Annotated in this window: 114 protein-coding genes, 1 tRNA gene, 2 pseudogenes and 1 other annotated feature (1 of these 118 only partly in view); of the genes and pseudogenes, 47 read left to right on the top strand and 70 right to left on the bottom strand. The window is 32.1% G+C overall.

The features are described from left to right. The 4 genes from ACFVRR_RS00855 to ACFVRR_RS00840 all read right to left on the bottom strand — a co-directional run. On the bottom strand, positions 1–272 hold the 5' portion of the coding sequence (locus tag ACFVRR_RS00855; protein ID WP_387323698.1) for a hypothetical protein. Its footprint begins 166 nt before the window's first position; the window shows 272 of its 438 coding nt (coding positions 1–272); its start codon is at positions 270–272; its stop codon lies beyond the left edge, outside the window. Positions 273–284: 12 nt separating this feature from the next. Further along, on the bottom strand, positions 285–569 hold the full coding sequence (locus ACFVRR_RS00850; RefSeq protein ID WP_387323696.1) for a hypothetical protein: 285 nt from the start codon (positions 567–569) through the stop codon (positions 285–287). A gap of 151 nt (positions 570–720) precedes the next feature. Continuing rightward, positions 721–951 carry a hypothetical protein gene (locus ACFVRR_RS00845; protein ID WP_387323694.1) on the bottom strand — a complete coding sequence of 77 codons (231 nt, stop codon included), beginning with the start codon at positions 949–951 and terminating at the stop codon, positions 721–723. Beyond that, on the bottom strand, positions 944–1,765 hold the full coding sequence (locus ACFVRR_RS00840) for a ParM/StbA family protein (protein ID WP_387323692.1): 822 nt from the start codon (positions 1,763–1,765) through the stop codon (positions 944–946). The genes ACFVRR_RS00845 and ACFVRR_RS00840 overlap by 8 nt, the downstream gene beginning before the upstream one ends. Positions 1,766–1,953: 188 nt before the next feature. Here ACFVRR_RS00840 and ACFVRR_RS00835 point away from each other — a divergent pair, with 188 nt between their 5' ends. The 3 genes from ACFVRR_RS00835 (at position 1,954) to ACFVRR_RS00825 (ending at position 3,119) form a co-directional block, all read left to right on the top strand. Then, complete coding sequence (locus tag ACFVRR_RS00835) at positions 1,954–2,157, top strand: helix-turn-helix transcriptional regulator (RefSeq protein WP_387323690.1); 204 nt, start codon at positions 1,954–1,956, stop codon at positions 2,155–2,157. A gap of 91 nt (positions 2,158–2,248) precedes the next feature. After that, the gene (locus ACFVRR_RS00830) at positions 2,249–2,590 is read left to right on the top strand and encodes a hypothetical protein (RefSeq protein WP_387323687.1); all 342 of its coding nucleotides are present in this window, start codon (positions 2,249–2,251) and stop codon (positions 2,588–2,590) included. A 295-nt stretch (positions 2,591–2,885) separates the two neighbouring features. Beyond that, positions 2,886–3,119 (top strand): hypothetical protein, encoded by a 234-nt coding sequence (locus tag ACFVRR_RS00825; RefSeq protein ID WP_387323685.1) that lies wholly within the window; start codon positions 2,886–2,888, stop codon positions 3,117–3,119. Positions 3,120–3,569: 450 nt separating this feature from the next. On the opposite strand, the gene ACFVRR_RS00820 is transcribed toward ACFVRR_RS00825, so the two are convergent. The 7 genes from ACFVRR_RS00820 to ACFVRR_RS00790 form a co-directional block, all read right to left on the bottom strand. Beyond that, positions 3,570–4,625, bottom strand: coding sequence for a tyrosine-type recombinase/integrase (locus ACFVRR_RS00820; RefSeq protein ID WP_387323683.1), 1,056 nt, complete (start codon positions 4,623–4,625; stop codon positions 3,570–3,572). A 109-nt stretch (positions 4,626–4,734) separates the two neighbouring features. Next, a tRNA-Val gene (locus ACFVRR_RS00815) sits at positions 4,735–4,807 on the bottom strand. A gap of 133 nt (positions 4,808–4,940) precedes the next feature. After that, positions 4,941–5,135 (bottom strand): hypothetical protein, encoded by a 195-nt coding sequence (locus ACFVRR_RS00810; RefSeq protein WP_387323682.1) that lies wholly within the window; start codon positions 5,133–5,135, stop codon positions 4,941–4,943. A gap of 280 nt (positions 5,136–5,415) precedes the next feature. Beyond that, positions 5,416–6,621: a DUF6944 family repetitive protein gene (locus ACFVRR_RS00805; RefSeq protein WP_387323679.1), complete on the bottom strand. Its 1,206-nt coding sequence runs from the start codon at positions 6,619–6,621 to the stop codon at positions 5,416–5,418. A 99-nt stretch (positions 6,622–6,720) separates the two neighbouring features. Further along, complete coding sequence (locus ACFVRR_RS00800; protein ID WP_387323677.1) at positions 6,721–7,377, bottom strand: potassium channel family protein; 657 nt, start codon at positions 7,375–7,377, stop codon at positions 6,721–6,723. Positions 7,378–7,391: 14 nt separating this feature from the next. Then, the gene (locus ACFVRR_RS00795) at positions 7,392–8,708 is read right to left on the bottom strand and encodes a potassium transporter TrkG (protein ID WP_387323675.1); all 1,317 of its coding nucleotides are present in this window, start codon (positions 8,706–8,708) and stop codon (positions 7,392–7,394) included. A 164-nt stretch (positions 8,709–8,872) separates the two neighbouring features. Then, positions 8,873–9,787, bottom strand: a complete 915-nt coding sequence (locus ACFVRR_RS00790; RefSeq protein ID WP_387323673.1) for a DMT family transporter — start codon at positions 9,785–9,787, stop codon at positions 8,873–8,875. Between the two features lie 117 nt (positions 9,788–9,904). On the opposite strand from ACFVRR_RS00790, the gene ACFVRR_RS00785 reads away from it, so the two are divergent. The 5 genes from ACFVRR_RS00785 to ACFVRR_RS00765 all read left to right on the top strand — a co-directional run bounded on the left by ACFVRR_RS00785 (position 9,905) and on the right by ACFVRR_RS00765 (position 14,480). Then, positions 9,905–10,633, top strand: coding sequence for an alpha/beta hydrolase (locus tag ACFVRR_RS00785; RefSeq protein WP_387323671.1), 729 nt, complete (start codon positions 9,905–9,907; stop codon positions 10,631–10,633). Between the two features lie 113 nt (positions 10,634–10,746). Beyond that, positions 10,747–11,262 carry a YjcG family protein gene (locus tag ACFVRR_RS00780; RefSeq protein ID WP_387323669.1) on the top strand — a complete coding sequence of 172 codons (516 nt, stop codon included), beginning with the start codon at positions 10,747–10,749 and terminating at the stop codon, positions 11,260–11,262. Beyond that, on the top strand, positions 11,259–11,690 hold the full coding sequence (locus ACFVRR_RS00775; RefSeq protein WP_387323667.1) for a GNAT family N-acetyltransferase: 432 nt from the start codon (positions 11,259–11,261) through the stop codon (positions 11,688–11,690). The genes ACFVRR_RS00780 and ACFVRR_RS00775 overlap by 4 nt, the downstream gene beginning before the upstream one ends. 211 nt (positions 11,691–11,901) lie before the next feature. Continuing rightward, the gene (locus ACFVRR_RS00770) at positions 11,902–14,196 is read left to right on the top strand and encodes an ATP-dependent helicase (RefSeq protein WP_387323665.1); all 2,295 of its coding nucleotides are present in this window, start codon (positions 11,902–11,904) and stop codon (positions 14,194–14,196) included. Between the two features lie 143 nt (positions 14,197–14,339). Continuing rightward, on the top strand, positions 14,340–14,480 hold the full coding sequence (locus tag ACFVRR_RS00765) for a hypothetical protein (protein WP_387323663.1): 141 nt from the start codon (positions 14,340–14,342) through the stop codon (positions 14,478–14,480). A 54-nt stretch (positions 14,481–14,534) separates the two neighbouring features. Here ACFVRR_RS00765 and ACFVRR_RS00760 read toward each other — a convergent pair whose 3' ends face one another. Next, entirely contained in the window at positions 14,535–14,885 is a 351-nt protein-coding gene (locus ACFVRR_RS00760) for a DUF1360 domain-containing protein (RefSeq protein WP_387323660.1), read from the bottom strand. 290 nt (positions 14,886–15,175) lie between these two features. Between ACFVRR_RS00760 and ACFVRR_RS00755 the strand changes: the two genes are divergently transcribed. Beyond that, a complete protein-coding gene (locus ACFVRR_RS00755; RefSeq protein WP_387323658.1) occupies positions 15,176–15,721 on the top strand; it encodes a CotY/CotZ family spore coat protein in 546 nt (181 codons plus the stop codon). Between the two features lie 61 nt (positions 15,722–15,782). Here ACFVRR_RS00755 and ACFVRR_RS00750 read toward each other — a convergent pair whose 3' ends face one another. After that, positions 15,783–16,298 (bottom strand): CotO family spore coat protein, encoded by a 516-nt coding sequence (locus ACFVRR_RS00750; protein ID WP_387323656.1) that lies wholly within the window; start codon positions 16,296–16,298, stop codon positions 15,783–15,785. 242 nt (positions 16,299–16,540) lie between these two features. Between ACFVRR_RS00750 and ACFVRR_RS00745 the strand changes: the two genes are divergently transcribed. Then, entirely contained in the window at positions 16,541–17,014 is a 474-nt protein-coding gene (locus tag ACFVRR_RS00745; RefSeq protein ID WP_387323654.1) for a spore coat protein, read from the top strand. A 376-nt stretch (positions 17,015–17,390) separates the two neighbouring features. Next, positions 17,391–18,056, top strand: coding sequence for a DUF2642 domain-containing protein (locus ACFVRR_RS00740; protein ID WP_387323651.1), 666 nt, complete (start codon positions 17,391–17,393; stop codon positions 18,054–18,056). A gap of 447 nt (positions 18,057–18,503) precedes the next feature. Here the strand turns inward: ACFVRR_RS00740 and fabI are convergent, their stop codons facing one another. Then, a complete protein-coding gene (gene fabI / locus ACFVRR_RS00735) occupies positions 18,504–19,274 on the bottom strand; it encodes an enoyl-ACP reductase FabI (RefSeq protein ID WP_091024015.1) in 771 nt (256 codons plus the stop codon). Positions 19,275–19,653: 379 nt separating this feature from the next. On the opposite strand from fabI, the gene ACFVRR_RS00730 reads away from it, so the two are divergent. Beyond that, a complete protein-coding gene (locus ACFVRR_RS00730) occupies positions 19,654–20,817 on the top strand; it encodes an FtsW/RodA/SpoVE family cell cycle protein (RefSeq protein ID WP_387323649.1) in 1,164 nt (387 codons plus the stop codon). Positions 20,818–20,980: 163 nt separating this feature from the next. Next, complete coding sequence (gene prpE, locus ACFVRR_RS00725) at positions 20,981–21,739, top strand: bis(5'-nucleosyl)-tetraphosphatase PrpE (RefSeq protein WP_387323647.1); 759 nt, start codon at positions 20,981–20,983, stop codon at positions 21,737–21,739. Between the two features lie 192 nt (positions 21,740–21,931). On the opposite strand, the gene ACFVRR_RS00720 is transcribed toward prpE, so the two are convergent. The 4 genes from ACFVRR_RS00720 to ACFVRR_RS00705 are packed head-to-tail and all read right to left on the bottom strand — an operon-like array spanning position 21,932 to position 24,659. Then, complete coding sequence (locus tag ACFVRR_RS00720; protein ID WP_387323645.1) at positions 21,932–22,819, bottom strand: RluA family pseudouridine synthase; 888 nt, start codon at positions 22,817–22,819, stop codon at positions 21,932–21,934. A 13-nt stretch (positions 22,820–22,832) separates the two neighbouring features. After that, entirely contained in the window at positions 22,833–23,624 is a 792-nt protein-coding gene (locus ACFVRR_RS00715; protein WP_097973651.1) for an NAD kinase, read from the bottom strand. A 15-nt stretch (positions 23,625–23,639) separates the two neighbouring features. After that, entirely contained in the window at positions 23,640–24,263 is a 624-nt protein-coding gene (gene yjbM / locus ACFVRR_RS00710; RefSeq protein WP_097973653.1) for a GTP diphosphokinase, read from the bottom strand. Positions 24,264–24,278: 15 nt separating this feature from the next. Beyond that, positions 24,279–24,659, bottom strand: coding sequence for a UPF0738 family protein (locus ACFVRR_RS00705; RefSeq protein ID WP_387323642.1), 381 nt, complete (start codon positions 24,657–24,659; stop codon positions 24,279–24,281). A 135-nt stretch (positions 24,660–24,794) separates the two neighbouring features. On the opposite strand from ACFVRR_RS00705, the gene ACFVRR_RS00700 reads away from it, so the two are divergent. Together ACFVRR_RS00700 and ACFVRR_RS00695 are read left to right on the top strand one after the other, a co-directional pair. Beyond that, positions 24,795–25,385, top strand: coding sequence for a CYTH domain-containing protein (locus ACFVRR_RS00700; protein ID WP_387323640.1), 591 nt, complete (start codon positions 24,795–24,797; stop codon positions 25,383–25,385). Between the two features lie 578 nt (positions 25,386–25,963). After that, positions 25,964–26,836 (top strand): DsbA family protein, encoded by an 873-nt coding sequence (locus ACFVRR_RS00695; RefSeq protein ID WP_335480614.1) that lies wholly within the window; start codon positions 25,964–25,966, stop codon positions 26,834–26,836. A gap of 270 nt (positions 26,837–27,106) precedes the next feature. Here ACFVRR_RS00695 and pepF read toward each other — a convergent pair whose 3' ends face one another. The 4 genes from pepF to mecA all read right to left on the bottom strand — a co-directional run bounded on the left by pepF (position 27,107) and on the right by mecA (position 32,630). Beyond that, positions 27,107–28,927 (bottom strand): oligoendopeptidase F, encoded by a 1,821-nt coding sequence (gene pepF / locus ACFVRR_RS00690; RefSeq protein WP_387323637.1) that lies wholly within the window; start codon positions 28,925–28,927, stop codon positions 27,107–27,109. A gap of 53 nt (positions 28,928–28,980) precedes the next feature. Continuing rightward, the gene (locus ACFVRR_RS00685; protein ID WP_483867338.1) at positions 28,981–30,153 is read right to left on the bottom strand and encodes a competence protein CoiA; all 1,173 of its coding nucleotides are present in this window, start codon (positions 30,151–30,153) and stop codon (positions 28,981–28,983) included. A 207-nt stretch (positions 30,154–30,360) separates the two neighbouring features. After that, positions 30,361–31,908, bottom strand: coding sequence for a cardiolipin synthase (cls, locus tag ACFVRR_RS00680; RefSeq protein WP_387323634.1), 1,548 nt, complete (start codon positions 31,906–31,908; stop codon positions 30,361–30,363). A 50-nt stretch (positions 31,909–31,958) separates the two neighbouring features. Next, a complete protein-coding gene (gene mecA, locus ACFVRR_RS00675; protein ID WP_387323632.1) occupies positions 31,959–32,630 on the bottom strand; it encodes an adaptor protein MecA in 672 nt (223 codons plus the stop codon). A 320-nt stretch (positions 32,631–32,950) separates the two neighbouring features. On the opposite strand from mecA, the gene ACFVRR_RS00670 reads away from it, so the two are divergent. Further along, entirely contained in the window at positions 32,951–33,622 is a 672-nt protein-coding gene (locus ACFVRR_RS00670) for a TerC family protein (protein WP_387324887.1), read from the top strand. 135 nt (positions 33,623–33,757) lie between these two features. Here ACFVRR_RS00670 and spxA read toward each other — a convergent pair whose 3' ends face one another. Continuing rightward, positions 33,758–34,156: a transcriptional regulator SpxA gene (gene spxA, locus ACFVRR_RS00665; protein WP_387323629.1), complete on the bottom strand. Its 399-nt coding sequence runs from the start codon at positions 34,154–34,156 to the stop codon at positions 33,758–33,760. Positions 34,157–34,683: 527 nt separating this feature from the next. On the opposite strand from spxA, the gene ACFVRR_RS00660 reads away from it, so the two are divergent. Then, the gene (locus ACFVRR_RS00660) at positions 34,684–34,887 is read left to right on the top strand and encodes a hypothetical protein (RefSeq protein WP_097973667.1); all 204 of its coding nucleotides are present in this window, start codon (positions 34,684–34,686) and stop codon (positions 34,885–34,887) included. 478 nt (positions 34,888–35,365) lie between these two features. Here ACFVRR_RS00660 and ACFVRR_RS00655 read toward each other — a convergent pair whose 3' ends face one another. Genes ACFVRR_RS00655 through opp3b form a run of 4 tightly spaced genes read right to left on the bottom strand, consistent with a single transcriptional unit; the run spans position 35,366 to position 39,311 of the window. Continuing rightward, positions 35,366–36,301, bottom strand: a complete 936-nt coding sequence (locus tag ACFVRR_RS00655) for an ABC transporter ATP-binding protein (RefSeq protein WP_387323626.1) — start codon at positions 36,299–36,301, stop codon at positions 35,366–35,368. Then, a complete protein-coding gene (locus tag ACFVRR_RS00650) occupies positions 36,291–37,340 on the bottom strand; it encodes an ABC transporter ATP-binding protein (protein ID WP_387323624.1) in 1,050 nt (349 codons plus the stop codon). The genes ACFVRR_RS00655 and ACFVRR_RS00650 overlap by 11 nt, the downstream gene beginning before the upstream one ends. Positions 37,341–37,361: 21 nt before the next feature. After that, on the bottom strand, positions 37,362–38,381 hold the full coding sequence (gene opp3C / locus ACFVRR_RS00645; protein ID WP_387323622.1) for an oligopeptide ABC transporter permease: 1,020 nt from the start codon (positions 38,379–38,381) through the stop codon (positions 37,362–37,364). A 3-nt stretch (positions 38,382–38,384) separates the two neighbouring features. Continuing rightward, positions 38,385–39,311 (bottom strand): oligopeptide ABC transporter permease, encoded by a 927-nt coding sequence (gene opp3b, locus ACFVRR_RS00640; protein ID WP_387323620.1) that lies wholly within the window; start codon positions 39,309–39,311, stop codon positions 38,385–38,387. Positions 39,312–40,139: 828 nt separating this feature from the next. Here opp3b and ACFVRR_RS00635 point away from each other — a divergent pair. Next, entirely contained in the window at positions 40,140–40,514 is a 375-nt protein-coding gene (locus tag ACFVRR_RS00635; RefSeq protein WP_387323618.1) for a DUF3899 domain-containing protein, read from the top strand. Positions 40,515–40,572: 58 nt separating this feature from the next. Continuing rightward, positions 40,573–40,801, top strand: a binding site (T-box leader). A 60-nt stretch (positions 40,802–40,861) separates the two neighbouring features. Then, positions 40,862–41,860 carry a tryptophan--tRNA ligase gene (trpS, locus tag ACFVRR_RS00630; RefSeq protein ID WP_387323615.1) on the top strand — a complete coding sequence of 333 codons (999 nt, stop codon included), beginning with the start codon at positions 40,862–40,864 and terminating at the stop codon, positions 41,858–41,860. A 157-nt stretch (positions 41,861–42,017) separates the two neighbouring features. On the opposite strand, the gene ACFVRR_RS00625 is transcribed toward trpS, so the two are convergent. The 6 genes from ACFVRR_RS00625 to ACFVRR_RS00600 all read right to left on the bottom strand — a co-directional run bounded on the left by ACFVRR_RS00625 (position 42,018) and on the right by ACFVRR_RS00600 (position 47,949). Next, entirely contained in the window at positions 42,018–42,770 is a 753-nt protein-coding gene (locus ACFVRR_RS00625) for a YjbA family protein (RefSeq protein WP_387323612.1), read from the bottom strand. A 215-nt stretch (positions 42,771–42,985) separates the two neighbouring features. Continuing rightward, positions 42,986–43,765, bottom strand: a complete 780-nt coding sequence (locus ACFVRR_RS00620) for a DUF2268 domain-containing putative Zn-dependent protease (RefSeq protein ID WP_387323610.1) — start codon at positions 43,763–43,765, stop codon at positions 42,986–42,988. 142 nt (positions 43,766–43,907) lie between these two features. Next, entirely contained in the window at positions 43,908–45,146 is a 1,239-nt protein-coding gene (fabF, locus tag ACFVRR_RS00615) for a beta-ketoacyl-ACP synthase II (protein WP_248266712.1), read from the bottom strand. A gap of 26 nt (positions 45,147–45,172) precedes the next feature. Continuing rightward, complete coding sequence (locus ACFVRR_RS00610) at positions 45,173–46,108, bottom strand: beta-ketoacyl-ACP synthase III (protein ID WP_331223381.1); 936 nt, start codon at positions 46,106–46,108, stop codon at positions 45,173–45,175. A gap of 261 nt (positions 46,109–46,369) precedes the next feature. Further along, positions 46,370–47,176 carry a hypothetical protein gene (locus ACFVRR_RS00605; protein WP_387323606.1) on the bottom strand — a complete coding sequence of 269 codons (807 nt, stop codon included), beginning with the start codon at positions 47,174–47,176 and terminating at the stop codon, positions 46,370–46,372. Between the two features lie 47 nt (positions 47,177–47,223). Continuing rightward, positions 47,224–47,949 (bottom strand): alpha/beta hydrolase, encoded by a 726-nt coding sequence (locus ACFVRR_RS00600; protein WP_335480526.1) that lies wholly within the window; start codon positions 47,947–47,949, stop codon positions 47,224–47,226. Positions 47,950–48,112: 163 nt separating this feature from the next. Between ACFVRR_RS00600 and ACFVRR_RS00595 the strand changes: the two genes are divergently transcribed. Then, on the top strand, positions 48,113–48,301 hold the full coding sequence (locus ACFVRR_RS00595; protein ID WP_069032973.1) for a YjzD family protein: 189 nt from the start codon (positions 48,113–48,115) through the stop codon (positions 48,299–48,301). Positions 48,302–48,531: 230 nt separating this feature from the next. On the opposite strand, the gene ACFVRR_RS00590 is transcribed toward ACFVRR_RS00595, so the two are convergent. Continuing rightward, positions 48,532–48,714 carry a YjzC family protein gene (locus tag ACFVRR_RS00590; RefSeq protein ID WP_056473610.1) on the bottom strand — a complete coding sequence of 61 codons (183 nt, stop codon included), beginning with the start codon at positions 48,712–48,714 and terminating at the stop codon, positions 48,532–48,534. 152 nt (positions 48,715–48,866) lie between these two features. On the opposite strand from ACFVRR_RS00590, the gene ACFVRR_RS00585 reads away from it, so the two are divergent. Both ACFVRR_RS00585 and ACFVRR_RS00580 read left to right on the top strand, forming a co-directional pair. Then, the gene (locus tag ACFVRR_RS00585; RefSeq protein ID WP_387323603.1) at positions 48,867–49,682 is read left to right on the top strand and encodes a Cof-type HAD-IIB family hydrolase; all 816 of its coding nucleotides are present in this window, start codon (positions 48,867–48,869) and stop codon (positions 49,680–49,682) included. A 181-nt stretch (positions 49,683–49,863) separates the two neighbouring features. Then, positions 49,864–50,007, top strand: coding sequence for a hypothetical protein (locus ACFVRR_RS00580; RefSeq protein ID WP_172445653.1), 144 nt, complete (start codon positions 49,864–49,866; stop codon positions 50,005–50,007). 77 nt (positions 50,008–50,084) lie between these two features. Here the strand turns inward: ACFVRR_RS00580 and ACFVRR_RS00575 are convergent, their stop codons facing one another. Next, positions 50,085–50,603, bottom strand: a complete 519-nt coding sequence (locus ACFVRR_RS00575) for a BsuPI-related putative proteinase inhibitor (RefSeq protein WP_387323600.1) — start codon at positions 50,601–50,603, stop codon at positions 50,085–50,087. A gap of 246 nt (positions 50,604–50,849) precedes the next feature. Here ACFVRR_RS00575 and ACFVRR_RS00570 point away from each other — a divergent pair. After that, a pseudogene (locus ACFVRR_RS00570) lies at positions 50,850–51,433 on the top strand (DUF421 domain-containing protein). Positions 51,434–51,479: 46 nt separating this feature from the next. Here ACFVRR_RS00570 and ACFVRR_RS00565 read toward each other — a convergent pair. Further along, on the bottom strand, positions 51,480–52,331 hold the full coding sequence (locus tag ACFVRR_RS00565; RefSeq protein ID WP_335479183.1) for a YitT family protein: 852 nt from the start codon (positions 52,329–52,331) through the stop codon (positions 51,480–51,482). A gap of 169 nt (positions 52,332–52,500) precedes the next feature. Here ACFVRR_RS00565 and ACFVRR_RS00560 point away from each other — a divergent pair, with 169 nt between their 5' ends. Continuing rightward, on the top strand, positions 52,501–52,629 hold the full coding sequence (locus ACFVRR_RS00560; protein WP_097973689.1) for a DUF3941 domain-containing protein: 129 nt from the start codon (positions 52,501–52,503) through the stop codon (positions 52,627–52,629). Between the two features lie 593 nt (positions 52,630–53,222). On the opposite strand, the gene ACFVRR_RS00555 is transcribed toward ACFVRR_RS00560, so the two are convergent. Together ACFVRR_RS00555 and ACFVRR_RS00550 are read right to left on the bottom strand one after the other, a co-directional pair. Continuing rightward, entirely contained in the window at positions 53,223–54,074 is an 852-nt protein-coding gene (locus ACFVRR_RS00555; protein WP_335489124.1) for a YitT family protein, read from the bottom strand. A 98-nt stretch (positions 54,075–54,172) separates the two neighbouring features. Then, positions 54,173–55,048, bottom strand: a complete 876-nt coding sequence (locus ACFVRR_RS00550; protein ID WP_098233222.1) for a CvfB family protein — start codon at positions 55,046–55,048, stop codon at positions 54,173–54,175. Between the two features lie 123 nt (positions 55,049–55,171). Here ACFVRR_RS00550 and ACFVRR_RS00545 point away from each other — a divergent pair, with 123 nt between their 5' ends. Further along, the gene (locus tag ACFVRR_RS00545; protein WP_387323594.1) at positions 55,172–55,663 is read left to right on the top strand and encodes a YajQ family cyclic di-GMP-binding protein; all 492 of its coding nucleotides are present in this window, start codon (positions 55,172–55,174) and stop codon (positions 55,661–55,663) included. Between the two features lie 63 nt (positions 55,664–55,726). On the opposite strand, the gene ACFVRR_RS00540 is transcribed toward ACFVRR_RS00545, so the two are convergent. Beyond that, positions 55,727–56,770, bottom strand: a complete 1,044-nt coding sequence (locus ACFVRR_RS00540) for a LacI family DNA-binding transcriptional regulator (protein WP_387323591.1) — start codon at positions 56,768–56,770, stop codon at positions 55,727–55,729. Between the two features lie 226 nt (positions 56,771–56,996). After that, a complete protein-coding gene (locus ACFVRR_RS00535) occupies positions 56,997–58,499 on the bottom strand; it encodes an alpha-amylase family glycosyl hydrolase (protein ID WP_387323588.1) in 1,503 nt (500 codons plus the stop codon). A gap of 216 nt (positions 58,500–58,715) precedes the next feature. Here ACFVRR_RS00535 and ACFVRR_RS00530 point away from each other — a divergent pair, with 216 nt between their 5' ends. From ACFVRR_RS00530 to ACFVRR_RS00520, 3 genes are all read left to right on the top strand, one after another. Beyond that, positions 58,716–60,488, top strand: a complete 1,773-nt coding sequence (locus tag ACFVRR_RS00530; protein ID WP_387323585.1) for a glycoside hydrolase family 13 protein — start codon at positions 58,716–58,718, stop codon at positions 60,486–60,488. Positions 60,489–60,745: 257 nt separating this feature from the next. Then, entirely contained in the window at positions 60,746–61,972 is a 1,227-nt protein-coding gene (locus ACFVRR_RS00525; RefSeq protein ID WP_387324884.1) for an ammonium transporter, read from the top strand. 12 nt (positions 61,973–61,984) lie between these two features. Then, on the top strand, positions 61,985–62,347 hold the full coding sequence (locus ACFVRR_RS00520; RefSeq protein WP_387323582.1) for a P-II family nitrogen regulator: 363 nt from the start codon (positions 61,985–61,987) through the stop codon (positions 62,345–62,347). Between the two features lie 360 nt (positions 62,348–62,707). On the opposite strand, the gene asnB is transcribed toward ACFVRR_RS00520, so the two are convergent. Beyond that, positions 62,708–64,555 carry an asparagine synthase (glutamine-hydrolyzing) gene (asnB, locus tag ACFVRR_RS00515; RefSeq protein WP_387323579.1) on the bottom strand — a complete coding sequence of 616 codons (1,848 nt, stop codon included), beginning with the start codon at positions 64,553–64,555 and terminating at the stop codon, positions 62,708–62,710. A 437-nt stretch (positions 64,556–64,992) separates the two neighbouring features. Between asnB and ACFVRR_RS00510 the strand changes: the two genes are divergently transcribed. Then, positions 64,993–65,556: a DUF2777 family protein gene (locus ACFVRR_RS00510; protein ID WP_387323576.1), complete on the top strand. Its 564-nt coding sequence runs from the start codon at positions 64,993–64,995 to the stop codon at positions 65,554–65,556. Between the two features lie 44 nt (positions 65,557–65,600). Here the strand turns inward: ACFVRR_RS00510 and ACFVRR_RS00505 are convergent, their stop codons facing one another. Beyond that, positions 65,601–65,975: a DUF1516 family protein gene (locus ACFVRR_RS00505; RefSeq protein WP_097973702.1), complete on the bottom strand. Its 375-nt coding sequence runs from the start codon at positions 65,973–65,975 to the stop codon at positions 65,601–65,603. 464 nt (positions 65,976–66,439) lie between these two features. On the opposite strand from ACFVRR_RS00505, the gene ACFVRR_RS00500 reads away from it, so the two are divergent. The 7 genes from ACFVRR_RS00500 to ACFVRR_RS00470 all read left to right on the top strand — a co-directional run bounded on the left by ACFVRR_RS00500 (position 66,440) and on the right by ACFVRR_RS00470 (position 68,939). After that, entirely contained in the window at positions 66,440–66,595 is a 156-nt protein-coding gene (locus ACFVRR_RS00500; protein WP_088012099.1) for an aspartyl-phosphate phosphatase Spo0E family protein, read from the top strand. Between the two features lie 207 nt (positions 66,596–66,802). Next, positions 66,803–67,024 (top strand): spore germination protein, encoded by a 222-nt coding sequence (locus ACFVRR_RS00495; RefSeq protein WP_069032959.1) that lies wholly within the window; start codon positions 66,803–66,805, stop codon positions 67,022–67,024. Between the two features lie 13 nt (positions 67,025–67,037). After that, positions 67,038–67,235 (top strand): spore germination protein GerPB, encoded by a 198-nt coding sequence (locus ACFVRR_RS00490; protein ID WP_387323570.1) that lies wholly within the window; start codon positions 67,038–67,040, stop codon positions 67,233–67,235. Between the two features lie 37 nt (positions 67,236–67,272). After that, positions 67,273–67,884: a spore germination protein GerPC gene (gene gerPC, locus ACFVRR_RS00485; protein ID WP_387323567.1), complete on the top strand. Its 612-nt coding sequence runs from the start codon at positions 67,273–67,275 to the stop codon at positions 67,882–67,884. Continuing rightward, positions 67,881–68,057 (top strand): spore gernimation protein GerPD, encoded by a 177-nt coding sequence (locus ACFVRR_RS00480; protein ID WP_387323564.1) that lies wholly within the window; start codon positions 67,881–67,883, stop codon positions 68,055–68,057. The genes gerPC and ACFVRR_RS00480 overlap by 4 nt, the downstream gene beginning before the upstream one ends. Next, entirely contained in the window at positions 68,057–68,707 is a 651-nt protein-coding gene (locus ACFVRR_RS00475) for a spore germination protein GerPE (RefSeq protein ID WP_387323562.1), read from the top strand. Before ACFVRR_RS00480 ends, ACFVRR_RS00475 begins: the two co-directional genes overlap by 1 nt. Before the next feature lie 16 nt (positions 68,708–68,723). After that, positions 68,724–68,939, top strand: a complete 216-nt coding sequence (locus tag ACFVRR_RS00470) for a spore germination protein (RefSeq protein WP_387323560.1) — start codon at positions 68,724–68,726, stop codon at positions 68,937–68,939. A 36-nt stretch (positions 68,940–68,975) separates the two neighbouring features. On the opposite strand, the gene addA is transcribed toward ACFVRR_RS00470, so the two are convergent. The 13 genes from addA to ACFVRR_RS00405 form a co-directional block, all read right to left on the bottom strand. After that, positions 68,976–72,716 carry a helicase-exonuclease AddAB subunit AddA gene (addA, locus tag ACFVRR_RS00465; protein WP_387323557.1) on the bottom strand — a complete coding sequence of 1,247 codons (3,741 nt, stop codon included), beginning with the start codon at positions 72,714–72,716 and terminating at the stop codon, positions 68,976–68,978. After that, complete coding sequence (gene addB, locus ACFVRR_RS00460; protein WP_387323554.1) at positions 72,709–76,215, bottom strand: helicase-exonuclease AddAB subunit AddB; 3,507 nt, start codon at positions 76,213–76,215, stop codon at positions 72,709–72,711. The genes addA and addB overlap by 8 nt, the downstream gene beginning before the upstream one ends. 93 nt (positions 76,216–76,308) lie before the next feature. Further along, positions 76,309–76,860 carry a signal peptidase I gene (gene lepB, locus ACFVRR_RS00455; protein WP_387323551.1) on the bottom strand — a complete coding sequence of 184 codons (552 nt, stop codon included), beginning with the start codon at positions 76,858–76,860 and terminating at the stop codon, positions 76,309–76,311. A gap of 34 nt (positions 76,861–76,894) precedes the next feature. Continuing rightward, positions 76,895–77,536, bottom strand: coding sequence for a TVP38/TMEM64 family protein (locus ACFVRR_RS00450; protein WP_387323548.1), 642 nt, complete (start codon positions 77,534–77,536; stop codon positions 76,895–76,897). Between the two features lie 574 nt (positions 77,537–78,110). Next, positions 78,111–78,383 carry a hypothetical protein gene (locus tag ACFVRR_RS00445; protein WP_387323545.1) on the bottom strand — a complete coding sequence of 91 codons (273 nt, stop codon included), beginning with the start codon at positions 78,381–78,383 and terminating at the stop codon, positions 78,111–78,113. A 44-nt stretch (positions 78,384–78,427) separates the two neighbouring features. After that, positions 78,428–78,679, bottom strand: coding sequence for a hypothetical protein (locus tag ACFVRR_RS00440; RefSeq protein WP_335479757.1), 252 nt, complete (start codon positions 78,677–78,679; stop codon positions 78,428–78,430). Positions 78,680–78,840: 161 nt separating this feature from the next. After that, a complete protein-coding gene (locus tag ACFVRR_RS00435; protein ID WP_387323542.1) occupies positions 78,841–79,173 on the bottom strand; it encodes a hypothetical protein in 333 nt (110 codons plus the stop codon). A 702-nt stretch (positions 79,174–79,875) separates the two neighbouring features. Then, the gene (locus tag ACFVRR_RS00430; protein ID WP_387323539.1) at positions 79,876–80,337 is read right to left on the bottom strand and encodes a GNAT family N-acetyltransferase; all 462 of its coding nucleotides are present in this window, start codon (positions 80,335–80,337) and stop codon (positions 79,876–79,878) included. A 345-nt stretch (positions 80,338–80,682) separates the two neighbouring features. Next, positions 80,683–81,258 carry a competence protein ComK gene (locus tag ACFVRR_RS00425; protein WP_097973724.1) on the bottom strand — a complete coding sequence of 192 codons (576 nt, stop codon included), beginning with the start codon at positions 81,256–81,258 and terminating at the stop codon, positions 80,683–80,685. A gap of 765 nt (positions 81,259–82,023) precedes the next feature. Beyond that, positions 82,024–83,313: an isocitrate lyase gene (aceA, locus tag ACFVRR_RS00420; RefSeq protein ID WP_098234710.1), complete on the bottom strand. Its 1,290-nt coding sequence runs from the start codon at positions 83,311–83,313 to the stop codon at positions 82,024–82,026. Between the two features lie 18 nt (positions 83,314–83,331). Further along, positions 83,332–84,918 carry a malate synthase A gene (aceB, locus tag ACFVRR_RS00415; protein ID WP_387323535.1) on the bottom strand — a complete coding sequence of 529 codons (1,587 nt, stop codon included), beginning with the start codon at positions 84,916–84,918 and terminating at the stop codon, positions 83,332–83,334. A 257-nt stretch (positions 84,919–85,175) separates the two neighbouring features. Continuing rightward, positions 85,176–85,454 (bottom strand): hypothetical protein, encoded by a 279-nt coding sequence (locus ACFVRR_RS00410; protein WP_387323532.1) that lies wholly within the window; start codon positions 85,452–85,454, stop codon positions 85,176–85,178. A gap of 360 nt (positions 85,455–85,814) precedes the next feature. After that, positions 85,815–87,092 (bottom strand): M48 family metallopeptidase, encoded by a 1,278-nt coding sequence (locus ACFVRR_RS00405; protein ID WP_387323529.1) that lies wholly within the window; start codon positions 87,090–87,092, stop codon positions 85,815–85,817. A 588-nt stretch (positions 87,093–87,680) separates the two neighbouring features. On the opposite strand from ACFVRR_RS00405, the gene ACFVRR_RS00400 reads away from it, so the two are divergent. Together ACFVRR_RS00400 and ACFVRR_RS00395 are read left to right on the top strand one after the other, a co-directional pair. Then, on the top strand, positions 87,681–88,244 hold the full coding sequence (locus tag ACFVRR_RS00400) for a hypothetical protein (RefSeq protein WP_387323527.1): 564 nt from the start codon (positions 87,681–87,683) through the stop codon (positions 88,242–88,244). A gap of 185 nt (positions 88,245–88,429) precedes the next feature. Then, complete coding sequence (locus tag ACFVRR_RS00395; RefSeq protein ID WP_387323524.1) at positions 88,430–89,302, top strand: S8 family peptidase; 873 nt, start codon at positions 88,430–88,432, stop codon at positions 89,300–89,302. Positions 89,303–89,755: 453 nt separating this feature from the next. On the opposite strand, the gene ACFVRR_RS00390 is transcribed toward ACFVRR_RS00395, so the two are convergent. The 3 genes from ACFVRR_RS00390 to ACFVRR_RS00380 all read right to left on the bottom strand — a co-directional run bounded on the left by ACFVRR_RS00390 (position 89,756) and on the right by ACFVRR_RS00380 (position 93,171). Beyond that, entirely contained in the window at positions 89,756–91,288 is a 1,533-nt protein-coding gene (locus ACFVRR_RS00390; RefSeq protein ID WP_387323521.1) for a fatty acid--CoA ligase family protein, read from the bottom strand. Between the two features lie 148 nt (positions 91,289–91,436). Further along, the gene (lplA, locus tag ACFVRR_RS00385; RefSeq protein WP_387323518.1) at positions 91,437–92,426 is read right to left on the bottom strand and encodes a lipoate--protein ligase; all 990 of its coding nucleotides are present in this window, start codon (positions 92,424–92,426) and stop codon (positions 91,437–91,439) included. A gap of 10 nt (positions 92,427–92,436) precedes the next feature. Continuing rightward, a complete protein-coding gene (locus tag ACFVRR_RS00380) occupies positions 92,437–93,171 on the bottom strand; it encodes an MBL fold metallo-hydrolase (protein ID WP_387323515.1) in 735 nt (244 codons plus the stop codon). A gap of 180 nt (positions 93,172–93,351) precedes the next feature. On the opposite strand from ACFVRR_RS00380, the gene yhfH reads away from it, so the two are divergent. Further along, positions 93,352–93,483 (top strand): protein YhfH, encoded by a 132-nt coding sequence (yhfH, locus tag ACFVRR_RS00375; protein ID WP_097973739.1) that lies wholly within the window; start codon positions 93,352–93,354, stop codon positions 93,481–93,483. Positions 93,484–93,624: 141 nt separating this feature from the next. Here the strand turns inward: yhfH and hemY are convergent, their stop codons facing one another. The 4 genes from hemY to ACFVRR_RS00355 form a co-directional block, all read right to left on the bottom strand. Next, entirely contained in the window at positions 93,625–95,046 is a 1,422-nt protein-coding gene (hemY, locus tag ACFVRR_RS00370; RefSeq protein WP_097973740.1) for a protoporphyrinogen oxidase, read from the bottom strand. Positions 95,047–95,073: 27 nt separating this feature from the next. Then, a complete protein-coding gene (gene hemH / locus ACFVRR_RS00365) occupies positions 95,074–96,006 on the bottom strand; it encodes a ferrochelatase (RefSeq protein ID WP_387323512.1) in 933 nt (310 codons plus the stop codon). Between the two features lie 23 nt (positions 96,007–96,029). Next, the gene (gene hemE, locus ACFVRR_RS00360; RefSeq protein WP_387323509.1) at positions 96,030–97,073 is read right to left on the bottom strand and encodes a uroporphyrinogen decarboxylase; all 1,044 of its coding nucleotides are present in this window, start codon (positions 97,071–97,073) and stop codon (positions 96,030–96,032) included. A 401-nt stretch (positions 97,074–97,474) separates the two neighbouring features. Continuing rightward, entirely contained in the window at positions 97,475–99,610 is a 2,136-nt protein-coding gene (locus tag ACFVRR_RS00355; RefSeq protein WP_387323506.1) for a transglycosylase domain-containing protein, read from the bottom strand. Between the two features lie 197 nt (positions 99,611–99,807). On the opposite strand from ACFVRR_RS00355, the gene ACFVRR_RS00350 reads away from it, so the two are divergent. Continuing rightward, the gene (locus ACFVRR_RS00350) at positions 99,808–101,007 is read left to right on the top strand and encodes a M20 family metallopeptidase (protein WP_387324882.1); all 1,200 of its coding nucleotides are present in this window, start codon (positions 99,808–99,810) and stop codon (positions 101,005–101,007) included. Between the two features lie 42 nt (positions 101,008–101,049). On the opposite strand, the gene ACFVRR_RS00345 is transcribed toward ACFVRR_RS00350, so the two are convergent. Genes ACFVRR_RS00345 through ACFVRR_RS00335 form a run of 3 tightly spaced genes read right to left on the bottom strand, consistent with a single transcriptional unit; the run spans position 101,050 to position 103,745 of the window. Beyond that, on the bottom strand, positions 101,050–101,778 hold the full coding sequence (locus ACFVRR_RS00345) for an EcsC family protein (RefSeq protein ID WP_387323503.1): 729 nt from the start codon (positions 101,776–101,778) through the stop codon (positions 101,050–101,052). A 12-nt stretch (positions 101,779–101,790) separates the two neighbouring features. Next, positions 101,791–103,011: an ABC transporter permease gene (locus ACFVRR_RS00340; protein WP_387323500.1), complete on the bottom strand. Its 1,221-nt coding sequence runs from the start codon at positions 103,009–103,011 to the stop codon at positions 101,791–101,793. Next, positions 103,008–103,745, bottom strand: coding sequence for an ABC transporter ATP-binding protein (locus ACFVRR_RS00335; RefSeq protein ID WP_387323498.1), 738 nt, complete (start codon positions 103,743–103,745; stop codon positions 103,008–103,010). Before ACFVRR_RS00335 ends, ACFVRR_RS00340 begins: the two co-directional genes overlap by 4 nt. A 2,231-nt stretch (positions 103,746–105,976) precedes the next feature. Between ACFVRR_RS00335 and ACFVRR_RS00330 the strand changes: the two genes are divergently transcribed. Beyond that, positions 105,977–106,414: an HIT family protein gene (locus tag ACFVRR_RS00330; protein ID WP_387323496.1), complete on the top strand. Its 438-nt coding sequence runs from the start codon at positions 105,977–105,979 to the stop codon at positions 106,412–106,414. 353 nt (positions 106,415–106,767) lie between these two features. After that, entirely contained in the window at positions 106,768–107,328 is a 561-nt protein-coding gene (locus ACFVRR_RS00325) for an HTH-type transcriptional regulator Hpr (RefSeq protein ID WP_387323494.1), read from the top strand. A gap of 279 nt (positions 107,329–107,607) precedes the next feature. On the opposite strand, the gene ACFVRR_RS00320 is transcribed toward ACFVRR_RS00325, so the two are convergent. Then, positions 107,608–107,697, bottom strand: a complete 90-nt coding sequence (locus ACFVRR_RS00320; protein WP_097973758.1) for a YjcZ family sporulation protein — start codon at positions 107,695–107,697, stop codon at positions 107,608–107,610. Positions 107,698–107,795: 98 nt separating this feature from the next. Then, positions 107,796–107,879 (bottom strand): YjcZ family sporulation protein, encoded by an 84-nt coding sequence (locus tag ACFVRR_RS00315; protein WP_082459494.1) that lies wholly within the window; start codon positions 107,877–107,879, stop codon positions 107,796–107,798. A gap of 431 nt (positions 107,880–108,310) precedes the next feature. On the opposite strand from ACFVRR_RS00315, the gene ACFVRR_RS00310 reads away from it, so the two are divergent. Further along, positions 108,311–109,132 carry a peptidylprolyl isomerase gene (locus ACFVRR_RS00310; protein WP_387323491.1) on the top strand — a complete coding sequence of 274 codons (822 nt, stop codon included), beginning with the start codon at positions 108,311–108,313 and terminating at the stop codon, positions 109,130–109,132. A gap of 30 nt (positions 109,133–109,162) precedes the next feature. Here ACFVRR_RS00310 and ACFVRR_RS00305 read toward each other — a convergent pair whose 3' ends face one another. Then, entirely contained in the window at positions 109,163–109,366 is a 204-nt protein-coding gene (locus tag ACFVRR_RS00305; RefSeq protein ID WP_056472082.1) for a sporulation YhaL family protein, read from the bottom strand. Positions 109,367–109,920: 554 nt separating this feature from the next. Between ACFVRR_RS00305 and ACFVRR_RS00300 the strand changes: the two genes are divergently transcribed. From ACFVRR_RS00300 to ACFVRR_RS00285, 3 genes and pseudogenes are all read left to right on the top strand, one after another. Next, positions 109,921–111,027, top strand: coding sequence for a hypothetical protein (locus ACFVRR_RS00300; RefSeq protein WP_387323488.1), 1,107 nt, complete (start codon positions 109,921–109,923; stop codon positions 111,025–111,027). Positions 111,028–111,432: 405 nt separating this feature from the next. Then, positions 111,433–112,368 (top strand): transposase, encoded by a 936-nt coding sequence (locus tag ACFVRR_RS00290; RefSeq protein WP_387323486.1) that lies wholly within the window; start codon positions 111,433–111,435, stop codon positions 112,366–112,368. Positions 112,369–112,627: 259 nt separating this feature from the next. Then, positions 112,628–112,790: pseudogene (locus ACFVRR_RS00285) on the top strand (tyrosine-type recombinase/integrase); the annotation flags it as partial. Positions 112,791–112,869: 79 nt separating this feature from the next. Here ACFVRR_RS00285 and yhaM read toward each other — a convergent pair. Further along, on the bottom strand, positions 112,870–113,808 hold the full coding sequence (gene yhaM / locus ACFVRR_RS00280; RefSeq protein ID WP_387323484.1) for a 3'-5' exoribonuclease YhaM: 939 nt from the start codon (positions 113,806–113,808) through the stop codon (positions 112,870–112,872). Between the two features lie 337 nt (positions 113,809–114,145). Here yhaM and ACFVRR_RS00275 point away from each other — a divergent pair, with 337 nt between their 5' ends. Next, complete coding sequence (locus ACFVRR_RS00275) at positions 114,146–114,331, top strand: YhzD family protein (protein WP_097973763.1); 186 nt, start codon at positions 114,146–114,148, stop codon at positions 114,329–114,331. 174 nt (positions 114,332–114,505) lie between these two features. Here ACFVRR_RS00275 and ACFVRR_RS00270 read toward each other — a convergent pair whose 3' ends face one another. Continuing rightward, on the bottom strand, positions 114,506–115,051 hold the full coding sequence (locus tag ACFVRR_RS00270; RefSeq protein WP_387323482.1) for a DUF1510 family protein: 546 nt from the start codon (positions 115,049–115,051) through the stop codon (positions 114,506–114,508). Positions 115,052–115,343 lie beyond the last annotated feature (292 nt).

The raw sequence follows: 115,343 nt of genomic DNA, 5'->3' as shown, positions 1-115,343 counted from the left end.
GGATACGCTAGCCCACCCATTAAAGCAAATAACGGATCGAAGGCATTCGCTACTTTATGCTGAATGTCTGTACTTACTGGAATCCCAGGATAAACACCTTGCGATGAAATAGTCGAAGCTAGTGCGGTTACTTTATTAACCATCATCGACGCAGCAACTCCTAAAGTTGAACCGCCTAAAATCGTCGGCAACATCATACTTCTTTTTACTTTCGGTAACTTCCAAGAACCGTCCATAAACTCGCTAAATTTGATATATTCCACTTTCGCCATACTAACGCCCCCTTAGAATAGTTGTAATCCCAAGAAACTTAACGTGCCCATTCCGATACACTTACGAGCCCAGGTCGGCTTACCTATTACGATACAAATAAAGCCGAATCCGATAATTACTAAGCTTACCTTCATTCCGATTAATAGCATCGGTGCTGCGGTAATGTTTATAACTTGATTCGATACCTCTTCTTGAACCTTCGGAAATAAGTGCTCTTTAATTGTGTCGCCTATCTTATCCTCGATCCAAAATAAACCGTCGTGAATTTCCTTTTGTAACTTGCTAATAATTTCCACGGTTTACACCGCCCTTTCTGTACAAAATAACATTAAAGGAGTGATGAAAATGTCAGCAATCTTAACTAAATTAGGTTGGGGTATGATTATCGCCGGAGGTGCTGGAGCGTTATTAAGAGGGATACATGATTTAGTCGTTTTTATAAAATAACTAAATAAAGTTTTTAGGATTAGGGCCTTTCTTCTCAGTTGATTGAGTAGGAAGGTCTATTTGTTTTACTATAATTTGCTCGAGTTGTATCGGCATTTCTTTAGTCATTTCTTTTTCAAGTAGCCTTTTAACAAACTTAGAAAAATTTCCCGATTTCATAGAGAACTCTAGCGTTTTAACGTCTATAGGATCGCTTAGATTGAATGATACTCCTTTCATAACCCTAGCCATTGTTAAGCAGCTCCTTCCCTAAGTTATAGAATCCGATACAGTTAGCAAATTTCGGCTCTACTCGCTTTCTTAAAAATAAAGGAATCGCTAAACGTGTTAATGGATACGCAGATTGGACCACAGGATAAACTGCTTTAGCTGCTCCGCCAACAAGTAAGATAAAGTCGTTCGGCTGGAAGTATTTCGATGTTTCCGATACGATACTTTGCGCCATCGCGTTTAAATTATTTGTGCGAGTCGAATTAGCTCCGAAGTTTAACGTAAAGCTTTCTTTATCTACCTGATCCCATTCGCGAATTGTTGCGATGTTAACCGTACCACTTCCGCAATCGATAATCCGGAATGTAGAAGTATCGGTAAACCATCCGAAGAAACACGACGCTCCTTCTAAGGCAATAATTACCTGATCGATTTTAAACGTTTTAGATTGGCCGTTTAATTTTACGGTATGTTCTCCGATAAGCATCTCTTTAATCTTCGCCTTTTCTGCGGGCAAATGGCGCTCGATCGGCTGCCCCACTATGACGGTATTCGAATACTCGTTACTAAAGCGAAACACCGCGATTAGTATACGGATTTTAACGTCTTCGTTCGCCTTAGATGCGCCCATTGATCGGCGAGGATAATAAGATTCCTTTTCCGCCAATTCTCCGGCAAAATAAGTTACTCCGTTATATTCGACAATCATTTCGTCCTGGAATTTCGTTTCAATGCGGCGTTCATGGTAATCTCCTAAACAACTATTAAAAGCGAAAACTCCGTATTGTGTCGCAACCTTTACTTCGTTATTACCTGCGTCAATACCAAGTAGCATATCGACCACCTCCGAAATGTTTAACAACTGATTATCGTTTGATTAGCGTGATTATCTTTTGCCTATCGGTTGATTATCAATTGTTTAATCTAATATACTAACGTCCGACAAATTTCTTGCCTGTACTTTCAAAAATATTTAAAGGGATTCAAAAAGATTTGAAAAATTTATATAGTGAGGTGAGAATTTTGAAGAATAAGCTGAAGGTAATTTTCGCAGAAAGAAAGATAAAACAAACTGAATTCGCCGATAAAGTAGGCATTAATAATAGTACGTTAAGTCTAATAGTATCGAAAGAGGATCATTCGCCAACTCTTAAGGTAGCGATGAGGATAGCGAAAACTTTGAATTTAAAAGTCGAAGATATTTGGGAATTGGACGACGAAAATTAAGTTGGACCTGCATTTTTCCACGAAACGGCGCATATTCTGTTAGTGTGAACACGGTAACAGTACCTGTCCTAATACTGCGGAGGTGTGCCGGATGCAAGACCGGATAAATTACTATATCAAACGTTTAGAAAGAATTCATCGAGAAGTTTTTGATGAAGAACGTAAAATGATAGAGCTCCAAAAAGAATTAACGCAAATGAAAGTCGCGAATGAGCTACGTATAAGTGAATTATTTATGACCGGAAAGATTGACGGCAGTAACGATCAAATGAGAAAAGCGCAAGTCATACACCATACGCAAGAAATGCACGGAGATATCGCTATATACGAAAATTTGTACGCAGAGCAACGAGCAATCTATAACGCTAAGAAACGAGAAGCTGACGATTTACAATATATCGTAAGATTAATCGAAACTACGAGCCGACAATGAGATCGGTTCTTTTTTATTTTAAAGGATATATTTGGTAATTAACGAATAGTTTAGGGATATAGGACGATATAACCAAATTAGGAGGGATAGAGTGAAATTTTATAAACCGTTTATAGTAATTTTTGTGTTGTCGTTAGCATTACTAAGCGCGTGTAGCAGCAAAGAAACGACCACAACGCAAGCACCGAAATATAAACCAATCCCGCAGTCTGCGATTCAATCAACAGTCGACGATATGAAAACACGCGAGCATATTAAAGATGCTACGTTCGAGGTTAACGGGGATAAAATCGAAATGAAATTAACGGTGGATGATGCGAATCTGTTCGATAAAGGCGTTGCTATATCTTACGCTAATTCATATCTACGAGTAATTTCGAACTACGTAGAGGGAAGTAAACCGACCAAATATTACTACGGTGAGGTCTATAAGGGATATTACGTACATATTACCGTACAAGATACGGAGGAAATGCAGGCTGTAGAAGGCGATATGTATCCATCTTTTGATAGCATTACGTGGCAATAAGGCGCTTATATAGCGCTTTTTTATGTAAATTAATGTAAACCCGAGATGGCGAACGGTGCTCGGATTGTGTTGGTAGCAGGATTTCGTGTTTAGAGGTATGCGCTTGGGGGGGTCACGGACTGATCACTTCCCAATGTATATCGTGTTATACCGTATTCATCGCTAGTTTACATATTACTTATGATGGGAAGTTGATACGTTCGTCGAGCGTTGGTATCACTACGTTTATCAAGCGCCGCTTTTTCCCGTTTATTCATCGTTTTATACATCCGCATTATATCAACGTTTATATCACGGAATGTAACGTTGTTCTATCCGTAAAATGTATAAAAATAGGCGGAAGACCCCCCGAGTTTCAAGGCAGGTCTATCCGCCAGGAGCCGCGTGCTGGTAAAATGTACAGCGAAATACAACGGCCCCGATATGCTTATATTTGGGAATAATTGCGAATTAATTACTTCGCTTACGTTTCCGACTCTTATTAACGCTCTCCTCGATACTGTTTAACGGTGAATACTTCTCATGCGCCTTCTTTAACTCGTCGTTATTAAGGTGCAAATACCGTAAACACATCCGTAAGTCAGAATGTCCGAGAATAAGCCGTAAATAAGCGATATCCCCACCGGCTGCAATAAACATCGTTGCTGCTGAATGGCGCAGAATGTGCGGCCTAACGTTCTTATTTATATTCGCAAGCTTAGCGTATCTCTTTAAGCTCTTACGGAATGCTTTAGCGTTAAGCTGCTCGCCATAGTTCGAAAGGAAGATATAGTTTTCTTCGTTATCAAAGTCGTTATTTTCGATAATTAGCTCTCTAATAAGACGGACTGTTTTCGCTTTTAACGGTAAAGTCCTCGATACTCTTGACTTCGTGGTATCTGCCCGTAAATGGACGGAATTGCTTGCGAAATCAATATCGGATTTCCTAATCTGAAGCGATTCTTCGATACGTGAAAAACAATCCAGTAGAAAGTGAATAAGTACATAATTACGGAAGTCGTTGTAGTTATTCCGATCAATAACGTTTAATAATCTCTTAATCTCGTCCGCAGTTAATACTTCAATATCGACCGGCTCTTCCTTTATCGTCTTCATGCGATCAAACGGATACTTATCGATATAATTCCGCTCATATAAGAAGTTTATAAACGGCCTAAGCTTATTTATTCGGCTTCTAACGGTTGTTGGCGATAATCCTATCTTTTTATACTTCTCCGGTACAAAATCGTTATTACCGTGCTTGACGTGATGATGTAGCAAATGATCGGCATAGTTTCGGATATGTGCTTCGTCAAATGACATCAAACTTAACTCGCCGAAATGACGCTCATACTCGTTAAAACTATATTCGTACTGTTCTAGCGTTTTGACCGCCTTACCTTCGACTCTCATTCCGGACATAAATTCCTCGAATAATTGACGGACATTAGCCGTATTGGTTACCTTTTTTGCGCTATTTACTTTCGTTTTAATACGTTTACCTTTAAGCGAATTACTAGTGTTCACAACGAAAAAACGCCTCCCTTATCGTAAGTTATCGGTGTAGAACCCTGTAATAAAAACGGGTGCTTTTCGGATAAGCTAACGGTAAGCAAAGCGCTTTAGGTCAACGGTATGATCCCAACTGGACTTGAACCAGCGACCCCTACCCTGTCAAGGTAGTGCTCTCCCAGCTGAGCTATGGAATCGTAATATATAGGAGAAATCATTCTCTCTTATTAAGTCTATTATACTGTTTTGTCTAATACTCTTCAACCAATATTTAACAAAAAATTTCGAATATAAGTCCACTAGAATGTATTTTTCAATTTTGAAAAATGCTCATTTATTCGACTTTGCTTCTATTTCGTTTATTGTATGCATTAAATCTTTCCATCTCACGTCTTTGTCTCTTGGTATATTGCTTAATAGAATACTACCAACCACAATTGTTAAGAACAATAGTAAAACACCCACACCAAATACAAATGTCTGAACTTTATAGTTTTTAACGATTTTAATTATTCTACTTTTCATAGGCGATCTCTCCAATAGTTAAATATTAATATTCCTTAACCAAAAATGGTGAAGGTATACTCTCTTTATTATTAATATTTTCCTGTTTGCCTAATATGTAATCAAAAATTCTAAAATCGTTTACAATTTAGTATTTTGTTGCCTTTGTATAAATTCAAGCACTGCAAAAAATCTTGTATTCTTTCAATTTCTACATGTTCATTTTATGAACCTTTAATGAATGGCTTTATTCTATGATCTATGTATCTAGAACTAACATCCATACTATAGCTTATTTTTGTTAGTTCTTTTTCTTTATCTCTGTATATTCCGAAGTTTTGCTTTTCACTTGATTTGATTCGACCTTATTTTCCACCGATTTTTTCTTTCTATTTCTTCTAGGGTTTTTGTTCTCTTCTAGTTCTTGTTTCTCTTTCTCTTTTTGTTGAGCATTCGTCTTAAGTAACTCTTTTTGTTCAGAGTAAACGGATACGATTGAACCTCCAGCTTGAATCCAACTTCCGCTATATTTTAATAGTAATGCTAATTCTTCGTATTCCTTCACTAATGGGTTTGTTTCAGTTTCTTCGTCATATTGTTGGAGTACATCAAAAATGACCCCATCTGACAAATCACTAGGCACGTCTTGTTCGCTAGAAATTGATTCATCTTGTTGGCTTGAAATCGGTTCATCTTGTGATTCAATCGGTTCGTAATCTGGTATTCTACCAAAAAGATATTCTATTTCATTCAATATTTCTTCATTAGAAGATTCGGTTGATAGGATGTTTTCATTATGATCTTCAATTTCATTTGTAAGTTCTACCGGACCATCTTCTGGAAATCTTCCAGTATATTCTTGTACTTCATCAAAAATAATTCCATCCGATAATTCACTAGCCTCAAGTACAGGCGCACTGCCATGATATTCTTGAAGTACGTCAAATATCACTCCATCTGATAAATCGCTAGGTTGTTCTACTTGACCGGTTTCTTCTAAATAATCTTTTAAATCCTCTATTTCTAGCTCTACCATACCAGCTAATACTTGTAATGTATTTCCAATCGCTTGTAAAAAGTTCCCCATAAAACCAGATACATCAAAATCCTCTGAACTTACTTCTTCAAGGGCTGCGATTAATCCTCCAAATGCTTGTTGGGCATTTCCTGTCATATTTAACTTTATCGCTCGATCTGGGTTTTTTTCTTCTTCTACTTTTTCTTCTTCTGCTTCTGCAGCTAATAAACTAAATAATACAGTTACATTACCTGAGGCTTGGATAATTTCACCTGCATCTTCTATTACACTAGGTTCGCCTAAAAAAGCTTCTATTATATTTCCAATCGCTTGAAAGGTATTTCCACCAAAATCTAGATGAAAACTTGTATCCTCCCATCTTTTTCGGTTTTCGCCTTTTAATCCTCTCATGGGTGTACTACTGATTGCTGAACTGATTGTTCCAATTGCATTCACCCATGCCCCAATAACTTCCATAACTTGGCTCATTATAAAACACCAATCCTTGATTAGTCATTTAGGATTAGTATATTCAACTATAACGTTTAAACGTTCCAAATAGGTTGTTGTAATTGAGCCCTATTATATTTATCCGACTTTCTTCTTAAACAGTTCTATTTTTGATTTTTCTCCTACAATAAAAATTAAATCCCCACTTTGAAAAACTACATCTCCAATTTGCGATACCATCGGCTCACCGTCACGGATGATTAGGACAACAGTTATGCCATATTTCATCGAAAAACTCATTTCTCTTAGTGTTTTACCAACCAATTTTTCAGGAATGACCGTTTCAACGCCTGCAACGTTCTTTGTAATTTCAATGTATTCGATTATGCCACTCATTGCTTCCATTCGTGCCGCTTTATGTCCTGCTTCCTCTTCTGGATAAATAACTAAATCCGCTCCAATGCTTTCTAAAATCCCACCAACTTCACGATTATTTGCTTTGCAAATAATTCTTTTAACTTTTCTCTCTTTCAATCTATTTGTAATTAAAATAGAGGCTAAAGAATCAGTTCCAATCGCTACAAATACTGCATCAAATTGACTTACATTTAAATCCTCTAGAATAGACTCTTCACGCAAATCGCCAATTACTGCATATTCGGTGTACTCTTCTAATTGCTCTAATGTCTTTTTATCTTTATCGCAAACAACAACTTCATGACCTAGCCGATCAAATTCTTTTACAATTCCTCGCCCAAAACGTCCAGCACCTATTACCAAATATTGCTTTGGCATATAAAATCTCCTCCTTACCCAACTGCTAAGTCTTTTTCAACATATTTTAATTTTTGATTATCTACGCGTAGTACGAAATAGATCAGTGTGAAAATCCCAATTCTTCCAATAAACATTAGTAAAATTAATATTATTTTTGACACACTATGGATATTTGTTGTAATCCCTAATGATAATCCGGTATTTGTAATTGCCGATATGGCCTCTAGTAAAATTAAATCTAACTGAAACGGTTCAAAAATCGAAATTATGATTGTTGCAGCTGTGATTAATATGATAAAGCTCATCGCAATAACAAATGCACGGTCAACAACCTCTTTCTTTACACTTGTTCTAAAAATAATAGTATCGTCCTGTGACTTAATGACTGAAAACATTTTTGCAGCTAAGACCGATACTGTTGTTAACCGAATCCCGCCTGCTGCACTCGATGAAGCTCCACCAATATACATCAGCACTAAAAGGATTAAGATTGCAGGCAATGTGAGTTCTGCAATATCAAGAGGTGCATATCCACCATTTCGACTCGTTACTGATAAAAAAAATGAATTTGTTAGTTGATCAAAAAAATTTAAATGTTTAAACGCATGGCCTCTTTCTAAAAGCCAAAATACAATTGTACCAAGTATCATAAACGAAAAATGCAGACGCATATTAATCCTTGTAAATAAGGATTTTTTCTTGTTGTATTTATAGATGTACTCCATAATAGTCGGATATCCTAATCCGCCTATAAAAATTAATGCTGCTGTTACGATTAAGACTAAATTATTTTTTTGAAATGAAATTAAACTATTACCAAATAAATCAAAACCTGTGTTTGTAAAACTTGCAATTGAATGGAAAGCAGTAACTAATAAAGTTTCTAATACAGTGTCATATTTCCCTCTAAATTGACTATAAAAAAAGAGTCCACCGATAAATTGAAAAAATAATGATGTATATAAAACTGATAAACTTAATCTTTTTATTGATTTAATACTACTTTGATTTTGATCCTTCGATACGACTAGTAAATTTGAAATCGTCATCCGAATACCGAGGATCATAAAACCATAACTAATAAATACAACAATTCCGATTGCACCAATTTCCATTTGGATCATTAATAGTATTTTTCCCCACACATTAAAGGTCTCAACTAAGTTTACTGTTGTTAACCCAGTCACACTGATCGCACTCGTTGAAACGAATAAACTATCTATATAACTTATATTCGAAATTCTCGTAAATGGGAGATAGTATAAGAATGAAAATAAAAATGTAATGATGATATAAGAAATAAATATGTAATGGAGAGGATTTTTGGCTTTTTTCTTCTTTTTTTTCATATGTAGCTCTTTTCTCCTTTAATCGGCCGGATAAAAATTTATGGAATATTTTTCTAATAGCTATTATCTATTCTACCTATTTTTAGTTAAAAAACAAAAAAACTTTCAAACCGTATGAAAGATTTGAAAGCCTTTTTAAATAATTATTAATTTAATTGGTTGATCTAAGCTGATGAAGAATTATCTGTTTTGACTTGTATTGATGACACTTCTTTTTGTTGTTGATATAAGTACAAGAATACACTCACAATGACAATCGTACCTCCAATTAACTGAAATGATGATAACATTTCGTGAAGAAGGAATACGGCTAAAATTGATGCACCAACTGGTTCCCCAAGTATACTCATTGATATTGTCGTAGCATTTACGTAATTTAATAAATAGTTATTTATAATATGTGCTAATGAAGGAATAATGGCAGATGCAATAAATATGATCCAATCTTTTGATTGGTAATCAAAGAAATTATCCATCGTTACGATATTATAGATTGTTAAAAATGCAGCTGAAAATGCGAAAACCCAGAAACTATACACCCAATGAGATGTATTTTTTACAGTTGTTTGTCCAACCATTAAATAGAGTACTGCAGCAATTACACTTAAAAATGAAAGAATATCACCTTTAAACGCTGACATACTTAATCCGATATCACCGAATCCTATTAGACATACACCAATGATCGCGATAATCATACATATTTTAGATTGCATAGACGTTCGCTCTTTAAATACAAAGAATCCAAGAATCATTGCAACTAATGGCTGAAGAGCTAATATAATAGTTGAGCTCGCCACTGAAGTGAAAACTAATGAACCATACCATAAAATAAAATGGACAGCTAACATTAATCCACCTAAAGCAAAAGATTTATAATGCGATTTTTTTAAAGCTTTTAACTCATTTTTTCGCTTCAATACAAATGGTAACATCCATATACATGTAAACCAGAGGCGATACATGCTTAAAACAGATGGGGAAGCTTTCGTCCATTTAGCTAATATAGCTGATGTTGAAATTGCAATAATGGACAAAATTAATAAAGACATCATTGCATTAGGTTGTTTTTTACTCATGTTTCACCTCTTTTAGACTTATTTTTGTAAGCGTTTAATACATTTTACTTTTCTAAATTTTTTGTATGAAGTAACATCTAATTATATCATCCTAGGGAAAAGAAGAGGAGACATTTTATGATTCAAACAAATGGTACTAGAGAAGAACATACACTATATAGTGAACACATTAAAAAAGAAATTACATTTACAATATACTATTCAAGCATGTACACTCCGTTAATAAAACATCACTTATTAATTGCTCAAGATGGACAAGACTATTTTAATTTAGGAAAAGTACATCGAGTAATTGAAAAATTAACAAAAGAAGGTTCAATTCAACCTACAATCATTGTAGGAATTCCATATTCTTCACCAGAGGAGCGCTTTAAGCTATACCACCCTTCTCAAGTGGGACAAAAAAATTATATTCGTTTTTTAGCTGAAGAATTACTTCCATATTTAGATGATCATTTACCTTTACTAGGATTAGCCCATAGCAGAACATTAATCGGCGATTCATTAGGTGGTACTGTTTCATTACAAGCTGCATTTACATATCCTAATACTTTTGGTCAAGTCATTATGCAATCTCCATTTGTGAACGATGATGTGATAGAATTTTTAGAGAATACAAAATTAAATTCAATTCTCTCTATTGTACAAACTGTTGGAAAACAAGAAGAAAATGTTTTTACACCAAGTAAGCAATGGGTTAATTTTGTCAAAGGCGGACTACAAATAAAAGATATTTTAGCTAACTTCCCTGTAGAATTACATTATGCAGAATATGAAGGGGACCATACTTGGACAAACTGGGAAAAGCAACTTGAAGAGTTATTAAAAATTAGTTTAGCTAAATAATTCGTGAAACTTAGCGATTTTCAAAAAATTTGGTATAATTAAAATTAGTTATTTTTATTTCGTTAATTTTTTCAAATTAAAATATACAGTATTGTAAACAGGAGGTAATTTTTATGAAATGTGGCGTTGTTATTTTCCCATCTAATTTAGTTCAAGATAAGGCTAATGAGTATAGAAAACGTTTTGATCCAGCTTATACGTTAATCTCTCCTCATGTAACAGTAAGAAGTGGATTCGAATTAAGTGAAGATCAACTTCCAAATATTATTTCACAATTAAATGAAATTGCGAGTCAAATTGAACCATTTGAATTGGAAATTAATAAGGTAAGTTCTTTTGCACCAGTTAATAATGTCATTTATTTAAAAGTTACACCTGTTGAAGCATTAAAAGAGCTTCATGAAAAAATGCACACTGGCGCTTTCCCAGAAATAAAAGATTATGCATTCGTACCGCATATTACAATTGGTCAGCAATTACAAGATGCTGAATTTGCTGATATTCTAGGCCAGTTACGCATGATTCAGTTTAGTTACAATGAAGTAGTAGATAGCTTTAAATTAGTTTACCAATTAGAAAACGGTGCTTGGGAAGTGTATGAAACATTTAAATTAGGAGCAAAAAAATGAGCATTCGCATATTAGTAGCAGCAACAGACGCAAGTATACAGGACGCTCTTAAAGTAAGAGTAGAAGTTTTTGTAGAGGAACAACAAATTTCAAGAGAATTAGAGTTTGATGGCCTTGACGAAGAATGTATACATTTTGTTTCATACGATGGAGACCAACCGATTGCTGCAGGTCGACTTAGATTAATCGAATCGACTGGAAAAGTTCAACGAATCTGTGTGTTAAGCAACTATCGAGGAAAAAAAATTGGAAATGAAATTATGTACTTAATTCATAAAACTGCAAAGGATAAAGGTTTAGATCAATTAGTCTTACACGCACAAGAATCTGCCATTCCTTTTTATGAAAAATTAGGTTATAATATCTCTTCCGAAATATTCTTTGAAGCTGGCATTCCACATGCAGAAATGAAACTAAAATTAAATTAAACACACTTAAAACTATGATTCAATTGAATCATAGTTTTTTCATGGGGATTTAAAAAACTATACACGGGGCTATGTAACAAACAATAGTCTTACTAATGTATTTAGTTCGATCCATATGAAAAGATACTATTTTCCCATTAAAATTCACTTTTCGTACACAAATCTTTTTGGTAACATAGATGAGTCTGCTTTAATTTTAAGGGGGAAAATAATGAAATTTGCAAACTATCAAAATCAATCAATCTATTTACCAGAATTCCCTCGATCAAGATATGAGGAAATATATCAAGCCAGTTTTCGCGGGGAAGTTAAATGTGTTAATTGTCTTGAAAAATTAAGTTTCACTTTAACTATTTATGATATTCCTCATTTTTATCATATAAACAAAGAGCAAAATCTAGCATGTATGAATCATAACGTAGAGTTGGAGCAAGAAATTATTGCTAGATTTGAAAATAATCATTCTACTAACGAAAATACTAACGATCGAATTATTAAACTACCTACTAAGCGTTCGATCTCAAATACAGCTACAATCGAAAAAACAGATGAAAATCAATTTATTAACAGACTACCTTTTTACAATATTCCACCATATAAAAAAAATGAACAAAAGACGGATGAATTTGTGATCAATCAAGTTTCATTAGATTCACAACAATGGAACGCTGTTACACATATCGGTTCACCATTACTTGTACTTGCTGGAGCCGGAAGTGGTAAAACACGAGTCATTACAACTCGAGCAATGCATTTAATGAATAGCGGTATACTCCCGCATGAAATGATGCTAGTTACATTCACGTCTAAAGCATCTGCAGAAATGAAAGAAAGAATGAAAGGTCTAGGTTACCCTATCCAACAGATGGAAATTGGTACCTTTCATAGTATTTTTTATAAAATGCTTTTACGATTTGACCGTGCAAAATGGGATTCAAGCCGTTTAATTAAATCGGATTTTCAAAAGGAGATCATGTTAAAGCAAATTGGTCGACGACTTGAAATTGATGAAAAGTCATTTGCATACGACCAAGCTATTCAACAAATCGGCTTATGGAAGAACTCTTGTGTTTATCCCCATGAGATCAGGTCAAAAGATGCTTGGGAAGAACAGGTCGCTTCTCTTTATGAAGGCTATGAATCATTGAAAAAGCAAAATGGGCAATTTGATTTTGACGATATGTTACTCGGTTGCTTTGAAATGTTAAATGAAAATAATGAAATACTCTTACATTATCAAAATCGATTTAAATGTTTATTAGTAGATGAGTTCCAAGATATTAATAAAATCCAATTCAATATTCTAAAAATCCTTTTTCAACATACAGAAAATATTACGGCTGTTGGTGATGATGACCAGTCAATTTATGCTTTTAGAGGAAGTGACCCTAGGTTTATCTTGGACTTTAAAGAACATTTCCAAGGATCTACAATTTATCATTTAAGTGAAAATTATCGTTCCACGCACGGGATCGTATCATTGGCAAACGAAGTCATTAAGCCTAATAAAAACCGTTTTGTAAAATCAATGCATGCTCAATATGACTACGATCAAGTACCTTCTTTCTTCTTTCCATACGATGAAGAAGAAGAAGCAACGATGATTATTAATGATATGAAAGAAAAAATAAATAACGGAGCAAATCCAGGTCAATTTGCAATTTTATATCGTACTAATACTTCATCAAGGGCTGTTTTTGAGCGTTTAATTGGAACAAACTTACCTTTTTCAATCGATCAAGATGGTGACTCATTTTATGATCGACCGATTATTCGAAAAATGATTTCTTTCTTACTATTAATAGGAGATGAGGACCACCAAGCAGCATTAAAAGAAATATTACCGGTCTTTTTCCTAAAACAACAAGCATTTCAAGATGCAAAAATGAATAGTGTTTTGCAAAATCTATCTTTCTTAGAAGCATTTACCACTATTAAAAGTGCAGCACCATTTCAAATTAAAAAAATTGAAAATCTGATCAAGATTTTACGTTATTTAAAACACGCATCTCCTTTAGAAGCAATTGAGCGAATTGAAGAAAGTCCAGCATTTATGGACTATATTAAAAAGCGCGGAAATGAATCTAATAAAATCGAACGACCTTCTGATGATTTAAGAGATTTAAAAGTCGTAAGCAAAAACTTCAAATCAATTCGAGAGTTTGTTGAACACGCATTTCATATTTCTGCTAAATTTAAAGAATATAAGCAGAAAAAAAATCAGTCATCACAAGGTAATATTTCGCTTTTAACAGCTCACCGTTCAAAGGGATTAGAGTATGATTATGTCTATATTCTAGGTGTTGTAGACGGAGGATTCCCTCATGATTATGCTTTAGAATCTTTAAAAAATGGTAACTTAGATCAACTAGAAGAAGAACGTCGCCTTCTTTATGTGGCATGTACAAGAGCTAGAAAGCTATTATACTTATCAATTCTTCAAAAAAGAAGAGGCAAAAAAGCTAATTCTTCAAGACTAATTCGACGTTTTATTAATAAGAAATGAGATTGAACTAATTAATTTTAAATATTGGACTAAAATAAAGGTGAGCAAATATGCTCACCTTTTTATAATTTATCGTCTAGTTGTTCTACTGCCACAGCCACAACCTGATTTTTTCACATAGCCGTCCGGAGCTCCTTGATAATATGGGTTATAGTTCGCTTGATTCATTTGTTGCTGCATTTGTTGTTGTTGCACTTGGTACTGCTGGTGTTGTTGTTGGAGTTGTTGCCATTGATAAGGAGTCATTTGACCCTGACCTTGATTATACATATCTTCCCTCCTAAATAAGTCTATTCACAATAGTATATGAAAGGAATTTTCAATCGTTCTACCTAAAATTACATATTCAGTCTATTAACAATCGTTTCTATTACGCCAGCTGCCCCTGCAATAGCTAATAAAATGATGATAAACTCTCCCACATGTGGGAAGAACACATATATTAATAGTAAAAACGCTGTACACCAAATTCCACTACACCAAGTACAACTTAATAACTCACCAAAAAAATATTGAATTCCACTTCCTTTAATCTTTGTATAAGTAACTGGCATCCCATTCTCTTCAAGCGTTATTTCATCAATAAAAGGTCTTCTTAGAAAAGCTGTTATTTTGTCGTGAACAACTAAACGGGTCAATCGAAAGCTTGCCAAAATTAAGATGAATAGCAACAACCAACTTATATCCATGTTAAGTACGAAGGACAAGGGATACGGATGCAAGGGGTAAATAATCTCACTTCCTTACCCTACATTTATGCTCCTCTAATCCCTTCCAACCCTTCTCCTCCCCTTTTCTTTTTTACTCTCCCTATTCCCCTATTCAGATCTACGCTCTTCTTTGTATTACCTGCTTTAACTGTACTACTTTGCTCCTAAGCCCATTTATCTAAAAAAGCAAAAATCTTCAGTAACCGTTTTTCGCCTGCTTAATATCATAGTAATGTAATATCCATCTAAAGTGATAAGGAGTGAAAATGATGAGTTGCAAAGACAACCACGACAAAAAAAGAAACCATTGTGTATGTGACGTTGTAAAATTCATAAATGATCTACAAGATTGCGCAACACACACTTGCCCAACAGGTTGTGACGTTCCATTCTTAGGTGCTAACCCTAATGTACCACTTGCAAATACTCGCCCTTTCCTATTGTATTTAGCAAACGGTGAATTATTTAGAGTACCAGCATTTAATAATAATATGATGGCAGTCATGGCACAAGCTAATCAAAATCAAAATCAAGACGGCAATCAAAACCAAAACAAAAACGCTCAAGTTAACAATTGCCAAGATACAGTTGTTTTCCGTGTTGAAAGTGTAGACGATGATTGCTGTGCAGTATTAAGAGCATTAGTTCCAGTTAAAACAAATCAAGGCGGCGGAAACAAAAACCAAAATCAGAATACTTTCTGCGAATTAGTAGAATCTGACATGTTTGTTGCTTCAAACACTTGTGTAACTGTTGACTTAGATTGCTTCTGTGCAATCCAATGCTTACGTGACGTACACGTTTCAAATCTGTAAGTTTAATGTAAACTAAAAAACTATGGGTGGTAGATCATGTATCTACCACCTTTTTAACGCCTTAAATACCTACCATTTGAATACTTACAATACTTCGAATATCCAATTGAACATCATTAATTTTTGAGGAAACCTTAATTGAAACCTTTCCTTCGTTGTAATCCATAATATAGCCAATATATAAATCTTTTTCTGTTCGAATTCGGCACTCAACTTTTGGGATATAATGAGGCTTATTTATCATAAATAAGACTTTTTCTTCGTTCGTCATAGCTTTAAATGGTTTTTTCATCCAAGCATTGTCTGCTTCGACTTGTTCTTCTTGTTGCTCTTCTTGTTGCTCTTCTTGTTCATCTAAATTCACAACATCTTCTAATTCTTCTACTTCTTCCAATTCCTCTATTTCTTCCACTTCCACGTATTTAGAAGCTACATATTCTTTATCCTTTTGTTTTTGATCCTGATTATTTACTTTGACCACATATGAGTGTTGTACGTTCAACTTGGCTTCTTGGAAATCTGGCTGCGCAATATATAATAATGGCTTTACACCCTCTTTAGACTCTTTTCTTGCCATTGTTGTTCCTCCCTCGTAAGTGTGCTCTCATAAATTATATGAACAGACAATATTTATCATGTTACTTTTTTCTCAATCAAGTAACCTACAAGTTTTATCGAAATACGAAATAATTGCCTATAAACACTTGACCAATTTTGAACATAATCATAGAAATTGGACAAATATCCTAGTACAAACAATTGACAGGGCACATATAAATACATTGTAACCGCACAGAAAAAACAAGGAGCGATGAAAAAGTGAATAAAGAGTTATTCTCAGTATTCGTAGGTAAAGGAGTTAGAATTGGTCGAGGAGGTCATGAATCTAAAGAAGGTTTATTAATTGGTGCATTTGGAACACATATTGCTCTTTTTACAGAGGCTGAAGGTGTAATTTACTTCCCTTATACTCATATTAAAAGCGTAACTTCATTTGCAAAAGGTAAATTAGCTTATGATGAAATGTACAATACGATTGAATTATTACCAAACGAGAGTTTTGTAGACTTATTAAATTCTCAAGTTAGACAATGGGTAAAAATTAATCGCGGTGGCCACGACAAAGTTGAAGGCATTCTTCTTGATGCAAACCATGATTATGTAGAAATTTCTTTTAACGATGAACTAGTGTATATTGCTACTTATCATGTAAAAAGTGTAAGTTTCGGAGAAAAATTTGAAGTTTACGAAAGAAGTAATACGACAAGCCAAACATTAAGAAGAAGAAAATAATGTTTAGAAAGGTCGTTTTATGAAATAAAACGACCCTTTTTTTATAAAACTTTGACCCTCGATGCCATTCTAATTATGTAAACCCATTATAAGTAATTTGAAACTATACTTAATTTTGAGTGGTAATCAATAAATCATTGGAAGTATGCTGTTAAACTAACTGATCCAACTATAAAATTTTCAAACTTAATAATCTTTTTTCATTCATATAAGACAGGCACTATCTACTTTGCCAACCTTTAAGTGAAATGATTGATTTTATTTAGACAAACTATCATCCTATCGATATGCCCAAATTAATAAAATTGAAAATCCTTTTTCAGAAATGAACATGTCTGAATAATAATGATTTATCTTTTTAAGAAAGGAGAAAATCATGGCAAGTTTCAAAAATTTTCTCAACAAACAAGTTACAATTGAAATATCCGGTAACAGTAATGTTGATGGAATCTTAATTGAAGTTGGAAATGATTTATTAGTTGTTTTCAATGGTGAACATTTCCTTTATATTCCACTACTTCATATTCATAACCTTAGTGAGAGTATAACTGAAGAATCCTATGGTGTTGTTCCGTCATTGCAAGAATTGGAACACGAAAAAGATGAGTTATCTTTACGTAAAGTATTAACTGCAGCCAAAGGAATCTTTGTTGAAATTAACCTCTCAAATAATCGTTCTTTTCATGGCTTTATTACTACCATCATGAATAATTACTTTGTATTCTATTCACCGATCTATAAAATCATGTATATATCCCTCCAGCATTTAAAGTGGTTAACCCCGTATCTCACAGAAAAAACCCCTTATATGTTAAGTCATAATTTATTACCTGTTAATCCTTCTAATATCCCTCTAGCGCGCACGTTAGACGTTCAATTAAATAAGTTGATTGGTGAATTAGTCGTAATGAACAGTGGAGAAAATTACGAATATATAGGTAAGTTGAGTTCAATTGACTCAAATTTCATAGAGTTGACTACATCTAGAGGAGAAAGCAAATTAGTAGGTCTTCGTCACTTGAAATCAATTTTTATTCCGTAAGAATTAATAAATTAAAATGCCACATTTACAATAAAAAAGTGCCTATTTACTATCATCATAAGAAGGCACTTTTTTTATTTGACTACTGTCAGGTAGATATCACTAACTGAATGATTATCCATATAATGAAGAACACTTATTTCCGCAATTGAAAAACAATCTTTTCAATTAATTATTAATTTTTCGTAAAAGGAGTAGAGTGATGTTGATTTCCACTACAGGATGCTCGCTTTCCATGGGGCGAGATTCTTTAGCCTTCCCGCTTATCCCATAGGATGGGTATGTTATTTTCGTCTGCTAGCTGTCTTACTTACTCATGAACCCCTTATGAGTATGTTATTTACATATTTTGGCTGTCTTTCTTACTCATACATGAACCTTTTTATGATTGTTAGATCAAAACAAAAAAATAGAAGTCATTTAGACTTCCATTTTCTTTTACACTTCTTATCCCATTATATGGTATCCTGAATCAACATGAATGTTTTCTCCAGTAATACCTCTTGCTAAGTCACTAAATAAGAATAAAGCAGAATCTCCTACTTCTTCTTGTGTTACGTTTCTACGTAAAGGTGCTTTTTCTTCGATCTCTTTTAAGATTGTATTAAAGTCGCCTACTCCTTTTGCAGAAAGCGTACGGATTGGTCCTGCAGAGATTGAGTTAACGCGAATATTGTATTTCCCTAAATCGTTTGCTAAATAGCGTACAGAAGCTTCTAGAGCTGCTTTAGATACACCCATTAGGTTGTAGTTTTGCATTACACGCTCTCCACCTAAGTAAGTTAGAGTAACAATGCTTCCGCCTTCAACCATTAATGGTTTTGCTTCACGAGCTACACCTACTAAAGAGTAAGCACTAATGTTTTGTGATAATAAGTATCCATCACGGCTTGTGTCTACAAAATCACCTTTTAAGTCCTCTTTATTAGCAAAAGCGATACAATGTGCTACACCATGAATTGTGCCTACTTGCTCTTTAATTGAAGCAAAGCATTTTGCTAAATCTTCATCACTAGTTACATCACATTGAACTAAAAGATTGTTTGGATTTTCAAGTGAGTCAGCTAATTCACGAACACCTTTTTCTAATCTTTCATTTGCGTATGTAAAAATTAAATTTGCTCCCGCGCTATGTAATGATTGTGCAATACCCCAAGCGATACTACGGAAGTTTGCAACACCCATAACAACAAAAGTTTTTCCTTGCAATGAAATCATATCATTCATCTCCTTTATTATTAGTTATTAGTACTAGATACTAAAATAGTAGCACAAATACGATGAATTGAAAATAGTAAAGTTATATAGAGCTTTGTCCACATAAAGAAAACTCGTAGACTGACGAGCCTTTTAGGCGAAGTCAGAGGCGTAGTTGAACTTATACTTTGTTCCTAGAATTGGCTACCACGTCGAGTACTATTCCTATCTGCCAACTTATATTTTAAAGTGAAAAATATAAATATAATAGTTTATTTAAAAAGAGTTTATAGTTTTGAATTCCTTTAAGGACAAAAATAAATTATAATGATGATTGTCGTACATTAAAAGTGCCTATTTAAAAGCATACTAATAAAACTTATTATAGAGAGGTGAGGACATGAAGGAAGACCGTACATCTCCCTTTCAAATTGATTTCAAATTACTTTTTATCCTTTTTTGTATTGCCGTTGTAAGTTATCTTGCAATTACTAGTGCAATGCCAAGCCTTCCTGCAAATCTAAGAAACATCAATTTCGCTGGACAACAAATTAAATGGTATATCATTGGACTTGTTGGTATTGCCTTTATTATGATTATTGATTTTGATCGATATAAAAATGTTATTTGGTATATGTATGGTTTTGGACTACTCCTACTACTTGGATTAGAACTGCATATTCCAGGTGCTAAAACCATAAAAGGTGCAACGGCATGGTACACATTACCTGGTATTGGTAACTTCCAACCATCTGAATTAATGAAGATTTTTATGATCATTATTTTAGGAACGATTATTTCAAGACATAATGAATTGTACGCTGTCCGTGGAAAGAGAGAAGATATTTTACTTTTAGGTAAAATATTCGGTATTGCATTGCCTCCTCTACTATTGATTGCGAAAGAGCCTGACTTAGGAAATACAATGGTTATGTGTGCAATTATCGCGACAATGATCTTAATATCTGGAATTCGTTGGCGCTATATTCTTGGACTTGTTGTATTAACGATTGGCCTTGGTGCTTTCATGGTTTATCTATATTTTTATCATTTTGAATTTTTCACATCGCACGTGCTTGAGGAATACCAGTTAAATCGTTTTTACGGTTGGTTAGCACCGTATGAATACCCTTCTCAAGGTTATCAGCTTACTCAGGCATTAATGGCAGCTGGTTCTGGTTTACTTACAGGTAAAGGGTTCCATAACGGTGAAGCATACTTCCCTGAACCACATACAGATTTTATTTTCACAGTAATCTGCGAACAATACGGGTTCATAGGAGCAAGTGTAGTCATTTCATTATTCTTTTTATTAATCTATCGAATGATTCATATTGCTTTAGAAAGTAACGACAAATTTGGTAGCTATCTTTGTGCTGGTGTAGTCGGAATGTTTACTTTCCAGATTTTCCAAAATATTGGTATGACGATCGGACTATTACCGATTACAGGGATTACTCTACCATTCGTAAGTTACGGAGGAAGTTCTCTAGCAACCAATCTTCTAGCAATTGGATTCATCCTTAATGTAAGATCAAGAACAAATAAGTATATGTTTGACTGATAGAGTAGAAATACAAAAAACAGGGGTAAAGATCTAATGAAGATCTTTACCCCATCTTTTTTTATATTAACAATACTCTTCTTGGAAAATACTTTTACACTGTTTTTTTGGGGCATACTACGATTATGACTAGTTGAAAAAACAGACTAAAAGGATTGATAGGATGAAATACGATATTATAGGCGATATTCATGGTTGTTATGATGAATTTGTTGAACTAACTAAAAAACTTGGTTATTCATGGGAGAATCATATTCCTGTTCACCCTGAAAATCGAAAATTAGTTTTTGTTGGTGATTTAACGGATCGCGGCCCTAATTCACTTGCAGTTATAAAAGTAGTATATGAACTTGTGATGAAGCATAAGAAAGCACATTATTCACCAGGGAATCATTGTAATAAACTTTATCGTTATTTTCTTGGTCGCAATGTAAAAATTCAACATGGACTTGAAACAACAGTTGCTGAATTAGAATCAATTAGTGGTAAAGAGAGGAGCCATTACCTGGCATCGTTTAAAAAACTTTATGAAGGCTCCCCACTTTATAATGTTTTAGACAATGGAAAATTAGTTGTTAGTCATGCTGGTATACGTGAGGATATGATCGGTAAGCATTCAAATAATGTTAAAACATTCGTTTTATATGGAGATATTAATGGAGAAGTCCTTCCAAATGGGATGCCTGTAAGAAAAGATTGGGCTAAAGAGTATAAAGGTAAAGCATTAATTGTTTATGGTCATACTCCAATAAAGGAACCAAGAGAATTAAATAATACAATTAATATTGATACTGGCGCTGTTTTCGGTGGTAAGCTAACAGCATTTTCGTATCCAGAACATAAATATACTCAAGTACAATCTTCCATGCCATACATTGAAGAAAAATTTAGTTTTTACGAAGAAACAGAAAGCAGAGTTTAGGAAAAAAGATACAAAAAAAGTAGGTTTCTGATCGGAACCTACTTTTTTACTGATAATGTAAGCGCTCACTTATCAGCTTAATATATTAGTCTCTTCCATCCCCATGGAGAAACACTACATACTAAAAATAATCTATTAATCATATATTGTCAATAATTTATACAAAATTTAGACAAATTTATTACTTGACATTTACGACTTCAATAATCTCTCTAAATCAACAGATAAAGCGATTTCAAAGTTTTTCTCCGTATGATCAATTGGATGAACAAATGACAATTGATAACTATGCAACGCCTGCCTTTTTAATCGATCAGTATTACCCCCATATAAGTCATCCCCAATTAGTGGATGTCCAATCGAAGACATATGAACCCGGATTTGATGTGTTCGTCCTGTTTCTAATTCTAATTCAACAACTGAGTTGTCCTTATTTACTAAAAGGACTTTATAATGTGTGATAGCTTCTTGTCCCTCTTCAGAAACAATTCTCTCGATAATACTATCACTTTTCCTAGCAATCTTTGCTCGTATTACACCTTCTTTATTCTTCATTTCCCCATGAACAATTGCTAAATATTTTCTTTTTACATTTTTTAATTCATTTTTCGAAAACAAATAATGAATATAACGATTTTTAGCAATTAACATTAATCCCGAAGTGTCTTTGTCTAATCGAGTTACAATATGGATGGTCGATTGGAGCCCGATTGTTTGATAATAAAATAATAATCCATTTGCAAGAGTACCCTTTGGATGCTCTCTAGAAGGTATACTTGGTATTCCAAAAGGTTTATTGATGACTAATACAGCATCATCTTCATAAACAATTTCAAAAGGAATATCTTCTGCTATAAGATCCTCACTTGGTTTCTCGATTGGAAAATAGATTTGGACAAGATCTAATTCTTTTAAAATCGTGCGGACAGTTTTTTCTTCACCGTTTATTGTAATTTTTCCACCTTGAAATTTAATATCTGTGAGAGCACGTTTAGAGAGCTCCTTTAATTTAAGAAACTCTCTAAGTAAAATTCCATTATGCTCTTTTTTTACTTCCCATGATAAACTAAATTGCTTCATATTCTTCACCATTTTATTTAACAAAAGAATCAACAACACGTTTCCAAAATGGAAAAGGTCTAAAACGTGCAAAACGTACTTTTTCATGAGCTACTCGACATTGAATCGATTTAACATCTTGATGTACGATTGTTTTATGATCTAATGTAATTTGAAAATTTGCGTTTCTTACAGGTTTAAGTAAGCAAGTGTGATGTTTAGGTAAAACAAGAGGTGAACCAATCGTACGAAAAACTCGATTATTAATTGAAGCCATCTCAGCAATTTGAATCGCTTCAATTGATGGATGAATAATTGCTCCACCAAGTGCTTTATTATACGCTGTACTACCTGAAGGTGTAGAAATACAAAGACCATCACCTCTAAATGTCTCAAAATGCTGACCTTTTATTTCAACATCAATCACTAATGTACCTTCAAGACCTTTGATCGTACATTCATTTAAAGCTAATGTTTGCATTTCTTTTCTTCCATCCTTATAACGGATGATTACTTCCAATAAAGGATATTCAACTACTTGAAATGGAGTCTTCGCAATTGCAATAACAAGCTTTTCTACCTCACTTGGTACCCAATCAGCGTAAAACCCTAAATGCCCAGTATGAACCCCTACGAAAGATACTTTATCGAGAAGATGAGTGTAATTATGAAAAGCATGAAGTAAGGTTCCGTCACCACCTACAGATATAGCAATTTCAGGCTCTTCTTCATCAAATTTAAAATTAAAACTCTCTAAATAATCTCTCATTCGTTTCGTCAGTTCATTGGACTCTTGATCGCCCTTAGACATAATTACGAATTTCATTTTCTCGCCCTTTCCTTATTGGTCGTTTTTTTTCGAAAACTCTGCTTGCGCCTCTTGAATCTCTCCTCTAATAAGGGACATTTCTTCATCTAATAGAAACGCTGCTTCAGCTGCTCTTTGTAATCGTTCATGAATATTTTCAGGATACTTCCCTTTATACTTATAATTTAAAGAATGCTCTATTGTTGCCCAAAAATTCATCGCAAGCGTTCTTATTTGAATTTCAACTAAAACTTTTCGTTCACCTTCAATTGTTTGAACTGGATATTCAACAACTACATGATATGAACGATACCCGCTATTCTTTTTATTTGTAATATAATCTCGCTCTTCGACAATTGTAAAATCTTTACGTTTGCGAAGAAGCTCCACTACATTTTTAATATCCTCTACAAACTGGCACATCATTCTAAGACCGGCAATATCCTGTAATTCAGTTTCTAAATTTGCTAAAGGAATTCCTTTTCTTATTGTCTTATTAACAATGCTGTGAATAGGCTTAACTCTCCCAGTTACAAACTCAATTGGGGAATGCTGATTAGTTTCTTCAAACTGTTTTCTAATCCCTTTTAACTTTATTTTCAATTCACTTACTGCTTGTTCATAAGGTGCTAAAAAACTTTCCCATTGACCATTCATCCAATCACCACCAACTTACTTCTCTTCTAAAAATGCAATTTGAACTTGCTTAACAAATTCTTCTCCATAGTTAAAATTACCTTCAACATTTTGGATTAAATAAGTTAACTCTTCATTCCAATTATTTAGTGAAAGACTCTTTTCAGCGACCTTTAAAAATACGTTTAAATTTTGATCATTTGCTTTTTTCAAGTCCGACCAATGCTTGTAAGGCACTGTAACATATACAAATTCTTCATTTTCTTCTAATATATACAATAGTGAACCTTGGTCTGAGTCTGCAATCATTGTTCCTACTTCATGACACTGTTCTAAATTCATTTTTGTATCGTCTATTAACAGAATTAAGCTATCTTCATTTATATTTATTCCATTTATTTCAAGCATTTTTCTCATCACTAAAACCTCAACCTTTTTAATGTATGTATTTTATTTAAATTTGACCATTTCTATTGTAACATATCATATAGAAAATAGACGAAGACTAGCACATTCAATAACAAAAATTATACTAAAAATAAGGAGTTAATTATGGCTAAAGAAATTGAAATTGAATTTAAGAACTTATTAACAAAACAGGAATTTGAAAAGCTTAAATCGTATTTCCAAGTTAACGAGTCAAGTTTCCAATCACAAACTAATTATTATTTTGAGACACCTGATTTTACAATTAAAGAACATGGCGGAGCTCTAAGAATCCGAAAAAAGTCACTAACTTCATATACTTTAACTTTAAAAATAAAACAGACAGTCGGACATTTAGAAATTAATCAAAAAATTAGTGAAACTGAAGCATCAACTATGCTAAAAACATACGCTATTCCAGATGGAGAAGTAAAAGATTATATCAACGAAGTAAAATTAAACTTAGATGCCCTAGTATTAATAGGTGACTTAACAACAAACAGAGTAGAATTTCCATATGAAAGTGGACTTTTAGTTTTAGATCATAGTACATATTTAAATCACGAGGATTATGAGGTAGAATTCGAAGTTTCGGACGAAAACATTGGTAAACAACAGTTTATCAATCTGTTAGAGAATCTTCAAATTCCTAGGCGTAAAACATTAAATAAAATTAGACGCTTTTTTAATGTTAAACAAGGAAATCAAGCTAACTGACATATGAGCAGTATTAATTTCAAACGCCGGAGAAACCTAAAGGGTTATTTCGGCGTTTTTTAGTATGTAACTGATATTATCAATCTTTTTATTGAAAGATCGCAGATTTCGCTCAACTTTTTAACCGATTAATTAAAGTTAAAGCTGCTTTCCTAGTTTGCCAATTGAAAATAAGTACTTTTGTCCAATTTTTTCGTCATTATGCCTTAACCGTTATAGGTATTAATTTCTCTTATTTGCGATTTTGGAAATTTATTAGCAGTACATATTTTATTTGCACAGATAAACTTCTAATTTGCACTTCTCTCATCCTTATTTGCAGACCAGACTTTTTCCTCGGTTCCATTTCAAAATTTATTTTACAATTCACTCAGACTCCTGCGACACCACCATTTTTATCACAATACTCAATTGAATTAAGGAAATATTAATAGATTAATGAAAAATAGTGCATCATATTTGAAATATTAACTATCCGTTGCTACAATACCATTAGAGAATAAACGTGTTATATCTTACAAATTAATTTTCAAGTCTGTTATAGTACGGACTTATGAATTGCATTAAGGGTGAAATATATGAATGACAAACAATATAAAAATGAATCAATCAAGCTTCCCGAGCAGAATTGTACAAAAAAATCGATTGAATTGTATGTATTCATAGATCCACTTTGTAGAAATTGTTGGGATTTTAGTACAATTTTAAAAAAGTTTCACTTAGAATATGGCCAATATTTTTCATCTACTTATATTCCAGTTAGTCGATATTACACAACTAAAAAACTATTAGAAAAACGACCTTCTCAGCTTGCATTCGTATGGGAGAAGACAGCTAGCAGATCGGATATCCTTTGCGACGATCACTTATGGATTGATAATAAAGAACTCTACCCATACTACTCTGCAATTGCATTAAAGGCAGCTGAGCTTCAAGGTAGAGTAGCTGGCGTTAGCTACTTAAAGAAGTTACAAGAATATTATTTCTTGAAGGATTTAGACATTACAGATCAAGATGTTCTTATCGAATGTGCTAAAGATATAAATATTGATGTAAAAGAGTTTATGGAAGATTTACACAGTACCCACTCTATTAAAGCTTTGCAATGTGATATTAAAGTTACGAAAGAAATGCATGTAACTGAAATTCCAAGTGTTGTATTTTTTAATGAAAATATTGAAGAAGAAGGTTTGAAAGTTTCTGGTTTTGAAAGCTATCAGACTTATGTAAAAATATTAGAACTAATGACGAATACAAAGTTAGAAAAACGAGAACTACCTGATTTAGCCGAATTTATTAAATTCCAACCATTTGTTACGATTAAAGAATTATGTATGATTTACGAACAATCTACTCAATGTATGGAGTTAGAATTAAAAAAATTAATCCTACGTAGAAAAGTTAAGAAAATTGTTCAAAAAGATCAAATTTATTATCAGTATGTTGTTTAAGAAAAAAAAAGACCTAGCTTTCGCTAGGTCATTTTTTGATGTAATATTTTACATCAAGGGGATGGGAGAAATTTTCACGTTCAACAAAGGGGTATTTGTGTTTGTGAAGTAATTCACACCCTTATAATACAATTTATTTTAGAGTTTGGCAACCATTTGAGAAATATTTCACATTTTAGACACAAAATAGTAGGTATAAAGATATAGAAAAAGTCAGGATAAAAAACAAACACATATAGCTATGTTGCTACATGTGTTTGTTAAAATAAGTTATTCGTTAAATAAAAGCTCTTCCATTTCGTTTAACATTTCTTCAAATACTTTCAATGCTTCTACGATTGGTTGTGAAGAGGTCATATCAACGCCAGCTTTTTTCAATACTTCAATTGGATAATCAGAGCTTCCTGCTTTTAAGAATCCTAAGTATCTTTCAACTGCTGGTTCGCCTTCTTCTAGTATTTGTTTTGAAAGTGCTGTTGCTGCACTGAAACCTGTAGCATATTGGTAAACATAGTAATTGTAATAGAAATGAGGAATTCTACTCCATTCTAACCCAATTAACTCGTCGATTACGATCTCGTCACCAAAATATTTTTTGTTAAGCTCGTAATATGTTTTCGTTAATAAATCTGGCGTTAAAGCTTCACCATTTTGAGCTAATACGTGAATCTGATGTTCAAATTCCGCAAACATCGTTTGACGGAATACAGTTCCTCTAAAAGTCTCTAAATAGTGATTTAATAAATAAAGTCTTTGCTTAGGATCTTTAGTATTTTTTAGTAAATAATCATTTAAAATCGCTTCATTACAAGTAGAGGCAACTTCAGCTACGAAGATTGAGTAATCTCCGTAAACATAAGGTTGATTTTTACGAGTATGATAACTATGCACTGAATGACCAAATTCATGTGCTAATGTGAATAGATTATTTACATTGTCCTGCCAGTTCATTAGGATATATGGATTCGTACCATACGCACCAGAAGAGTATGCTCCGCTACGTTTTCCTTTGTTTTCTACAACATCTACCCAACGGCTTTCATATGCCTCTTTTAGAATTTCAACATATTCATCACCTAATGGTTTTAATGCTTTTAATAAAATTTCTTTTGCTTCTTCATACTTAACTTCCATTTTTACTTCTTCTACTAATGGAGTAAATAAGTCATACATATGAATTTCATCAAGCTTTAACGCTTTTTTACGAATAGCAATATAACGATGTAATAAATTTAAATTATCATTTACAGTAGAAACTAATTGATCATAAACAATTTCAGGAATTTCGTTATTACTTAATGCTGCATGACGAGCATTATCATACTTTCTAACTTTTGCTTTGAAATTATCTTTCTTTACAGCACCACTTAAAGTACTTGCAAAAGTGTTTTTATACGAATCATACGTATGATAAACTGCTTCAAAAGCATCTTTTCGAACGCGTCGATCTGCGCTTTCTAAATAATGAATATAACGACCATGTGTGATTTCTACTTCTTCACCATTCTCGTCTTCAATCGTCGGAAATTTTAAATCCGCATTATTTAACATTCCAAACGTATTACTAGAAGAAGATAACACTTCAGAAGCTTGTGCCATAATTTCCTCTTCAGCTGCTGAAAGAACATGTGGTTTTTGCTTTAAAATTTCTTCTAAAGAGTGCTCGTACAATTTCAGCTCATTATTTTCTTCAATAAATTTTTTCAATGTATCTTCTGAGATTGTTAATAATTCAGGCACGAAGTATGACATTGCACTTCCAGCCTTAGTGTATAGATTCTTCGCACGATCATCTAAAGCTTGATATGTAGAATTTGTTGTATCTTGATCGTAACGCATATGAGAGTATGTATACAATTTACCTAATAAAAACGAAATTTCATCCTGTTTTTTCAACGCATTTAAAAGTGTTTGAGATGACTCACCTAATTTACCTTTAAACTCTGAAAATGATGGGATTAATTCAAGTACTTTTTTATACTCTGCTTCCCAGTTTGAATCTGTTTCATAAATATCTTCCAACTTCCAAGTTAATTCTTCTTGGACTTCACTTCTAGTTGGTAATTTTTTAACAGCTTTTTGTTCTAGCATGTCTGATCCCCCTAAAATTATTATTAGCATTAATAACATTCCAGTGTCTGATATTAATAATCATTTGAATCAGTTCCTGCATTAAACAACAAATCAAATGCTGTATTAGCGCTCAGACAGTCTTCATCCAATGCTTGTTGGAATGATGATGGAATAATAGCATTAGCTATCTTCATTATTTTACCATTTTTAATGGGTTTTACGATTCTAATTTTTACTAAAAAGTCAATATACTTTTCTACACATTTCTCCAAATTATCAATTTCATTATCCTGAAATTGATTAACTCTCCATGTACCATTCTGCACTTCCATTTTTACAGATTGATTTATTTTATCCATAAAGATCAGTTGTCCAATTTCCACTTCATGAAAAAATTTAAAATAGATTTGCCCTTGCCAAACGATACAATGTTCTTTAATTATGCAGTTACTGTCTAAAGGAACGCCAATTACTGCCGGAAAATAATTAATATTTGCATTGTATAAATACTGTTTAAAAACCTTTAAATTACCTTTCGTATGCAAATGTTGATATAGTCTATAATCCTTTTTTAACCGATTCCATTTAGCTACAAATACCTTTTTATCAATTCTATTTAAAGATAAAAATTCCTTAAGACTGAAATTATTTATTGGAAATACGTCCTTTTGCCCAATATATTGAACTGGAGAAAATGCTATTAATGAGGAAAGCACTGTAAAAGATTGTAATGTAGGATTATAGAAGAGAAGTGAAAAAACGTTAATTCTAACAAATGAATAAATAGAAAGCGAATTAATGTAGAAAGATGACCATCTTTTTTGATTTAATAGTTTGTCATTTAGGATCCACAGTACTTTCATTCCACTATCTTTAAAAGAGTTTGTCCTATTTATCATTGTTTCTAAAGGAATTAGCGAACATTGATATTCAACACACATTTGAAGAGTATTAAATTTTATAAATAAATCAGGTCTTTGATTTAATTCTGGTAAAAATTTTTCAACTTCAACATTTACATTAAACTTTTTAAAAAATTGATACAAAGCAAACTTCCCTTTATAATGGTCAATACTCTCTTTTTTCTCATTTTCACATTCAGTCAAATCGATATGCGCAAAATGAGTTACCCTCTTTACTCCAATTTTGAGCCTCACTTGCTTTTGGCAAATTGGGCAAAAATATGGTCCGTTTTGCTTTAATCTTAATAATTCCTCTGTCGTTTTAACTTCAAATAAATTAATAGTATGCCTTTTTGTATTTAATGCGACAATCTTTTACCACAACCTCCTTTCCAAATTACTTCACTATCCTTTTCGTATTTTCCTTTAAAAAAATTAAAAACGATTTTTCAAATAAAAAACCTACCAAATTAAACTTTCTATTTGGTAGGTGACTATATGAAATATTATAAAAATGTTCTATCAATGTTCTATCAATAAGATAGCTCATTACAAAAGTGGTGCCATTAATCTTGATAATGATTCAAATATCCTTTTGTATATAGGTCTCTTTTTAAAATCAGTAAAAATAATTGCTTCAGAATCACGGATATCATTATTAAAATCATTAACTAAGTGATTAATACTTTCCTCTAAATATAAAAATGCAGTGACCTCGAAGTTTAAACGGAAACTTCTCATATCCATATTTGCCGTCCCAACAGATGCGATTTCATCATCTACAATCAATATTTTACTGTGTAAGAAGCCTTGTCTATATTCATAGATTTCGACCCCTGCTTCTAATAACTCTGGAAAATATGAACGCGAGGCATAAAATACGATTTTCTTATCGGGACGATCAGGCATTAGAATTTTTACTTTGACCCCACCATTTGCTGCAACTTTAAGGGCAGTTAAAATATCTTCATCAGGAACAAAATATGGAGAAGCAATGTAGATACTTTTCCTTGCACTTGTAATCATCGCAAAAAATAACTCTTTTATCACTTCATGCTTTCGGTCTGGTCCACCAGAAACAAGTTGAATTGCTCCTTTGGAAGAATAACTACTAACATTAATGTCAAAGTACTCTTTGTCATCAATTAACTCATTCGTCATATAATACCAATCTTGCAAGAATATGAATTGTAGTGTTCGTACACCTTCCCCATTAAGGTATAGATGGGTATCTCGCCACTTTCCAAAATAATGATCTTTCCCTAAATACTCATCTCCAATATTTAAGCCACCAACAAATCCTACATTCGAATCTATGACGATAATTTTCCGATGGTTTCGGTAATTAATCGTATCGTTTAAAACTGGAATTTTAACTGGAGAAAATGGTAGTATTTCTACACCAGCTTTTCTTAAGTCTTTTACAAAATTTCTTGATAATTTCCAACTACCTACAGCGTCATAGAGAAATCGAACCTTTACACCATTTTGCGCCTTTTCAATTAGAATATCTTTTAATTGATTACCAATCTCATCATTTCTTACGATATAGAATTCGATATGAATATGGTGCTTTGCTTTTTTTAGTTCCTCAATTATTTTTGGAAATGTTTCACTTCCGTTTGTAAGAACTTTTGTAAAAGTATTCATCGTCACTGGTGTATTGCTCTGTTTAGCTGCGATATTTATTAGATACTCTAATCTTTGATTTTGCGCTATAAATTCTTTCACTTCTACATCTTCTGATCCATTAATTAAACCATTTGCATTTTGATCATTAATTGCCTTTTTTCGATAGACCATTTTCTTTTTGTAATTTTGTCCAAAAATTAAATAAAAAACAAAACCGAATAACGGGAAAATAGCTAAAAGAATGATCCATGTTAAAGTTCTAGCAGGATTTCTATTTTCTAAGAAAATAATAATCGATACACCTATAGCCGTTATCGAGAACATTATACTTATTAATCTAAAAATAGTAGATTTTTCAAAAAATGCAAAATTCATTAACCAAATGAATTTAATAGTTGGAGAAGCAAAATATAAAATGCATACAACAATTGATAAAAATATTAAAATCTTTAATCGAAATTGCATCAATATTCTCCTTTATAAAGAAAAGAAACCGATCCCTAAGGCATCGGCTATTACAATAATGGAAAAATAGATTTAAAATGAGGTAATGCTGTTTTTTCATAAATCAATTTTCCGTATTCTTCTAAAACGTGTATAGTTACTTTTGAACGATGACCATATTCAAGTAACATTGATGACAAGTAATCGACTTGAACTTCATCAAGCAATTCTTCTTCAAATTTAACATAAAGATAGTAATAATCTTGGAAGGAATAAAGTGTAGTTTCAAATGATTCTTGATTCACAGCATGTGATAATGAAATAATGTCTTCAAGATTTTTAAAGGATAGAATCAGTTCAGTTTCCTCTTCATCCATTGAGTCAAAAATTTCGTCATCATCATCTTCATCTGAATCATCGTCATCATCTACAGAGATAAATGGAATTTCTAAATTCTTTTCTCCTTCACCTAAATTCACTTCTACTTTTTTGCCGTCTTTAGAAATCACAGCTTTTGTTACAACAACTTCTAACCCCTTGTCTAGTGCCTGTACCTGAATCCATAGGGGGCCACCAGCAATGAATTCCTCAGTCAAATGCGCTTCATCAATTAATTCCCAGAAAAGCTCTTCACTTCTTTCTCGATCTAACCATACTTCATCTTTAGAGAAACCTCTCTCCTCGATGTCTAAGTAGGATATGGAGAACTTAAACGTATTTTCATTAATTCTTTCTATTTCCATTTGTTTTCCCCCTCCTTTAATGAACAACAAGTAATTGCGTTAGACGAAATAGAATAAATAAAGTAAAAGAAATTTTATGTTAAATATAAAATTCTGAAATAGTAAATTAGAAAAATACTCTTAAAAATTTAGCTTTAATAAGTAAATTTTTATCTATCTTACCATGAAAATTTATTAAATGCGAATAGTAACTACAATTATATTTTATGATACAATTTAAAATTTTGGAAATAAAATTCACCTATTTTTTAAAAATCATCATATACCTATTAATAATAGGACAATCATTTAAAGCTTTTAATAAGAGAGGTGAATTCATGATAGATCTTCATTATATATGGTCCTTTTTAATGATTGTAATTATAGACATTGTTTTAGGTGGAGATAATGCTATTGTCATTGCATTAGCATGTAGAAAATTACCATATAAGCAACGTAACATAGCGATAATTTTCGGTAGTATTACCGCAATTGTTTTACGAATTATCCTAACAATATGTGCAATTTACGTCCTTAAGGTCCCATTCTTACATTTAATTGGCGGAATATTACTTTTGTACATAGCTTGCAAATTAATTATTCAGGAGGATGACAACCCTTCTATAAAGGAGAACTACACAGTTTTCCACGCAATTCGTACAATTGTGTTTGCTGATTTAGTAATGGGGATTGATAACGTATTAGCAATAGCTGGGGCATCAAATGGAAAGCCATCATTAGTCATCTTAGGTCTTTCCATCTCAATTCCAATTATTATTTGGGGAAGTAAAATCGTTTTATGGTTTATAGAAAGATATCCAATTTTGAGTTTTGTAGGGGCTTCTGTTCTTTCAATAACAGCTAGCAAGATGTTAATAGACGAGCCCTTTATCAGTCAATATATAAACGGGCGGAACGATATGGAATTAATTGTCGGTTCATCTTGTATAATCTTCACCATTGTTATAGGTTACTATTTTAATAATATTCGATACCGTAAGCGAACATCCTAATTGTTAAAAAAAAGCTGTAAAAAGTATGCATTTAACTTTTTACAGCTTTTTATATAATATGAATAGGTATTTGTTCAATATGATTGAGAATCTTAATCAAGAATTGTAATTTTTTTCACAATTCAAAACGTAGATTTATTCATTAACTAAACGTTGCGCTACTCTTAATTGATATGTGCGAACTGAACGCGGTAAAAATCTTCTAATTTCATCTTCATTATAACCAACTTGTAAACGTTTCTCATCAATAATAATTGGTCTTCTAAGTAAACCAGGATATTTCTGAATGATTTCATATAAGTCTTGTAAAGGAAGACTTTCTAAGTCTACATTTAATTCTTGGAAAATTTTTGATCTTGTTGATATAATTTCATCAGTACCACTTTCAGTCATACGTAAAATTTGTTTAATCTCATTAATTGATAATGGTTCTGAAAAAATATTTCTTTCTTTATAAGGAATATTATTATCTTCTAGCCACATTTTTGCTTTTCGACAAGACGTACAACTTGGTGAATTATACAAAATTACCATTTTGCTCTCCCCCTAACTACTCTTTTAAATAAAAGTAATATAGTTATGTGTATTAATTTATAAGAATTGGTTAATTATAATTAGTTTAATCTACCACCATATGTTCACATTATACAGTATTGTGCAAAATAAATATATACAAATTTGTAAAAAAATTTAAAAAAACCTATACAAAAGGTGTACAATTTTCAGTAAATTTCCAAGTAAAATATAGGCAAATTTCTTTGATACATTTTTCGTATATGACAGCTACATTTTACTCCGTAAACCTCACTATCCGTAAATGAAACCTGCTTTCTTGTTTCATCCGATCTTTCAGTCCTTTATCTTCCGGTAGCATTTCCTAAATGAGTCAAGTACACCTTCGTTTCACACAATTTTATTCCTTAAAGTTACAATATTAAAAACAAGATTGCTTTATAAAAAGACCAAAAATAATTATTTGGAAAAAGCTTATTTATCCTTTCTATTTCACCAAATTTTTAATACAATAATAGTAACGCTTACATTCCTAGGAGGCTAATCTTATGGCAGCTTACATAACTGATCTATTGATTGTTGCATTGTTAGTAATTGGAATTACTGCACTTAATGGTGTGTTTACAAACGCGATCGGCGAAAAAATATTTGGTAGAAGTAAAAAAAGTCAATTTGTTGATATGTCTGACAGAATGTCTGCAAACTTCAAACAAGTTGGTGGCCAAGGCAAGTTCCGTAAAAAAACTTATTAAGAACAGACTTATAAGAAATTTACGATTAAAAAAGGGCAAAGGCCCTTTCTTTTTTTTTTGCCTTGATAAGGTTTAGTGTATAACCAATGTAGAATGACTAAGGTCACTAGTTCGTCCTACGGTACAGTACTTTGAAATATTAAATTCAGGGGCTTTGAATTAAAAATTTGGTTATCATTGTACACTCTTGATTAATTTTTTTTAAGCTTATCCTACCATTATTACACATACCCATATCTACACTTTTATCATAAAACCTCCACCTTAATTTTCCCTTAACATTATTTTAGTATTTCTACTTCTTCATGAACCTCTTATGAGGAACCATTTTACTTCTTTTTGCTGTTTTACTTCCTCATGAACCTCTTATGAGGAACCATTTTGCTTCTTTTTGTTGTTCTACTTCCTCATGAACCCTTAACCTAATCTTATTTCCAATTAAAAAAATCCTAGCGACAAACTCACTAGGATTGATTTATTATTTATACATTTGTTGATAATTTTTAAATTCTGCTTCAGAGCAAAGTACAAAATGTCCAGGACGAACTTCACGTAATTTTGGCTCTTCGTTTGAATAATCGTGTTGTTTTGGATCATAAACGATACGTTTACGATTGCGCTCATAAACAGGATCTGGAAGCGGAATTGCTGATAATAATGATTTTGTGTAAGGATGCATTGGGTAATCATATAATTCATTACTATCTGCAAGCTCAACAATTTTACCGTGGTACATTACACCGATACGGTCACTAATATACTTAACCATTGATAAATCATGGGCGATAAATAGATATGTTAAACCTTTTTCCTGTTGAAGCTTTCTCATTAAGTTTACAACCTGAGCTTGAATTGACACGTCAAGAGCTGAGATTGGCTCATCAGCGATAATAAATTCTGGTTGTACAGCAAGTGCTCTCGCAATACCGATACGTTGACGTTGTCCACCTGAGAATTCATGTGGGAAACGGTTAGCGTGTTCTTTATTTAAACCTACTGTTTCAAGTAAGTCATAAACCATTTTCATACGCTCTTCTTTGTTACGAGCTAAGCCATGAATATCAATACCTTCTGCAATGATATCCGCAACTTTCATACGCGGGTTTAATGAAGCGTATGGATCTTGGAAAATCATTTGCATACGACGGTTAAACTGCTTTAACTCTTTACGACTTTTCTTACCATGTACATCTTCACCATCGAAAATTACTTGTCCATCAGTCGCATCATATAATCGAATGATTGAACGTCCAGTTGTAGATTTACCAGAACCTGATTCACCTACTAAACCGAAAGTTTCACCACGGAAAATGTCAAATGTAACATCATCGATTGCTTTAACTGTTGTTTTACCTGTATTAAAGTATTGTTTTAAATTTTTAACTTCAACTAATTTTTCTGCTTTATTTGACATTTACTTCACCTTCCTTCATTCGTTGAATACGCTTGATAACGGCTTCAGGTGGTTCAACTTTTGGAGCATCCTCATGTAATAGCCATGTTGCAGCGTAATGTGTATCAGACACTTTAAACATAGGAGGTTCCATTTCATAGTCAATTTTTAAAGCATTTGGATTACGTGGTGCAAACGCATCACCTTTTGGAGGATTTAATAGATCCGGTGGTGTACCAGGAATTGCTACTAATTCTGCTCCTTGTTCATTATCTAAATCTGGCATTGAAGCTAAAAGTCCCCAAGTGTAAGGGTGTTTTGGATTGTAGAAAATATCGTCTACAGTTCCAATTTCAACTACTTTACCTGCATACATTACTGCCACTTTATCTGCAACATTCGCTACTACACCTAAATCATGTGTAATAAAGATAATTGCTGAATCAGTTTTTCTTTGAATTTCTTTCATTAACTCAAGAATTTGAGCTTGAATTGTAACGTCAAGAGCTGTCGTTGGCTCATCGGCGATTAATAATTTTGGATTACATGCTAGCGCCATTGCAATAACAACACGTTGTCTCATACCGCCTGAGAATTGGTGTGGATATTGTTTGAAACGTGCTTCAGCATTTGGAATTCCAACTAGATTTATTAACTCTAAAGCAATTTTCTTTGCTTCAGTTTTGCTCATTTTTTGGTGCTTTATTAAACCTTCTGTAATTTGATATCCAATCGTTAATACTGGATTTAAAGAAGTCATAGGATCTTGGAAAATCATTGAAATTTCTTTCCCACGAATACCTTGCATTTCTTTTTCACTTAATTTAGCTAAATCTTTTCCATCGAATAAGATTTCACCGCTCTTAATTTTACCCGGCGGGTTTGGAATTAACCCCATTAATGCTTTTGATGTTACTGATTTACCTGAACCAGATTCACCTACAATTGCTAATGTCTCACCTTTTTTAAGATCAAATGAAACTCCGCGTACCGCTTGAACTTCACCAGCATGAGTATAAAAGGAGACACATAAATCTTTTACTTCTAATAATTTACTCATAGTTCATTCTCCTCTCAAATATTACTTACTCTTTGGATCTAAAGCGTCGCGTAACCCGTCAGCAATTAAGTTGAAACTTAAGATTAATAAACTGATTACAACCGCCGGAATAATCATCATATGTGGGAAAGTTTGTAATGACTTGAAGCCATCACTTACTAAAGAACCTAATGATGCTTTCGGAGGTGCAATACCTAGACCGATAAAGCTTAAGAATGCTTCAGCGAAGATTGCACTTGGAATTGTGAACATCATCATTATAATGATTGGACCCATAATATTTGGAATTAAATGTTTTCCAATTAATTGAGTATTAGTTGCACCTAATGTTCTTGAAGCTAAAACGAACTCTTGATTTTTTAATTTTAACATTTGTCCACGAACGATACGGGACATACCTACCCAACCTGTTATTACCATCGCTAAAGCGATTGAAAGAATACCTGGGTTTTTAAATACTAAGATGAATAAGATTACTACGATTAGATAAGGAACACCCATTAATACTTCAGCAATACGTTGCATGATCGTATCTACTCTTCCACCAAAGAATCCCGATATACCTCCGAAGGTTACACCAATTACCATATCAATTACTGCTGCTAATAAACCGATTAAGATTGATACTCGAGCACCAGCCCATGTTCTTGTGAAAAGGTCACGACCTAAATCATCTGTACCAAACCAATAGTTTTCTTTAATATTTTTGTTTTTATATACATCGTTTCCATATTGATCAATTCCATCAAATGGTAAGAATTTTACATTTTCTAATACACCAATTTTTGGTGGTAATTTCGATCTTTTTAAATCTTGGTCTTTATAAGAATGTCCACTCATCATTGGACCAAATAATGTGAAGAATAATAAGATGCCTAGGACAATAAAACCTAACATTGCACCTTTATTTTTCCTAAAACGTCTACGAGCGTCTTTCCAGAATGAATCTGAAGGTCTAGAAATTTTATCCGCGTTATTCAAATCTACATTTGCAGGTTGGAATAAATCAGATGAAATTTTTTGAGCTGTGTTGTTGTTCATTATTTATTTACCTCCTGCTAAACGGATACGTGGATCAATTACACCGTATAAAATATCTACTACGAAAATTACGATTAATAATAATGCACTATAGAAAATTGTTGTACCCATAATTACTGAATAGTCATTTGTTACAATTGATTGAACGAATTGAGAACCTAATCCAGGTACAGCAAACATATTTTCAATAACTAAAGTACCAGTCATTAAGTTTACAGCCATAGGACCTAAAATTGTGACTACTGGGATTAATGCATTTCGCAGGGCATGTTTAATGATTACGCCTAATTGAGAGATACCTTTTGCTTTTGCTGTTACGATATACTCTGAGTTCATAACTTCGATTAACTCAGTTCTTGAGAATCGAGCTACAGTTGCTGTTACGAATACTGACAATGCAACTGTCGGTAGAATCGTGTATTTAAAGCTTTCCCAATACGCTACCGGGAACAGATGTAATTTTACTGCTAAATAATACTGTAAGACTGCCCCGAATACGAATGATGGTATCGAGATACCTAAAACTGCTAGAACAGTAGAACCATAGTCCCATATAGTATTCTTTTTTAATGCAGCAACAATACCGAAGATTAATCCGATAAATGTTCCTAATAATAATGCTTGAGCACCTAATTGAGCTGATGGACCAATACGAGTTTTGATCATATCAGTTACTTGACGATTATCGTATTTATATGAAACTCCTAAATCCCCTTTAGCTAAATTCTCCATGTACTTTGCATATTGTACAGGAACTGGCTTATCTAACCCAAATTTAGCAAAGATAATTTGTTTTTGATCAGGTGTTAATTTCTCTGGGTTTTTTAATGGAGAACCTGGTAACAACTTCATTAAGAAAAATGTAACAGTACAAATTAAAAATAGTGTGACAAACATGTAAATAAATCTCTGTAGCACGTAACGTCCCACAACTGCACCCCCTTATTAATTTAAAAAATTTTTTTTTTTTTTATTTTTTGATAATTCTTTTGTAAAAATGAGAGCATTTGGATCTTTTCCTATTTGGATCTACTCCGCATACTCTTTTGTACCAATTATAATTCTGTAATTTTTTCGATCGATTTAACTTCTTGTCCATATTATTCTCAAACATGGGATTAATCATTTAATCCTTTTTTTTCATTTGATGTAAAATGGTGTAAATTTTTGCTTAAGCTTTTTTTTCCAACAATGTAAGCGTATTCGCAATGACGCTTTTGGTCAATATTTTTTTACTGGAAAATTCTAAATTATTATTCTAAACAGATAATTCTTTACAATTTTTCCCCTTATAAATTGAGCTGGGATCCTTATAAAAAATAGCTTATTTAGATATTTATTCATAAATTTGGTAAAAAAATGATTGCTTATTCAAAAATTCAAATTGCAAATTTCAGTATAGCAAATTTATTTATCGTAACATATCTCGCAATCCATGATGTATACCCCCTAAGATGCTAATGCAATGTAGGTTAAAATACAGAAAGTTAATATACAATTCTGAATTTTTATAGTAGAATTTTCGATAAGTATCGATTTTTTTCTACAAATTTTATTATACATTTTTATGAGAGTTTTACAACAATTTTGACAAATAAAATTAAATAATTTGTTAAAATAAAGAGAATAGTCTTAAAAATGCTAACAATTTAAAAATATTTTGTAACGATTAGTTAAAACTATTTACATTATTATTATAGTATAGCATTATTAAGTCTACAATATATAATTCTTTCCAACAGGAGGATCACAAACTAAATGTCGAAACACTATATTATTGTTGTATTATCTGCGATAGTACTAGCAGCAATCCTTTCTTTTACCCAAGGAACATTAAACTTTTTCCTTCATTTCACGAACACAATGTTCTATATTGGACTAACATTATTTGTTATTGGTGGTTTTTTATTAATCGTACAAAGTGGATTTTTTAATATCACTCGCTTTGGAATGCGTAAAGTATTCGGAACTCGAGACCAACAGATGGCAGAAATGACAGGTGATGAATCACTTACTGTTAAAAAGGATATGATTTATAGAAGATATCGATTTTCAATTACAAAACCATTACTGATGGCTTCAATAACTTTAGTTATCCTTTCTTTTTTATTCAGTTTTATCATTATTTACTAAATGATGTATCAACATCTTGAAAGTTGAATATAATTAAGATATTATCTATAGAAAGTATATATAAGCTGTGATGAAGAGTAGTACACAGATTTAGCATGTTAAGAGAGCTTGTGGATGGTGAAAACAAGTCATGCTCCCTGTCGAATGGACTTCTGAGCTTCGAACCGAACAGCTAGTATAAGTAGGCTTCGACGTAACTCAAACGATAGATGAGAGCATGATTTCATGCATGAGTGATTCCATATTTGGAATAACTAGAGTGGTACCGCGGTTTAATCGTCTCTATGTAATAGAGAGATTATGCCGCTTTTTTTATTTTATTTAGCTTTATTTAGGAGGATTTAAAGATGCAAACTATTTTTAGTGGAATTCAACCAACATCATCTGGAGGTATTACTTTAGGTAACTATTTAGGTGCGGTAAAACAATTCATTGAATTACAAAATGATTATAACTGTTATTTCTGTATTGTTGATCAACATGCAATAACAGTACCGCAAGACAGACTCGCTTTACGTAAAAACATTCAAAGTCTATCTGCAATCTATGTTGCTGCTGGATTAGACCCAGAAAAATCAACTATTTTTATCCAATCAGAAGTACCCGCACACGCTCAAGCAGGATGGATGATGCAATGTATATCATATATCGGTGAATTAGAGCGTATGACACAGTTTAAAGATAAATCATCTGGTAAAGATGGTGTATCTGCTGCTTTATTAACTTACCCACCTTTAATGGCCGCAGATATACTTTTATACGGTACTCATTTAGTTCCAGTTGGGGATGACCAAAAGCAACATTTAGAGCTTACTCGTGACTTAGCAGAGCGTTTTAATAAGAAATATAATGATATCTTTACGATCCCTGAAGTTAGAATTAGTAAAGACGCTGCTAGAATTATGAGTTTAGCTGATCCAACTAAAAAAATGAGTAAATCCGATGAAAATCAAAAAGCTACAATTTTTGTTTTAGATGACCCTAAAGTAATTGAAAAGAAAATTAAAAGTGCTGTAACTGACTCTGAAGGCATTGTTAAGTATGATAAAGAAAATAAGCCTGGTATTTCGAATTTATTAAGCATTTACTCAGCATTTACCGGTGAAACAATTCAAGAATTGGAAAATAAATACGCTGGTAAAAATTATGGAGAATTCAAACAAGATGTTGCAGATGTAGTAGTTAACGGTTTACGCCCATTACAAGAACGATATAAAGAAATTATTTCCTCGACTGAATTAGATGATATTTTAGATGCAGGAGCTGCAAAAGCAAATGCCGTTGCGAATAAAATGATTAAGAAAATGGAAAATGCTATGGGATTAGGTCGCAAGAGAAAAAAATAATCCTTACTTAGTAATTGGTGTCTTAAAAGTCAATGAACTTTTGAGACGCCTTTTTCTTTACTGTAAGGAAAAGAACGAAATATCAATAAATCATTAAAAAACCTACAAGGCTCTTATCACCTTGTAGGTCTTTTCGTTTTGAGGTAAATAACCTCTTTTAGTTTACTTTTTGTTCGTGTTCCATTTCCCATAGTTTTTCAAAGAAAGGTTGACCTTTAACGATTCTTCCACATAATTGCTCATGTCGCTCTGACCATCCACTCTTTATTTCGTCATATAATTGAGACCAAATGTCCTCAAATGACAAATCCTGAATTTGTTGATACGATCTCGGATTCCACTCAGTGTACCAATAGCGAATCTCCGATGGATTTTTTGATGAATGGAGTTGATCTAGCGCCATAAATAATAACTGCTTTAGCTGTCTTTCTTTTCTTGTTAGTCCGCTCATAATAATAGGCGACGGTGACAGTATATGATGTTCTTTTGTATCATCATTTACTAAATTTTGAAGATTATAGTGAGTTTCTTCAATCTCGGCTGTCATATCATACACCATTTGTTCTTGCCTAGGTATTAATCGGCTTTTTCGAATTGGAATATTATACCCAATTGTGTCCACCGCAATAATACCATTACCGTCAGTTACTACAAAGCAATAATCTAGCTGAATACGCTCGTGATTCTTTCTTACATAAGACTTTTGGAACACTTCAGTTAATAGACCGGAAGGAAGCTCTAATAGTTCATTTTCAATATACTGATATAACTCTGGAGTAACTTTAATGACTGGAACTTGGTCTAATAATTCAACACTATCATCTTTTCTCCATTCAAAAAAATGACAGACATTGTAACCATTTTCTTCACCTTCAAACCAATTGACCCATACATCATGTAAATACAACATTTACTACCCCTCACTTCACAACTGTATGTAACTTTCAGTATGGTCAGTGATTCACTAATTTATTCCATTTTCCACTGAATTACAAAAAGTGTTTAACAAACTGAATGAAAAATAGTCAATAATTCATTAAAATATCATAGATTAAAGCATCTCTGATACATTAATACTAAGCAATACATTATATACGCTCTGATCTGCTCTGGAATCGTTTGCATTCAAATCGAAAGATAATGTATTGCATTTTCCTTAATCCTTTTACTTGGCGTTCGTAAAAGGATATCAGTTGACCATTCTGTCTGCTCTGTACAACTTTTAACAATGTCATATCCAACACTGTAACCCAATAATTTTGGAATTCCGTTCCCACCATACAAGTATTTTGAAAATTTATCATCATTACTTGTTATCTCAAGTTTATCAATTAAATATTTTTTATAATATAATTCACATTGCTTGGAAGAATACTGATTTGTCCATGGTGCCTGAACCGCTTCTCCATACAGATCTAAAACTGCAGTTTCGGCTAAACCTTCTAAAATCATAGCATCAAGTAATGTGACCTTTTTGTTTTTATATAACTTTGTCAATCTTACAATATGATGATACTCATGTAATAATACTGCTTTATGTTGTAAAATTCCTTCTAAAGGGGACAAAAATAAACAAATACAATTTTTATGTGCGATTCCACCCCTTTGATAAGTCGTGTTTTTAAACATATTTCCGGTCCTATGACAAGGTAAAATAAATATAGGAAGGTCAGGTCCGTTAAATTCTCTTTTTAACTTCTCAAACTCTTCAGAAAGGCTTTTCCATATACTTTTTTCATTTAGTTGTTCCAGATCATCTTTACTCAAAGTTGACAGCCTCGATAAACCGTGGGAAAGAAGATATTTATATAAACTTTCCTCATTATATTTCGGAAAATATGGTAAAAGTTTTTTCATTACCATTTGTTTATCTTCAATAAAATCAACCCATTTATAAGTTGGCATTATCCCAAGTTAATCACCACCTCAATTTACTATTAAAGTATGATAATTAACTAGTGAAAGTTACTTTTTTTACACTGGGATTTTTAATAAAAAAAAGCTTAGGTAAAGACCTAAGCTTTCGTGTCCAAAATAAATTTTAAACTTATTTAGTAAATTCTTTAAATGCTAAAGTTACATTATGTCCACCAAATCCTAATGAATTAGAAATTGCTGCTTTTACATTAAATGGTCTAGCAACATTTGGTACATAATCTAAATCACATTCGCTATCAGTTTCTTGGTGATTAATCGTTGGAGCAATTACTTTATTATGGATTGTTAATGCTGTAATAATTGCTTCAATTCCACCAGCTGCTCCTAGCATATGACCAGTCATAGATTTTGTTGAACTAATTGGTACATTGTATGCATGTTCACCAAATACTTCTTTAATTGCCATCGTTTCAAATTTATCGTTTAATTCAGTACTTGTACCATGTGCATTAATGTAATGAATATCTTCAACTGATAAACCAGCATCATCAAGTGCCATTCTCATTGCACGAGCACCACCTTCTCCTCCTGGAGCGGGTGCTGTAATGTGGTGTGCATCACCCGTTGTTCCATATCCAACGATTTCAGCATAAATCTTCGCTCCACGAGCTAATGCGTGTTCTAATTCCTCAAGGAATACAATTCCAGCACCTTCACCAATGATAAAGCCATCACGAGCATTGTCAAATGGACGACAGGCTTTTTCAGGATCTGGATTTAATGATAAAGCTCTTGCAGCACAGAATCCAGCAAGACCCATATCAGTAATCGGTGCTTCGGCACCACCAGTAATCATTGCAACTGCATCGCCACGTTGAATAATTTTGAAAGCATCACCAATCGAACTTGCACCAGAAGCACAAGCTGTAACTGTACAACCATTAGGACCTTTAGCACCAGTTAAAATAGATACTTGTCCAGAAGCCATATCAGGGATTAGCATTGGAATAAAGAATGGGCTTACTCGACGTGCACCTTTTGTTTGGAAAGTATTAAACTGTTCTTCATATGTTTCCATACCACCGATACCAGAACCAATCCAAACACCTACTTTAGGAGCAATTTCTTCATCAATTGTAAAGTTTGCATCTTCTAATGCCATTTTTGAAGCTGCAATTGCATAATGAGTAAAGCGGTCCATGCGTTTTACTTCTTTTTTATCAATATATTTTTCAGGATCAAAGTCTTTTACTTCTCCTGCAACTTTAACAGGGAAATTATCAGGATTTTTTCGAGTCAGAACACCAATTCCACTCTTTCCATTCATTAAACTTTCCCATACTGTATTTATATCATTACCAATAGGTGATACTGCACCTAAACCTGTAATAACAACTCGTTTTTTCATATTTAAAAAATCCTCCTTCAATTAGATTATCTTCCGAATCGAAGTGCAATTGCACCCCAAGTTAATCCGCCGCCAAATCCAACTAATACTAATACATCGTCTTCTTTAACATTTCCTTTTTTATATTCTTCAACTAATGCAATTGGAATTGAAGATGAAGATGTATTACCATGACGATCAATAATTACACTCATTTTTTCTTTAGGAAGCTGTAATCTTTCTCTTGCAGCGTCCATTATACGAGTATTTGCTTGGTGTGGAATTAAGAAATCCACTTCTTCTTTTGTTAATCCTGCTAATTTTAAAACAGTTTCACAAGAATCTCCCATTTGACGAACTGCAAATTTAAACACTTCTCGACCATTCATTACTAAGTGATCTCCACCTTTATAAAGATGTTTACCACCTGTACCGTCCGCTCCTAATTCATAAGAAAGAATTCCTCTTCCTTCACTTACAGGACCGATAACTGCAGCACCTGCACCGTCACCAAATAAAACTGCTGTATTTCGATCTTCCCAGTTAACAATTTTAGTTAACTTTTCAGCACCAATTACTAGAACTCTACTGTATGTACCAGTTTTTACAAACTGAGCTGCAGTAACAACTCCGTAAATAAATCCAGCACAAGCAGCACTAATATCCATTGCAGCTGCATTTTTAGCTCCAAGTCTTTCTTGAATTACACAAGCAACTGATGGGAACGACTTATCTGGAGTAACAGTTCCAACTAGAATTAAGTCAAGTTCTTCTGCTTTTACATCTGCATCTTTTAAAGCTTCTACTGCCGCTTCATATGCTAAATCAGATGTGTCTTGTTCGTCACTAGCAATTCTTCTTTCTTTAATGCCAGTACGACTAACAATCCACTCATCTGAAGTATCCATCATTTGTTCTAAATCATAATTAGTTAACTTTTTTTCGGGTACGTATGAGCCAATACCTAAAATTCCAGCATTCATTAATATCCCCGCCTTACTTTATTATTTTTATGTCTTCTTATTATTACCTGGTACTAATTTTATGAAATAATATGTACTTTGTCTACATTTTTATCTTTTTAAATCAAGGCTATGTAAAAAAGATGAATCATTTCTTAAAAAGAATACCATTCAATTGGACGAACCTCAAAGCCAAAGCGAATTTTTAAACGAATAGTATTCTACTACAAAAAAGGAAATAGTTCAAAATGAACCATTTCCCTATTTGAGTAATGTATTTCATTAGTAAAGATGAAAATGCTGTTGAATTTGCTGTTTTTGCTTTTGTATACCTTCCTCAAATGAAGTTGTATTAATAATAACAAAAGGAGTTGCATCAATATAATTTCTCATTTGAGCCAACTTTATTCCTTCAATCATATTTTGTAATCCGCTGAAATTCCCGTCCTCTGGTAAGTGCATACATTGTTTAGCTGTAATGATATATTTATGTTCTTTTAATTCCTTCTCAGAAATTATTCGAATTGCTTTACCAACATCTTCTACAAATAGAATTTCATTAGAACCATATACATTTTTTATGGAAACATTCCTCTTTCCTAGTTCTTGAACAATCAATTCATGTACTAAGCCTGCTGACGGCTCCCAAGGTCCATATAAAGATGGAATTTCAATATAAGTAATATTGCAGTCTATATTTTTACTCAATTCATTAACAGTTCTTTCTAAATCAGCTAATTCTTTTTTGGTAGATAATAAAAAGATAATATCCTTACTTTTGCCAATGATTTTGTTAAATAGTTTTTCTGTAAACTCTATACTTTTAATTGAGCCTTTTAACTTTAGTTCATCATAAAAATGACATATAAAAATAGTATCATATTGCTCATTCTCTAATAAAAATTGCTCTTCATCTAAAAAGATGACCCTTGCATTCCTTCCGATTGAAAAGATTTTTTCTTCACTTATTAAATCACTTTCATTTCCTTTTTCCATCACAACTGCTGAAACATCATTATATTCCATTAGTTGGCAAACTAACTCATATCCTATAAATCCACTGGATCCAATTACAGCACACTTTTTCATTATTAACCTCCTTCTTTTAGGAAATTTATTCAAAAAAAATATAGAGACTATAAAACATCCTGATATTTTTTTAAAAACCTTATTAAGTTTTTTCCACAGTCAAATTTTTTTTCTTCTAATGAAATCAAAATCGAAATCGGTAAATTATTTTTATGTCGCTCTTCTTCTAAAAGTCTAATATCACTTTTCCATTTATAATGATTTCTTGTTGTAGTGTATATTTTAATTGGTGAGATTGTTTCATAAAAAAAACATTCTCTATCTATAACCATATATATATCCGACGCTTTATATGCTTTTAAAATTTCATGAACTGTTCTTTTATAGAACAATTTATTTTCTCTTTCTAAATCTAATTCATTTTTTAAATTTAACGAAGGATTTAATAATGAAACACTTCTGACTTTACCCTTTAAGAGGCCAAGTAATTTACAAACGACTAATGCACCAGTACCTTCTCCAATTATATGAATTGATGGGTTTAAAATTTCTTTTCTCATAACTGAATGATATAAGCTTTCTGCTAAATCGACAGCGTCATCAGAACCCCAATTTTTTCCATATAAATTTGAAGTGAATACTGTGTACCCATCATCTGTTAAAGTTGATAATAACTTTCTTTTATCAAAATGCTGCAATAAGCAACTATGTGCATTATCTACGTAATGAGTATTCCCACCGATATAGAGTACTCCGAAACCATTCGGTCTAATAGGTAGATGAATAACTGCATATTGATCCTCTTGTTTAAAAAATCTCTCAGTTACAGGCATTCCTATCACCTTATTATTAATGTAGTATTTTTGGGGAATTATAAAATTGGTATAAAAAATTCTTAAGTTACTTTTTTTAATTAAAACTTTTTAATTATAACTTCAATTATCAAATTTCTAGGTATATAATATGATAAGAACTAACTAGATAGGAGTGATTAGAGTGCGTTTTATTATGACATTGTTCTGGAGCTTTGTTTTATGCCAAATGGGAGCTTACGTTTTAAGTTCAATGACTGGCGGAGAGTATAACTTCACAACTGCTTCAGTTATGGCTGTAGTATTATCTTTAGCTATTTCAGTTCTTAGCGAAGCAATAATTCCTAACGAACCTGTTGCAAAACACCACTAAAATCTATATATAACATATGTTGTAGCACCCAAAAACGTTCAACTTGGTATATACATATGTCATCAATTATAGATTTAGATAATTTATAAAATACTAAAATTTTGATAAATACATTCAATATTTTGTATATTGTAAACGCATAAAAGAGCGCCCTCGATCAATTAATCGAAAGCGCTTTTTTTATACCTCTTTTAAGTTTCTACTGATGGGTACTCTTCAATGATCCACAATTATTTAAATTTGGATTTATATGTCCATTTTCTATTATGGTTTTGTGTATCTGGAAAAACTTCTCCAGCCTGAAGCTTAATTTGTTTTGGGCGAGTTACATTGCTTCCTGTTTCACCGATTTCCACGTATACCCCATTATTTGGTGCTTTGTCGCCTGGTCGAAATTGATGTGCTTGACCCATAATGTATTCCTCCTTCTTTTTAGGTTCTTATTGTTCCTCTAAAAAGAAAGTTTTTACTTTTAAAAAGATGGTATCATTAGTAATTATTGGCTTTTTATCCAATAATATTTTTTCTTAAAAAGATTAACATTAAAAAATAAAAGGTGATGAATATGAAAACAAAACACTTAATTGCACTAGATTTAGATGGCACCTTATTAACGGATGAAAAAACAATATCCGAACGTACTTTAAAAGTGATCCAACAGTTAAAGAATCAGGGTCACGAAGTATGCATTTCAACTGGTAGACCTTTTAGAGCTAGTAAAATGTATTATGACCAATTAAAACTAACAACTCCAATTGTAAACTTTAATGGTGCTTATGTTCATCACCCTCTAGATGATTCATGGGGTGTTTATCACGAATCATTACCTTTAGAAGTTGCAAAAGAGGTAATTAGTTCTTGTAGAGAGTATGAATTAAAAAATATGTATGCTGAAGTAATGGACGATGTATACGCAGATAAACACGAAGAAGAGATTCTCCCACTTTTCCACTATTTAAAAGAAGATATAATCCACGGAGATTTAGTTATAAATCTTACACACGCGCCAACATGTCTTTTAATCGATAGTGAAGAGTCTCATGTTGCAAGCATTCGTGAGCACCTATCAAATGTCCATGCTGAAGTAATCGATCACCGACGTTGGGCAGCACCTCATCATATAATCGAAATTGTTAAAGCAGGCATGAATAAGGCAATAGGTCTACAAAAAGTAGCTTCTTTCTATAATATTCCTCGAAAAAACATTATAGCTTTTGGGGATGAGGACAATGATTTGGAAATGATTGAATATGCAGGTCATGGTGTTGCTATGGATAACGCAATTCATCAATTAAAGAATATTGCAAACCACACGACATTATCTAATCAAGATGATGGAATCGCAATTTTCCTAGAAGATTTTTTCAACTTAAAAATATAATTCTTCTTTGTCATTAATTTCAAAGATAACTAATAATAACCACTTATAACAATTTGCTAAATGAGCATTCTATTAAGGACTTCACCAAAGGGATTATCCACTTTTTGATATCGATCAATTACTATTGGAAATTCTTACGAAGTCAAAAACAAAAAGCTTTCCTATTTAGGAGGGAATCATAATGGGCAAAAGTAATAAGTCTAAGCGCTTTATTCAACAAAGTTCTGATTCTGTTACAAAGTACTCTGAAAAATTCCCTTATCACTTTACATTAGCCGAAGCAGAAGAGCGAAAAGCTAATAATAGTCAAAGCTTTAATGCTTAATTTAAAGCATTAAAAACAAAAAACAACCATTGGAATACTCCTTTGGTTGTTTTTTTATTTTTTCGTTAGTTCTTAATTTACTGAAGAAGTTTCTTGTAAGAAATTGTTTGTGTAGCTGGTTTAATTTCTCCATTAAGATTCTTCTCATTAACCTTTGTTGCAACGATATTTGCTGTTATTTCATAATCCCCATATGGAAGGTTTTTATTTACAAAATTAACTTGCTCTTCCCAAACTTGTGTTTTTCCGCTAGGAACCGCTACATTTGTAATGACTTGTGCATATACCATTTCTCGAGATGATTGATAAACTATTTGTCCACTTTCATCTTTAATTGTAAAATCAACTTTTTGAGATGAAGGGAATGTAAAGTTTGCAGAGATTTTATTATCATTACGTAATGAATACTTCATCTTTACAAGCCCATTAGCTTCTGTAATTTCAAGTGTTGGTGAAAGCTTTTCAACGTCAATCTCATTACTTTGACCTACAGTTTGTTTTGTACTTGGTGTTGGTTTTATTTCCTTGTCACTCTTTGCACCACAACCAGAAAGAAGTAGTGAACAAGCTATTAAGAGAATCGATCCCTTTTTCAAAATAATCTCCACCTTTTTAGTATCCTTATCCTAAATTATACCAAAAAGCTGAGAAATTACTTTAAAATTTCAGTGAAATATTGTGATTAGTAGCATTGATCATTTAGAAACAAATGCATAAATCTAAAAATTAAAAGAAAATTAATTAAGTATTTATCTAATCATTGAAATTGTCTATAAAAAATAATTATGCTTTATCAAAGACATATGTACTCCTTACCCATATTTGACAGGGGAATTAACATGATGCATACTATTTTTCATTCATTCATACTAATTTTAGCTGGCATTTTACTATTAAGAATAGCTGGAAGAAAATCAATTTCACAAATGACGTTGCCCCAAACAATTGTTATGATTTTCGATCGGTACAATTATCGTTACTCCAATTATTGAAAAAGGCTTAACTAAAACAATTGTTGCTGCCACAGTTTTTGTATTAACTCTACCTGTATTAGAATATTTGCAGGTGAAATCGAATACTCTTGAAAAATTTTTTACAGGAAAATCAAAAATTGTAGTAGAAAACGGGAAGTTGAATGTTAAAAATTTTAAAAAACTACGTTTAACGGTTAATCAATTAGAAATGCGTATTCGAAATTAATAAATTTGATGATATTAAGTTTGCTACAATAGAACCAAATGGCTTATTAGGATTCGAATTAGCTGAGGATGCAAAACCATTAACAATTAGAGAGTTTAAAACACTTATGGAGTCGTACGGTTTTCATCTTAATAATAATAATTTAAGTGAGAGTACTCAAAGTTCTGCTTCAATTTTTAATGAAATAAATGGAAAACAAAAACCTGAAAAACCTAAATTGAAATAAACAAAAAAGACTAGCAAATTTAAACTTTTTGCTAGTCTTTATCTATTTAAATCTTTCTAAATTCACCTAAAACATCAACGGTTTGTACCACATTCGTAAAAGCTTTTGGATCTACTCTTTTTATAATTCTTTCCAAATCATATAATTCATAACGAGATAAAACAATCATTAAAATATCTTTATCTTGTTTAGTAAATGCTCCAGTTGCATTCATTTGTGTAATTCCTCGGACAAGTTTCGCATGAATTTCTTTTCTAAGCTCTTCACCTTTTGTGGTGACAATCATTGCCGTTAGCTTAACATGACTTGTATGAACACTATCGATCACACGAGTAGTAACATATAAATTGATTAAAGTATAAAGAGCTTTTTCCATTCCATATAGCTGGCCAGCTGTAATGATAATAATTGCATTAAACAAAAAGAAATAGGTTCCAACCGGTTTCCCTTTTGATTTTGAAAGAACTAAGGCGATAATATCTAACCCACCTGTAGATCCACCAAATTTTAATGTCATTCCAATTCCGATCGCAGCAATTAAACCACCAAAAACTGCATTAAGAAGAATATCATCAGAAAAAATCGGTTTAACAGGTAAGATTTCCAAAAATAATGTCATGATCCCTACACTAAAGAAACTAAAAAACGTAAAGGAACGTCCAACTTTTTTCCATGCTAAGACGATAACAGGAATATTTAATAACGCTAAAAGAATCCCCGTCGTTGCAGTAAACGGAGTGTAGTCAGTAATAATATTTGAAAGCAACTGCGCTAGACCTGCAAAACCACTTGAATAAACATTAGCAGGGATTAAAAAACAATTCATTGCAAACGCATTTAAGAAACCACCAATTATTACTACAACCAGCTTAAATAAAAGCTCTTTATTTCTTTCCACCAACTCTGCTTCCTCCTCAAAAAAATAAAACTTCTCTCTATATTAAAAAATTGCCTCTGTAAAAACATCTTACTTGTTAAACAAAAGCCAATGTAAAACGAACACTCATACATAATTAAAGTGATAAAGGCAAACCTAACATTATCATTTTTTATAAAGGAGCTTAAATATGCCTACAAGTGATAATGACAAAAAAGCAAAAGATAATAACGCTATAAGAGAAAAGAAAAATGCACAAGAAAGCAAAAATGCACAAGCTGGTAAGAAATCTTTTTCTAAAAGTGTCGATCATCTTTAATATTTAACACGTTTTAACGATTCAAAAAACATGTAGAATTTCATCCATTAGTTTAAGTATATTTAAATCTTTCTGAAAGACAATAAGAACTTTCTAAACTTGAAAAAGCCTTATTATTAAGAATATTTAACCGATGTAAATATTTTAAAAGAACCTCTAAAAACACTATTATATAAGTGTTTTTAGAGGTTTTAACAATTTTAAAACTTTTCCAAACAAAAGCCAACTACCCTCACAAATTGGGTGAAGTTTTTGGGGAATATTTTTTTGCATAATGATTGAAATTATACAAAATCTAAACAAAAAAAAAGGATCATTCCAGCATTACTGGAAAGATTTTTATATTAGTTATAATATTGTATTTAAATTACTAGCGTTTTTAAAAATAATGATAAATAAAATTAATAATTAAATGTTAATGCTCCTATTCAAACAATTATTTTTATTGAATAGGAGCATTAACTAAATTTATTAAAATATCAAATCCCAAGTCTACTCACCAACAACACATCAAAAACGATTCCGCATTTCTTTTTGTAACGCTTTAACTGCAGCTAATATTTAATCTCCAAAGCTCTTATCATCATTAATACCTAAAACTTCCTGAATTCTCCAAACACATCAATTGTTTGAACAATATTTGTAAACGCCTTTTCATCAACTGATTTAATGACTTTTGATAGATGATATAACTCATACCGTGATAGTACCATCATTAAAATTTGTTTATCTTGATTCGTAAAGGCACCTTTTGCATTGATCGCAGTAATTCCTCGCACTAGCTTCGAATGGATTTCTTTACGCAACTCATCACCTTTTGTTGTTACAATAAAGGCAGTTACTTTAATATGACTAGTATGAATTGCATCAATTAATCTAGACGTTACGTATAAGTTAATTAATGTATAAAGTGCTTTCTCCATTCCATAAATATAGCCCGCTGTTAAAATAATTAACGCATTAAACAGGAAAAAGTATGTACCAACTGGTTTTCCTTTCGAACGAGATAATACTAGTGCTACTATATCTAATCCACCTGTTGAAGCACCAAACTTTAATGTATATCCAATCCCAACTGCAACAATTAATCCACCGAATACAGCGTTTAGTAAAATATCTTTTGAGAATAGAGGCGTTACTGGGATCACTTCTAAAAATAACGTCGTGATTCCAACGCTTAATATCGTAAAATACGTAAAAGATCGACCTATTTTTTTCCATGCTAAAATGATGACAGGGATATTTAATATCGCAAGTAAAATACCAGTAGAAGCCGAAAAAGGTGTAAAATCATTTAATAAATTTGTAAGTAACTGAGCTAAACCAGAAAAACCACTTGAATAAACACTGACGGGAATTAAAAAACAATTCATCGCAAATGCATTCATAAATGCACCAAATATTACTACAAGAACTTTTATTAACAATTCTTTTTTGTCACTCACCTACAAGCCTCCTAAACATTCATATGTTTAGTATGCCTGTAAATTGTAAAAAAATAGCAAAAAACCACTTCACCAAGTGAAATGGTTTCAAAACCTAATTATTGCTCTTTCTTCTCAAACAGTTCTTTAGCGTAAGTCCAACCGTCTTCTTGATAGATTTTATTTTCCTTTAATAATCTACCCATCGCTCGTTTAAATGAAGCTTTACTAATTTTAAATCTTACTTTAATATCCTCGGCGTCACTCTTATCCCAGTAAGGCATTGCCCCACCACGACTCATCATATATTCATAAATGTCATTTGCTTCTTGATCTAATCCTTCATGCACCCTCGGTAAAAGTGATACGTTAATACTTCCATCATCTTTAACATCAATAATGCGTCCACTTACTCTTTCACCAATGCGCGGTTCAGTTCTTCTCTGAGATTCATGGATAAAACCTATGAAGCGTTCATCGGTTAAAATATAAGAACCCACTCTTAAAGTACGATAAATGATTCCTGTAACATTTTTATTAAGCATACTAGGTTCAGCCGGTACAGAGAACTCTTTCATGACTGGCTCAGTAGCAATTTTAATTAATAGTCTGCCTTTGTTTGTTTGCTTTAACGTACAAAAAATTTCATCGCCTGCTTCAGGCCAAACTTCTTGAAGAGGTGGAAGATCACCTTTTTCTAAAAGAATATCTTTAGAAATGCCGATGTTTACAAAAACACCCACTCCATCAAGTTTATCGACTACTTTTGCAAATCCATATCCTTCTGTTGTAATGAACGGCATTTCCATCGTTGCAGAAAGTCTACCTTTAGAATCATGATATAAAAATACAGTTACTTCTTGATCTATTTCAACTTCACCAGATGCCTCATTTTTATGTAAAAATACTTCTTCTTGATCTTGGACAAGCATATACCCAATATCTGTTTCTCGACTGCAAACTAAAGTTACAATCTCTCCTGCTTGTAAACTCATTCTTTGTTACATCCTCTCTAAACTTCCAAACTAAAAATTATTATATCATGCATAATGAAAGTTTGTTACTTCGACTATCATACACTATAATACAAGTATTAACGAATTGGAGGGATTCTATCTATGTCTAAAGAAAGTTCATTTGATATTGTTTCAAAAGTAGACTTACCAGAAGTCTCGAATGCGATTCAACTTGCTACAAAAGAAATCGCAACTCGCTATGACTTTAAAGGAAGCAAAAGCTCAATCACATTAGAAAAAGAAGAACTAGTTTTAGTTTCTGATGACGATTATAAGTTAGAGCAATTAAAAGACGTATTAATTAATAAATTAATTAAACGCAATGTTCCAATTAAAAATCTAGACTACAGTAAAGTTGAAGGTGCTTCGGGTGGTACTGTAAGACAAAGAGCTAAATTAGTTCAAGGTATAGATAAAGATAATGCAAAAAAGATCAATACAATCATTAAAAATAGTGGATTAAAAGTAAAATCACAAATTCAAGATGATCAAATCCGTGTGACTGCAAAAAGTAGAGATGATTTACAAGCAATTATCGCTGCTGTAAAAGGTGCAGATTTATCTGTTGATATTCAATTTTTAAATTACCGATAAGTATATACATATTTAAAAGAGGATGAAACGAATCATCCTCTTTTTTAACTTTTATAAATTAAATTAGCTACTAACTAAGGTTAATCTTTCATTCTTTACACATGTGCCACGGACTACTATTTTATATGGAACGATAATACTTTTTTCAGTACCATCTGGTTCTTCAATTTTTGAAATAATATTTTTTGCTGCTTCATTGCCTAATTGATAAATATTAATATCTACTGATGTTAATGGTGGATTTGCTAATTCTGCAAAAATTGCATTATTAAAGCTAATAATTGAAAGATTATTTGGGACTGAAATGTTATGTTCGCTTAATACACTTATAATTCCTAATGCTAATACATCATCAGTTACAACAATCGCAGTCGGAAGCTCCTTTAGTTCAAGCAATTGATTTACTGCTTTTCTTCCACCGTCTCTCGTAAATGATGTAAAGATAATTTCTTCTTTATTTACTGAAAGTCCGTTTAATTGCATTGTATCTTGGAATCCGCGTAAACGGTTTTGAGTTACAAGAAGACTACTATCTCCTCCAACAAACGCAATTTGTCGATGTCCATGATCAATTAAATAATTCGTTACATCTCTAGCAGCAGCATAATTATCGTTATCAATATATGTTATATCATCAATTGAATGATAAGGCTTCCCTACTAATACAAAAGGAAAGTTATTTTCGTTCAAATAATCAATAATCTTATCATTTTCCTTAGAGTAAAGGAGAATAATTCCATCTACTCTTCTACCTCTAATTGTTTTAATCACAGTTTGTTCAACCTCTTCTTCGTTGTTTCCTGTAATAAAATAAAGAGAGTAATCTTTTTGATTCGAATACGCTGTAACACCTCTAATTACTTCTGCAAAAAAAGGATTATGAAATGATGTATCTAATGCTGGTGGCAAAACTAATCCAATTGATTTCGTTGATCGATTAGCCAATGACCTTGCATTTAAATTTGGATGATAATTTAGTTCATCCATTACTTTTCTAACTTTTCTTTTTGTTTTTTCACTAATTCTTGGGTTGTTTGAGATAACTCGAGACACCGTTGAAGGCGCTACATTCGCTTTCTTCGCAACATCCTTAATTGTAATAGTCATTTTAATTCCCCTTATTTACGAATGAATGTAAACGTTATCATTTCTTCTTTAGATGTAGACTCTATTTAAAAGATTATTGATTCTTGATACAATCCACATCTTCCTTCACAAGTCGATGTCCCGTTTTTATAATGGAATCTAGTGGATTAAATCTTTATAAAATTTGCTTAGAATACTAAATAAGACAGTAATCTTCTCAAGTATTCTAAGCTCAGCTAACTAGTATTTATTTCTCTTCATTATTACGTCTTCTTGCAAACCATAAAAAGATGATAAACGCCACAAAAATAGATGGAATTGCAATAATCACTCCAATGTTTAAACTAGTTTTAGGTGCAACTGCATAAACATTTGAAGATTCTCTTTTAAGGACTATATCAAATCCTTTTTTATTTGGACGAACCAAATCATCACTTAACATCCCTCTTAATTCATTAGACTTTTTAACAACATCAAAATCTACATGAACCTTTTGATCAAGGGAAGTATTATTTATTGCAACGATCGTAGTTTCATCATTATAATGTCTCTTAATTAAAGTCATACCTTTAGAATCATCATAAAGTACATCAAAATCACCATCAGAAAGTGATGGTAAAGTTCTTCTTAATTCAGTCAGCTTTTTAATATATTTTGAAAAATCTTCATCAGTACGGAAATCCATTCCTTTTCGATTATCAGGGATGCTTCCACCATTTAGTGCAATTTCTGTCCCATAATACGTCAACGGAATCCCCGGTGTTGTAAATAAATATGCAAGGGCTAACTTTAATCTTGAAGGTGGATACTGCCCTTTTGAAAGAGCTATTGAAACAAAACGCTTAGTCATTTCATCATCTAAATAGTTAATCATTAATGTCGAACCTAACTGCTTACTTAAATCTGCTTGTTGCTTCATTATGTCAGTTAATGATTGATTTTGTGAAGAAAACGTATTTGCTAAATCAGGAACTGAATCAACATTATAAATTCCATTAAAATCTAAATTTTTATATTTATTTAGATCTATATCACTTGAAGCATTTAAATCAGCAAATAAAATGAAATTTGGATTTTTCTTTTTTATTTCTTTGTTAAATGATTCCCAAAATGAAACAGGTACATTATTTACTTCTTGTAAATTATATCCGTCAAAATTAGCTTGATCCATCCAATACTTAGCTGTTTCAATTAAGTAATTAGCTACTTCATTATTTTCTTGATTAAAATCAAGTAACCCATTTATCCATTTCTTTTCTGAACTTGTACTATTTTCAGGATTAAACCAATCCGTTTTTTTAGCAAGTTCATTATTTGGCGAAGCATTATTTGTAACAAAATCAATATAAACTTTTATATTACGTTTATGCGCTTCTTTAACTAACTTCTTAAGTTCTTTATTTGTTCCGAACCTTGGATCAATTTTTCTAAAATTAACGACTGAGAATCCATCATAAGAATTTGCGTCATTTTCAAAAATAGGTGAAATAGAAATAGCATTATATCCAAAATCCTTAAGATAATCTAATTTTTGGGTAATACCATCTAAATCCCCACCCTGAGATTTATTTAAATCTTTCGGGTCTGTATTTTTATCATTCATAGGATTACCATCAAAAAAACGATCAATTAAAATTCGATAAATCATTTCTTTTCTTAGATCAGTTGTATTTTTTTCTGCAAAACCAATACTTGGTAACGTACTAAAAAATAGTACAGACACTAGTATTAAAAAACCAAATCGCCTCATTTTTTCTCCCCCTGCAAGACACTCGCATGTACAAAAATTTCACTCTCTACATTATTTTGCAAAATATTACAATGAATTTCAAATGTTAAATTAAATTTCATAAAAATGGAAGCGATTGCACACACTATTTAATTATACTGTTACAAAATTAGATAGCAAGTTAATTCCTTAAAGACATTCATAATAAAATTATACTAAAAAATAAAGGGTGGGATCATGCAAATTGAATCAATATATCATCAGCCATATGATCAATATGCTTTTTCAATAGATGATAAAACCTATCGTTTAAGAATACGAACAAAAAAAGGTGATTGTACAGAAATTATTTTTTATTTCGGAGATCCATTTAAATTTAATGAATCAGGTTGGCAAATTGAATCATCACTCTCCATGTATCTTGCATTTTCCACTGAACTATTTGACTACTGGGAAGTAAATGTAATCCCTCCAAATAAACGAATGAAATATCAATTTCTTTTAAAAAATGAACAAGATTCTCTATTTTATGGTGAGGGCGGATTTTCAAACAATTTTAACCCTAACGATCATTCAAACTGTTTTACATTGCCGTTTCTTCATAAAAATAATTTAATATCACCTCCGAGTTGGATTCATGATACGATTTGGTATCAAATTTTCCCCGATCGATTTGCTAGTGGAAATAACAAAAATAATCCTATCAATTCGACTCCCTGGGGCCCTACTCTACCAACTAGTTCAAGCTATTTTGGTGGTGATTTAGAAGGTGTTATTCAAAAAATAGATTATCTTAAAAATTTAGGAATATCCGGAATTTATTTAACTCCTATTTTTGAAGCAAATTCAAATCATAAATATAATACAATCAATTATTTTAGAATAGATCCTACTTTTGGAGATGAAAAAGTATTAAAAACATTAATCGAAAAATGTCATGAAAATAATATTCGAGTAATGCTTGATGCAGTATTTAACCACACAAGTGCATCCTTTCCTCCCTTTCAGGATGCTTTGCAAAACGGAAGGGAATCCGCCTTTTATGAGTGGTTTCACTTTTTTAAAGATGAACAAAACAATGCAGCGTATGAAACTTTTTCTTTTGTAAAGGAAATGCCAAAACTAAATACTGAAAATAAAGAAGTACAAAATTTTTTATTAGAAGTAGGTTCTTATTGGATCAAAGAATTTAATATAGATGGTTGGCGTTTAGATGTAGCAAACGAAATCGATCATTATTTTTGGAAACTATTTAATAAAAAAATGAAGGAATTAAAAAAGGATTTATTTATTGTAGGTGAGATTTGGCACCATGCAATTCCATGGTTAAGAGGTGACGAATTCGATTCTGTTATGAATTATCCTCTAATGAAATCGCTTTTTGCTTATTTCGGGTATCAATCAATTTCAAAGATACAATTTCAATATTCGATTAACGATTTAATAGCCCAATATCCATTACCTGTAATCAAAGCGCTCTTCAATGTATTAGGTTCACATGATACACCAAGAATACTGACACAATGTAATCAAAATGAAAAACGAGTGATACTATTATACGTCTTTTTATTTACTTTCTTTGGAACTCCATGTATCTATTACGGAGATGAAATTGGTCTACAAGGTGGAAATGACCCCGAATGCCGAAGCTGTATGCTTTGGGACAAATCAAAATATAATTTAAGTATCTTTGATTCAATAAAAAAATTGATTTCAATAAGAAAAAAATACTCAGTTTTAGAAAATGACGGTGAGTTTAATTGGGTACAAGCGGAACAGCCCGACATTGTTATGTATGAAAGAAAGAATAATCATTTTCATTTTTTTATCATCATTAATAACTCAAGCGAAAAACAGTCAGTTAAAGTACCAATAAATTTAGGTAAGAAAAGAATTACAAATGTATGGAATGGCGAACAGTTTGCAACTGAATCTGATTCAATTGGTGTTGATCTACTAGGGACCGACTTTTTAATCTTGCAAGTAGAAGATACAAATTTATTTAATTAAGGCTGTTGTCCTGACATCACACTTTCAAATACAGACTCATTTACGTGGGTCTGTATTTTTATTCACTCATTTACGTTATGTTAGATTTTCTAACAAATTAGTTATATGTTAGCGTTTTCATAATAATTTTATATATTTTTTTGGCGATTTCGTGAAATTTATATTGAATTTTGCATATATTCTGAATATGATAACTTATATAACATTTAATGTTATAAAAACTAACATTAAAGAAATGGGGAATGAAGATGAACGGTATTCAAGCTGCGGATAGTGTATTTCTTTTTATTTCAACTGTTTTAGTCATGATTATGACACCTGGTTTGGCACTTTTTTACGGCGGTATGGTTAAAAGCAAAAACGTATTAAGTACTACAATGCATAGCTATTCTGCTATGGCAATCGTATCAATCCAGTGGGTGTTAATTGGTTACTCTTTAGCATTCGGTCCTGATTTTCATCATTTGATTGGTAACTTTTCTTGGGCAGCATTAAAGGATGTTGGTTTTACTCCAAATGATAACTACAGCGCAACAGTTCCTCATAATCTTTTCATGATGTTCCAGCTAATGTTTGCAATTTTAACTCCTGCACTTATTTCAGGTGCCTTCGCTGAGCGCATGAAATTTTCAGCATTTCTATTATTTACTCTTTTATGGACAACATTTGTTTACGATCCATTAGCTCACTGGGTTTGGGGCGTGGATGGTTGGCTTCGTAATCTAGGTGCTTTAGACTTCGCTGGTGGAACAGTTGTCCATATTTCCTCCGGTGTTTCAGGTTTGGTTCTGGCTCTACTTCTTGGCAAAAGACGAGATTTCGGATCTACATCACCTCATCATTTACCACTAACTGTATTAGGCGCTGGACTATTATGGTTTGGGTGGTTCGGATTTAATGTTGGTAGTGCTTTAACATTAAATGATGTGGCTTTAACTGCATTCATAAATACAAACACTGCAGCAGCTGCAGCTTCAGTTGCTTGGGTTCTAGTGGAATGGTACGTAAATAAAAAACCTACTATCTTAGGTGGCGTTAGCGGTGCCGTAGCTGGATTAGTTGCAATTACACCTGCTTGTGGATTCGTCACACCTCTCTCATCAATCGTGATTGGATTTTTAGGTGGAATCATATGCTTTTTAGCAGTAACATACTTAAAATACAAATTTGGATATGACGATGCTTTAGACGCATTCGGTTGTCATGGAATCGGTGGAACATGGGGAGCTATTGCAACAGGATTATTCGCCACAAAATCAGTAAATAGTGCAGGTGCAAACGGACTTTTTTACGGTGACATATCACTTCTTTGGAAACAACTACTCGCCATCTGTGCAACCTATCTTTTCGCAGGAATTATTACCTTTTTAATTGTGAAAATTATAGGCTTTTTCATCCGTATTCGAGTTGATCAAGAGGAAGAAAACCTCGGCCTTGACTTAAGCATACACGGAGAAAAAGCATATCACGACGCAAGTATTTAAGGAGGGAAAAAAATGACTGCAAAATTAACGAAAATTGAAATCATTACACGACCAGATAAATTTGATGTTTTAAAAAATGCACTTTCAAAGGTAGGAATCACAGGAATGACCGTAACGAACGTTTTAGGATGCGGAATGCAATCAGGCTATACGGAAGTGTATCGAGGAAAAAAACGAACAATCAATTTACATGAAAAAATAAAAGTTGAAATAGTGGTATGTGACGTACCTGTTCAAGCTGTAATCGATGAAGCAAAAAGAGTGTTAAAAACAGGAAAACCTGGGGATGGAAAAATATTTGTATACCCTATTGAAAACGCGATAAAAATTCGTACTGGCGAAGAAGGAAGAGACGCATTACAAAATGATTATTAGATTTTAAAACCTAGTCGTTCTATAAGGCTAGGTTTTTTATTTGTTAGTTCACAATTTTCATTTGAGTAACAGCAAATCCAAGGATTTTGTAGATGTGAATGGTGACCAAAATTTTTATTGAATATAAGTTTTTTTGTAAAAAGAGCGTTGATTTTTAATATAGCCGCTTGCTTCCAATCTGTTTCTTGCTATATCCATTAAAATCTTATAAAAGACTAAAGGAAATGAATGTTTATTTGCAGTTACGGGCATTTATTGCATCTCTCCTCTTTTATTTGCACTTTCAAGCTTTTTATTTGCAGTTCCACTCTGCTATTTAAACAGACAAAAAAAAGAGGTGAAAAAGATCACCCCTATACTTTAAGCTTTCACATTAATATTGAATTTTTTAAACCAAACATGAATTTGATATAAATGAGCTAGTAATTGAGGTCCAGACATTAATTGTCCGTACCATGGAACTTGAAATGCTCTTCCTTCACTTTCAACTAAACTATTTAATTGCTCTTTATCAAGAAACTCGTAAAGAGCTGAGCTTTTATCTTTTAATGCTTCTTTTAATTTTTGAACAACTAATTTTGTATATACTGGGTTATGCGTCTTTGGATACGGGCTTTTTTTGCGGTATAAGATATCATCTGGTAACAGACCTTCAAGAGACTTTCTTAAAATGCCTTTTTCACGGTCGCCATACATTTTAAGCTCCCAAGGGATATTCCATACATATTCAACAAGTCGGTGATCTGCAAAAGGAACACGCACTTCAAGGCTCGCTCCCATACTCATCCGATCTTTTCGATCTAATAATTGTGACATAAACCATTGACGATTTAAATAAAACAGTTGTCTTCTTTTAGCTTCTAATGGACTTTCTCCTTCAAGGATTGGCGTTTCTTTTACAGTCTCGTTGTATCGATCTTGAACGTACTGAGCTAAATTCAGCTTCTTACTCCAATCGTCTTTTAAAAGTTTTTGACGTAGTTCTGTTGATCTCATCCAAGGAAACGCTGGTCTGTTCAAATCATCTTCTCGGTGAAACCATGGATATCCACCAAAGATTTCATCAGCACATTCTCCTGATAAACCTACTACAAAGTTCTGTTTAATTTTTTGACAAAACCATAATAATGAAGAATCGACATCTGCCATTCCTGGAAGATCACGACACTCTGTTGCCTCATCTAAATATTGAACCAGTTCTTCGTTTGTAATGATACATCTTTGATGATTTGTATTAAATGTTGAAGACATTAACTCAATCCAAGGTTGATCTGAATTAGGTTGGAATACACTTGATGTAAAATATTTATCATTTTCCTCATAATCGATTGAATATGTGGTTAATTGCCCTTTTCCTTCTTTAGCATAATGATTAGCAGCGATTGCTGTAATCGTACTAGAATCAACTCCACCTGATAAAAAAGTACATAAAGGCACATCGGAAACCAATTGTCTTACGATTGCATCTTCAACATAAAAACGTACTTTTTCAATCGTTTCATCAACTGAGTCTGTGTGTATATCGCTTTTAACATCCCAATATTTCCATATTTTAAGTCCATTTCTTGAGAATGTCATAGCATGACCACCACGGAGTTCTTTAATTCCATCAAAAACACCATTTCCTGGCGTACGAGAAGGACCAAGTCCAAATACTTCTGAGAGCCCTTCTTCAGTTAATTCAGCCTTTACACCAGGATTTGCTAAAATTGCCTTTACTTCTGAAGCGAATAATAATCTTTTATAGTCCTCTTTATAAAATAGAGGTTTAACACCTAAACGGTCTCTTGCAATGAATAGACTTTCCTTTTCTTCATCCCAGATTGCAAAAGCAAATATTCCATTAAATTTGTCTACACAAGCTTCCTTCCACTCAATATAGCTTGTAAGTAGTACCTCTGTATCTGAATGCCCTTGAAACGTATAGCCTCTTTTTAAAAGTTCTTTTCTAATATCCTCAGTATTATATAACTCACCATTGTAGCAAAGCGTGTACGTGGAGTTACCTTTCGTCTTACGCATCGGTTGTTTTCCACCTACCGGATCAACTACAACTAATCTTTTGTGGCCAAAACTACAATGATTCGACGTCCAAATATTCGTATCATCCGGCCCTCGTTTAGACAATGTTTCAGCCATTTTTTTTGTGACTGAATTTACATTGGATAAATCCTTTTGAAAATCTGCCCACCCAGTTATACCGCACATGTTATTTTCTCCTTTCTGGGCTATTTCCCTATAAAATTAAAGTTAATTCTATATCGTATTATTGTTTTTAAAAATAGGTGCGTTAATCCTCAAAAAAAGTTTGTAACTTATCAATATTTGTCCATACGTTTTTTTAATTTTTGCATAGTTATAAAATAGTTAAGTTATGTCAATAAATGAAAAAAGTAGCAGCTTTATTAAAATAGAAATAAACGCAGCTATTATGATTTATAAATCCTAATACCGGTCGGAAAATAGAGTAAATTTTTTAATCCATTTAAACAATATTCGAGATTTAAAAAAAGGTTCGAACGAAAAAAAGATTCTATTAGATACTTAATTTTATGATTCAATAAAATGTCCGAATCACTACTTTTCACTTGAACCTATGTAATTAAACAATGAACAGCAGAACGCTTGTAACTGGAGGTTACTTAATGCAATTTAAGCACCGATCACAATTATTTCAAAAGCAACCTCGCGCTTTTACTATTGGAGCAATTGAAGAAATAAATGACGAATGGGTCTTTTTCGATGATGAAACTGATGAGGCATTTTTACTTGAGGATCTTATCGATGAAGATTTTGAAGTTTCTATAAATGAAGAGTGGGTTCCTGCTTCTTTAAAAAATGGTAATTTTATTATTCAGTATTCCAAAAAGAAAAAATTACAAAATGGTGATATCCTTCGTATTCGAAGAAAGCTTTTATATAGCTTCGATTCACTATTGAAAAATTTGACCGATGAATCATTTTATACTTTGGCGTACCTACTAAATACGCATAGTTTTTCCCTATACGATTGCTTGTACTGTCATAACTTCCTGTCATTTCAACCTGAAGGTTCACCTTCAGAAGGAGTTAATTTCATCGTATTTGATAATGGAGAACTTGTTTGTTCAGTATATCACCAATTTAGAATTTCATCTGAAGAACAAAACCATCGATTTGAACTTACGAAAGCTACAGGTAACCGCTACCTATTAACTCAACTTTCATAAATACAAAAAAAAACTGTCACAAGAAATATGTGACAGTTTTTTTATTAAGCAAAGAAGTGAAAACCTTGTGGTAATCTAAATCCTAAATATAATAAAGCTAAAATAAATACTGTAAAAATAGTTGCAGGAACAACCATTTTACGGTGTTTCTTAGATGACACTGTGAAATATTCAAACACACCTAACATAAGAATACCAAGTGTCATTTTTACGTTATAAAGCATCATCATATTAGACGGCATATTTTCTTTATTTGAAATATGAATAAATAAATACAGTCCAGTTCCTAAAATAACGAAGTATAAAAGACGTAAAATCATATGGGCAACTTTCACATTCCAACCATTTTTGTATCCGTGCCCAACAAATAAAGCTAAAATAATAGCGATTACCCACGATGTAATATGTAAGTGAATCATTTCATTTCCTCCCAAATATATATTCTAAATAATCATAACATAAGAGATCCAATAAGGAAAAATGTAGAGGAGATGGAAATGGAAAAGATTTATAAAAATTCACATATTGTTCAAAATATAACCTATGATTTTATACCCATTAACCGTTATGAAAAGCATGACTTAATATTCATTTTTAAAAATCATAAATTATATTAATCTAGGATTGTAATCTACTGTCGAAAATAAATTCAATATCATCTATAGCTCCTTACAATTCGACACCCCGTATAGTTTATCCTACAAAAACCTTTCAATTTCCACTTTCCGAAGATGGAATGCAGATGAATATTGTAGTATTTTGTAAGTTTTACACTTCTTTTAGCGAATGTCTTCTCATATGAAAATGATTTTGTATAATAGCATTACATACATCGTGAGACCTAGACATAATTCCCTATTCTTGAACAAAGTTGGTGACTAAATTGCTGCTTCATGTTATAGAGAAAAAACGGGCCCGAATGGTATATTATGCGGGACGATATGGCTTTACGAACAAGAAAACAGTTTTATGTAGCCAGGAATTGGACAGGCTAATGAATATGATCTCGACCTTTACCTCTTCTAAAAGGAGAGCCTAATAGCTAGCTTGCGATTAGTTTATTCTAATTGCAGCTAGTATTTTTTTTGTTATAGAATACGATATCTCTTCTCTTATAATTTTCCCTTCCCCCCTTTTCTTCCTATTATTAAAATTAATACTTCTTAACAATACGTAGTCTACAATCACGTTTTAGGTTAAATGGCCATATAATACATAATCATAAAAGAACAAAGGGTGTACAGTCATGCCTGCTTATGTTGGAGTAATTAATATCGTCAGTATCGGTAGTAGCGCTGTAGTTAACGTGGGTGATGCATATAATATCATACCTAAAAGTAGTGCTCAAACGTACGCCGGTGCTGGTTCGTTTAATACTGGTGATAATGTAACAGTTTACAATAATAAAAGTATTTCGACCGTATATGATCAAGACCAAGTTGATCAGCCAATGGTTGGCAACATGTAAAGGAGGGTGTCGTTTGAATATATATATACATCAAACAATTATTATTAATCAGCTAAAAACCGGTGGGATTGTAAACTCATCTGTTTTTCAAATTGGTACAACAGGACATATAAATGCAAAAACGATAACGAATAATACTGGAGATTATTCAGAAGCAGCACCACCACTTACTGAACCAGGTCAAATCGTTCAAACCTCGCAAGAAACATAATTGTATTCCTGTAGCAAATTGAAAGCGAGGGAATTCTATGAATCAACTAGAATTAAGACAGACTCAAATTGAGCAATTACTACTTGAACAGTCTCAAATAATTGAACAATTAAAAGCTAAAGTAGTTCAGCTTGAGGCTACTGTTCTTGAACTTTCTCAAAGACCTGAGACAAAAATTGATAAAATTGAATATAAATTTGACCAATTAAAAGTAGAAAATTTAAATGGTACCTTAACAATCGGACTGAATCCGCTTCAAGCTCCTAAATTTGATGATTTAACTGTAGAAAACCAGCAAATTGATATTAAACCTGACAATAATATGAAAGCTTTGAAATCATATATAGCAGATCGAATTCATTTCCATTTAAAGGAAGAAGCACTAGAAACGATTCTCCAATTAGAAACAGAGCTTAGGGTTGCAGTAGATGATTATTATCGTCAAATGATGATCGATGATATACGAAATCAAATGGATATTAGAATTCCATACTATATTGATTTATATAAAAACAAACCAAACTTCGCTGATAATCCACTCAGATACTCTGAAGAAGTCGTTTTACACATGTTAAGAGATATTCGAACAGCCTATAGCGCCTTTTTACAAAACTTACCACATAATATTGGAAAGGAGAATAAAGGATGAATTTAAATGTAACAAATTGCAATTTACAAGTAGAAGTAATAAAATTTACAGCCATTTCTTCATCTTCTTTATTTTTGGTTGGAGATGCTCATAATATTTCACTATCTTCTATATTTGACACACCACCAGAATCATTAATTATTGGACCATTTGTACCTTTATCTGTAAGTTAATGTTTAAAATTGATCCAAGATTTCGTTTAGCCGCAGTAGAAAGATACGATGTAAATACAGTACTATTTTCAAGCATTTTGCAGTTTGGGGATGCATTTTCAATAAACGCAGAGTCAAATGCTCTCGCGCTTCAAGAAGAAGGAAATATACTTGCTAATCCAAAAAGGGATGTTTTTGAAATTTATCCACTTTATAAAGTAATTCCAAAACATCTTCCATATGTACCAAATGTAAAATTAAATCGTGTAAATCTTAACCCGACAATCCAAGTTGGTTCAATTAGTTATAACGGTATCAGCTCAGCGAGTGCTTCTGTTATAGGATCAGTTCATAGTGCCACAATGTTAGCACGAGTCCATCAAATACGACATTTTATCTCAACACCTACAATACATTACCAAACTCCAGGCAGTCATGTTCAACCTACTTTTTCTCAACTAATGCAGCCAATGATGACACAGCATATGCAACCCTTTCAATCAGATGTACTTGTTCAACCTACTACACCAGTTTCGCCAGCTATAACGCCACACACTGTAGTACCAGTAGCACCTGTAGTTCCGGTACACACAGTAGTACCAACCGTACCTACAGTACCTGTAGTAACAAGACAGAAAAAAGAAACATCAGAACCAAACATAAACGATTAAGAAAGGAGGATATTTCATGCCAACATTTCTTGGTGCTATTGTTATCACGAGCAATGAAGGAAATATAAATACAGGAGATCTTAATAATATCTCACCGAAAACGCAAACAAAATCATATTTCGGCTCAGGCTCAGGTAATACTGGGTTTCTACCGGCAACAATAAACGGCGCAAGTGCAACTAATACTTTAGATGCTGATTTAGTAGATCAGAATGAAATTGCGACTCTATAATACACAAAAAAGCGATGCTATCAGCATCGCTTTATTCTATAATTCTACAATATGACCACCATCGAAAAAGTATAGATACTTAGCTTTAACAAGTTTATCCATACCCGCTTCAATTGCCTTTGAATAAAGATCGAGCTGAACACCATATCTTCTAATTGCTTCTTGCTTCAAGGCATCGCTTGTTGCAAATGCACCAGTTCGATCGGTTTTATAATCAATTAATATAACCTCGTCTCCATCAATTAAAAGTAAATCAATAATCCCTTGGATTAATACAACTTCCTCTGCATCTACCCAATCTTTATAAATTTCATTTGTTGAAACACCATAACTAAATGGTACTTCGCGCAGATTTTGATTGGAGTTTGCCACTAATTGACCAAGCTGCGATTGACAGAATTCAAAAATCTCCAAGCTATTTACAGCTTTCCCTTGCTCTTGGGTAATTAATTCTTTTAAAACCATACTATTTATCTGATTAATGATGTCTTCATGAGATGAAACAAATTGATAATCTAGATTTTGCATAACAGCATGGGTAGCAGTTCCTTTTTCAGCTGAATTCATTTTTTGTTCTGACATAAACTTCGGTCTTTCAAGTGGGAAATCTTTCGTTTTAGCCGCTGTAAAACGTTGACTATATGGATCTTCTTCTTGCATTTTCCTTTTTAATTCTGTAACAGATTGTTTTGGTCGATATAGCGTTGATTGTCTATGATGATATTGCCAGTTTAATTGATTCTCTAGTTTTTCATGAAGCTCATCATTGTTAATTTGAATCGGTTCCTTTGACTGAAAGGCTTGAAATACTTCGACTTTATTATTTTCTACTTCCTCAGTTTCCAATGATTGAATTGTAGAAGCATCTACAATTGAATAATTCCAGCGACATGGATAAAACTGAATTTCATTTTCTGTATGCCACAAATCATCTTCAAGTCTAATTGCATTACTAGAATCGTGCCGAATGATCGAAGGACCAATCCAATCAAGATAACTTTTAGCACCACTTATAACATTTAATGGCAGTAGCCATTCTTGATGGTTTTCAACTTCCTTCCAACTTTCAATCATTTTTTGTGCATCATTTACTTTACCTACTAAAATAAGTTTTTCTCTAGCACGAGTTAATGCAACATAAAGAATTCTTAACTCCTCGGAAATTAACTCTTCATGTTCCTTGCGCTTGATTGTTTCCTTCAAAAGAGTTGAATTAGTCGTACGATACGCAGGATGTACAAAATTCATACCTAGACCTAATTCCTTTTGTAAAATGAATTTCGCCCTTAAATCCTGCATATTAAATTGCTTAGATGTATTCACGACAAACACAACTGGAAACTCCAATCCCTTACTTTTATGGATTGTCATCATTTGAACGACATTTTCTTGATCACTTAAAATACGAACCTCATCTAGCTTTTCATCTCTTTCTTGCATCCGATCTAAAAATCTTAAAAACTGAAATAGACTTCTATAATTTGATTCTTCTAATGCTTTAGCACGATCAAATAACGTAATTAAATTTGCTTGCCTTTGTTTACCACCTGGTAAGCCTCCGACAAAGTCATAGTATGTAGATTCCTTTAATACCTTCCAAATAAAGATTGAAAGTGTCTCCCTTTTAACGAGTCGTTTCCATTCCTTTATTTGTGCAAAGAAATTTACTAATTTAATTGAAAGCTGTTTATGGCGGTTTTCATAATTATTTAGATAATCTTGACATGCATCGTAAAAGGATCCATTTTTATGATTTAGTCTAATCATCGTTAATTCCGGTTCCGAAAGTCCTACAATTGGAGAACGTAGGACAGATGCAAGTGGAATATCTTGAATCGTATTATCGATTAGCTTTAATAAATTTAAAAAGACGGCCACTTCAATCGTTTGAAATAAGTCCTTTGATTTCTCAGCATAAAGCGGTATACCTAACGCTTTGCATTCTTCGATATACAAATCTGCATTCGATAATGAACGGCCTAAAATAGCAATATCATTATATTTTACTGGTCTCATTTCTCCAGTCTTTTCCGTTACTAAATATTCACTTTCAACTAAATCCTTTATTCTTCTTGCTACATATCTTGCCTCAATTTGTTCAAGCTTTTCTTCCACAAGATCATCATCTTCTTGCTCACTGAACTCAGGATCATTTTCTTCTTCATCCGAATTCGTTAATAAGATTAATTCAGCAGCCGAGTCTGAGTAATCAGGATAGCTCGCACCTAGCTTTAACATCGCATCTTCATCATACTCAATTCCACCAATTTCTCTTCCCATGATTTGTTGAAAAATAAAATTGGTAGCATCTAATACTTCCGCTCTACTTCTAAAGTTTTTAGAAAGATCGATTCTTAAACCAGTTCTTTCATTTTTTTCTTTTTCATATAAATTGTATTTATTTATAAACAGCTGTGGTTCGGCTAATCGAAAGCGATAGATTGATTGCTTAACATCTCCAACCATAAAAAGATTACCAGAAGCTCCCGTACCTTTTGTGATTAATCTTAAAATCGATTCTTGTACATAGTTCGTATCTTGGTATTCATCTACCAACACTTCGTTAAACTTTTCTTGATAAACTCTTGCAACCGATGAAGGTACTAATAAATCTGTTTCGTCTTTTTCCTTTAAAATTTCAAGTGCATAGTGTTCTAAATCATTGAAATCTAAAATTCCATTTTCTAATTTTGCTTCTTTAAATAACACGATGAAACGATTAACAAGTTCAATTAACTTTTCAACTAGGGGTTCTAATTCACTTATTTGTCTTAATTGAACGTCAATACTTCGACTAAAATACTTATCTCTTATATCATCAATCTTCTTTTTAACGTCTTTTCGGAAATTCGCTACTAATTCCTTTTTCTGTTGATCTCCCTCTGTCTTTTTAATAGTGGGCAATCGATTAAATACTATTTTTTGTAGACCAACATGTATTTCTTCCCATGATTTTTCTGAAGCATGGAATAAACATTCTAAATTAGCATACTCCTCTTTAAACACTTCAGCATACTTAATTGGACCATCAGGACTTTCTATTATATCTAGAGCTTGTTTATAAGTGTTTATACAAGCAAACAGATCATCTTGAATAAATTTCTTAAGCTCTTGAATAAAAGGAATCTCATCAACTGGCTTACCGACTACTTTATATTGATGGATGAACGCATTTAAAAACTCACTTGGGTTTGGATTAGAAATTGCATGACGATATAGCTTTAATATTAATTTTGGTAAATCATTATCATCTCGATCACTAGTATATCGCTCAACTAAATCAAAGAAGACTAAATTAGATTCATCACTATATTCTGACTCCATCAACTCTTCTAACACTTCATCCATCAGTAATTGAATCTCAATTTCTTCTGCAGTACGAAAGTTTGGATCTAATTCTACCATATAGTAATTTGATCGAATGACTTCCGTACAAAAAGAGTGAATAGTTGAGATTGAAGCTTTATTTAACAAAGAAGCTTGTTTCCTTAAATGATCAGATTCAGGATTATTTACAAGTTGTTTCTCTAATGCAATCCCGATCCTTTCCTTCATTTCCTGGGCACTTGCTTTTGTAAAAGTAACAACAAGTAATTCATCAACATCTATTGGATTTACATCTCGAATGATTTTTTGAATAATTCGTTCAACAAGAACAGCCGTCTTTCCAGAACCAGCAGCTGCTGCTACAAGAATATCCGACCCTTCGAAATCAATCGCTTTTTGTTGGTCGACTGTCCATGTTGTTTTACTTGCGTTATTTTCTTCTTTACTCATCTTTATTCACCACCTCGATCATTTTTTGTAATGCTTCACTATCTTCTAAAGGAGGTAGAACACGATATTCATTTCCTTTTACATTCGCATCAAATTGACATACTGATTGGTACGAGCAATATGTACATGGTATTTTATCCTTTTGCTGATATGGATTTGCTTCTACAAAACCGTTGTATATTTGCTGACCAGCTTCAGTAAATTTTTGCTTTATATAATTTGTCATCATTGGATATTGTTCAGGCTTCACCGTTTTTGAATATTTCGCCATATACTCTCCGGTTTTCTTAAGCCTAATCGGTACAATTTTTGAAGTGCTTCCATCTTGAATTAAGGCTTCATCCATTAACGTATTACTTTCACGATCTTCTAAAAGTAATCCATTCATTTTAAACTTTTTAAAGATCTCATCCTGAATTTCATCGAGTTCGATATTATTTTTAACTTTAACAATCGGATTTTGAACATGGAAATAAAGTATACCAGCCGGGTCCGCGTGCTTTCCAAGTAATGTTGTTGAATTTGCTACAGCTATATCTAAATAGGTTAGTAACTGTAAAGCAAGTCCGTAGTAAACATCTGATAATTTTAATTCCTTCTTCGTTGATTTATAATCCAAAATTCGTAAGTAATCGCCTTTTCCACTTGTTGCTTTATCAATTCGGTCAATTCGGCCATTTAATACCATTCTTCTCTTCCCATCAATCGGAAGTTCATAAGAATTTAACTGTTTACCTATACCAAATGGTACTTCTAAAGCAACAGGAACAAATTTACCTGCATGCTCTTGTTGACTTAAAATTGAGGATACTTTAGCAATAACATCCTTCATTTTTCTCTTTAAAAACATATATCGATTCGTACTTAACAAAATCTCACGTTGAAACTTTGGAGAGATTTCATCTACTACTTGAGCTGCTAATTCATCACATTCTGAATTCGTTAAACTACTCCAGCTTTTCCCTGTCTGTAAAAGATTCTCTCCAATAATTGTTAAAGCACTGTGGAATAATTGACCCATATCAAATGATTCAAACTTATAAATTTCACGTTCTTGAAGCTTAAGACCATATCGTGCAAAATGGGCATATGCGCATTGATGGAAAAGCTCGATTCGTGAAACCGATCCACTCAATTCCTCCCCATATAATTCTGTACTTAAATCTACTCCAAGATCTTTCGCGACATTGTTATACATTACACTACCTATTACTTTATACAGTTTATCTTTTGAATCAGAATTTTCTCGTAAGACATTATAAAGCGTCCACCATAAATCCATATTCGTTTCTGTTTCTCTAGTCGACCAAACTTGAAGCTGAGAAACTAAATTCGTTAACGCTGTACCATAATTTGTAATAGATGTTAGCTGTTCTTCTACGGAACTAAATGTTAAGTCTCCACTTTCAAATCGTTGATGTATATTTGGAAAAATCGATTTTATCCTTTGAATGAGACTTGATGGGGCAAGACTTTTTCCATCATCACTTGCTAATGGGTAACTAATGATTAACTCATGGCTTGCTCGATTAATTCCAGTATAGATATTAAAATTTTCTACAAATAATTGGTGCTTACTTGTTGGTGCTACTTCTACACCAAATGATTGTAAAAACTCCCTGGCAGTGTCGCCTAATAATCCGTCTTCATTAGCCTTCCTTGGAATAACACCTTCATTTACACCAATGATATAAGCACATTTTACATTTTGTAATCTTGAATGATCAAAATCAGCTATGTTTACTTGATCTAATGATGCAGGAACATTCGCAAATTGAAGTGATTGAAAACCAGTTTGAAGAATTTCAAAAAATGTTTTACGAGACAGCTTTTCTTCTCCAATTAATTCAACGCATTCATCTAAAAGTTGAATAAACCCTTTCCAAACTTGCTCATGATCTTTACTTTCAATTAAATTGGATCGATTTTCAGCATCATCCTTTAAACGTTGAAGCTTCCTTGAAAAATCTAGCGATTCAACAAATTCATACAATGCTACACACATTTCTCTCGCATTTTTTGCTTGCTTTAGATTGCTTTGAAATGTAAGTATTGGCTTTACTAATAAATCTCTTACGGAATTGATTAATGCCTCGAATTCTAACTCTTCAGTTGTTATCCCTCTATCAATACCTTCAGTTGAGCGATACTTTCGATACTTCCATGGCTCTTCAATCGTCCACCTTTTTCCTTGCTTACCGTACGCTATGCAATAATTCTCAAATAACTCGAGCTGTTCACGATTCTTATCAAGATTACTTTCGAATGGATAAACTAATTCCGTTTTATACGCATTGAAAACTGATTCATATCTCCAATTTTTTTGAATGATATCGAAAGTAGCCTGTAAAAACGTAAATAATGGATGCGTTAGCATAGAACGCTTTTCTTCTATGAAAATGGGTATTTCGTACGCATGAAAAATAGTTGAAATCAAATGCGAATATGAATCTCCATTTCTTAAGAAAATGGCTATATCACGATATCGGTATCCTTGATCACGTACCTTATTAATAATATCTTTGGCAATCCCATTTACTTCAGCTCGTCGATTAGATGCCGACATAATCCTAATTCCATCTGATTCAAACGAAGGCTTAACTGGTCTGTTATCAAAATTCGTTTCGAAATACTTCAAATCATTCGATTGATTTCTAAAGTTATGATGACAAATAACAGGTTGCTCCATTGTTTGCTTTGTAGTTAAAGCAATCTCTTTAATTTGTTGATATAGAAGCGCTGGTTTATAAAATAAATTTAGTTCATGTGGTAAAAAATCATCATATGGCCGGTCGATTGTGAGAGAGAAATTTACCTCACTACAATATCTCATTAGCTCCTCAACTACATTTCGCTCTTGAGGTGCCAAGTCATAATATCCATCAATATAAATAATACTGTCTTTTATATAATCACTTTTAGGTAATTCTTGAATCAACAAATTTAAATAGTCTTCTGAATCAAGATACTTATCTTTCATATATGTATTAAAAGCATCAAACACTATTTGAATATCATTTATCTTTTGTTGAATAAAGATATGATCCTTTGATGAATCTTGCTCCATTTGTAAAATAACGGAAGATAATTCATCTGAAGAAACTTGAAAACCTTTAAACTCAGCAATAAGACCCGTTAGTTCCTTATAAAATCCTTGTCGATCAGCAACGTGATGAAAAACTTTCAATTCTTCTTTCTTTTCCTCAATAATCTTTCGAAGAATCATAGAAATTCCAATCTCACCAATATGAATCCGACTGATTCCACCTGTTTCTTGTAGAACCTTCCAAGCTAATCGAGTAAAACTAAAAACTTGAGAATTAATAATTGCTTTTTTTTCCTGCCTTTTAACTAATTCATATTCCATCTGAAAGGTCATTTGGTCAGGTACAATAAAAATGATATTTTTTGTTTCATTCTTTAATCGATCTGTAATTTCATTTAAAATGTGATGCGTTTTTCCACTTCCTGCACGTCCTAATATAAATTGAAACGACATAAATCCCCCTCCTTAATGTATTAGAATAATGATTATTGTTTAGTAAAAAAGTGTTTAAATGTGTACCTAATAAGAAAAGCCCCCATAAGGAGCTTATTTGTTAAAATTCGTATTCAAACTTGAAAGTGGCCAATAAAGTAGATCGACCTTCCCTACAATTTTATCAATTTTTACAAATCCAAACAAACGACTGTCATAACTTTTTGGTCGATTGTCCCCTTCAACAAAAACATAGCCTGGTGGAACTTTCGTTTTACCTGTAACTTCGTTTAAATTAAAATCAGGTGTAAAAGTTGTTCCCTTTAAAGAACTTTTGTAATCATTTAAATATGGTTCATTCCATTTTTTATCGTTAACATAAAGCTGATCATCTTTATATTCAAGTGAATCTCCAGGTAAACCAATGACACGTTTAACATAATCTTCTTTTTTATTTGCATGAAAAACAATTACGTCAAATCTGTTAATAGCACTAATTTCATATCCAAATTTATTTATAACTAGTAAGTTTCCATCCTTTAAAGTTGGCATCATAGATTCTCCATCAACTACATATGTAGAAAATAAGAACGTTCTTACAATAAAAGCAATTGCGATCCCAATAATGATCGCTTTTCCCCAGTCAAATACTTCTTTTCTTAGCATAAAGTTGCTCTCTCCCTCCCTGAGTCATAATGCTTTATTGCTCATCAGATGATCGAGACGCACTCTTTTTCTCTGTTGTTTTTTCTTTGATGTCCATACGTTTCTCAATCACTTTTCCAACTATCCATAATACGAATATAAAAATTCCTATGTACAATGCTTTAATCGGTTTCTGAAACACTGAAGTTAAATCTTTCCCTAAATAACTAATCATCGCGATCATTGTAAACTTTCCAAGTACCAATGCGATAAGAAATTGTGATATTTTAATACGTGACAAACCGGCTACTATATTTATTAAAAAAGATGGTGAAAACGGAAATGCAAACATAATAAAAATTGGACCAAATCCCTTTTTTTCAATCCACCCTATTGATGATTCTACTTTCTTATGTTTACTTACAAATGAAAAAAATCGTTTCTGACCAAATTTTCTAACAACATAGAATAGTAAAATGGAACCTAAGCAAGAACCAATCCATGAATATAAAAAACCTAAAAAAGGACCAAATGCTGCTGCATTAGCAAATACAAAAATGACCAAAGGTAAAATTGGACAAATTGCTTCGATAAAAGGGATTGAAATTCCAACTAGTGGACCATAATCTTTGTATTGTTGAATGAGATGTAAAAAATGTTCTTCTGTAAAAAAAGCCTTTAAGTCAAAAACGTTCATTTAAATATGAATCTCTCCTTAAGCCGTATTTCTAAATAGATTATCCTTACTGTTAACATTATCACATATAACTATTTATTCAATAATAATAAATGATTCTAACTAGTATTTTTTGTAATAATTTGACTGATTATATTATAAATATTTTTTTACTAATTTGTTCCTAATGATGCTTAATGTATTTCTAATAAACTATTTTTAAAATAAATAAAAAAACTACTTCACTGAATGGAAAAGTAGTTTTATCATGCGTTTAAATAGAATTTTTCAATTAAATAAGTAACGTCATGTTGATTTAATAGATGAAAACGAGCGCTATGTTAATTTATATTATTTTTCGTATTTGCTCTGTTAAATTCAAAGTTTATTTTTGAAATAAAAAAAGACTGTCAAATTAGACAACCTTTAGGAGCTTTTATCTAACTATGGCATGCATTAGTTGCATAAAGAAATTCAAAATTCTATTTGCATAAAGTTTTTACATGTTCATTAAATTCAGTATTACTCTTGTAGTATTCGCCCTTTAATTTTAGTAGTTTAAAGTCTCCAATTTCTTTATCTTTATGAAAAGCCTTTACTGAGCAACCGTCGTCAAATAGTAAAACGACAGCGCGGTCTTCTTGATTTTCGTCACGAATAAACTTAATCTTCCTGACATTATTAACCCACTATTAATATTCTCAAGGTCAGTTAATTCTTTAAAGTTTCCATTTTTTCCGTATACGATTTTAGTTATTTCTTTATCTGTATATATTGACTCAAAAGTCATTCCATCTTCTTTTTTTTGACAGGACATTAAAACTACTACAATTACTAATAAACAAATGGACAAGAATAATCTTCTCACAAAATGTTCCTCCTAATATACCTCTTAAACACTACTATATTAATTCAATTTTCTACTTTAAAATATTTTGAGACTTCGAAAAATACACTTAAACCAATAATGAAAAATAATAATCCAAACCAGAAGGTGAAGTTTGTAATATTCCATAAATATGAAGGTGTTAAATTTTTAATAGCGGTCATATCAATACCGTTACCATTACCGTTAAAAGATAAGGAAATAAGTATCTTTTCGAACCCACCTAATACCATCATAATAACTCCCATAAATACAAATATTATCCCAAAGTTTTTCATTTAGTTAATCCCCTATTTTATAATATGTTTAATGAAAGTTTCTATATTCTTATTAAACTATCCTGCCATTTTATTAAATAAAGAAATCAAAAATCTTTTATAATAGCCCTCAAAAAACACTCGTTCAAGGTTCATTTATATTAATTTTTAATGTTCACAAACTAGCCAATTAAAGTCCCTATTCCTCCAAACAGTAGTGTTGATGAGCCTTTTAAAAATGAACGTTCAAAAAATGCGATATTTATTACTCCATTATAAAGAAAAATGAATAAGAAGCAGATGACTATAAAATACCATTTTGAAGTAAAACCACGACTCAAACCATGAACTTCCATCTTCTTTTTAAACAAATGTTGTGTGTAATATAAGAAAACAAAAAACAGAACTAATAAAATCAACGAGATGGCAATCGAAAAATCCATTTTTATTAATACAAAAAAAATCATAAAAACAATTCCGATAATTACTGATTCAGTCCTTTCATACCGATTCATAAAAACTCCCTCTTATTCATTAAATGTTGATAAGTAAATTATCTATTTTGTGTTCTAAATCGTCAATTGGGTTATTTTTTTGGGTACTAAGGTAATCTTTTTTGAATAAATGGAAATCCACTTTTAAAGGACTAAATTACCATTATCTTGAATTAGCCTCTCTCTTAATGTTTGTTTTTTAAACACAAAAAAGAAGCCGATAATCAGCTTCTTAACTTTTCATTGAACTAAAGCTCTGCGTTAGTTTAATAAGAGTTATTTATGTAGTTGTGATATATAAAAGGATTGTGATGCAACTAAAATTATAATTACCGATAAGATAAAGAAGGTAATTGACCAACTTTTCTTTTTTAAAATATATTGCTCTATCCCCGATAAAAACATATATAACGCAAGTGTAATTCCTATTAGTCCAGAATAGAAAAAATTAGCGGCGGGAGAAGATCTTAAAGAAAAAATAAAAAATAACGTAACTGGAATTCCCAATATCATTTGAGTAATTACGATAGGCTTTATCCTGTTCTTGAAAAAACGATCGCTAAACGTCATAAAACGTAAGCCCTCCTTTCTGTAAAAAAATGCGTTTATTTCTATATAGTCGATCATGTTATTCAACTAATGCAATACTTAAAGAACTCTATAAATTATGTTGGTACTCTTAATTACTATTTAAATTGTTGACTATCTAAAATATTAAATGTACTACTTAGTTTTTAAAGAATATATATGCTCATCAACGAAACCTTTAACAACCTTTCCAGTATTCTGAAACCCTACTGATTCATATAGTTTTTTTGCCTTCTCATTTTCTGGATGGAAGCTTAGTAGTATCTCTTCACATTTAAAATGGTTTACTATTTCTTGTATTACTAAGTTTAATCCTTCTTTACCATACCCTTTACCTTGGTGGTTAAAATCTATCATAAATCTACAAATTTCATATCCTTGAAGTTCTTCTGAATAACCATACATAGTAAATCCTATTAGGGTTTCATTATAATAGATAGCTTTTGTGACCCAGTTTCCTTCTATACTAGACTGTGCTAGAGAAAAACAATTAGAAGCAATATTTTTTTCGAAAATTTTATTCGCTTGATCATTAGCACTTCTAAGCATAACGATGTTAAACCAGTTTTGAATAGTGACTTCTTTTAATACAATCAAGTTGAATACCTCCCTTACATATTTAAATTTTACCAAAATTCCAATAATTTTGGGTAAATTAATTATAGATTAAAAAGTTACATCATATAGGATATAAGTAAATAAGTGTCATAGATGACTTGAACTATTTCTCATTTATACTCAAATTAACTTATTCAACTAATCTGTCATATAGTAGAAAAAGAAATCAACAATCTACTTTAACAGATCCTTCATATTAAGAATTAAAAGGACTAAATTTCGGAATTTCAAAATAATCTTTTCTTCTACATACTTGCTCAAATAATCCCCATAAAAAAACTACTTTACTAAATGTTAAGTAGTCAAAATTTTAATCTTTCACTATTATTTTTCGTGTACTGACATTCCTTTTATATATGAGGTTATTTCGTTATCTGGGATTAATTTGTAAGATTTTTGTTGGGTATTTTCAGGATTAAGCCGGTCTTCATAAATAGCCCTTAAATGTGCAGTTCGGTATAATTGGTTTTCAAATGAGCCACGAGATATTTCTAATGGAAGTTCAACACCATTGAAAAATTCAACAACTGATCGATTGTATTTACCGCCTCTGAAATTAGAAACATGATTGTAGGAGATCCAAGAACATTCTACTTTTAAAGAAGATGAAGTGGGGAAAAAGAAAATTTGATTCATTGAGCTGATCGCTATTGGTGGTTTGTGAGTGATGGAAATCATTTGTTTCGTTCCTTCACGCCTACCCCGGTAACTACTTCCGAAGTAAGCACAGCTCCTTTCTATAATTTCAATCGGTTTCATTAAAACATAAAAATTATCATCTGTTTCGAATACCTTTGAAATTACAACTAAATCGACAGTAAATTCTGGAATGATTGCCATTGTTGACTTATTAATCTCGTACTCATTTAATACTTTAACTTGTCCTTTCACATGATTCATCTTTACAACTCCGTTGCCATTAATCTATAAATATCTATAAATTGATGATTGCTTCCCTTTTCTACGTGTCCGATTTTGCCGAGGCTACTCTCGTTTGGTCCAACACTCCGAGGGCGTAAATTCGGATACAACGAATCCTACATAGTTGAGTTATCTTTTAAGTGATTATTCTCAACTTTTTTAGTGCTTGACTTGGTTTTCGTCTGTTATTAGGCCTACTCACTATCATGGTTCTACCCAATGCCGAAGTCACTTTCGCAACATCCTAGATTCACAGTAGAATAATAATTATCTCATGAATTTTACGTTTCATAGCAAACTGGCAACGTTACCTCCTTTCTATTTATAAAGTTTTTGAGTCTTTTTACATTATTAATTTGTTGTAACTCCTACTTTCCTTCTGTTATTCGTATTAAGCCTTTAAAAAGCACGTTGATTTTCCCAAAGCCTATCACTCCTTTCATTTGCTTATTTTTTAAACTTTCTAGTTCTTTTACTCAGGAATATTTAATTAAATCCTTGTTAATATTTGCTCAAGTTAGTTTCTAAATAAAAAAATGAGCATTAAACATTTAAACAGTTCCTGGCTATTTAACATGAAGTATAGTAGCAACATTGATGTTAGAGAAATAATATCACAATTCTTTATTTGTAAAATCATTTTTTGAATACTTTAACAAAAGTGTCATTGTTTACTAAATTTTAGGATAAAAGCCAATAGAAAAACCACCTTTCTCACATTCGAAAAAAGTGGTTTTTTACTAATTAATTAGATGAAAATTGTTGTTCTTCAGTAGAGCCTTTAAGAGCCGTTGTTGAAGAAGTTCCTCCAGTAATAATTTGAGCTACTTGATCAAAATATCCTGTTCCAACTTCGCGTTGATGTCTTGTTGCAGTATAGCCATATTGTTCACTTGCAAATTCAGCTTGTTGAAGTTCTGAATATGCTCCCATTCCACGATCTTTGTAGTTTCTAGCTAATTCAAACATGCCAAAGTTTAATGCATGGAAACCAGCAAGGGTAACGAATTGGAATTTATAACCCATTGCTGCAATTTGTTGTTGGAAAGTCTCGATTGTTTCGTCATCTAGTTTCTTTTTCCAGTTAAAAGAAGGTGAGCAGTTATAAGCTAGTAATTTACCTGGGAATTTGGCATGAATAGCATCTGCAAAACGTTTTGCATCCTCTAGATTTGGCTCTGACGTTTCACACCAAACTAAGTCTGCATATGGTGCATAAGCAAGACCACGAGCAATTGCTTGATCTAACCCCGCTTTCGTACGATAAAAACCTTCAGGTGTTCTTTCACCTGTAATAAATTGTTTATCGACAGGATCAATATCACTTGTAATTAAATCTGCTGCATCTGCATCAGTTCGTGCAACAATAAGGGTAGGTACTCCCATTACATCCGCTGCTAAACGAGCAGAGATTAAGTTACGCACCGCCGTTTGTGTTGGTAATAATACCTTCCCACCTAAATGGCCACATTTTTTCTCCGAAGACAATTGATCTTCAAAATGCACACCTGCCGCTCCTGCTTCAATCATACTTTTCATTAGTTCAAATACATTTAATTGTCCACCGAAGCCAGCCTCTGCATCTGCCATAATCGGTGCGAAGTAGTCGATTTCTTCTCCACCTTCAACATATTGAATTTGATCTGCACGTTGGAAAGCCTGATTAATTCGTTTTACAACTGCTGGTACAGAGTTTGCCGGATATAAGCTCTGATCTGGGTACATTTGACCAGAAAGATTCGCATCAGCAGCTACTTGCCAACCACTTAAATAAATAGCCTTCAAACCTGCTTTTACTTGTTGAATTGCTTGATTTCCAGTTAATGCTCCTAGTGCATTAACATAGCTTTCTTCATTTAAAAGCTTCCATAATTTTTCCGCGCCTTTTTTTGCCAATGTTTGTTCAATATCGATTGATCCTCTTAATTTAATTACATCTTCAGCTGTGTATGTTCTTGTAATGCCATTCCATCTAGAATCCAGCTCCCAGCTTTCTTGTAATTCAGCAATACGCTTTTCACGATTTTTCGTCATATTCAATTCCTCCTAATTTTATAAAAAGTTATATCCTTTTAAAGTAAGAAAGTCAGCAAATTCATCGTTGCTAATTAACTCATCAAATAATCCAATTGCTTCATTAAATCGTTTTGCTTCAAATTGTTCTTTCCCAATTTCTAGTTGAAGCTTCATCATTTCTTCATTTTTTAAAGAATCCACTAATTGTAAAGTAATGTTTGTACCATCCTCTAAAACACCTTTTTCATGACGCACCCATTGCCAAATTTGCGCACGTGAAATTTCAGCAGTCGCAGCATCCTCCATTAAGTTGTAAAGCGGCACCGCACCTCGACCACTTATCCATGCTTCAATATATTGAATCGCAACTGTTATATTTGTTCTGAGACCTTGTTCCGTAATAACACCACTAGGAATCTCTAAAAGATCCGCCTCAGTTACATTAACATCCTCACGTTTTCTATGAATCTGGTTTGGTGTAGGCATAAATCGATTAAACTGTTCAAGAGCTACAGCTACTAAACCAGGATGAGCTACCCAAGTTCCATCGTGTCCATCCTTCGCTTCACGCTCTTTATCTTTTCTTACCTTTTCAAACGCAACTTCATTTCGCTCTTTATCATCTTTAATTGGAATTTGAGCTGCCATTCCTCCAATTGCTGGAGCATTTCTACGATGACAAGTTTGAATAACTTTTTGAGAATATGAACGCATAAAAGGTACTTCCATTGTCACAACAGATCGATCAGGTAAAATAATTGATTTGTCGTATCGCATCATTTTTATAAAACTAAAAATATAATCCCATCTGCCGCAATTAAATCCAGCTGAATGATCCTTTAATTCATAAAGTATCTCATCCATTTCAAATGAAGCAGCAATTGTTTCGATTAATACAGTTGCTTTAATCGTTCCAACAGGTATATTCAATTCATTTTGAGCAAATAAAAAAACATCATTCCATAATCTTGCTTCCAAATAGCTTTCCATTTTTGGTAAATAAAAATAAGGTCCAGAGCCATTTTTTATTGCTTGTTTCGCATTATGAAAGAAATAAAGTCCAAAATCTACTAAGCTACCAGACATATTTTCACCATTTACAGTGATATGTTTTTCTTCTAAATGCCAGCCTCTTGGTCGAACTAATAGTACAGCTGGCTTCGCTTTTAACTTATATGTTTTTCCATTTGAATGAAGTGAAATTGTTCGATTCACAGCATCTCTTAAATTAACCTGACCAGAAATGATATTTTCCCAAGTTGGAGAAGTAGCATCTTCAAAATCAGCCATGAACACAAATGCATCAGAATTCAATGCATTGATAATCATTTTTCGATCAACTGGTCCTGTTATCTCTACTCTTCGATCTTGTAAATCCTCTGGAATAGGTGCAATTGACCATTCACTTTCACGAATATGTTTTGTTTCCTCTAAAAATTGGAGCTTTCCCCCATTTTGCAAAAAACACATTCTTTCTTTTCTGTTTAATAACAGCTGTTGTCTACGTTGATCAAATTTCAGATGTAATTGCTCTAAAAAACTTAATGCTTCGATCGTAAGAATGTCAGTTGAACCCTCTACATGATTACCTAGAACTTTGATTTTTGAAAGCTCAGTTGTCATATGATTCCTCCATTCAGTTATATAACAGATATTGATTACTTATGTTATTATATAACAGTATATTCGGATTTGATATTAAATTCTGAAAATATTTCCAAAAGAATTTTCGACAGCTTAACTTATTAAAGATTGGAATTTTATTTGAATTAAATCAAAAACACCCTTTAAGAATGTTTTTAGACGAGTGTCTATCTTTTGAAAAAGGAGGAAAAGTTAAATACGAAATCAGCACTTTCTTTATACACATACCTTTAGAATTACTTAAAATTATAATTTTTTTGCTTAATGATCTTATCATTTTTATAAAGTTCAACTTTGAATTGACCATTGTAAAGTCTGGTCCGATCTAACGTGAAGCTAATTCCAGATGTCTCTTGTTCTTCTGTCCATATTTTTTGGAACAACACTGCATTTTTATCATTTTTTATTACTAATTCTCTTATATTCTTGTTACCTTCCCCTAATTGAGTATTTTGGTAGTCTACTGATACCCAAATTATTTTATTTAGGTCGAGCGGTCCATCATATTTTTCCATTTTCTGCGATTCTGCGTTAATTACGTAGCCTAAGTGAAAATCTTCAATTTGCGTTCCATTGTCTTTGATAAAGTTTAGTAAAAGTATAATAAAGGGAACACACGAAACAATTAGTATACATATAAAGAGTATTCTTCTTTTAATAAGATCACCTCAGTAAAAGTTGTTATAGTAAAGGTATTTTTACTAAATTTAACTATCGAACATATTTAAACTCAATGGAATAAATGTGAAACTTTCAATAGATTTTATAACTTTTGATAATATGACACATTTTAAGGGCTTTTAATAAAAAAAAGCTTGTAGTTATTGGTACAATACCAATCAATCTACAAGCTAAACTTTCAGCAAGAATTTACTCTATTTATTATCGTTACTTCTTTCAGCTGCCTCTAAATACCTCATTCTTTCCAACATTGTTGGATGATCAAATCTAAATAATTTCACTAAAAATGGTGGATTTACTTGAGACAAACTGTTTTTGGATAACTTTTGAAACGCTATAATCCCTGATTCCGGATCATGTGTTAGCTTAACAGCATATAAATCTGCTCTTTTCTCGGCACTTCTTGAAAATGCATTTGATATTGGATCAGAAATAAAGCCTACAATTCCACTTATGATTAAAAATAAGGTTAGGATGACGGCCATTTTATCAGTTGAATGACTACTCCTACTCTTTGATAATACGTACTTCATTAATAAATGAATGATATACAGACCGACTAAACTACCTGCTAACATTCCAAACATTGATTTATAGATGTCTTTGTGGACGTAATGTGACATTTCATGAGCCATGATGAACATAATTTCATCTTCAGTAAGCCCTTTAAGAGTTGTATCCCATAATACAATCCTAGCGTTTTTACCTATACCAGTAACATATGCATTATATGTAGTTGTCTTAGTGGACATATTTACTTCATATACTCGATGTGCAGGAATATTTGCTTCTTTAGCAAGGGTAATAATTTTCTTTTCTAAATTTTTATCTTTTAATGGGTAGAAATCATTATATAGGGGATCAATTACTACAGGCTGAATAAATGTTAAGAAAATCGTAAAAGGAATACTTAATAGCCATGCAGTGAGCCACCATTTCTTTGGTTGTTTTTTGATTAACAAATACACAACATACATTACAAAAAACATCATTGCAAAATTTATCCAAAAACCAATCATTTCATCCTTCATCCAAGCATTAAATGTTTGAACAGACAATCCGTATTTCGTCGATAATTTAAATCGATAGAAATCAATTGGAAATGAAACGATATATGTAGCGACCGATACAAAGAAGAAATATAAAAAGACTTGTATAAACTTAAATCTAGTCAACTTAGATAATGAGTTACCTAATTTATCAATTGATCCACTTAATAATAAAAGTGATAATACAATCCAATCAATCGGCAAGGAAATAAAGTAAAGAACATTTTTTAAAGTGCTATAACTAGTACTTAAATTAGCTTCCTTATGATTCATGAATGTATGTGGATCTACAAATGTTCCTTTATATTTTGAAGGTAGGTCAGAAGTCGTAAAAACATAAAAGTATAACAGGACTAAAATGATATAAACGAGATAGCCTAGACAGATGAATTTCGTTAATTTAGATTTAGTTGTTTTTTTCATAAAATCTCCCCCCATTCTATATTATCAACTTTGTCCAATTTTTTAGAACTTCAACCCATTATATTTTTTAAATACTGTAGATGAAGTAGAAATGAAATTACTACTAAATATAGATATAAAAAATAAAACCACGACTAGTATATCGTAGTTTAGAATAAACATTTCTCACTTAGGATTTAAATGTTTTTCTCTTATTTTCGCATACACATGGAGCTTGATGTTTCTAGCTTAATTACCCTTTAATATTTTTAGTAAACGTTTCCGTATTTATCTAATCATCTAGTAAGGTAAATGTTCTAAAACTTCTTGTATGTATTGGGATTTTCTTCACTATTATTCTTAATAAATAGGGCCTCTAATATTACTTGAAATGTAATAAAAAATAACTATTCCTAATTAAAACTAATACAATATATTACTAAAACTTCACTGTTTGTTCACATAATCTACTATTTTACACTTAAATTACTCCGAAATAATTATTGAAAGACAAAATTTCAACTAATGGAGGAGATTAAGTAGGTAACATATTGTAAACGAAAAACAAAATCATCTTTTATAGTATTGTGTGTTGTTTTAGTACTAACAATGATTATTCAACCAAGACAATCTTTTGCTAATGAAAATGAAGTAAATGAAACAAGTGAAATGATTAACACCTTAGAAAAATATATATCTGCTGATGATAATCAATTTGAAATTAGTAAAATACCGAATAACATATATATTGAGTTTGGAGAAGAAAACATTAAAAGTATTTTAAATGGGGTTAAAGAGTTAAATACTTTAGCTCAAAATGGTGAGGTACTCATTACTGATAATGAAACTGTTTATGAGACTAATGATACTAGTTTTGATGTCCAAGGGGGAGTTAATAAAGTAGTATATAAATGGTATGGTAGAGTAAGGTACTTTAGTACTGCATCAGCTAAAGAGTTTGTATATCAGTGTTATAAAGTAGCAGTCGGTTCAGTGGCCGTAGGTACGGTTGCTGCATTTTTAAGTGCAGGTACTACTGCTATTTTTAGTGGTTTAACTGGGGCATATTTTACTAATTTAGCATTAGATGTCGATCATCGAAATTCTGGACATAATCGTGGAATTATATTACATGTGACATGGGCTTCAGCTTATTGGACTATTAAACAATAGAGGTGAACAGATAAAATGGAGAATGCCCCAACTATAATTGTCTTATTGCTAAATATTATAATACTTATATTAATTTTTAAAGAAAATAAAAATTATACATTAAAATTTATCGTTAAAAAGTTTTTATCGGGATTTTTAATAACTGTTTTAATAATAAATATAATAATATTTTTTATTTCAAAATTATGAAAAAGACATTTTGGATATTAATTTTAATATTAGTTGTAGGTAGTGGTTGTAGTTCTTCAATAAATGATAAAGAATATTATCTTAAACAATTAGATTTAGAAAATCTTTTTGAATACTCTAAAGGATCATCACAAACAATTGCTTTTATTGACACGGGTATTTCAGAACAAACAAAAGAATTATATAAAGAAAGAATTATTGATACATTTAATAGTATTGAAAACAACAATAATGTTATAGATTACCATGGTCATGGAACACAAATGGTAAGTATTGCTTCTGGAAATGGTAAGAAAGGAGTTTGGGGAATTGCTCCAAAATCTAAAATCATTATTATTAAAGCAATTAGTGAAAATGGAAACGAAAAATCTAAAAGTATACTAAGTGCTATTGAATATGCTATATCTAAGAAAGTTAATATAATTAATATGAGCTTTGGATCATTTGTAACAAATCATAATATAGTAAAGCAAATTCAATTAGCTACAAAAAAAAATATAACTGTAGTTGCTTCAACAGGTGATTATGGTAATAAAGATTCTCTATTTCCTGCAAATATAGATGGTGTAATTTCTGTTCAGGCTAAAAATAAAAAAGGTACTATTTGGGAAAACTCCAATACGTCAAAAACAGATGTAGTTGCATTTCCAGGAATTGAAATAAATAGCCTAACATTAAATAGCAAAAAAGTGAAAATGAATGGAACTTCTCAAGCTACAGCAATAGCAAGTGGGTATATTGCCCTTCTAAGAGATTACTATCAAAAAAATAACATTAGTTTTGATCAAAATAAAATTATAAATGATTTAAAATCATTAAATTCAATTCAAAATAAAGATGTAAATTATTTAAAACTCTTTAAAAAATAAACTTTTACCTCAGTTGTACTATTAATATGTATATTTTTTAAAAAAATTATTAAATCCCCCTTTACTCAACGGAATACAGGGTTTTCCTTAAATTATAATGAAAAGAATAAAAACAAAAACTGAAATAGACTGCACCCTTTAAAGTAGATGTTTAAAAACCCACAGTTGGGCAACATTGATATTAAGTGGTGTTTTTTATGGCGAAAAAAGGTCAAAAGTTTCACAAATATAGTATGGAAATCAAGTCTGATGCTATTCGTTTAAAGGAAGAAGGATTTTCATATCGGAAATCCAATTTCAAAAAACTGAAAAAATAACAAAATAATAGAAGGATAATTCTCTCCTAAAACCTCCAATTTTATATCCCCCTCAAAAATGAAGAAATTAAAAAAAATGCCTCAAAATGTCGTCATTCAACGACCCTTTTGAGACAGCCTCCTCTATTACCACGTTTTATTGTCTAACTGAATCTTTCAACACTCTTCTAAGTATTTTACCAGTTGCATTTTTTGGTAGCTCTGGAATGAACTCTATTGATCTTGGTACTTTATATTTTGCTAAGTGTGCTTTGCAATATTCTGTCAAAGACTCCACACTTAATGAAGGATTTTTTGAAACAACATAGGCTTTTACACTTTCTCCAAAATTATCGTCTGGTAATCCAATCACCGCACATTCAACAACATCTGGATGATTATAAATTACCTCTTCAACTTCACGAGGGTATACATTATAGCCGCCAACAAGAATCAATTCTTTTTTGCGATCGACAATATAGAAATAACCATCTTCGTCTATTCTTGCTAGGTCACCAGTATATAACCAGCCATCACGTATCGTCATTGCTGTTTCTTCTGGCATATTATAATAACCTTTCATTATATTTGGTCCACGGACGATTAATTCACCTACTTCACCAACTGAAACCTCTTCACCTAGAGCATTTACAACTTTATTTTCTACATTGCTAATATTAGTCCCAATTGATCCTGCTTTTCTTGGGCGGTCTAATGGATTAAACGTCGTAACAGGGGACGCTTCAGACAATCCATACCCTTCTGAAATAATAACCTTAAATTTCTTTTCAAAATTCTCTAAAAGTGCAACAGGCAATGAAGAACCACCCGAAATGCATAGTCGAATTGACTCAAAGTCTTCTGTTTTTCCTTCAGGGAATTGATATAAGAAATTATACATTGTTGGCACACCTGCAAATACAGTTGCTTTGTATGTACGAATAATATCAAATATTCCTTTTGGGCTAAATTTAGGCACTAAAATAACAGTAGCTCCATACATTAAAGGCGCGTTTAAAGCTACAGTTAAACAAAATACATGGAAAGCAGGTAAAGTTGCAATGACCTTTTCTGTATTTGAAAAGCTTAAAAAGTGTCCTGCATCCATGGCATTTGAATATAAGTTTTTATGTGTTAACATAGCCCCTTTTGGTTTTCCTGTTGTCCCAGAAGTATATAAAATGACTGCTAAATCATCATCATGTAATTCAGGTCCTTTGAAATCTAGATCTCCAAGTCCTACTACATTTGTAAACGATTTCAATTTATTGTTCTCAAATTCATAAGGATTTTCTTGTTTTGTTTCACAAATAATGAAGTGATCGATATTAGGAAGAATCGGTGAAGCTTTTTCTACTAGTGGAAGAAATAAGTCTAAGGTGATAACTGCTTTTGCGTCGCCGTTTGTTAATATGTATACTAATTCATCTGGTGCATATAGAGGATTAATCGGTATTACAGCCGCTCCAACCTTCAACGCACCATATAGTGCTATAATAAAATGAGGAGAATTACCAACAATTAAAGCTACTTTATCTCCCTTTTCTATTCCTAATTTTGAGAGGCCACTCGCAAATTTCGTAATATAAGTCTCTAGAGTTGAGTATGAAAATGTCTCCCCTTCAAAGATAATAGCAGAATGTTCAGGATGCCTCAAAGCTGATTGTGACAGTGTTTCAACTAAATTCAAGAAAAACTACCCCCTTTAAATATAAAAATTTAAAATATTCTAAATATATTATATTGCTAGAAAACAATTCTGACAAGTGAGAAAACTAGCACTTTTTAGACTTCTAATTTTTTAACAAACAAAAAAAGAGTAGTTTCCTACTCTTTTTTTAAAATAATAAACTCATAAATTCTTCTTTCGTTACTTTACCAAAATAATGGGTAAAATTAACTTCATTTAGCTTATTTTCAATCTCTTGTTGATCAAATTTACTACCAATCAGAAGCTGTTCTATATCAGATACATCTCCTACCCCAAAGAAGTCACCATAAATTTTAACATTCTCAATGATTCCTTTGTTTACATCTAAACGAAGATCAATCGAACCAGCCGCAAATCTTTTACTTTGTTGGATATTGCATTTAGGAGATTTTCCAAAATTCCAATCCCAATTTCGGTATCTGCTCTCTGCAAGTTCTTTAATATTTTTTATATCTTCATCTGTCCATTCGTATCGCCCTATTTTCCCATGTTCTTTAAAAATAGATTGTAAAATTAAATCTTTAAATTCTAAGATTGTTAAATCGTCTTTTAAAAATTCCTTAATGTTCGCCACTCTACTTCGGACTGATTTAATTCCTTTAGATTGGATTTTTTCTAGCTTTACATTTAATGCATTTACAACTTCATCTATATCACTATCAAACAACAATGTACCATGGCTAAACATTCTACCTCTAGTAGAAAATTGTGCATTACCTGAGATTTTTCTACCTTCTGCTAATATATCATTTCTTCCACTAAGTTCAGCATTCACACCGATTTCCTTTAATGCCTCGATTACTGGCTCAGTAAACTTTCTAAAATTATGAAAGCTGTCACCATCATCTTTTGTAATAAAACTAAAGTTAAGATTCCCTAAATCATGATATACCGCTCCACCACCAGATAATCTTCGCACTACATGGATATTATGATCATTTACATATGAAGCATTAATCTCCTCGGCAGTATTTTGATTTTTACCAATAATGATTGATGGCTCATTAATATAAAATAAAAAGTATGTATTTTCAGGATCTAGATTTTTTAGCGCATATTCTTCCATCGCTAAATTTAATGTTGGATCCGTTATTCCCCTATTATCTAAAAATAGCATATGTATCCTCCTATAATTTTGATTTCCATTCAAAACCTGTATAAGCTAAATGAACAAGTCCATTATAATACTTTTGGGATTCACTTATTAAATCTTTTGTATTTCCGCTATGAGGAAGATGTGATAATAATAATTCTTTTACATTCGCCTCATTTGCAATTGTTGCAGCATCTTTGCTGCTCATATGCCCTACTTTAGTACCATCTTGATGTTCATACATATTACAATCACTTATAAGCAAATCCGCGTTGGAAGAAAACGGTATGAAGTCTTCCGTATAGCTTGAATCAGCTGTATAGACTACTGAGTGATTTGCTGTTTCAATTCGCATAGCAAAACAATCTACAGGATGAACTGTCTTAATAAATCGAATAGTAAATGGACCTAAGTCTAGAGCTTCATTTGGATTATATTCATATCCTTTTGTTGCTTCTTTATATGTTAACGAATTAAATTTTACATTATCAAAGTTATGTCCGTATATAGGTAAAGCAAACTTATCCTTTCCAGCGTTTACAAGTTTGAAGTATTGTAGTACTCCTATATCTGCAATATGATCATGATGATAATGTGACAGGATTACAGCATTTAAGCTTTTAGGATCTATGTAATTTTGTAATGTAGCTAATGCACCCGAACCACAATCAACCAATAGATTAAAATTTTTGGATTTAAATAAATAACATGAAGTTGCTTCACCTTTACCTGGATAGCCGCCCCAATAACCAATAACGGTTACTTTCATAAAACAAACACACTCCTTTATATTTATTATTTCTATGAAAATTTAAATTTATAAGCTTGTCCTTACTGTTTTAAAAAAATAGGCGTTTAGATTATTTTTTTAAAATTGTACTAATACAGATTGACACAAAATACGTTGTAGTAATACAATACTAATAAGTTAACTAAAGGAGAGGGTAACATGCTTGTAAAAATGTCCGAATTTTTAAAACTATTACCAAAGAAAATATGTAAACACTGTAATTCGACGATTGAAGAACAACATGATTGCTACAGTAACACTTGTTCAAATTGCTTAAAAGATAGTTTTTAATTGTAGTCTTTTAGGTTCAGCAATTTTCTTAATGAAATGATTAAACATATTATTAGTACAGAGGCATAATAAAAAGAGCAACCTAAAAGTATCGATCTACTTTTTTGGTTGCTCTATTCTTTATTAATTGTTTTAAAAGCCTTAATAGCTTCGAACAGCTTGTTTTTCATGTGCAAACAAGTATTCAATAGTATCTGAAACTGCTTTCTCACCTTGATCTATACAGTCTGGTAAGCCGGACCCATAAAATGAGCAACCAATTACCGATACACCAGGCATTTCTTTTTGTAAATATTGTTCCATGTTTTTCGTACGCTCTTTATGATTAATCGTATATTGAGGCATAGCATCTTTCCATCTTGAAACAATATAAAACTCAGGTTTTTCAGTTATATCCATCGTTTTTCTTAAATCTTCTAATACAATTTCAACAAGTTCTTCATCTGTTTTATCGACTATTTCCTTATTGTAAGGTCGTCCAACGTAACAACGTAATAGGACCTTACCTTTTGGACAAGCATGTGCCCATTTTTTATGAGTCCAAGTACACGCTGTTATATTATAGTCATTATTACGCGAAACAACAAAGCCTGTACCATTTATATCCTTCTTAATTGCATGCTCTGGAAATGCAAGTGCAACATTCGCAACAGATGTAGAAGGAACTTTTTTGAAAGGCTCAAATACAGGTTTATTATTAAATAGTTGTGGAATAAAACGATGAGGTACAGTAACGATAATGGAATCTGATTCTATCTTTTCATTATTGCTAAGTACAATCTCATATTTTTTCCCAATTTTATTTATATTAACTACTTGTACACCTTTTAAAACTTCCTCTTGATCTAACTCTTCTTCAATTCGTTCAACAATTGTTTGAAGACCTGTACTTACAGTCTGGAAAATTCCTTTTCTCGGACCTTTTGATTTCTTCACAGGCATCTCTTTTTTCATTCCTAGAACAATACTTTGATGTTTTTGTTCAATTTGGAAGAATTGAGGAAATGTTGCCATTAAACTCATTTGATCAATGTCGCCTGAATAAATACCTGATAAAAGGGGTTCAATTAGATTCTCAACTACTTCATTACCTAGTCTTCTTCTAAAAAATTTACCTAATGACATATCCCCTTGGACATGTGTTTTTGGTAATACGAAATCTAAACCTGCACGAATTTTTCCTGCAGGTGAAAATAGACCCGAAAAAATAAAAGGCTTGATTTGTGTTGGAATCCCCATGTTTGAACCTTCTGGCATACCATGTAATTTATTATGGGCTAATACATATGATTTTCCAGAAGAGTTAAAAACGATTTGATCTTGGATCCCTAAGTTTTCAGCTAATCGATATGCACTCTTTTTCCTTGCCAAAAATGAATCAGGGCCACGCTCAATAACAAATCCATCTTTTCTAATTGTTTGGATTTTTCCTCCAAGCCTTGATGAACCTTCAATTAATTGAATATCAATTGGAAGATTATTTTTTAATTTTTCTTGTTTTAAATAGTAGGCAGATGTCAATCCAGTAATACCGCCACCAATAATGACAACCTTCTTATTCACTTCTTTACCTCCTATTTCAAAACCATATTATTGTTCGTTTAATTTTCTTAATACAACCGTACTAAGCCCACTAATAAATAATGGATCCGTATTAGGCATCGGTGGACGAACATATGCTTTTTGAATTTCATCCGTTACTAGTTTACATTCTATATCATTATCATATAGTACTTCTAAATGCTCACTTACAAATCCTAATGGTAAGTATACGTAAGTTTCAAAATCATAATTATCATCCAACTCACGTGTTAAATCTTGTACATCAGGTCCAAGCCAAGGGTCTGGTGTATTACCAGCACTTTGCCATCCTAGAAAATAATGACGAATATCAGATTGCTGAACGACTAACTCGGCAGTTTCCTTAAGTTGCTCTGGGTATGGATCTCCATAGTTAAGGATTTTTTCAGGTAAACTATGCGCTGAAAAAATAAACGCCGTTTTTACACGTTGCTCTTCATTCATTGGTTCAAGAATTGCTTCTACTTCACGAACCCAATATTGAATAAATCGTTCTTCTTTATACCAATCATCTACATGGATAATTTTTGGCCCGTCTATTTTTTCTGAATGATTTGTAGCACGTTCGTTATATGACTTCACACTAAACGTAGAATAATGTGGTGCAAGTACGATACTAACTGCTTTTGTTATACCATCCTTTTTCATTTCATCTACTGCATCTTCAATGAATGGTTCAATATGCTTTAGTCCAATGTACATTTTGAATTCTACTTTGTCTTGGATCTTATTTAAATCTTCTTCTAATGCTTTTGCTTGTTCAATTGTTATTTTTGCTAAAGGAGAGATTCCTCCAATTGCACGATAACGTTCTGTCAGTTCCTCTAGCGCCTCTGGTGAAGGCTTTCTACCTCTACGAATATCTGTATAATAACGCTCAATATCTGATTCTTTATATGGCGTGCCGTAAGCCATAACTAATAAACCGATTTTTTCTTTCATGTCATCACCATAGTCCTTTTATATTAAGCTTTAACCCTTGATGAATACTCATGTACAAAACTTGTTAATCGTTTAAGAGTATCAGGATTTACTTCAGGGAATACCCCATGACCTAAGTTGAAAATATGACCTGGATTTGCCATACCCTCATCTAATATTTCCTTCGCACGTTTCTCAATTACTTCCCATGGTGCTAATAAAAAGGCAGGATCTAAATTACCTTGAAGTGTTTTTGTAATACCTAAAGAACGAGCTTCAGTAATAGAAGTTCTCCAATCAAGCCCAATTACATCTACAGGCAGTTCATTCCATTCATGAATTAAATGGCTTGCTCCAATTCCGAACATAGTAGTTGGAATATGATCTGCTTTAAGTGCTGTAAAAATCTTTTCCATGCATGGTTTAATATAAATGCGATAATCATTTGCATTCAAAGCACCAACCCATGAATCAAATAATTGAATTGCACATGCTCCTGCTTTAACTTGTGCTTTTACGTATTTGATCGTCATGTCTGCTAAATGATCCATTAAAGCAAACCATGCTTCTGGCTCAGCGTACATAAATGATTTTGTTTTATTATAGCTTCTAGATGGTCTACCTTCGATCATATAGCTAGCAACTGTAAAAGGTGCACCTGCAAATCCAATTAATGGAACAGAAAGAACCTCTGTTGTTAATAATTTAATCGTCTCATAGATATAAGGTAGTTGCTCTTCTGGATGAATATCAGTTAACTTTTTCACATCTGCTAAAGAACGAATAGGATTGCTTATTACCGGTCCTACTCCTGATTGAATTTCTACGTCTACTCCAATTGCAGGAAGTGGAGACATAATATCTTTATATAAAATAGCTGCATCAACATTATATTGGTCCACTGGTAGCGCTGTTACGTAAGCGCATAATTCAGGTTGATGAGTAATTTCAAATAAAGAATATTTTTCTTTTATTTTTCGGTATTCTGGCTGAGAACGCCCTGCTTGTCTCATATACCAAACTGGTGTATGCGTTACTTCTTCTCCTCTAATCGCTTTAAGAAATGTATCGTTAAAATCTTTTTTCATCCTTCAAAGTCTCCCTTTCACTTTTCCAAACTCTACTATTAAATATACTGATTGAACCATTAATTGTATAGAAAACTCGAATTTTGACACATAATGTTCACTGATTTTACAATTTTTATCAATTAATAGGTCTATTTTACTACCAGACTTTTCCCATTAAAAATTATATCAAAATATGTCTAAAATATCGAATTAATAATCTTTATTTATTAAGACTTTTTATAAAATTAAGGAGTTTTATAATTCTTTTTTTAATGTTCGGTTAATCGTTATCTCATCGTTCAATCTTCTTAATCTCTTTACTATTTTTTTAAGAGATACAGTTTTTACGAACATAGCTTTAATAGGAAATAAAAAACTCCCCTTCAAATCATTTGATAAGAAGGAGAGCCTTAAAATGTCTATTCCTTATTTCTTATGTTGGGTTTGACAAGTTTAGACCTCTCACCTTCTTCTTTTGTTTGAGGATTGTACGGTACTACATAATAAGAAGGTACATTAAATACATTTACAAAGGAATCTTTGTACTCATCTAAACCAGTAACAGTATCTATTAATTTCTCTTTTCCATTCTTGACTCGATAGATTCGATATTGTTGTCTGTGGTCAGTTGGTGCATTCCAGTTAATGACGACAGTGAATAATCCAAATGGAGAGAATGATACTTTTGATTGAACATTAGAAATAGGCTCTAAATTTATCGGTGATTCTAAATCGTCTATATTTTTTGGCTTTTTAAATTTGGTAGAGGGTTCTCTTCCTGCTTCACTTAAAATCTTTTTAAATAAAATGGTTGGATATGTACTACCATTTCTTAAAAAATGGTTTGAATCTGTTTTATCATATCCCATCCAAATTGCACCTACTACGTCTGGTGTGTAGCCTACAAACCAAGCATCTTTATTTCCATTTGTTTGGCCAGGTATATTTGTAGATCCGGTTTTACCAGCTAAATCGCCAGTAAAACTTCCTCTACTAGCTGTTCCTTCATTTACAACACCTTTAAGCATTTTTGTCATATACCAAGAGGTTTGTGATGAAAACACTTTATATTCCTTAATTTTCGCTTCAGCAACTAATTCATTGTTCCGATCATAAATTGCATTAATAACAAAAGGTTCTAATGCATCTCCATCATGATCAAAGGCACTATATGCTTTTACTAGCTCTAATGGTGTTAAACCAATCTTAAGTCCTCCAAGCGCCATACTTAAACCTTGATCGGGGATATTCAAATCCATTTTTTCTAAATACTCTTTTGCATTGTCAATTCCAATATCATTTAATAACCAAACTGCTGGCACATTTGCTGACTCTATTAACGCATTAAACATCGAAATCGTTTTCGAATAAACTCCATTATAATTCTTCGGTTTATAGTCTCCTAACGCACTCTGTTCATTTGGTAATAAAGAATACGGATTGTAGTTCCCCGTCTCAAGTGCTGGCGAATAGACAAGTAAAGGCTTCATTGTTGAACCAGGCTGTCTTTTCACGTTAATACGATTTAAACCTTGAAAATAGTAATTTCTACCCCCAATTGCTGCCTCTACACCGCCTGTTTCGGAGTTTATTAATACGAAGGCTCCTTCAGCATTTTGATCAGTTCCCGGAAAATAGTTTCCATTTTTAAAATATTTATAGGCGGTTAATTGTGTTTTTTTATGGATAGGAACAACAACTTTGTATCCACCATTTAAAAGTTGGTCATAAGAAATGCCATATTTCTCTTTTGCTTCTTTTATAACCATATCAATATATGTAGCATATCCGTTTTCAAATTTTTGTTCGGTAATACGTAATACTAAAGGTTTACTTTTGGCATTCTGATACTCAGTTTCAGTTATATAATGCGTATCTAGCATTTTATAAAGAACAAGATTCCTACGCTCTAAAGATCGCTCTGGTTGTGTAACTGGATCATAATGAGATGGAGCTTTTAATAAGGCTGCTAACGAAGCACTTTCCTCAATGGTCAAATGTTTAACATCTTTCCCGAAATAATATTTTGCAGCACCGCCTATGCCATATACCCCGTGACCGAAATAAACCTGATTTAAATACATTTCTAGTATTTGATCTTTTGTATACTTTCTTTCTAGATTAATTGCTATTATTACTTCCTTTGTTTTTCTCATAAATGTTTTGTCGTTCGTCAAAAAAACATTCTTTGCAAGTTGTTGAGTAAGTGTACTCGCACCTTGTACTTTACTAAATGCTTTTATATCATTTACTATAGCCCGAAAGATTGATTGTGTATCAATTCCATGGTGCTTATAGAAACGTTCATCTTCAATTGAAACTACTGCTTGTTTAGTATAATCAGGTATATCACTAATTGAAACGATTTGATGATTTTCATTATATAGCTTTGATACAAAATTCCCCTCTAAATCTACCATTTCCGATGATGAATGGACGACTAACTTATCTTCATCTATAACATAATTACCTAAGAAAACGATTAGTAAAAATCCAACAAAGCTAATTAACAGGACACCTAACAGTCCTATTGCTAAATATCCCCATTTTTTCAATTATTTCACCTTCATTTCTCTTACACTATAACAAATAGTATATCCATTTATTCCCATGAATAAGTCATTATTTCCTTTTTTTCGATGTATATTTCCTTGGAAATACATTTTTCGTCATTTCTTAATTGAAGATAATTTTGAAGGATATCAATTACATTTCTTGAATAGGTTATATAGATAGTAAGTAGGAGGGTGAAATAATGTCAGATTTATTTTCTTTATTAGATTCATATTATCCGGAAATGGTATCTACTCGTAGATACTTACATGAAAATCCTGAGCTTTCATTTAAAGAATACGAGACAGCAAAATTCATTCAAAACTTTTATCAACAATTAAATATTCCATTCAAATCAAATGTCGGTGGCAATGGTGTTGTTGCTACTATTAATGGTCGTAATCCTGGAAAAACAATCGCTTTACGAGCTGACTTTGACGCATTACCTATTCAAGATGAGAAAAATGTTCCTTACTCCTCAAAAGTGCCTGGTGTTATGCATGCATGTGGTCATGATGGTCACACTGCTACACTATTATATTTAGCAAAGGCACTTCATGAGCAAAAAGATTCATGGGACGGTAAGGTTGTCTTACTTCACCAACATGCAGAAGAATATGCTCCAGGTGGAGCAATTTCTATGATTGCTGATGGCTGTTTAGACGGTGTTGATGAGGTTTATGGAACCCATTTGTGGGCAATTGAAGAATTAGGAACAATTGGTTATCGAAAAGGACCAATCATGGCAGCAGCTGATCGTTTTTCAATCACAATCCAAGGTCAAGGCGGTCATGGTGCAGAACCCCATCGAACAAAAGACAGTATCGTAATCGCTAGTCAACTTGTTATGGCACTTCAACAAGTTGTTAGTCGGGAAACAAATCCAATTGACACTGTAGTGTTATCAATCGGAAGTTTCGAAGCAAAAAATGCTTTCAATGTAATCGCCGATCGAGCAACCTTAATAGGAACGGTTCGTACGTTCAAAAAGGAAACACAAGAAAAAGTAAAAAAACAAATAGCTAGAATCATTAAAGGGATTTGTCTAGCAAATGATGTTACATACGAATATAAGTACGATGATGGTTATCCTCCAGTAGTAAATCATGAAAAAGAAACTGATTTATTAGTAAAAGTAGCCGAATCAATTGTTGAGGTTAGTCAATTAAAAGAAATGGACCCTAAGATGGGCGGAGAAGATTTCGCATACTACTTACAAAAATTACCAGGTACATTCTTCTTCACTGGAGCTAAACCTCCTCACGTCACAGAAGCATACCCTCATCACCATCCAAAATTTGATTTTGACGAAAATGCAATGCTAATTGCAGCAAAAACTCTAGGGTCTGTGACATTAACTTCATTGAAACAATCACAAAAATTAGTTGAGCAAAAATAAAAAAAAGGAGAACTTTTAGTTCTCCTTTTAGTATGTAACTCTTTAAATCAGATCGTCCTTCTTCTTCATATACCTTAATCGATAAGCATTTTTAGCCGTTTCACCTAATTGTTCAAGAAGTTGATAATTTACATATGCTCCAACAGGTGCTCCAATAATAGGGACTAATTGCAGAAGTTTTGCTAAATCGATATGATCTCGATATTCTAGTTGTAATTGCTCCCAATTGACTTGAGGATTTTCATCTACTTTATCTTCCCACTTTTCAATAACTTGAAATACTTTTTTGCGATGGCTGTCACTTGAAAAAGCAAGTTGAAAAATATACAACATGAATTGTCTTTCAAGCTCATCTTTAGGCGAGTAACCATATATTTTTGCTGCCTCAACTAAAAACCTTATTTTTATTCCTAGTAATAACGGAAAATCAGCAAGACCGAGTAATATTCCCCCCGCTCCTGTACCCGCACCTTCTACAGCTGAAATCTTTTTGTACTCGTTTAACTTTTTATCTAAGATTAAATCTCTTTCTCTAAGTGTTAATGCTTCATATTCTTCACCACTACCATTAAAAACAGTAGACCCTCCCATAAATAAAACCGTCATATTTTTAACTGTTTTTGTGAGCAAGTCTTGGATTTGTTCTGGTAATAATGATTGAAGCTTTAACTGAACTTTTTTTGCAGAAGTTTGAAAAATATTTGAATCGGACATTACTTTTTGTTTCCATCTAGATAGTTCGTACTGAATACGAAGTTCATAAGAATCCATTCTGTCCACCCTTTACAATTTTTGTGGCTGACTTAACCTTTTATGCACATAAAATTTAATTAACCACATTGAAAATAAAGTATACACAACGATTGCAATAATAAAGTTTAAAATTGACAAGCCCTTTATTAAACCAATTATACTAAAAACTAGACTACATATTATCAGTAGTATATACAAAAGTGTTGAAATAGATTTTTTATTTTCTTCATTTGTATAAGGATAAATTTTCCACAACAAATGATAGTTGTACTGTTTTAAAATTGACATATTCTGTAGGGAAATTACGTAAAGAAATAAAATGCCAATCAATATTTTTCCAATCATAGTTGGCACCAAGTAAACTACAAACCCACCTACTAAAAGTTGTCTTAAAAACATACTTAAATAGTTACCATTTCGGATAAATGTACGAACTAGTAAATAATTCGCAGCATTTCTCATTTTAATTTTATTAATGATTGGATCGGCCCATTTTCTTCGCTTAACTTGTTGTTGAATAGACGGTACATCAGTAAACATATTCGCAAATCGATAAAAAGTCGCTAATCTTGAAGTATCAAGTTTAACATTTCTTTCCCATTGTACTCTTCTATTTTTACTACCTATTTGAATAGATAATGCATAAATAGCTAAAATTACGATCATTATTACAAGGAAAAAACTGCTCCATTTACTTAATAAGCCATAAATAAATAAGAAAGTACCTAGCAACCTTAAACAATAATCAAAAGCTCGGTTTAAAACACCGCTATTTGTAAGGTGCATGTATGAAACAAAGAGATTGTATCCTTTTAATAAGAAAATTATTACCATAAAGACGATAAAACTTGTTGTTTGTCCTAGTGAAAATTTCTTATATATTGGATATATCACACCTAGCATCATTAACATTAAATAAACTTGAACGATGTATGTAATTAAAAAGGAGCGGATAAAGTAACTTTTCATCTTTTTTTCTAAAGGTAGTAAATAATGTAAATCAGGTCCTTTAAAAAAAGTAGTAACTTGACCTGTTACAACAAGAAAACTAAAAAGAATAGAGATTAGTAAAATAGCCGGGAAGTCTGGAGAAATTGTTTTTAGCATTTGTTGATAATAATATGCTCCTCCTCCAAATCCAAAAACAATTACAAATTTTATATGATCATTAAAAATATAACGACCATATTTACTCATTTCTTTTAAAAAGCTCCTATACCGTGCTAACCATAATTCTTTGATCGTACTCATATTTCTTTTTCCTTCGTTGCAAAAATATAAATTTCATCTAATGAAGCATTTGGCATATTATATTGAGTTTGTAATTCGTTTAATGTACCTTTTGCAATAACGACTCCTTCATGCAAAATAATAAATGAATCACAATAAATTTGAGCAGTCGATAAAATATGAGTAGACATTAAAATGCCTGCTCCTTTTTCTTTTTCATTGTTCAAAATCTCAAGTAAATCATTTATCGCGATTGGATCAAGTCCTAAAAATGGTTCATCTATTATGTATAACTGTGGTTGGACAATAAGGGCACAAATGATCATTACTTTTTGTTTCATCCCTTTAGAGAATGTCGAAGGAAAATATTTTCTTTTATCATTTAATCTAAATGTTTTTAATAACTCTTCACTACGTTTTTTAAAATCCTTTTCAGGAATATTATACGCCAGGGCTGTAATTTCAAGATGTTCCTGTAAAGTTAATTCATCATAAATCATCGGAGTTTCAGGAACATATGATATGCTAGCACGATATGCAGTTGGATCTTTATCAAAAGATTCACCATTAATTAATATGTCACCTTTAGATGGTTTCAAAAGTCCTAATATATGTTTTATTGTCGTACTCTTACCGGCACCATTTAACCCGATTAAACCAACAAGCTCATTCCTATTAATCGTAAATGAGACATCTTTAATGACAGGCTGTCTAGTGTATCCACCTGTGACATCTTTTACATGCAATAAAGTCATTCTTTACAAATCCTTTCAAATGTACTTTTCCTATAAATTTTATTGTATCAAATAATAATCTTAACTTCCTTAATATCATATTTATGGAATAATAAAAAAAAATCCTTCTTTTTTTGAATACTATTTTAGGTTAAGGGTATTATAATTCATGAAGGGAAAGCAACACACTTTCCAGTTCAAAATTTGAAATGAGGTGTGTGTTAAAGGAAATTTAATTTGCGTTCAAACCTAAGTCAGATAATTGTTTAAGTGAAATGAGGTATCTCCAAAGATTAACATCGTTGTCATTTACAGCAATGCATATATCTAAGGAGATGGTGCGCTTGAACATGTTCTATAAAAACAAAGGTCATTAGTATACCAATTTGTAAATGAGGTGTCTCGAGCAGAACATATAATTTATTTATAGGTGTACCAATTTATTGAACATTAAAGCAAATGAGGTGTCTGTTAAAGACAATTTAACTTATTAACCTAAATTCATTTTCTAAATCTTTCCCCTTCATCAAGGAGCAACTACTGGTTGCTCCTTGTTTTATTTTGTTGAAAAACAATCTTGTCAATTAATTACGAGATTCTTTCGCCTCCTCGGCAAGCCTGTGGGGTCTTTAGCCTTCCCGCTTATCCCATAGGAGTCGAGCATCCCTCCATTCCAAACAACTTATTCCTGATAAAAATGTATTCGCAAAAACCTAATGTAAATTAGAGTTGCATAATATCTTGTTACTCAGTTTGTAGGTCAATTAAGACCGAATATCACCGTTTAATAATAATCATTTGACTTTGTTTTTCTATAAATTAGATCAAAATTTTTACTTCTGAAAAAAACATTACTAGTGTTATTTGTGTCATAAATCGCTAAACTTATTAACAGTAATACCATTAATAGATCATACGAAAAATGTGAAAAGAAACAATCTTATCAATTAATTACCTTATTTTCGTAATAGTAGAAGGTTGATTTCCAATACAGGATGCTCGCTTTCTCTGACTTCTTGAATTTCCCATGGATTGGAGTATTCTTTCGTTCAAATCACCTTATCATATAAAGATGTTTACATTAAAGCTACTTCCTTCTATTATCTATACTCTTATTTATCTAATTAACCAATAATTAACTACTCCCTCTCCGTTTTCTAGCCTTTCCTCTCACCCTTCGATGCCTTTTAAATCTTTTTTTCTCCTTTTAAGAATACTTTCTTTACCGCAGGGCATCATAATTCTTGAAGGGAAAGCAACACACTTTCTAATTCAATAATTTGAAATGAGGTGTGTGTTAAAGGTAATTTAATTTGCGTTCAAACCTATGCAAGGTAACTGTTAAAGTGTCTCCCAAGATAAAGCATCGTTGTATAAAACAGCAGTGAAAATATCAAAGGAGATGGTTAGCTTGAACATTATCACTTAAAATCAAAGGTTTTTGTATACCAATTTGTAAATGAGGTGTCTCGAGCAGAGCATATAAATTTATTTTAAGGTGTACCAATTTATTGAACATTAAAGCAAATGAGGTGTCTGTTAAAGACAATTTATAATTACTCCAATATTCTTTCCTCTTCATCAAGAAGCAACATAGGTTGCTTCTTGTTTTATGTTGTTGAAAAGAAATTATGTCATGTTGATTTCCACTCCTAGATGCTCCACCTTGGTTTGTTCCTCGAGGGCACGTCCCCGTTCCCCTGTACATACTATTAATGATCCAAATAATTAATTTAGTCTTAAACTGCTTTTAAGGGTTTTTATTGTTTTTGCATACTTTCTTTCATATAGGGCATCATAATTCTTGAAGGGAAAGCAACACACTTTCCAGTTCAAAATTTGAAATGAGGTGTGTGTTAAAGGTAATTTAATTTGCGTTCAAACCTATGCAAGGGTAGTTGTTGAAGTGAAATTTCTCCATAGATAAAACATCGTTGTATAAACAGCAGTGAAAACATCAAAGGAGATGGTTAGCTTGAACATTATCACTTATAAACAAAGGTTTTAGTATACCAATTTGAAAATGAGGTGTCTCGACCAGAGCATATAAATTTCTAATAAGGTGTGCCAATTTATTGAACATTTAAAGCAAATGAGGTGTCTGTTAAAGACAATTTATAATTACTCCAATAAAATCTTTCCCCTTCATCAAGAAGCAACATAGGTTGCTTCTTGTTTTTTCCTGCCCCTATTTCCCCTTTAACCTACCCCTATGTTAAAATAAGGAAAAAAGTGAAAGGAAGTATAAAAAAATGGCACATGACACTAATTGTATTTTCTGTAAAATTGTTGAAGGTAGCATTCCAGCTTCAAAAGTTTACGAGGATGATGATATTTTAGCTTTTTTAGATCTAAGTCAAGTTACAAAAGGACACACATTAGTCATTCCAAAGAATCATGTTGAAAACATATTTGAAATGAGTGAAGAGACAGCTAGTGCATACTTCCGAAAAGTACCTCACATTGCTAATGCAATGAAAGATACTTTTAATGTCCAAGGTGTAAATATATTAAATAATAGTGGTGAAGTTTCAGGTCAAACTGTATTTCATTATCATATGCATATTTTACCACGATACGGAAATAATGATGGCTTTGATGTAAAATGGCTTTCAAACCAAAATCAATACACAAATGAAACGCTACAAGAGATTGCAAAATCTATCGAAAATAACATTATTAAAAAATAATAAAATCATCTCTTTTAAAAACAAAAACAAGCGAGTGAATATCTCCTGTTTTTGTTTTTTTTATTTAAATTCCATCTGAATTCTTCAATTTATACTATATTTTTATAGATTTATATTATATATTTACTATATTACCAATAATATTTTATCGACAATCACTCTATAGTTTCGTTAAAATTATTATATAAACATAATTCTTTTGACCCACAACACTTAATTATAATATAAAAATGTAGAATTTTATCAACTACTTTGTGAAAATTTTTAAAAATTCTAACTAAAAGTTCTTTATTTCTTCACATATTATTGGCATAATAATAAATAGATAGTTAAATAGAAAAGAAGGTGAATTGATGAAAACTGAACAAAAATTATACACAATGAAAGAAGCTTTGATTTTTAGTCAAAGAATTGCCCAAATTTCTAAAGCATTATGGAAGTCAGTTGAAAAAGACTGGCAACAATGGATTAAGCCCTATGATTTAAATATCAATGAACATCATATTTTAATGATCGCCTTCCACTTAAAGGGTGCGTCTATTTCTGAAATTGCTAAATTTGGTGTAATGCACGTATCGACTGCTTTTAACTTCTCTAAAAAGCTAGAAGAACGTGGTTTATTAGTGTTTTCTAAAAAAGTAGAAGATAAACGTAATACGTATATTGAATTAACAGAAAAAGGTAAAGATATTCTATTAGAGATCCTAGGTGAATTTGATCCAGAGACAAATTCAGTTTTTCAAGGTACTTTACCATTAAAAGAATTTTATGGTAAATTTCCAGAAAATATGGAAATTATGGCTATTTTACGTAATATTTATGGAAAAGATTTTATGGATATATTTGAAACAACTTTAGGTAACATAGATAAAGAATTCATTGAAGAAGATAATCGTTTAATTAAGAAACCTTAATATCTTCTTTAAAGTTACAATTTCAGTTTATATGCCGTGAAATTGTACACATAAATAGAAGCGGGGCAAGATTAATTAAATCCTTCCGCTTTTTATTTCGGTCACTTTTGTTCAAAATTTCACATAAATACCTCTTTAAAATCCTCAGGCTTATTTCCTTTTCATTTATATTTATTTCTAAATTTCATTTAACTAGCATCTGTACTAACTATTTCATCTGGAATAAAAACTCAACCGGAGGTACAATACCTCCGGTCGAATATTTGTCTTATTTACAAATTAGATGCAAGCTGCTCCTACGATAATTAATAAGATGAACAATACAACGATTAACGCAAATCCTCCACCATGGAATCCTACGCCCATCATTCACACCTCCTTTTGCTACATATCTTATCTTATGCGTGTAGTAAAAAATGGTCTGGGCAAATGTATAAATAACCTTCATTTTTGAAGATTCATACTACTTATAAAAATGAACACCCAATAATGATTAACAAAATAAACAGGATCACGATTAATACAAATTCATTCGATGCTTTCCCCTCCATTTTTCCACCCTCCTAACAGTAATCCATAATAATATATAGACGAATGCCTTAAATGATTGGGCTAATGTCACGATTGACAAGTTTTTAATTTGCAGGATAAGCAGGATTTTTAGGTAAAGTCCGGAGTTAAAATATAAAAAATAGAAATCTGCATTCATATAATCCCCTACTCTCATAGTGCCTACATTTCATTTAAAACTAGTTCAAGTTTCCTTAAAATTAATTTATTTTTAGTTAAAAAGCATACCAAATTATTCTTTTTTTGGATAAACTTTGTCATATTGAAGAAAAATATGTTATATTAAGTGAAGTAATTTCCAGTAAAAGGTACGTCTAAATACAGGAAAAATTAAGATTTAAGCTCCATACTTTAATAAGTAAAATTTTTCTTTATAAGAAATCATTTTAAATTTTTATTAGGAGATGTTTAAATGAAAAAGTTAATCGTATCTGCAGTTTTAGCTACCTCAGTATTCGGACTAGCAGCATGTGGATCTGCTGGTATTAGTAACGATGTTGTTGCTACATCTAATGCGGGAGATATCACATCTAAAGATTTATATAACAAGATGAAGGATACAGCAGGATTAGCAATGCTTAAGCAAATGGCTATTGAAGATTATTTAAAGAAAAACTACAAAGTTAGTGATAAAGATGTTGATGCTAAATTCAATGAGTACAAAACACAAAATGGTGACCAATTTAAAGCTTTCTTAGCACAGTACGGATTTAAAGATGAAGCAGCATTTAAAGATCGTGTTAAAATCGATTTATTAACTGAAAAAGCTGCAGAAGCTTCAGTTACAAATGCTGATTTAGCAAAATATAAACCAGAAATTAGAGCTAGTCATATCTTAGTAAAAGATGAAGCTACAGCTAAAAAAGTTGAAGAAGAATTAGCTAAAGGTGCAGATTTTGCAGCAGAAGCAAAAAAATATTCTACTGACACTGGTTCAAAAGACAAAGGTGGAGATTTAGGTTATTTTGGTGAAGGTGCTATGGTACCTGAATTCGAAGCAGCTGCTTACAAATTAAAAGTTGGAGAAATCAGCCAACCAGTTAAATCACAATTTGGATACCATGTTATTAAACTAACTGGTAAAAAGACTGCTAACGAAAAAGATGCTCGCAAAAAACTTGCAGAGTCTAAGCTAAGCCAAGAAAACTTCCAAGCATTCTCTGATGAACTTCTTAAAAAAGCTAAATTTAAAGTAAAAGATAAAGACTTAGAAAGCCAAGTGAAAAAATCATAACAAAAAACCTGCCTAATTGGCAGGTTTTTTTTAATTGGATGAAATCTCAGAGTTAATAAGTAATTGCTCTCTTCGTTCTCTTTCTTCTTTAATTCTTTGCAAGTAAATTTCTCCCTCTTTTTCAATGAAAGCTTCATCTGCATCCCTTTCTTGTTTCGAGGTGTATAGCACCATAAATCCACTTACAAAAATTCCTAAAATCACGATATACATCCAAAATGGTAATATTGGCATTGATTTTCCTCCTTAGTAGACAAGCATTTGCTTCATTATATGGCTAATAAGGAGGAAGTATGATTAATTTAAAATTTTGGTTTATAAAAACTACGATTTTATTTTTCATATCGTTTAAAACTGTTTGAGTTTCAACATTTACTGTTAAATAAGGGTTTTATTGTTATTTTCAAATATATAAAGTTGTTTAAAACCGATTTATAAAGATAAATTTGTGGGCAAATTGTGGTCATTTCAGACAAATACAAACTTAAATTACAGTATTAACTTAGAATAGCATTCTGTAATAGGAACTACTGGCTATAAAATATGGTAAAGAATTATCTTCACGATGATATCCTTTTATAAAACTCCTGACTGACATTTTAGGTGGTCAGGAGTTTTTTATTAATTACTTATATTTATTTCAAATTATCAACCAATTACAATTTAATTTTTTTAAAATATTGTATCAAAATTAAAATACTTCTGTTCATTTAAGAAAAATTTTCATTTATTACATAAGTTAGAATTATTTTGTAACTTATATAATATTTAGAAAGGAGTTCTTATTTATGAAAAGACTAAAAAGATTTTCAAAATCAATTACCGCAATAACCGCTGCAGCATTATTTGTTACCATATTACCTTTACAACAAATAAAAGCAGAAGTTCAAAATTCGTTAAAAGATGAGGAATTAATTACTAATTCTAATTCATCAAAAAATTTACCTGCTCCTCAAGGTAGAGCAGTAAATACAAATTATCCTCAAATGGAAAAACCTACAGTTGAAGCAATTAAAAATAATGATGACACTGGATACATAAATGTATCATGGAAACCTGTAGAAAATGTTACTAAGTATCAAATTATCTTGTTTAATGGATCAATGCATAGTTATTGGGATGTACCAGCTGATCAAACTAGTTGGACGACTAAAGGTAAAGGTATGTTTCCTACAAAAGAACAACTAGAAGCTGGACAAGTAAATTTTCATAGAAACGGTACTGGCACTGAATTTTCTACGGACCCTTGCGATATATATCAAAGAGCAACCGAGGTAGATAATGGCCTTAACTATACAGATAGCACTGTATATTATGTACGAGTTACCGCTGTTCATGAAGATGGAGCTAGGCCAATTTCTTATGCCGAAACAGCAAGTTTTCTAGAAGTAGTAACACCTGAAGAAGAAGCGTTATTTGATACTTTCCCAACTCTTGATGAAATGTCTGAAGAACAAAAAGAATTATTTTACAACCTATTAGATGAAGAAATAGAAAACAGCGACTCAGAAGACCCTGAATTATTAAGAGGCGAAATTATAGATGCCTTTGAAAGTGAAACAGGTATAGTCGGATATTTGTGGGGATTTGAAAAAAATAGAGTTAAAGTAAGTACAGCTGGACATGTCTTTAATATAGCAATCTCAGTAATTACAGGAAATGTTACTACATCTGTTACTTCATTTATAAAGAAAAAAGGTAAAAAGGAAGCTGATAGGTTATTTTCCAAAACAATAAAAAGTAAATTAACAGCTTGGGGAGCACCAAAACTAGCAAATTCTATTACAGCTATAGTTGCAGTAGCAACAGAGGTCTTCGATGTAGGCTTGGCTATTGCAAAAGGTATTGATCGTATTGATTCTAAACCAAACAACGGTTGGATTGATTATAGATGAAGTTTATTAAATTAAGTATTTATTATTTGGTTTATGGATTTGGACTTTTTCTTTTGTTTCAAGTTGTAAATCCATTTTTAATGGATAGCTTTGATCTCACAAAATATAAAAGCTTAATACTTTTTTGTTTACCAATTGCTATCCTATTTACCTTTTTATTAAATATTATTTTTAGTAAATTTAATAAACTGAGGAAAACATCTTAGTGAATAATTTTAAAAAAGCAAACAAAATGCTACTTATCGTTGGTTTTTAGGGATTTCACCTGATCGAAAAATACCTTGTCATTCGACTATTTCAAAGTTTCTTAATCATCGTTTAAAAGATAACGAGGTTTGGGAAGCTTTCTTTCACTATGTAGTAAATTTAATTAATATAGATGGATTTATTGCGAATGAAACTTGGGTGGCAGATGAAACAGAATTAAAAGCGAATGCGAATAAAAGAAAACGTGATGAATGGATTAAAGAAGTCGTAATTGAGGAAGATCTAGAGACTTTTAAAAAAGTAAATGAGCGTAGACAAAAACACGGATTAAAATTACTTAAAACTAAAGGAAATAAAACTGAACTTAAACGCGTTTTACTTAGTCCTGTTGACGCTGATGCAAGGTTATCAGTTAAACATGATGAACGAGGTCGCTTCGCATATTTTGAGCATCGAGTAGTTGATTCCCTACATAATTTTATAATCGATACTCATGTGACAAGTGCAAATGTTCCTGGTCATAGAGTTTTATTAGATCAATTAGATTCATTAAAAGAGAGGTTCGGATACTATGCGAATGAAATAGCTGTTGATGCGGGGTACTATAATTCAAGATTTGCCGAAGGTTTATTTAAACGTGGGATATTTGCTTATATCTCACATCGTAGATTTCCAAGTAATGAACATAAAGATTGTAGAAAAACTCATTTTCAAAAAGTAAATGAAGACCTGTATGCCTGTCCTTGTGGTGTACCTTTTCGATATAAAACTACTACTAGACATGGCTATCATGAATTTAAGCCTGATAAAGGTAGCTGTCTTAATTGTCCATTCGCGAAAAAAGATGATCGGGTTTTAAGAATATCAGTTAATCAGCCAATTTACGATAAATTAAGGGAACAAAGACTTTCAACTCGAGGAAAAATATTAAAATCAGTAAGACCTTCAACTGTTGAATTAAGTTTTGCCCAAAGTAAAGAACTCCACGGCTTACGCTACGCACGATACCGAGGAGTTCAAAAAGTAAAAAGACAAGTTTTGATGACTGCAATCATACAAAACTTGATTAAATGGACCAAACTTCTCTCACTAAAGGAAATAGGTCTTCATTTAATTTACCAAAAAACAGACTAAATGGACAACTAAAACAAAAAATGCCACGAAAAATTCGTGGCATTTACTTGACGAAGTCTTTTTTCAACAGCGTGAAAGAAACGTTCATTTAATATGAACGTTTCTTTTTCTTCTAGATAATAGGTAACCCTAAACTCGCTCTATTTTCATTAATACGTTGTATTCCTAATTTACAAAATTCTACTTCTTTTTCGATACATTTCCATTTTCTTTTTGTATTATCACAAGCAACCGCTGTTGTGAATATACCTGCACAATTATCAAGTACCATGGTTTTAGACATACACACGCAGTACATTTGTTACAAAGTGGTGCTAATTTAAAATACGTTTCTGAACGTCTTGGCCACTCAACGATAGATATGACAGCAAATATATCTTCATGTAACAAAATCCTTGGAAGAAAATGCAGTTAATAACTAAGAAGCTTTTTTAAAAAATTGTGGGCATATTGTGGGCGAGTGATTATAAACATCAGTTTTAAACCACTCGCGCCAATAAATTAAAATTTTGGTTTGTAAAAACTACGATTTTCTAATGGGAAAATACGCTCTGTATATTCTCCTGGTTCAACTCTTTCAAGTGCGCGGTCTAACATATTCATTTTTGCATCAATATTATCAATATAATGTAAAATTTCCGCTTCTTTAATTAAAGGTAGTTTCGGACTACCGTACTCATACTTACCATGATGACTTAAAATAAGATGCTGTAGAACAGTAACCTCTTCTCCCTCAATACCTAGTTCGATTGAGGCATTTCCAATTTCAATTGCCATCAGCGAGATATGACCTAATAAATTACCTTCGACAGTATACTTTGTTGAAACTGGACCAGATAATTCTCTTACTTTACCTAAATCATGTAGTATGATTCCAGCATATAGTAAATCTTTATTGATTGAAGGATATAAATCCGCAATTGACTCACCTAATTTCAACATACAAAAAACATGGTATGCTAAACCAGAAACAAATTCATGGTGATTCTTAGTTGCCGCTGGAAAATCAAGAAAATCCTCTTGATTTTTTAATACTAGATATTCAGTAAGCTTTTTAAGTTTTTCATTGGCCATATTATTAATATATGAAGTAATTTTCTCATATAATTCTTCTTTAGAAACTGGTGCTCTTGCGAAAAAATCTTCCGGATTAACTTCGTCTGTATCTTTAGTTGGACGAATTTGGCGTAATTTAAGTTGAAGTTTTCCTCTATAATCGTGTAGCTCTCCTTCAACTTTTACAACAGTTCCTTCTACATACGCTTCTACTTGCTCTGAAGAAATATCCCAAAGCTTCGCCTCAATATCTCCACTTTGATCTTGTAAAGTTAAAGATAAGAATGTTTTTTGATTACTTGCTACACCTTTTGTAACAGCTTTGACAAATAAAAATGTTACAAAACGTTCGCCAACTTCATGATCATATACTTTTTTATCCATAAGTACCTCCATTTTGTATATGCTTCCTTAAGCTCTACTTAAGTAAATAGCTTACAATATTTTGGAAAATTAATTTCACAAAATAAAAAAAGGAAAATCAAATTATGTATTAGTCGTTTTACTTATCTATTATACGTTAAAATAGATACTTAGCCCAACAATGTTCATACAAAAAATTAAGACATAATCTAACAATTCTTAAAATCTGTTGTAACCTCCAAATGTCAAAATTTTAAATCTGAACGGAATTTTTTTATAATTCAAATTATTGCTTTACACAGCTTTTCAATCTATGCCAAAATAGTAATATCGCAACTACTTTAGGGAGGTCTAGGACATGGCAACATATCGAATTACTGCTTTTGAAAAAAGTGGCGAATCAATTGTCGATGAACAATTTGAAGCTAATTCTGACTTAGAAGCAAAAAAAATTGGTACAGAAAAACTTAATACACTCGGTGCACTTGATAAAACACACCGTTGCATTAGTCAAACTGGTAAACTACTTTTATTTCATCCATAATAAAAAAAGCTGCGACAATTTATCGCAGCTTTTTTGTTTTGATCTAAATTAAGTACCAATCAAAGTTTCAACACTTTTCAACTTCTGCTTGGCGTGGACTACCTTTTAATGAAAAAGCCGTCATGAATTTCTTAACAGCCATAGGATTACCTTTAAGTACATCCTATTTACATATTACGAAGCAGGTTCAACTTTTGTAGCTTTATAGCCAGAGCCATCCCATACGAGATATACTCGATATTTTTGCGAGCCTTTTGTCTTTGCTGATACAGTCCCGACTGAGCCACCTGGGTTGCTTTTGTCACTACCTAAAAACCATACAGTCATATTGCTTGGCTCTGTTCCAACAGCAGAAGAGATTGTCTGTAGCATTGCCTGCCAGTCTTGAGAATTTCGATCATAGCTTGTCACATGTTTCGCACCAGTTTGTGCACCCGTTTGTTCTGGTGTTTCCGGTGCCGTGCCCTCTGAATCATCATCAATTGTTTGAACCGTTGTTGATGTCTCTTTTACACCATTTTCATCATTCTTTTTGCTGTCTTTGGCTGAGGCATAGGCACTTTTATTAGATCCTGCCTTATTATCATTCTGCGAAAAAATGGAATACGAAACAAATGCTATTAGTATTAGTACGATTCCAATTGATCCAAATAAAATGAGTTTTGTTTTTTTTCTTTTCGCTCTTGACGTTGTACGTGAATTGCTTTGAATCTTTTTCAATCTAACCACTCTCCCAAAACTGAGAATGTCAACATTCTACCATGAGTGGAGAAAAACTTATAGTCTTGTATTTTAAAATTAACCATTTCGTAAAACAACTGTTAAGTTTTTTTCAATGTCAGACACAATTTAACTAACAAAGACTAGTGCATAATAGAATATAGACAATCTAATTTTTAATGATTTATACTTTTTTATATTAAATACATAAGATTACAGAAAGAAAATAGTAGTGTGATCGTAAATAGTCAATAAAATATTCTATCTACTATTTCAGGTTATTTAATTGTAC

This window comes from Gottfriedia sp. NPDC057948, assembly GCF_042887255.1.
Lineage (GTDB): Bacteria > Bacillota > Bacilli > Bacillales > Bacillaceae_G > Gottfriedia.
This window is presented reverse-complemented; position numbering and strand designations above follow the sequence as displayed.

Excerpts from the sequence above, each read along its gene's own strand:
- ACFVRR_RS00520 (WP_387323582.1), top strand. The coding sequence starts at position 61,985 with ATGACTGCAAAATTAACGAAAATTGAAATCATTACACGACCAGATAAA.
- ACFVRR_RS00695 (WP_335480614.1), top strand. The coding sequence starts at position 25,964 with ATGAATGACAAACAATATAAAAATGAATCAATCAAGCTTCCCGAGCAG.
- ACFVRR_RS00495 (WP_069032959.1), top strand. The coding sequence starts at position 66,803 with ATGCCTGCTTATGTTGGAGTAATTAATATCGTCAGTATCGGTAGTAGC.
- ACFVRR_RS00600 (WP_335480526.1), bottom strand. The coding sequence starts at position 47,949 with ATGCCTGTAACTGAGAGATTTTTTAAACAAGAGGATCAATATGCAGTT.
- yhaM (WP_387323484.1), bottom strand. The coding sequence starts at position 113,808 with ATGGATAAAAAAGTATATGATCATGAAGTTGGCGAACGTTTTGTAACA.
- hemE (WP_387323509.1), bottom strand. The coding sequence starts at position 97,073 with ATGAAAAAAGATTTTAACGATACATTTCTTAAAGCGATTAGAGGAGAA.
- ACFVRR_RS00750 (WP_387323656.1), bottom strand. The coding sequence starts at position 16,298 with ATGGCAAGAAAAGAGTCTAAAGAGGGTGTAAAGCCATTATTATATATT.
- ACFVRR_RS00315 (WP_082459494.1), bottom strand. The coding sequence starts at position 107,879 with ATGGAGGGGAAAGCATCGAATGAATTTGTATTAATCGTGATCCTGTTT.
- ACFVRR_RS00705 (WP_387323642.1), bottom strand. The coding sequence starts at position 24,659 with ATGAGAAAAATGCTTGAAATAAATGGAATAAATATAAATGAAGATAGC.
- aceB (WP_387323535.1), bottom strand. The coding sequence starts at position 84,918 with ATGACAACTGAGCTTTCAAAAATCAAAGTTCTAGGTAATCATGTAGAG.
- ACFVRR_RS00580 (WP_172445653.1), top strand. The coding sequence starts at position 49,864 with ATGGGCAAAAGTAATAAGTCTAAGCGCTTTATTCAACAAAGTTCTGAT.
- cls (WP_387323634.1), bottom strand. The coding sequence starts at position 31,908 with ATGCAATTTCGATTAAAGATTTTAATATTTTTATCAATTGTTGTATGC.
- lplA (WP_387323518.1), bottom strand. The coding sequence starts at position 92,426 with ATGCTATTTTTAGATAATAGGGGAATAACGGATCCAACATTAAATTTA.
- prpE (WP_387323647.1), top strand. The coding sequence starts at position 20,981 with ATGAAATACGATATTATAGGCGATATTCATGGTTGTTATGATGAATTT.
- ACFVRR_RS00805 (WP_387323679.1), bottom strand. The coding sequence starts at position 6,621 with ATGAGCCAAGTTATGGAAGTTATTGGGGCATGGGTGAATGCAATTGGA.
- hemH (WP_387323512.1), bottom strand. The coding sequence starts at position 96,006 with ATGAAAGAAAAAATCGGTTTATTAGTTATGGCTTACGGCACGCCATAT.
- ACFVRR_RS00650 (WP_387323624.1), bottom strand. The coding sequence starts at position 37,340 with ATGAGTAAATTATTAGAAGTAAAAGATTTATGTGTCTCCTTTTATACT.
- ACFVRR_RS00320 (WP_097973758.1), bottom strand. The coding sequence starts at position 107,697 with ATGATGGGCGTAGGATTCCATGGTGGAGGATTTGCGTTAATCGTTGTA.
- fabF (WP_248266712.1), bottom strand. The coding sequence starts at position 45,146 with ATGAAAAAACGAGTTGTTATTACAGGTTTAGGTGCAGTATCACCTATT.
- ACFVRR_RS00310 (WP_387323491.1), top strand. The coding sequence starts at position 108,311 with ATGAAAAAGTTAATCGTATCTGCAGTTTTAGCTACCTCAGTATTCGGA.
- ACFVRR_RS00475 (WP_387323562.1), top strand. The coding sequence starts at position 68,057 with ATGTTTAAAATTGATCCAAGATTTCGTTTAGCCGCAGTAGAAAGATAC.
- mecA (WP_387323632.1), bottom strand. The coding sequence starts at position 32,630 with ATGGAAATAGAAAGAATTAATGAAAATACGTTTAAGTTCTCCATATCC.
- ACFVRR_RS00540 (WP_387323591.1), bottom strand. The coding sequence starts at position 56,770 with ATGACTATTACAATTAAGGATGTTGCGAAGAAAGCGAATGTAGCGCCT.
- addA (WP_387323557.1), bottom strand. The coding sequence starts at position 72,716 with ATGAGTAAAGAAGAAAATAACGCAAGTAAAACAACATGGACAGTCGAC.
- ACFVRR_RS00305 (WP_056472082.1), bottom strand. The coding sequence starts at position 109,366 with ATGCCAATATTACCATTTTGGATGTATATCGTGATTTTAGGAATTTTT.
- yjbM (WP_097973653.1), bottom strand. The coding sequence starts at position 24,263 with ATGAATGGTCAATGGGAAAGTTTTTTAGCACCTTATGAACAAGCAGTA.
- ACFVRR_RS00590 (WP_056473610.1), bottom strand. The coding sequence starts at position 48,714 with ATGGGTCAAGCACATCAATTTCGACCAGGCGACAAAGCACCAAATAAT.
- ACFVRR_RS00530 (WP_387323585.1), top strand. The coding sequence starts at position 58,716 with ATGCAAATTGAATCAATATATCATCAGCCATATGATCAATATGCTTTT.
- ACFVRR_RS00395 (WP_387323524.1), top strand. The coding sequence starts at position 88,430 with ATGAAAAAGACATTTTGGATATTAATTTTAATATTAGTTGTAGGTAGT.
- ACFVRR_RS00800 (WP_387323677.1), bottom strand. The coding sequence starts at position 7,377 with ATGCCAAAGCAATATTTGGTAATAGGTGCTGGACGTTTTGGGCGAGGA.
- ACFVRR_RS00470 (WP_387323560.1), top strand. The coding sequence starts at position 68,724 with ATGCCAACATTTCTTGGTGCTATTGTTATCACGAGCAATGAAGGAAAT.
- ACFVRR_RS00400 (WP_387323527.1), top strand. The coding sequence starts at position 87,681 with ATGATTATTCAACCAAGACAATCTTTTGCTAATGAAAATGAAGTAAAT.
- ACFVRR_RS00605 (WP_387323606.1), bottom strand. The coding sequence starts at position 47,176 with ATGAAAAAGTGTGCTGTAATTGGATCCAGTGGATTTATAGGATATGAG.
- ACFVRR_RS00620 (WP_387323610.1), bottom strand. The coding sequence starts at position 43,765 with ATGCCAACTTATAAATGGGTTGATTTTATTGAAGATAAACAAATGGTA.
- ACFVRR_RS00840 (WP_387323692.1), bottom strand. The coding sequence starts at position 1,765 with ATGCTACTTGGTATTGACGCAGGTAATAACGAAGTAAAGGTTGCGACA.
- ACFVRR_RS00380 (WP_387323515.1), bottom strand. The coding sequence starts at position 93,171 with ATGAAAGTAACCGTTATTGGTTATTGGGGCGGCTATCCAGGTAAAGGT.
- ACFVRR_RS00335 (WP_387323498.1), bottom strand. The coding sequence starts at position 103,745 with ATGACTTTATTGCATGTAAAAGATGTCACAGGTGGATACACTAGACAG.
- ACFVRR_RS00765 (WP_387323663.1), top strand. The coding sequence starts at position 14,340 with ATGGGTTATAGTTCGCTTGATTCATTTGTTGCTGCATTTGTTGTTGTT.
- spxA (WP_387323629.1), bottom strand. The coding sequence starts at position 34,156 with ATGGTAATTTTGTATAATTCACCAAGTTGTACGTCTTGTCGAAAAGCA.
- ACFVRR_RS00505 (WP_097973702.1), bottom strand. The coding sequence starts at position 65,975 with ATGATTCACTTACATATTACATCGTGGGTAATCGCTATTATTTTAGCT.
- ACFVRR_RS00780 (WP_387323669.1), top strand. The coding sequence starts at position 10,747 with ATGAAATGTGGCGTTGTTATTTTCCCATCTAATTTAGTTCAAGATAAG.
- ACFVRR_RS00700 (WP_387323640.1), top strand. The coding sequence starts at position 24,795 with ATGGCTAAAGAAATTGAAATTGAATTTAAGAACTTATTAACAAAACAG.
- ACFVRR_RS00810 (WP_387323682.1), bottom strand. The coding sequence starts at position 5,135 with ATGAAAAGTAGAATAATTAAAATCGTTAAAAACTATAAAGTTCAGACA.
- gerPC (WP_387323567.1), top strand. The coding sequence starts at position 67,273 with ATGAATCAACTAGAATTAAGACAGACTCAAATTGAGCAATTACTACTT.
- ACFVRR_RS00770 (WP_387323665.1), top strand. The coding sequence starts at position 11,902 with ATGAAATTTGCAAACTATCAAAATCAATCAATCTATTTACCAGAATTC.
- ACFVRR_RS00660 (WP_097973667.1), top strand. The coding sequence starts at position 34,684 with ATGGCAGCTTACATAACTGATCTATTGATTGTTGCATTGTTAGTAATT.
- ACFVRR_RS00740 (WP_387323651.1), top strand. The coding sequence starts at position 17,391 with ATGGCAAGTTTCAAAAATTTTCTCAACAAACAAGTTACAATTGAAATA.
- ACFVRR_RS00845 (WP_387323694.1), bottom strand. The coding sequence starts at position 951 with ATGGCTAGGGTTATGAAAGGAGTATCATTCAATCTAAGCGATCCTATA.
- ACFVRR_RS00790 (WP_387323673.1), bottom strand. The coding sequence starts at position 9,787 with ATGAGTAAAAAACAACCTAATGCAATGATGTCTTTATTAATTTTGTCC.
- ACFVRR_RS00330 (WP_387323496.1), top strand. The coding sequence starts at position 105,977 with ATGGCACATGACACTAATTGTATTTTCTGTAAAATTGTTGAAGGTAGC.
- yhfH (WP_097973739.1), top strand. The coding sequence starts at position 93,352 with ATGCTTGTAAAAATGTCCGAATTTTTAAAACTATTACCAAAGAAAATA.
- ACFVRR_RS00550 (WP_098233222.1), bottom strand. The coding sequence starts at position 55,048 with ATGAGTTTACAAGCAGGAGAGATTGTAACTTTAGTTTGCAGTCGAGAA.
- ACFVRR_RS00560 (WP_097973689.1), top strand. The coding sequence starts at position 52,501 with ATGCCTACAAGTGATAATGACAAAAAAGCAAAAGATAATAACGCTATA.
- opp3C (WP_387323622.1), bottom strand. The coding sequence starts at position 38,381 with ATGAACAACAACACAGCTCAAAAAATTTCATCTGATTTATTCCAACCT.
- ACFVRR_RS00830 (WP_387323687.1), top strand. The coding sequence starts at position 2,249 with ATGCAAGACCGGATAAATTACTATATCAAACGTTTAGAAAGAATTCAT.
- ACFVRR_RS00480 (WP_387323564.1), top strand. The coding sequence starts at position 67,881 with ATGAATTTAAATGTAACAAATTGCAATTTACAAGTAGAAGTAATAAAA.
- ACFVRR_RS00275 (WP_097973763.1), top strand. The coding sequence starts at position 114,146 with ATGGCAACATATCGAATTACTGCTTTTGAAAAAAGTGGCGAATCAATT.
- ACFVRR_RS00345 (WP_387323503.1), bottom strand. The coding sequence starts at position 101,778 with ATGGATTCTTATGAACTTCGTATTCAGTACGAACTATCTAGATGGAAA.
- ACFVRR_RS00785 (WP_387323671.1), top strand. The coding sequence starts at position 9,905 with ATGATTCAAACAAATGGTACTAGAGAAGAACATACACTATATAGTGAA.
- ACFVRR_RS00720 (WP_387323645.1), bottom strand. The coding sequence starts at position 22,819 with ATGAAGCAATTTAGTTTATCATGGGAAGTAAAAAAAGAGCATAATGGA.
- ACFVRR_RS00625 (WP_387323612.1), bottom strand. The coding sequence starts at position 42,770 with ATGTTGTATTTACATGATGTATGGGTCAATTGGTTTGAAGGTGAAGAA.
- pepF (WP_387323637.1), bottom strand. The coding sequence starts at position 28,927 with ATGCTAGAACAAAAAGCTGTTAAAAAATTACCAACTAGAAGTGAAGTC.
- ACFVRR_RS00655 (WP_387323626.1), bottom strand. The coding sequence starts at position 36,301 with ATGTCAAATAAAGCAGAAAAATTAGTTGAAGTTAAAAATTTAAAACAA.
- ACFVRR_RS00435 (WP_387323542.1), bottom strand. The coding sequence starts at position 79,173 with ATGAATCGGTATGAAAGGACTGAATCAGTAATTATCGGAATTGTTTTT.
- ACFVRR_RS00410 (WP_387323532.1), bottom strand. The coding sequence starts at position 85,454 with ATGGAAAAATATGATGGACCGCTCGACCTAAATAAAATAATTTGGGTA.
- ACFVRR_RS00755 (WP_387323658.1), top strand. The coding sequence starts at position 15,176 with ATGAGTTGCAAAGACAACCACGACAAAAAAAGAAACCATTGTGTATGT.
- ACFVRR_RS00795 (WP_387323675.1), bottom strand. The coding sequence starts at position 8,708 with ATGAAAAAAAAGAAGAAAAAAGCCAAAAATCCTCTCCATTACATATTT.
- ACFVRR_RS00715 (WP_097973651.1), bottom strand. The coding sequence starts at position 23,624 with ATGAAATTCGTAATTATGTCTAAGGGCGATCAAGAGTCCAATGAACTG.
- ACFVRR_RS00325 (WP_387323494.1), top strand. The coding sequence starts at position 106,768 with ATGAAAACTGAACAAAAATTATACACAATGAAAGAAGCTTTGATTTTT.
- fabI (WP_091024015.1), bottom strand. The coding sequence starts at position 19,274 with ATGATTTCATTGCAAGGAAAAACTTTTGTTGTTATGGGTGTTGCAAAC.
- ACFVRR_RS00440 (WP_335479757.1), bottom strand. The coding sequence starts at position 78,679 with ATGAAAAACTTTGGGATAATATTTGTATTTATGGGAGTTATTATGATG.
- ACFVRR_RS00610 (WP_331223381.1), bottom strand. The coding sequence starts at position 46,108 with ATGAATGCTGGAATTTTAGGTATTGGCTCATACGTACCCGAAAAAAAG.
- ACFVRR_RS00535 (WP_387323588.1), bottom strand. The coding sequence starts at position 58,499 with ATGAGGCGATTTGGTTTTTTAATACTAGTGTCTGTACTATTTTTTAGT.
- trpS (WP_387323615.1), top strand. The coding sequence starts at position 40,862 with ATGCAAACTATTTTTAGTGGAATTCAACCAACATCATCTGGAGGTATT.
- ACFVRR_RS00635 (WP_387323618.1), top strand. The coding sequence starts at position 40,140 with ATGTCGAAACACTATATTATTGTTGTATTATCTGCGATAGTACTAGCA.
- ACFVRR_RS00585 (WP_387323603.1), top strand. The coding sequence starts at position 48,867 with ATGAAAACAAAACACTTAATTGCACTAGATTTAGATGGCACCTTATTA.
- ACFVRR_RS00545 (WP_387323594.1), top strand. The coding sequence starts at position 55,172 with ATGTCTAAAGAAAGTTCATTTGATATTGTTTCAAAAGTAGACTTACCA.
- aceA (WP_098234710.1), bottom strand. The coding sequence starts at position 83,313 with ATGACGAAAAATCGTGAAAAGCGTATTGCTGAATTACAAGAAAGCTGG.
- ACFVRR_RS00405 (WP_387323529.1), bottom strand. The coding sequence starts at position 87,092 with ATGAAAAAAACAACTAAATCTAAATTAACGAAATTCATCTGTCTAGGC.
- ACFVRR_RS00340 (WP_387323500.1), bottom strand. The coding sequence starts at position 103,011 with ATGAGTACGATCAAAGAATTATGGTTAGCACGGTATAGGAGCTTTTTA.
- ACFVRR_RS00450 (WP_387323548.1), bottom strand. The coding sequence starts at position 77,536 with ATGAACGTTTTTGACTTAAAGGCTTTTTTTACAGAAGAACATTTTTTA.
- ACFVRR_RS00825 (WP_387323685.1), top strand. The coding sequence starts at position 2,886 with ATGAAATTAACGGTGGATGATGCGAATCTGTTCGATAAAGGCGTTGCT.
- ACFVRR_RS00510 (WP_387323576.1), top strand. The coding sequence starts at position 64,993 with ATGCAATTTAAGCACCGATCACAATTATTTCAAAAGCAACCTCGCGCT.
- ACFVRR_RS00300 (WP_387323488.1), top strand. The coding sequence starts at position 109,921 with ATGAAAAGACTAAAAAGATTTTCAAAATCAATTACCGCAATAACCGCT.
- asnB (WP_387323579.1), bottom strand. The coding sequence starts at position 64,555 with ATGTGCGGTATAACTGGGTGGGCAGATTTTCAAAAGGATTTATCCAAT.
- addB (WP_387323554.1), bottom strand. The coding sequence starts at position 76,215 with ATGTCGTTTCAATTTATATTAGGACGTGCAGGAAGTGGAAAAACGCAT.
- lepB (WP_387323551.1), bottom strand. The coding sequence starts at position 76,860 with ATGCTAAGAAAAGAAGTATTTGACTGGGGAAAAGCGATCATTATTGGG.
- ACFVRR_RS00775 (WP_387323667.1), top strand. The coding sequence starts at position 11,259 with ATGAGCATTCGCATATTAGTAGCAGCAACAGACGCAAGTATACAGGAC.
- ACFVRR_RS00425 (WP_097973724.1), bottom strand. The coding sequence starts at position 81,258 with ATGAATCATGTGAAAGGACAAGTTAAAGTATTAAATGAGTACGAGATT.
- ACFVRR_RS00760 (WP_387323660.1), bottom strand. The coding sequence starts at position 14,885 with ATGGATATAAGTTGGTTGTTGCTATTCATCTTAATTTTGGCAAGCTTT.
- ACFVRR_RS00730 (WP_387323649.1), top strand. The coding sequence starts at position 19,654 with ATGAAGGAAGACCGTACATCTCCCTTTCAAATTGATTTCAAATTACTT.